The sequence below is a fragment of the Streptomyces sp. 7N604 genome, assembly GCF_052245475.1.
Lineage (GTDB): Bacteria > Actinomycetota > Actinomycetes > Streptomycetales > Streptomycetaceae > Streptomyces.
The window spans coordinates 1-115343 of the sequence record NZ_JBQQBX010000002.1; the positions used below are offsets into that span (position 1 = coordinate 1).

A 115343-nucleotide genomic window follows, 5' to 3' on the forward strand; every position below is an offset into this window, starting at 1 on the left:
ATGTCCTTGGGGCGCACTCCCTGGGCCCGTACGCCTGCCGCTCGCCGCAGGGGCCCGGCGCTCCGCGCCCGCGGGCGCGGCAGGGGCCGGGGCGCTGGGCCGGACCGGAGCGGGGCCGGACCGGAGCGTGGCCGGACCTCAGGCCGTCTTCTGGAAGGCCTCGATCGTGCGGGTGAAGTCGCGGGTGGACAGCAGCAGTTTGTAGATGATGGCCAGTTCGAAGACGAGCAGCAGCGCGCCCGCCCCGACGGTCACCGGTGCCACCGCGTCGACCGCGGGTCCGATGATGAACACGGCCATCTGGAACTCGATGCCGCTGACGAGGTGCGTACGGATACGGTGGCGGAGCAGCAGCGTCCGGAAGCGCGCGTACCAGGGGAAGCGGTGCCGGAACTCCTGGTGCAGATCGACGACTTGGAGCCGCGGCCGGTCCTGGTCCTCCGTGGCCTGAACGGGCGGGTCGTCATCGGCCAGCGTCCTGTCCTGCTCGAGGTCGGCGGTCGGATTGTTCTCCAGCAGGTCCTCCATGAAGGCGAGTTCCCGCTCGTTCTCGGCCCGGCGGGCCTCCCGTACCCGGGCCTTGATCTGCTTGCGCATCCCGTGCCGGATCTTGAAGATCTGCAGCGCGTCGACATAGCGCAGCATGTCGAGGAAGACCACCGCGAGGGCGAGCCACAGGTAGATGACCTCGCCGCTACGGGCGAACTGCCCGCCCATCAGCGCCACCGCACAGGCCAGCACCCGGACCCGGTCGAAGACGTAGTCGAGCCAGGCGCCGAAGACCGAGCCGGTGCCGGTGAGCCGGGCGAGTTTGCCGTCCATGCAGTCGAGTACGAAGCTCAGGTGGTACAGCCCGGCACCGGCCAGCAGCCAGCCCCAGCTGCCGGCCGCGAAGCAGGCGGCGGCGCCGAGACCCAGGAACAGCGCGAGCCAGGTGATCTGGTTCGGGCTGATCCGGGTCCACATGGCTGTCCAGCGGACGAGCGGGGTGGCGACCGGGTCCACGAGCAGCACGGTCCACCAGGCGTCGCGCTTCTTCTCGGTGGTGCGGCGCACCTCGTCGAGGGTCGGTATGTCTCGGGGCATGGCCAACTTCCGTGGGCGGCGGCAGTGATTCGTTCTCTTGACGTGAGGAACCAGAGATTGGGTTCACCTGACGTTAGGAATGCCGTCATCCGAGAGACAAGATCCGCCCGTTACAACCTTTTGCCCGGGGTAACCGTCTCAGTGGTTGCCCGAGTCGATGGCAATGTCAGGCTCGGAGCCCCCGGCCCGAACGGAACCGGCCACAGGTTCATGGGCAGACTGGTGTGGTCGGATCAGCGGGAGGCGGAGGGTGAGGATGGCGCTCGGGGCAGGGTTCACCGAGGGGCGGGCACGGGAGGTGCTCGCCGCCGCCGGGTACGCGTCGGGCGAAGCCCGGCTCCTCGCCCTCGGCGAGAACGCGGTGTTCGCCCTCGCCCAGGGTGCCCACGAGGCCCCCGTCGTCCGCATCGGCCGCAGCGCCGAACTGCTCGACCGGATGCGGCGTGAGCTGCGCACCGCGGCCTGGCTCGGCGAGCAGGGCGTCCCCGCCGTACGCCCCGCCGAGCCCGAGGCCCGGCTGGTCGAAGGCCACCCCGTATCGGTGTGGCACCGCCTCCCCGACCGCGTACGCCCGGCCGGCGCGGCCGACCTGGCCGCCCTGCTCCGGCTCGTGCACCGGCTGCCCGCCCCGCCGTTTCCCCTTCCGCGGCGCGAACTGCTCGGCGGCGTCGAGCGGTGGCTGCGGCTTGCCGGGCGGGCGATCGACCCGGCAGACGCCGCCTTCCTGCGGGAGCGCCGCGACCGTTTCACCGCCGCCGCGGCGGACCTCGTACCGCGACTGACGCCCGGTCCCATCCACGGCGACGCGCTGCCGCGCAATGTGCACGTCGGCCCGGAAGGCCCGGTCCTCGTGGACCTGGAGACCTTCTCCGGCGATCTGCGCGAGCACGACCTGGTGGTCATGGCGCTGAGCCTGGACCGCTACGGGCTCGACCCGGCCGAGTACGCCGCCTTCACCACCGCGTACGGCTGGGACGTGCGGGAGTGGGAGGGCTGTGCCGTGCTGCGCGGCGCCCGCGAGACCGCGAGCTGCGCGTGGGTGGCCCAGCACGCCCCGGGGAATCCGGCGGCTCTCGCCGAGTTCCGCCGCCGGGTCGCGTCGCTGCGCGAAGGCGATCAAGCGGTCCGCTGGCACACGTTCTAGTCACGACCCGAGCCACGGCCCGCACCCACCCCTCAGGACGGCAGTGCCCGCAGCGGCCAGCTGCCGTCCACGACGGCCTCCGGGTCCCGCTGTCGCAGCCACTTCTGATACCCGGCGGCCCAGCGCGCGTACCAGCTCACCTGGCTGCGGTGCAGCGCCCACGGCTCCAGCTCCGCCACCCGCGCGTGCCGCTCGGCCAGCGCGCAGGCCACCCGCACCGCCGCGACCGCGTCCGCGCTCGCCTGATGCGCCGCCGACAGCACCACGCCGTACTCCCCGCAGGTCGCCACCAGCGTGCGCTTGCCCTTGCGGTAGCGGTCCACGGCACGGTCGATGGTGTACGGGTCGACGATCGGGCCGACCTCTCCCCCGCCCAGCCGCTGGGGCAGCGACGACAGCCCGTGCCGCCGCAGCTCCGCGGCGAGCATCGTCAGGTCGAAGGCCGCGTTGTACGCGACGACCGGCACCCCGGCCTTCCAGTAGCCGACCAGCGCGCCCGCTATCTCCTCCACCACCTCGCGCGCCGGGCGCCCCTCGGCAGCGGCCCGCTCGGTCGTCACGCCGTGGATCGCCGCCGCCTCCTCCGGGATGTCGACGCCCGGGTCGGCCAGCCACTCGCGGTGGCGTATCGGCTCCCCGCCCTCGACCTCCACGACCGCGGCCGTGACGATCCGCGCCTCGCGCGGGTCGGTCCCCGTCGTCTCCAGGTCGAAGCCGATCAGCAGCTCCCGGTGCCAGCCCATGCCCGCGGCCCCCCTCTGTTGTCCTGCTCCCCCAGTTGGTTTCACCCTCCCACGCACCACTGACAGTCCGGCCGACCGGACCTGGCGGCCCCTCAGGACATCCTCAGAACGCCTCGGGACGCCTCGGGACGCCTCGGGACGCCCGGGACAGCGTCAGGGCAAGAAGACATTCAGGACACCGGGCGCGAGTCCGTCCAGACGCTCTCGAACTCCTCGCGGTAGGTCTGGAAGAGCCCGGTCTCCTCGTTCGTGCCGCTCTCCTGCACGAGATTGCGCCCGCCGCCGCGCAGCACCAGCACCGGCGCCTCCATCCCTCGCGCCTTCCGCAGATACGACTGGACGACCGCCAGCCCGTCGGAACCATCGCCGTTGACCACGTACGCGGTGAAGCGGGGCGTCTCGTCGAAGACGCGGATCTCGAAGCCGCCGGTGTCCCGCAGCCGGGCCCGCACCCGCCGCATGTGCATGATGTTCATCTCGACAGAACGGCTCAACTCGCCTTTCTTGAGCCCAAGTTCACGCTCCCTGCGCCGCACCGCGCTGCTCGCCGGGTTGAGAAACAGCAGCCGCGTACGGCACCCCGCCTCGGCCAGCCGCACCAGCCGCCGGCCCGAGTAGTTCTGCACCAGCAGATTCAGGCCTATGCCGATGGCGTCGAGCCGCCGCGCGCCCCCGAAGAGGTCCTCGGCGGGCAGCTGCCGCTGCAGCCGCACCCGGTCCGTGTGCACCCCCACCACGTCCGCGTACCGCTCGCCGACCAGGTCTTCCACGGCGTCGACCGGCAGCCGGTCCGCCGAGGGGGCGCCCGCCCCGCTGCCCAGGATGTCCAGCAGCCGCGCGGAGGCCCGTTCGGCCTGGGCGAGGACCGTCGCGGACAGGGCACGGTTGCGGGAGACGACGTTGCGCGCGACCTCCAGCTCGTCGAGGGCGAGCTCGAGGTCGCGCCGGTCGTCGAGGTACGGCTCGAAGCACGGCCAGTGCTGCACCATCAGCTCGCGCAGCTGGGGCAGCGTGAGGAAGCTGAGGACGTTGTCGTCGGCGGGGTCGAGCAGATAGCCCTTGCGCCGGCTCACTTCGCGTACGGCGACGGCCCGCTGCACCCACTCGTGCCCGGCGGGCCCGGCCGCCGCGACCACCCACTCCTCGCCGTGCACCGGTTCGTAGATGGGGCGCAGCACCGCGGCGACGACCGCCCGCAGGCGCTGTTCGACGAGATTCAGCCAGATGTAGGCCCGGCCCGCCCGCCGGGCGCGTACGCGTACTTCGGTCCAGGCGTCGGCGCCCCAGTCCAGTTCTGCTCCGATCTCCATCGGGTGCGCCACGGACACCGCGCCCGGGGTGACGCAGCCCGGACCGCCCTGCTGGCCTCCATCGCCAGGGGGCAGTTCCAGCCCGCCGCCCGAGCTCACCAGTGCACCGCCTTCCGCCCCCCCGATCCACGATCAAGGAAGGGTACTGCGTGGGCGGAGGGCGGTGCACCTCGTCAGTTCACACGTCCACCAACTCTCCTCAGGGCTCGGACGGTTGGCCGTTCTGGTCGGCGAGACCGGCCGGTGTGAGCGGACTCATCGCTGTCACGTCACGCGGTGCGAGCTGGAAACCCTGCCAGTGGACGGGCATCGGGGTCTGGTCCTCGTCGCGCGCCACGTGGTGGAAACCGACGTTCACCCAAACGACGGGGTGCTTGAGGGGCTGTCCGTTGACCCAGGTGTCCACGCTGGTGCCGGGACACCTGCGATTGTGGCTGGCGAACTGCTGACACTTGTCGTACTCGGTGAAGTAGACGTCGTTCCTCGTGTACGGGCGGCCGGGGTACTTGTTGTTGTGCCCGAGCACGATCTCGTACGACCGCGGGTGGTTGTCCTTGTTCTTCCCCGCCGTGCTGACGACGCGCCACCAGCGCTGCTCGCCGCTCTTGCCCGCCAGCTCCTTGGTGATGTCGGTGCGCTTGGTCTTGGTCGTCGGGGTCCGCCCGGCGTGCGGCGTGGTCGTGGCGTCGAACTGCTGGACCTTGGCGTTGGGCGAGCCGTCGAGGCCGAAGTTGAGCCGCCAGAAGATGTTGTGGCTGTGGCTGGTGGCGTAGTCCTTCGCGCCCTTGCCGATGGGCCAGCCGCGGCCGTCGGAGGCGTCGTAGTCCATCGGGGAGAGGTTGCCGGTCGCGCCGACCTGGGTGGAGATGGTGCCGTCGTCGGAGAACCGCCACTCGGTGATGTACTCGTACCAGCCGACCTTGTTGACGGTGTAGACGAGCAGGTCCTTGCCCTGTGCGGACCAGACCTTGTTGCTGGTGTCCGAGGCCGCGCGGTACGCGTGCCCGCGGGCGCGCGTGGTGGTGCACAGGCCGTTGACCGCGTCCGCGTGCGGCAGCTTGACCTTCTTCAGGGTGCCGCCCGGGCACTCCTGGGCTCCGAGGTTCTGCACGCCCTCGCCGAAGCCGTAGCCGGTGAGGTCGTCGAACTCGTTCGAGCCGTTGTCGTACGGCACATGGATCTGGCCGAGCTTGGCGGTGGTGAGGACGGGTATCGGGCGGGCCTCGCCCTTGGGCTGGTAGGTCACCTTGTCCAGCACCAGCCCGGCCTTGGACTCGTAGTGCCAGCACATTCGCCAGGTCGTGCCGGCCGCGAGCTTCTGCTCGATCCGGGAGGCGGCGCCGCAGCCGGGCGCGGCGGCCGGTGCCTCGGGTGCCTGAGGTGCCTGGGGCGTCCTCGGTGCGGCCTGGGCGGGGACGGCCGCGAGGGCCGCGCCGCCGATCAGGGCCGCCGCGGCGACTGCCGACACCCGCGCGCGGGCACGGTCGATTCTTCTGTCATGCATGAATGGGTGACTCCGCTTTGCTCGTGATCAACGAATTGCGGTCAGGTAAATGCAGTCGAGGAACTGCGGTCGAGGCGTTGCGGCCGGTGGTCCTCCGGCCGGGCCTCGGGACGTCATTCGGTCAGCCGACGCGGCCGACGCGGCGCTCGCTGAGGTCGATGACGAGGTTCCGGGTGTCGATCCAGGGCCCGTTCCTGGCCTTGGTGAACAGCCGTACGCAGCGGTGGCTGCCGCATTCGCGCAGCCCCGCCGGCCCGTCGTTCTCCTCGTCCACGCGGTAGACCATGCCGGTCGTCTCCAGCTGGTCCGGCGCCGTGAGCTCGTTGCCCGTGGCGTCCTTGTAGTCCTTCTTCAACTCCGCGCCCAGCGGGTCGGACAGCAGCACCTTCACGGCCTCCGCCGCCTCGGCCCGGGTCGGCGGCGGCTGCTCGCCCCGCCGCGTGTCCGTGTCCTCGACCTTGCCCGTCGTCAGGTTGACGGTCCTGAGGACGAGCGTGTCGTCCTCGTAGTCGTAGTACGAGATCTCGGCGCGGCGCGGCGGCGCGGCGGCGCCGACCTCCGCGGGCTTCAGCTCGGCGAGATCCGTGCTGAGCCACTGCGGGCCCGCGGCCCCTTTCACGTCCTCGCTCGTCGAGCGCAGCCCCTGGGGCCCCTGTCCCAGCGCGAGCCGCTCGGCCAGCTTCAGCTCGCCGTCGGTGAGCGCGTCCCGCCCGGTGCCCTTCTCGCCGGTGGCCGGCTGCTCCTCGACCACGCCCGGCTGCTGTCCCCCGCCCTGGTCCTGGGCCTGGTCCTGGGTGGCGGCCGAGCCGCGCGCGTCCCCCGGCCCGTCCTCCGCGCCCGCGCTCCCCGGCAGCGTCACCCCGACCATCACCGCGGTGCCGGTCACCGCGATGGCCGCACCCGCCACCAGCTTTGCCAGGTGGCGGTGCATCAACCTGTGCACACGTTCCCCCTCTTCTCCAGCCCCCTGCTGAGTCCCGCATACGAATGCAGCGGTCACCCGGTAGGACGAGCCGTTGTCGTAGGAGGTTGCCCTCCTTTCGAGGAAGATCTGACGAAAGTGCCCCACAAGTCCGTTGATTGGGCAAGGATTTCTGTTCGGCTGTCCGGACAGGGGGTTCGCCGTCTCGCGGAGCCCGGAGCAGAAGTGGAAGAGTCGACATCATGCAGGTCTGGCCGGGACAGGCGTACCCCCTCGGCGCGACGTACGACGGCGCCGGAACCAATTTCGCGGTGTTCTCCGAGGCCGCCCACAGAATCGAGCTCTGCCTGCTGCACGACGACGGTTCCGAGACCGCGGTGGAGCTCCGCGAGTCCGACGCCTTCGTGCGCCATGCCTATCTGCCGGGCATCATGCCGGGCCAGCGGTACGGCTTCCGCGTCCACGGCCCGTACGAGCCCTCCCGCGGCCACCGCTGCAACTCGGCGAAGCTGCTGCTCGACCCGTACGCCCGGGCGATAAGCGGCGAGATCGACTGGGACGAGGCCGTCTACGGCTACCACTTCGGCAGGCCGGCCGACCGCAACGACCTCGACTCGGCGCCGCACACGATGGCCTCCGTCGTGGTCAACCCCTACTTCGACTGGGGCGACGACCGGCCGCCGCGGACCGACTACCACCGCACGGTGCTGTACGAGGCCCATGTGAAGGGCCTGACGATGCGCCACCCGGCTCTGCCCGAGGAGCTGCGGGGCACGTACGCGGCGCTCGCCCACCCCGCCGTCATCGAGCACCTCACCGAGCTCGGCGTGACGGCGCTCGAGCTGATGCCCGTACACCAGTTCGTCCACGACAACCGGCTGGTGGACGCGGGCCTGGCGAACTACTGGGGCTACAACACCATCGGCTTCTTCGCGCCGCACAACGCCTACGCCTCCTGGGGCGACCGCGGCCAGCAGGTGCTGGAGTTCAAGTCCGCGGTGCGAGCGCTGCACCAGGCGGGCATCGAGGTCATCCTCGACGTGGTCTACAACCACACGGCCGAGGGGAACCACCTCGGTCCGACGCTGTCCTTCCGCGGCCTGGACAACGCCTCGTACTACCGGCTGGCCGAGGACCAGCGCTACTACATGGACACCACGGGGACCGGGAACTCCCTCCTCATGCGCAGCCCGCACGTGCTGCAGCTGATCATGGACTCGCTGCGCTACTGGGTGACCGAGATGCATGTGGACGGCTTCCGCTTCGACCTGGCGGCGACCCTGGCCCGGCAGTTCCATGAGGTGGACCGCCTCTCCTCCTTCTTCGACCTGGTGCAGCAGGACCCGGTGGTCAGCCAGGTGAAGCTGATCGCCGAGCCCTGGGACGTCGGCGAGGGCGGCTACCAGGTGGGCAATTTCCCGCCCCTGTGGTCGGAGTGGAACGGCATGTACCGGGACACGGTCCGCGACCTGTGGCGGGGCGAGCCGCGCACCCTGGCCGAGTTCGCCTCCCGGCTCACCGGCTCCTCGGACCTCTACCAGAGCGACGGGCGGCGGCCGATCGCCTCCGTCAACTTCGTGACCTGCCACGACGGCTTCACCCTGCGCGACCTGGTGTCGTACGACCAGAAGCACAACGAGGCCAACGGGGAGAACAACCGGGACGGCGAGAGCCACAACCGGTCGTGGAACTGCGGGGCGGAGGGGGAGACGGGCGACCCGGGCGTGCTCTCGCTGCGCGCCCGGCAGCAGCGGAACTTCATCGCGACGCTGATGCTGTCCCAGGGCGTGCCGATGCTCAGCCACGGCGACGAGTTCGGGCGCACGCAGGGCGGCAACAACAACGCGTACTGCCAGGACAACGAGCTGTCGTGGGTGCGCTGGCCGGGACCCGGCGACGACCGGGGGCTGCTGGAGTTCACCCGTTCGATGGTGTGGCTGCGCCGCGACCACCCGGTCTTCCGGCGCCGCCGCTTCTTCCACGGCAGGCCGGTGGAGGGCACGCACGACGAGCTGTCGGACATCGCGTGGTTCACGCCGGAGGGCGAGGAGATGCGGCAGCGCGACTGGCAGGCGGCGTCCGCGCGGTCGCTCAGCGTATTCCTCAACGGCCACGCGATCTCCGAGCCGGGCCCGCGCGGGGAGCGGATCAGGGACGACTCCTTCCTGCTGATGTTCAACGCGAGCTCCGAGCCGCTGGACTTCGTGGTGCCGGTCAACCACGGGAAGCAGTGGCAGGTCGTGGTCGACACCGCCCGTGCGGAGGGCGTGGAGCCGGGCAGCGGCCCCAAGGTGAAGGCAGGTGACCGGATCACGCTGCTGGACCGGAGCCTGACGGTGCTGCAGCGCCCGGCATAGCGGGTACGGGTCTGCCATGACGCCTGAGCCTGATGCGGCGGTTCCCGGTCCGCCGCCACCTCCCACCGCCACCTACCGGCTCCAGCTCCAGCCGGACTTCCCGTTCTCCGCCGCCGCCGGGGCCGTGCCCTACCTCGCCTCGCTCGGCATCTCGCATCTGCACCTCTCGCCGGTGCTCGAGGCGGTGCCGGGCTCGACGCACGGCTACGACGTGGTGGACCACACGGCCGTACGGGCCGAGCTGGGCGGCGAGGAGGGCCTGCGGGCGCTGTCCCGCACAGCGCACGAGCACGGGCTCGGCCTGGTGCTCGACATCGTGCCGAACCATATGGCGGTTCCCGTGCCGGAGCGGCTGAACCGGCCGCTGTGGGAGGTGCTGCGGGACGGTCCCGACTCGTCGTACGCGCGCTGGTTCGACATCGACTGGGACGCGCACGGGGGACCGCACGGCGGCCGCGTCCTGATGCCCGTGCTGGGGCGGCGGCTCGGCGACGAGCTGGAGCACATCCGGCTCGACGGGGACGTGATCCGCTACTACGACCATGAGTTCCCGGTGCGGCCCGGCACCGCGCACCTGCCGCTGCCGGAGCTGCTGGACGCCCAGTGGTACCGGCTCGGCTGGTGGCGGCTGGCCCGCACCGAGCTGAACTACCGGCGGTTCTTCACGATCTCCTCGCTGATCGGCGTGCGGGTGCAGGACCCGGAGGTGTTTCAGGCCACGCACGGCAAGGTGCTGCAGCTGCTGCGCGAGGGCGTGGTCGACGGGCTGCGCATCGACCATCCCGACGGGCTCGCGGACCCCGGGGCGTATCTGCGGCGGCTCGATACGGCGACCGGCGGCCGCTGGACCGTCGTCGAGAAGATCCTCACGGGCGAGGAGCGGCTGCCCGCGGACTGGCCGGTCGCGGGCACCACCGGCTACGACGCGCTGCACCGCGTCGACGGGCTCTTCGTCGACGCGGCGGGAGCCACCGAACTCACCGGCGTCTACCGCGGCTTCACGGCCCAGTCCGAGGACCGGGGCGGCGAGTGGGCCGCCACCGTGCGCCGCGCCGGGTACCAGGTGGTCACCCACGAGCTGGCCGCCGAGGTCTCCTGTCTGGCCGGGCTCGCGGCCCGGATCTGCGAGGCGAGCCCAAAGCTGCGCGACCACGCGCCCTGGGCGCTGCGCACCGCGATCCGGGAACTGCTGGTCCGGGTGCCGGTGTACCGGCCGTACGCGGTCGCGGGCGAGCGGGTGCCGGAGGGCGACGCGGAGATGATCCGGGCCGCGGCCGAGGGAGCGCGCGCCGCGTTCACCGTGCCCGAGGAGGCGGACACGGTGGATCTCGTACGGGATCTGGCGCTCGGGCTGCTCGGCGCGACGCCGGACCACGCCGCCTTCTGCGCGCGCTTCGCCCAGGCCTCGTCAGCGCTGCGTGCCAAGTCCGTGGAGGACAAGGCGTTCTACCGCTATGCGCCGTTGCTGTCGGCCGCGGAGGTCGGCGGCGACCCGGGCAGCCCGGCCGTGTCACCCGAGGCCTTCCACGCGTTCTGCGCCCGGCTGCAGCGCGACTGGCCGCTGAGTGCGACAGTGCTGTCCACGCACGACACCAAGCGAAGCGCAGACGTGCGCGCCTGGATCGCGCTGCTGACGCAGGTCCCGGGCGAGTGGGCGGAGCTGCTGGAACGCCTGACGAAGGAGACGGCGCGGGCGGGCGGCGCCCGCGCCCCCGACCGGCACGTCGCCTGGACGGCCTGGCAGATCGCCTTCGGACTCGGCTTCCCGCGCTGTGACCGAGCACAACCGGACCGGCTGGCTCCGGCGGTGCTGAAGTCGGTGCGCGAGGCAGGGCTGCGGACGTCCTGGACGGAGGCCGATCCGGTGTACGAGGCGGCGGTGGAGGCTTTCACGGAGGCGGGGCCGTGCGGTCCGCCGCGGCAATCGACGGCCCTCTTCCGCCGCTCGCTCGACGAGTCCGCCCGCGCGAACATCCTCGGCGCGGCCCTGCTGCACCTGACGATGCCGGGGGTGCCCGACGTCTACCAGGGCACGGAGCTGGAGTACGCCGCGCTCGTCGACCCGGACAACCGGCACCCGCCCCACTTCCGGCCACAGCTGCTGTCCGCCCTGGACGAGGGCCGCGAGCCCCACGACCTCTCGGAGGAGAAACTCCGCCTCACCGCCACCGCCCTGCGGCTGCGCCGCGAACACCCGCACTGGTTCGGCGAGTCGGGCTCATACGAGCCCCTGACCGCCCACGGCCCGGCGGCCCGCCACTGCGTGGCCTTCGTGCGCGGCGGCGCGTCGATCACGGCGATCACCCGCCTCTCCCGCCGCCTGACGGACACGGGCGGCTGGCGCAACACGGAGCTGCCCCTCCCCGAGGGCGCCTGGACGGACCTGCTGTCGGGAGCTGGGGTACGGGGAGGCCGGGTCCCTTTGACGGACCTCTTCGCTGCGTGGCCGGTGGCCCTGCTGGTGCGAAACGAGCACGCGAAGGGAGGGCGGGGGCGATAGCCGCCCGATCAAGGGCGAATCTCAGGGCGAACCCTCTGCTGTGAAGAACGAAGGACGCGAACCGCTGGACACGATCCCGGGGTGTCCCTACGTTGTGGTCTCCCGCGACATGGTCTGACCAAGTCCGAAGGATGCAGCGACACGACGGAGGGGGACACATGCATCCGTACAGGGCCACTGACCCGGCAAGGCCCAGGTTCAACCCCGACGCGGCGCGCCGGGCCCGCCAGGCCATCGGGCTGGGGCCCGAAGAGGTCTCCCGCGCCATGCGGGCGGCCTACGGTGTGGCCGTCGCACCGATCACGGTCCTGAGCTGGGAGTCGGGCGACGAGACGCCGACCGAGGCCGAACTGAGGGCCCTGGCCAGTGCACTGTGGTGCTCGATCGGCGATCTGCTGGGCACCCCGACCACGGTGCACCAGCACCGGCTCGCCCGCCGGGTTTCCGCATGGGACGTGGCGGTACGCCTCGGCATGGCACCCGAGACGTACGAGACCATGGAGCGGACCGGACGGTGGATGCTGACCGAACGTCAGACAGGGCTGCTGGCCGAGATGCTGGAGCTGCCGATGTCCGCGTACCTCGAAGTGTGTGGACAGACAGCCGCACTCGACGACTTGCTGCGCAAGGCCGTGACCACCCGCTGGCAGGCGTACATCCAGCCGGTCTGCAGGCTGCTGCCGCTGCCGCGCGCCCGGGTGGAGGGTGTCCTGCACTACCTGCACGCCGAGTACCAGTCGGTCGTCGGCACCCTCGACTGGGGCGGGGGGACGATATCCCGGGAGCCCAATGGCGAGGGCCAGGCCTTCCTGGGGCGCATCGTGGAGCTGTTCTGCGAACGCCTGGATCTGTGACCCGCGCCCGCCCGGGCGCGGATCGGAGGCGAGGCCGCGCGGGCGCGCTGGGCGCGGTCGGCTACGAGCCGGACACGGACGGTCACAACCGTCCGTCCCCGGGCGATTCGCCCCGGGCGGCGCTCAGACCTCGTCGATGACCAGCCAGCTCCCGTCGGCCGCCTGCCAGTGGGAGAGCCGGGACATGTCGTCGGTCCACGGGGTCCGCCCGCGCCACTCCAGGCCCGGTGACCCCTCGCCCGCCGAGCGACCCCCGCCGGGGTCGACGACCAGCTGGACCTCGGAGATCCGCTGTGCGCGGGCCCTGCCGGGGGAGAGTTCCTCCGCCGGCCGTACATACACCCTGCCGTCGGGTGCCACCCAGAATTCGCCGTAGCTCCCCTGGAACAGCTCGGGCGCCTCGACCGGCACCTCGCCCCGCTCCAGGGCCTCCCGGACGGCCGCCAGCGCGGCCCGCCGGGCCTTGCTACCGACGGAACCTTTCCTCGCCATACGTCCATGGTCCCTCCGCGCCGCGCCGTACGCACCCGTCTGCTTCGCCCGGTCCGGCCGCCCCTGTGAAGGACCGGGGGGAGAGCGCTACGGCCGCCCGCACCGGCCGCACCGCCGGCCGCGCGTCAGCGGGCCGCGCGTCAGCGGGCCGCGCGTCAGCGGGCCGCGAGGTGAAAAGAGATGCGGCCGAAGGTCACCTGGTCGCCCGGCTGGACCGGCGCCCGGCCGGTCACGCGGCGGCCGTTGACCCACGTGCCGTTTGTGGAGCCGAGGTCGCGGAGCACCCAGATGCCGCCCTCGCGGGACAGCTCGGCGTGGACGCGGGAGACGGTGTCGTCGTTCAGCCGCAGCCCGTTCGCCGGGTCGCGGCCGATCCGCAGCGGATACGGCCCGGGCTCGGGGAACATCAACTTGGGCAGCCGCTCGACGCGCCACGCCCGGCGCAACCGGATCGAGAACGACGAGACCTTGGCGACCGTCCCGAAGACGAACCTGGACAGCCGCCCCTCCTGGGGCAGATCCGCGGTCAGCGCGTTCAGCTCGGCGTGGCCGCGGGCCGCGAAGGCCAGCTCCATCCGGCTCAGGAAGGTGTCCTGGGACAGCCGCCCCTGGGCGGCGCCCTCGCGGAGGACGGCGATGACGCGGTCCCGGTCGGCGTCCGACAGCCGGGCCGGCAGCGGCAGCGCGGGAGGCCGAGGCGTCGGCGTCGGGATGTCGTGGAACGTCACGGCCGTGATTGTCCGGCGCGGGTGCGTGAAGTGTCCAGTACAAGTCGCTCCCGTCCCGTACGCGCAGAAGTTCATGCGCGCGTCCGCGAAGCGTCGCCCGAGCCCCGGCCAACCCCAGCCCCCTCCCAAAGGGGGTGGGCGACTGGGGTCAACTTCCGTGTCTCCTCCGTCACTTCGTGACACCATGCTGAACCGCGATCACGCGCCATCCGTGTCAGCACGGCGCCTCGCGTGCCGGAACAGGGGGGATCCATGCCGCAGGCTGCACAGGCGCCGCACGTGCCGCCCGCCGGGCTGGCCGAGGTGGACAGGCTGGTGCACGAGTGCTGGCTGCGGCCCCAGGCCGGGCACACCGCGCACTCCACGTACTCCGGGCACACCGGAGATCCCGCGCACACCCTGCACACCACGCGCACAGGCCCGGACCGCCCGCTCCCCGTGATCGTGCTGCTCGGCCGCCCCGGCAGCGGCAAGACGTACGCGCTCGACCACTTCGAGGCCGTCACCGAGGGCGCCCCGGTCGCCCGTATCGACTTCGCCGCGGTCGCCGACCAGCGCCCGCACGAGGTGGCGTTGCACCTCGCCTTCCTCCTGGCGCGCAAGCACCGCGGCAGCAAGCCCCTGCGCTTCCCGCGGCTGCTGCTCGGCCTGCTCGCCGTGCAGCCGCAGCTGTCGCTGACCGACCGCGCCCAGGCCACCCGCGAGCTGCGCCGCGCGCTGCGCCGGGCGCGCAACCGCGGTGCCGCGGCGGACGCGGGCGAGGGCATCGCCGGGCTCGTCGAGACGCTGGGTCTGTCCCCCGTGCCCGGCATCGACCTGATCCTGGGCGTGCTGCTGCGCAGCTTCGAGTACATGCCGGCGGGCACGTTCCTCAACAGGGCCCTCGCCTCGTACGGTTCCTCGGGCCCGGCCAGCGCGCTGGAGGAGCTGGTCGAGCTCAACCGGCGCAACCGCACCGGCATCCCCGCCGACGCGGACTTCGTGGACCGCCGGCTGTGCCTGGCGTTCCTCGACGACCTCACCGCCGCGTACGCCCGCGGCCGCCGCGCCCACAACTGCCTCGCCCTGCTGGACGACATCGACCACAACACCGGTGGCACCCGCTTCCTCGACGTGCTGCTGCGGCTGCGCACCGAGCGGGCCAGAGCCGAGGTGTACGACCCGCTGCTCACCGTCGCGAGCAGCGCCACCACGCAGGCCGTGCCCGGCCCCTGCGAAGGCGGCCCCGACGATCCGCACACCGCCCACCCCGCCGATGCCTCGTACGCCGCCTGGCGGGCCGGGGCCGGGACGCCGCTGTACGACTGGTGGTACCCGGTGCGGCTGCGCGACCTCGACGAGGTCGAAGTGGCGCTGGAGGCCTCCCGGTTCGAGGCGGAGTCCGCCCGCGGCAACGGCAGGCCGGAGTCCGGGCTGCTGCCCCGCGCCACTCCCCTGGTGCACCGGCTCACCTACGGGCACCCGTGGAGCGTTGCGCAGCTCCACGCCGCCATCGACCGGCTGCTCGAACACACCCCGGAGGATCTGCGCGGCCTGCTGGACACGCCCGTCCAAGGGCAGGAAGGAGCCGCCCCGCGCGGACCTCAGCTCGCCGCCGCCGTGCGCGACCATCTGCTGGCCGGGCTCACCGAGGGCCAGCGGGCGGCCGCGACAAGGATCGCCGCCGCCCGCACCCCCAAGGCGGCCGTCAACTCGGGCCTGCTGAACGGCCAGCCCGAGCACGCCAGGGACACGGTGATGCGCGAGCTGCGCACCCGGCTGTGGCTGTCCCGGCCGGTGCCGGAGGACGCCAACACTCGGGGCGGCAGGGGCCCTTCGGGCTACCTGCGGAACCTGGCGGCGCTGCCCCCGGCCGGGCTTCCGGGCGTGCTGCCCGGCAGCGGCGGCGACGTGCCCGACACCACGTACGACGGCCGCCCGGTCCTGCACCCGTGGCTGCGGCTGCTGCTGCTCGACGAGCTGTCAGGCCCGCCGACCGGCACGGAGGAGGAATGGCGGAAGATCCACGGCACGCTCGCCGACTGGCACCACCGGCACGGCCAGCCGCTGGACTCGCTCTACCACCGGCTGGCACTGAACGGCTTGGAGGAAGTGGTCCGTTACTTCATCACCGGGCTCAGGGCGAACGACCTGCGGCCCTGGCTGCGGGAGCTGTACCACGTCACCGCTGCCCCCGTGTACCGGGCGCAGTTGTCGGACGCACCCCCGCCCCGCCGCGCGGGCGAACTGGCCCGCGAACACGCCCCCGAGGCGTACGAGGACCGGGCCCTGGGCCGGCCGCTCGCCGAGCTGTGCGCCGCCCTGTGGCTCGCCGGGGACCCGCGCAACCGGCTGCCGCCCGGCAATCCCGAGCTCAACTACAAGATCGGCGCGATGTTCCGGCAGCTGGCGATGGCGGCGGACGCGGACGCGGACACGCTGCTGGACGAGGCCGCCCGGTACGCCGACTGACGCCAGGCGCCTGGCCGCTGGGCAATCCTGACGCCCGCACGGACCCACCCCCCGCACCGCCCCCGCACCGACCGACTCGCCGAGCCGACGACGGAAGGACCCTCATGTCGCATGGAACCTGGGTGCCCGACCGCCCCCTGTGGGCCCGCTGGCCCTGGAACGCCGTGTCGGCGGTCGCCCTGCTCGCCCTCGTCGCGGGCGCGGCCGTGTGGCTGCTGCGCCCGGAGGACACCTCCTGCGCGCCGGGCGTCGACCGCGTCGGCGCCCCGGAGCAGTGCGTCGGCGTGTCCGACGGCTCGTACTCCTTCAGCGACGGCACCCAAAAGACCGGCGACAACCTCGCCCAGGTGTCCCGGCTGATCCGCGAGGAGAACGAGCGGGTCGTCGCCGAGAGCAAGAAGGAGAACGGCCCGAGCTACGTCAGCATCGTCTATCTCATGCCGATGATCCCCAGGCCCGGGGACACGAACACCCCCGACTCCGTACGCCATGAGCTGCAGGGCGCCTACACCGCGCAGCACGAGGCCAACAACAAGGACAAGTACGGCGACGCCCCCAAGATCAGGCTGCTGCTCGCCAACAGCGGCGTCAGCGACGAGCAGCGCTCCGCGGCGCTGCGGCGGATCCGCGAGCGCATCGACGGCGACCACATCGTCGCCGTCGCCGGCCTGGGCACCAGCACCGACGCGACGGAGAAGATGGTCCGCACGATCACGGCGGACCGGGAGGCCGGCGGCCTCGAGCTCGCCGCCACCGGCTCCGTCCTCACCGCGGACACCCTCAGCAAGGTCAAGGGCCTGGTGCGGGTGGCCCCGACCAACTCCGACGAGGCGGCCGCCGCCGCGGCCCTCCTCAAGCGCAAGCCGTACGCGGGCAAGCGGGTGCTGGTGATACAGGACTCCCGCCCCGACGACCAGTACACCCGCACCCTCGGCGAGGCCTTCCTGCACGCCTTCCCCAAGGACCGGCTGACCGGGGGAATCGAGGAGTACGACTCGTCACAGGAGGGCGTGGCCACCGCCTTCAAGACCCGTATGTCCCAGCTGTGCGCGGCGAAGCCGGACGTCGTCTTCTTCGCGGGCCGCGGGATCGACCTGCCCCGCTTCCTCGCCCCGCTGAAGGACCGCCCGTGCACCGACCGCGAGCTGGTCGTCCTCTCCGGGGACGACGTCTCGCAGTCCGCGCAGGCCGCGGGGTTCGACCAGATCAAGGAGACACTGCGCAGCGGGAACGTACGGCTGCTCTACACCGGCCTCGCGCACCCGGGGGCGTGGGACAAGCGGCCCACCGCCTTCCCCGGGTGGGCCGTCCAGTCGTTCGGGGAGCAGGGCCGGTACCGTTCGGCGTTCTCCGAGGAGACACTCGACGACGGCCAGGCCATCATGGGCCATGACGCCGTGATCACCGCGGTGTCCGGGGTGCGGCTCGCGGCCCGCGCCTCGGAGGCCAGCGGCCGGGTGACCGGCTCGCAGACCATCCAGATCTGGAAGTCGCTGCACGGAGTCGAGTCGGTGAAGGGCGCCAGCGGGCTGATCTCGCTGAGCAACGACGGCTCGCCCGAGCGCAAGGCCGTGCCGGTCATCGAGATAGCGCCGAGCGGCACCGTGCGCACCCTGGACGTCTCGGCGAGCTCGGGCACCCCGATGACCGAGCAGGACCTCAGCTGACCGTTGACTGTTGACCGTTGGCTGTTGACCGTACGGAACCGCGACCGGCACCGCTGACCGGCGCGCGACGACCGAGGAGCCGTCAATGCTGTTCGAGGTGTGGGCCCCAGAGGCCGGGCGGGTGGAGCTGCACGCGGACGGCGGGACGCACCCCATGGAGCGCGACCCGGTACGCGACGGCTGGTGGCAGGTGCACGCGCGCGGGGACCACGGCACCCGCTACGGCTTCTCGCTTGACGGCGGCCCCGCCCTGCCCGACCCGCGCTCCCGCCGCCAGCCGGACGGACCCGACGGGCTCAGCGCGGTCGTCGACCACTCCCGCTTCGCATGGCGGCACGCCTGGCACGGCAGGCCGCTGCCCGGCGCGGTGCTGTACGAGCTGCACGTGGGCACGTGCACCCGCGAGGGCACCTTCGACGCGGCGGCGCAACGGCTGGGCCACCTGGCCGAGTTGGGGATCACGCACATCGAGCTGATGCCGGTGTGCCCGTTCCCCGGCACGCACGGCTGGGGCTACGAGGGCGTGTCGCTGTGGGCGGTGCACGAGCCGTACGGCGGGCCTGACGGGCTGAAGCGCTTGGTCGACGCGGCGCACGCGCACGGGCTGGGCGTGGTGCTGGACGTGGTGCACAACCACCTCGGCCCGTCCGGCAACCGCCTCCCCGCCTTCGGCCCGTACTTCACCGAGACCCACCACACGCCGTGGGGCGCGGCCGTGAATCTCGACGCGCCCGGCTCCGACGACGTGCGCGCGTTTCTGCTGGGCAGCGCGCTGGCCTGGCTGCGCGACTACCGGCTCGACGGCCTCCGGCTCGACGCGGTCCACGCCCTGCGCGACACCCGGGCCCTGCCCTTCCTGGCCGAGCTGTCCGCCGCCGTGGACGCGCTTGCCGCGCAGACCGGGCGCCCGCTGTTCCTCGTCGCCGAGTCCGACCTCAACGACCCGCGTACCACCGCCCCGCGCGAGGCGGGCGGCCTCGGTCTGCACGCCCAGTGGAACGACGACTTCCACCACGCCCTGCACACCGCCCTCACCGGCGAGTCCCAGGGCTACTACGCCGACTTCGCGCGCGACGCCCCCGCCGCCCTCGCCAAGACCCTGACCAGCGGCTTCTTCCACGACGGCACGTACTCCAGCTTCCGCGGCCGCTCCCACGGGCGCCCGCTCGACCGCCGTACGACGCCCGCGCACCGGCTGCTGGCCTACGCGCAGACGCACGACCAGATCGGCAACCGGGCGCTGGGCGACCGGCTGTCCGCGCACCTCTCCCCCGGGCTGCTCGCCTGTGCCGCGGCCCTCGTCCTCACCTCCCCCTTCACCCCCATGCTCTTCATGGGCGAGGAGTGGGGCGCGGGCACGCCCTGGCAGTTCTTCACCGACCACACGGACCCGGAGCTGGCGGAGGCCATAAGGACCGGCCGCAGACGGGAGTTCGCCGCCCACGGCTGGGCAGAGTCGGCCATACCCGACCCCCAGGACCCGGCGACCCGCGACCGGTCCTGCCTCGACTGGTCGGAGCCGGGGCGCGAACCGCACGCCCGGCTGCTGGCCTGGCACCGCGAGCTGATCGCACTCCGCCGCGCACGCGCCGAACTGAGCGACCCGGACCTGTCCGCGGTCCGGGTCACGTACGGGGAGCGGGAGCGGTGGCTGGTGTTCGGGCGGGGCGCGGTCCGGACCGCGGTGAACCTGTCCGCGGAGGACGAGGCGAAGGTCCCGGTGGGACCGGGCCGGGCGCAGGTCCTCGCCGCGTGGACCCCGTGCGCCCCCGTAACGGACGGCCTCCTCCATCTCCCCCCGGAGTCAGCGGCGGTGGTCACGGTCACCTAGGTGTGGGCATTCGTTCCGCGGGGCTGGGGGCACCTCCCAGCGGTAGCTGGGGGAGGGTGGGCACACCGGCCCGCAGACGGCAACGGCGCGCAGCCCGTACCGGGAGTTGCGGTTTCGTACGCGGCTGCGGCCGGTGGCCGGTTTGTGCCCACCCGTTCCGCCCAGCGGGACGAATGCCCACAAACCGGTCACTCGACGACGGCCAGCTCCCGCGAGGTGTTGTTGAGCCGCCGCCCGCCGTCCTCCGTGACGGTCACGATGTCCTCGATCCGTACCCCGAACCGCCCCGGGAGATAGATCCCCGGCTCAACGGAGAAGCACATGCCGGGCACGAGCGGCCGCTCCTCCCCCTCGACCATGTACGGCGGCTCGTGCGTGGTCACCCCGATGCCGTGCCCGGTGCGGTGGATGAACCGCTCCCCGTACCCCGCCTCCGTGATCACGGCCCGCGCCACCCGGTCCACCTCCTGGCAGGCGATGCCGGGCCGTACCGCCTCGACAGCGGCCTGCTGCGCCCGCCGCACGACGTCGTGCACGGCTTGCTCCTCAGCGCTGGGCTCGCCGACGTGGACGGTCCGCGACGTGTCGGAGCCGTAGCCGTGCTTGAGGCCGCCGAAGTCGAGGACGACCATGTCGCCCTGCCTCATGACCCGGTCACCCGCCTCGTGGTGCGGATCGGCGCCGTTCGGCCCCGAGCCGACGACGGTGAAGTCGACCTCCGAGTGGCCGAGTTGGGTCAGCAGGTGGGCCAGCTCGGCGGCGATGTCGGACTCCCGCCGACCGGTGAAGCGGACCCGGAGGATCTCCTCGTACGCGGCGTCGGCCGCGGCCCCGGCCGCCGCTAGCCGCTCGAGCTCTGCGGCGTCCTTGACCGCGCGCAGCATGGGCAGGCAGTCGGTGAGCGCGGCGTACGAGGTGCCCGGCAGGGCGTCCTGGAGGCCGAGCAGGTGCAGGGCCCAGGTGTTGTCGCTGACGCCGTAGCGGCCCGCCGGGTCCAGCAGCGGGGCTGCGACGCCGTACGGGTCCTTGCCGTCGGTCCAGTCCCGGAGGGTGAGCGCGGCCGCCCCAGCCGCCTGCTCCGCGTCACCGCGCTCCAGTGTGGGCACGACGAGCACCGGGTCCCGGTCCGCGGCGAGGACGAGCAGGGTGAGCCGCTCGGTGGCCGCGATCGGCTGGTAGCCGGTGAGATGGACGAGGTCGGGGCCGGGTGCGACGAGCAGGCCCGCAAGCCCGGCCTCGTCGGCGGCGCGGACGGCGCGGGCCATCCGGGCTGCGTAGTCCTCGGTCGTGAAGGGGGCGGGCGCGGCGTCCATGGGGTCAGTCTCGCAGGCCGGCGGGCCGCAGTCAGGAGATGTTGCGGCTGCTCAACCGCAGGCAGAGCCTGGAAGCGGAAGGATTCCCGGAAGGAGTGAGTGCGATGCGCATGATGTTCAAGGCCCGCCTGGACACCCCCGCCTCGAACGAAGCAGTCAAGAGCGGCACCCTGCCGCAGGTCATCCAGTCGACCATCGACCGTCTGCACCCGGAGGCGGCCTACTTCCTGCCCGAGGAGGGCCACCGGTCCTGCGTCATGGTCTTCGACTTGGAGGACCCGTCGCAGATTCCCTCGATCGCCGAGCCGTTCTTCGAGGAGTTCGACGCGGAGGTGGACTTCCAGCCGGTGATGAACCTCGAGGACCTGCAGAAGGGCCTGGCCGCACTGAAGCGGTAGGGCCTGATTCCGTCGTAGCCGCGCAGTAGCCATGCCTAGCCGCGTGGTACGGGGCCGCTCGGCGGCGGCTCAGCCGTCGAGCGCCATCCGTACGCCGAGGGCCACCAGCACACCGCCTGAGATCCTCTCCATCCGGCGCCGCACCACCGCACGGTCGAAGAGCCTCTTCATCCGGCCGACGAACCATACGTACCCGCCGTAGTAACCGACCTCGAAGACCGCCCAGAGCGCCGCGAGCACGATCATCGCGGGCAGTTCGGGGGCGCCCGCGGGCACGAACTGCGGGAGGAAGGACATCGCGAAGATCGCGGCCTTCGGGTTGGCCAGGTTCATCAGCAGCCCGGCCCGGTACGAGCGCCAGGACGAGGCCCGCACCTGCCGCTCGGGCGCGCGGTCCTCCGCGTCCTGGCCGTGCCGCCGCGCGGACCGGACCGCTTGCACCCCGAACCAGACCAACACCACCGCGCCGACGATGCGCATCACGTCGTACGCGACCTGGGACGCGGCGAGCAGCGCGGTGAGCCCGAGGGCGGCGACCACACCCCAGATGAAGACACCGGTCTCATTGCCGAGCACCGTGAAGAACCCGGCGCGCTTGCTCTGCAGCGACTGCCGGATGATCAGTACGGTGCTCGGCCCGGGCGAGGCGGCGATCAGCAGGCAGGCGCCGAGGAAGGCGAGCAGGGTGCTCAGCATTGCGCCATGTTCGCCGCCGCAGGCCTCCCGCGCCAGCGAATTAGCCTGCCCAAGGGGCTTCTCCCCCACCGCAAACCCCCGCCCGCGGCGCGTGACCCCCGCCCCCGGCGTCCGGGGCGGAGCCCGGCCTCCTGGGCGAAGGGGTGATCGCTGATGTACGGCGGCTGATCCGGATCGCGTCGCCCTCCCGGCTCCCGGCTCCCAGCAGGCGCGAGCCCCTGCCCCGGCTTACGGTGCGAACATGGCATTTCTGATGGTCGGCACCGAGAACGACACCCCGATCGAGCTCTACTACGAGGACCACGGGCAGGGCACGCCCGTGGTCCTCATCCACGGCTGGCCGCTGAGCGGCCGCTCCTGGGAGTACCAGACCGGCCCGCTCGTCGATGCCGGATACCGGGTGATCACCTACGACCGCCGCGGCTTCGGGAAGTCCTCCCAGCCCTGGAGCGGCTACGACTACGCCACCTTCGCCGCCGACCTCCACGCCCTCGTGGAGTACCTCGACCTGCGCAGCGCGACCCTCGTCGGCTTCTCCATGGGCGGCGGCGAGGTGGCCCGCTACATCTCCTCGTACGGCACCCGGCGGGTCGCCAAGGCCGTCTTCGCCGCAGCCGTGACGCCGTATCTTCACAAGACCGCGAACAACCCCGAAGGCGCGATGGACGACGCCACCATCGCCACATTCGAGGATGGAGTGCGCCGCGATCGGATCGCGTTCGTGGACCTTTTCACCACCACCTTCTTCGCCGCGGGCGACCGGCACGACCTGATCAGCGAGGTCCAGCGCGCGTACTACCGCGACATCGCCGCGGCCGCCTCGCCGAAGGGCACCTTGGACTGCATCGCCGCACTCGCCCGCACCGACTTCCGCGCCGACCTCGGGAAGTGCGACCTGCCCACGCTCGTGATCCACGGCGGCTCGGACGCGCTCGTCCCGTTCGAGGCGAGCGGCAAGCGGACGCACGAGGCGGTCGCGAACAGTCGCCTCGCCCTCATCGAGGGCGGCCCGCACGGCGTCAACGCCACCCACGCCGAGCAGTTCAACGAGGCCCTGCTCGACTTCCTGGGCAGCTGACGCCGCTCAGGCGCGATCGAGCTCCGCCCGCACGGTCTTGCCGACGGGAACGCGATCGACGACCTCCCATCGGGAGGCGATGGCGTCGACGAGTACGAGCCCCCGCCCGGCCTCCGAGTCGCACGGCGGCAGCACCACGTCTCCCGGAACCGGCGGGCGCCGCTCCGTACGGGTGTCGCTCACCTCGATCCGCAGCGCCGCGGGGAGCAGATCGAGGCACACCTCGAAGTCCCGCCCCGGAACCCGGCCATGGGTGACCGCATTCGCGGCGAGCTCGGCCACGATCAGGGCGGCGGAGTCGGAGAGCGCGCTGCCGTAGGGAATTCCCCAGTCGTCGAGGCGGAGCAGCACGAGATGCCGGGCGAGGCGGGCGCCGAGACGCGTGGCACTGAAGCGGTGCCTGAACACACGTACGGTGACGGCGCCTTGGGGGCGGGCGTGGACTGACATGCCGTAACCGTGGCCGCGGCGCGGGCGGGATGGCCAGGTCAGCGACTCGTACGGAGGGTCAGCGTACGGGTACTCAGGGTGGACAGTACGCGTAACCCACCGTGACCATGGGTGAGTTGGCGAGTTGGGCTCTCGGAGGGGATGGGACATGTCGAGCAACAACGAGCCGGAATCGTCGGACAGCCTCAAGGCGTTCGGGGCGGCGGCGAAGGTCTTCCGCGAGCGGGCGGGCCTCACCCAGGAGGAACTGGCCCCCCTGGTGCGGTACTCCCCGGAAACGGTCGCCTCGATCGAACAGGGCCGCCGCTTCCCGCAACGGGAGTTCATCGACCGGGCGGAGGAGGCGCTCGATGCGTTCGGGACGTTACGGGCGGCGGCCCGGCACTTGGCGCGGAGGCCGGGCCTGGCGTCGTGGTTCCGCCAGTGGGCGGGCCTTGAGGAGGAGGCCGTAAGCCTGTGCACGTACGAATGCCGGGTGATTCCGGGCCTGTTACAGCCGGAGGCGTACGTGCGCGCGGTGACGCTGAGCGTCCCTCCCCCGCCGGAGGAGGAACAGGTTGAGCAACGAGTCGCGGCGCGGCTCGCCCGCCAACGACTCCTCCACCGCAAGCCACCCATCGCGTTCAGCTTCATCATCGAACAGGCCTTGATCGAACGGCGCACGGGCGGCGTCGAGGTCACCAGGGAACTCATCGACCACCTGCTGAGCTGCTCCGAGTTGTGGAACGTGGAGCTGCAGATCATGCCGCTATGCCAGCCGGATCACGCGGGCCTGGACGGTCCCATGCAGCTGCTGGAGACCTCTGACAACCGGTGGCTCGCCTACACCGAAGGCCAGCGCCGCAGCGAGCTGATCTCTGACCGGAAAGACGTCAGCGTGCTGCTCCAGCGGTATGCCAAGATGCGCTCACAGGCTCTCACCCCTGATGACTCCGTGGGCCTGCTGAAGCGACTGCGAGGAGCGCTATGAGCACCAGCGAACTGGCGTGGTTCAAGAGCAGCTACAGCGGCTCCGAGGGCGACAGCTGCATCGAAGTCGCCCTCTCCTGGCGCAAGTCAAGCCACAGCAGCCCCGACGGCGACGACTGCGTCGAGGTCGCCACCTGCCCCGACACCATCCACGTCCGGGACTCCAAGGACAAGCAGGGCCCCCAACTCGCCTTCTCCCCCGACGCCTGGTCAGCCTTCATCACGTACGTCGCCGCGTCCCGGACGTAACCAACCCGCTCAGGACGCCATGGACCGCAGGGTCCGCTCCCGCACGGTGTCGAGGAAGGCGGGCACGTCTTCCATCTTCGTCCCGACGCACTGCACGATCAGGCCCATCACGTCGCCCGCCGACAAGGCGCCCACCACGGGTGAGGTGTGGGCGAGTTCGACGCGTTCCTTGATGCGCTCGACCATGAGGATGGCCAGGTTGAGTTCAGGAACGTCCGTCGTGCTCTTGAAGTCGAGGCCCTCCTTGATGACCCACATCTCCGGGATGACCAGCCCGTAGACGATGAGATGAGCGAGCGCGAACATCGACCGGGCGGTCTCCCTCGCCTTCTCCCCGTCCCCGTCGTCACCGTGCAGGACGTCCAAGGCGGCCGCGTCGTCCGCGAGGTGCGCCTGGATGAGCGCCACGCCGTGCAGCACTTCTTCCTTGGTGTACGGCCGCGGGTGTCGGTTCATCTGACCCAACTCCTGCTCACTGTCCGCTTATTTCAGAGCACTCAGTGTGTCAGGCCCGACGCGGCCGGTCATGCCGTTCACGACATGTCGGCCAGGCTGTCGCCACCCGGCGCGGCGCGGCACGGCCGCGGCGGGTCGGCGGGTCATCCGCCGAGGGCCGCCGCCATGCGGTCGAGGTCGGCGAGGAGGGCTGCCAGGCGCCGCTGCGGGATCGCGTCGACCATCTGCCGTTCGATGGCATAGACGGCCGACCGGGCCGCGTCGAGACGGCTGCGGCCTTCTGCGGTGAGGTGGGCGGGAAGGGCGCGGCCGTGATCGGTGGTGAGGGGCCGGGAGATCAACCCCGCGTCCTGGAGGCCGCGGAGGACGACATTCATGGACTGCCGTGTGACGAATGCGCCGCGGGCGAGTTCGGCGTTGGACAGGCCGGGTTGCTGGTCGAGAAGTTCGAGGCATGCGTACTGCGGCACCGTCAGGCCGTGCTCGCGCAGTGCTTTGTCCATAGCGCCGCGCAGCGCCGCAGCGGAGCGTTTGAGGCGGTATCCCACATGCTCGGTGACGTCCTGAGCGGGATGGGGCGGTTCCACGGGCTTCCGGTCTTCCATGTCAGGATTTTGACATAGAGGGACGCTGTGAGTACAGTCCTTGATGTCAAAGTCCTGACATCAAGGAATCGAGGAGAACCCATGTCTGTCACCGTCGACGGCCCTGACTTCATCGCTCTGCAGGTGCGCGATGTCGAGGCAGCGGCCGCCTTCTGCGAAAAGCACCTCGGGCTCCGGAGGGCGCCTGCCTCGCCTCCCGGTGCAGTGGTGTTCACCACCGAGCCGATCCCGTTCGCCGTCCGCGAGCCGCTGCCGGGAGTGGATCTCGACGACGTCGCCCGGCCTGGTCTCGGGGTAGCCCTGTGGTTCCGCACCACTGACGCCCAGGAGCTGCACGACCGGCTCGCCGCCGCCGGGGTGCCCATCATCAGCCCGCCGCAGGACAGTCCCTTCGGCCGCATGTTCACGTTCACCGGCCCCGAGGGCTACGCCATCACGGCGCACGGAGGCTGACCATGACCGCCGTCGCCATCGCCCCACGCGGCCCCTCGCGATAGGTTGGCGCGCCACGCGATCGACGCCGCCGGGGGAACCAACGATGGACACCGTGTCACTGGTATCAGCGATCGTCTCAGTGCTGGGTGCTGTCGTGACCGTGACGTTGGGCGGGCTGTTCGAGTGGCGTCGCCAACACTCCGACCGCGAGCAGGCCCGTCGTGACCGCGTCAGTCGCTACCGCGATCCTCTGCTTCAGGCAGCGGCAGGCCTGCAAGCACGGCTGGGCAACGCGGTAGCGAGGTTGTCCGGCCTGCCGGTCACCCAGGTGGCACCGGAAGACAGCGCTCGGCAGGACGAGTACAACCGGTACGAGAGCCTCTACCGGTTCGCCCTGTACCAGGGCTGGGTGCACATCCTCTTCCAGGAGGCCGGATTCCTCGATCTTGGAAGCCGTCGACGCAACCGTCGGCTCGTGGAACTCCTCGCCGGGGTGAGTTCCGCGATAGCAGCGCACGATGACCACGGGAGCACCGGGGTACTACAGGGCGGCGAACAACGGCTCATCGGGGAGCTGATGCTCGCGTCCGACAGCTTCGACCAGGCGCAGCGGCGCTGCCTGGGGTACATGGAGTTCCGTAAGAAGCTCGAAAACGATCCCGAGTACGCGCGGCGGTTCCAGCCGGTGCTCGATTTCATCGATGGCCGCAGAATGGATGCTGTGGCGATGCGTATGCGGCTGAACGCCGTCCACAATGCGCTCATTGAGCTGATCGACTTCCTCGACCCGCACCGAGTGTGGGTGATGGGCCCGCGTGACAGGCTCTCACTGCACGTCGCGGAGGAGAGCGATGACTGATCGTTGGGACATGCTCAACGCGTAGCGAGTTCGCAGGCATGTGAACTGGTGCAGCCATGCGAAAGTCCGCTCGACGACGCACCGGCGCTTGCCCTGCCAGAGCCCTGGACGGTTCCCTGGCGGGCGGAATGGCGAGGGGGCGGGCGAGGCGGATCGGCCAGCGGGCAGCCTTTATGGGCCAGTTCTCACTGCGGACGTACCTGAATGCCGCAGAAGCGATAACTTCGGCCCGTACCGCGCTGAAGCGGGCGGGTCTACCACGACCATGGTCGCTTCTACGCGCTACGACTGAATCAGGGCGCATCGGCGCGACCGATGATGACCGCGTCAGCCGCGTCAGATGCCGCCCAACGACCCGAAGGGGGAACGAATGCGACCGAGAGTTTTAGCGAGGACACTCGTCAGTGTCACTGCCGCTGTCGGGATCGCCGCTGGGAGCCTGACGAGTGCGAGCGCGAGCTTCGCGGCGTCCGCGCCGGCCTCGAAGCCGGCGGCGAGCTCCGAGGCGGTCGTCCCGCTCGCGGTGGTCAACCTCGGCCTGAGTACGAGGCAAGCCAAGAACGTTCAGTGCTGGCTGAAGGCGAACTGGGGTTACACCGGCGCGATCGACGGTCAGCTGGGCACCAATAGCTGGAAGGCGTTCCAGCGCAACCTCAAGAGGCACTGGGGCTACAACGGCGCGATCGACGGAATCGTCGGAAAAGGCACGGTGAAGGCGTTGCAACGCCTGCTGAAGCACAGCTGGGGCTACAACGGCGCGATCGACGGAATCGCCGGATCGGGGACCAAGGCCGCGTTCAAGCGGTTCGCCAATGCCTGCAGCGGCTGGTGTTGAGCGAGTCCCTGTATGAGCACGTAGGCCTGTTCTTCATGGTCTGGCCTCGAACACGTCCAGAGTTCGGCAGGCGGAGACGGCGGTCTTGGCGTGATCCTTCGTACTGATCCAGGGCGCGGGTTTCACTGGCCCCAAGACCGCCGTCGGAGGTGAGGTCCGGAGGAACCGCGACACGCACGCGCTCGTCCGTCTCCCGCGCGGCTGGACGAGTCTCCGTCCCTAACCTCGGATCATGATCGGCATCTTCGCCCGGTTCGCGCAGCGATTCACCGCCATGCCCGCACGCGACCCCGACGAGGGTTACCGGACCGCCACGGTGCTGGAGCTCTTCTTCGATCTGGTCTTCGTCGTCGCCCTGGCCCAGGGGGCGGACGGTCTGCACCACGCGATCGTCGAAGGGCACCCGGGCACGGGAACGCTCGGATACGTGGCGGTGTTCTTCGCCATCTGGTGGGCGTGGGTCAACTGGACGTGGTTCGCCTCCGCCTTCGACTGCGACGACGCCCTCTACCGCATCGCCACCTTTGCGCAGATGTTCGGCGCGCTGTGGCTGGCCGCGGGAGTGCCGGAGGCGTACGAGGGCAATTTCGCCATCGCGGTGACGGGGTACGTCATCATGCGGCTGGCCCTGGTCAGCCAGTGGCTGCGGGCGGCGGCGGCCAACCCGGGCATGCGGCCTGCAGCGCTGCGCTTCGCCATCGGGATCACGGCCGTTCAGGTCTGCTGGGTGGCCCGGCTCGCGCTGCCGCAGGCCTGGGCCGTCCCCACCTTCGCGCTCCTGTGGATGGTGGAGATGGCCATTCCCTGGTGGGCCGAGCACCACCAGGCCACGCCCTGGCATCCGGAGCACATCGCGGAGCGCTATGTGCTCTTCACCATGATCGTCCTCGGCGAATCGGTGCTCGCCGCGACGCTGGCCATCCAGTCGGCTGTGGCGGAGCACGCGTCGACCAGCACTCTGGTCGGGGTGGCGATCAGCGGATTCACCATCGTCTGCTCGATGTGGTGGCTGTACAACTCCCGGCCCGCCGGGCCCTTCCTGCACGACCGCAGCCGCGCCTTTCCCTGGGGCTACGGCCACTACGCGATCTTCGGCGCCATCGCGGCGGTGGGCACCGGGATCTCGGTGATGATCGACCACAGGGCCGGCAAGGCATCCGAAGCCGTGCTCAGCACGGCCTCGGCCGGAGCGACGGTGGCGATTCCCACGGCGATCTTCCTGTTCAGCGTCTGGTGCGTCCACATCAAACCCCACCGGCCCGGCCGGATCAGCGACGGAGCGTACCTCCTCGGCACCGCCCTCGTACTGCTCACCCCGCTGACACCCGCACCGCTCGAACTGACCGCCGCCACCCTGGTCGCGGTCACCCTCGTCACGGAGCACAGCAAGGCTGCGGGCGTGCGACCCGAAGGGCCGGCCTCCCCCACGTAGTGCGGAGGATGCGGGACGGACCGGGGCGCGCGCGGGCTTCGGGGCCCGTGCTTCAGTGCAGCTGAAGCTGCCAGTCGGCGGGTACGCGACCGCTGGGGCCCGGTGTCGGCTGGGAGGACGGATGCGCGGTCGGCCCGGCCAGCTGCGGCCCGTCGTAGTACTCGTGGGTGTCGATGTTCCAGTACCAGTCCTCACCGGGTTCGAAGCTGGTCAGGAAGGGGTGTCCCGCCTGGCGTGCGTGCTTGGTGCCGTGCTGGGAGGGGGAGGAGTCGCAGCAGCCGATGTGGCCACAGGCGGCGCAGCGCCGCAGATGCAGCCACCAGCCCGGTCCGTCGCCCGCCAGGCACTCGACGCATCCCTCTCCGCTGGGCTCGACGGTCGGGTCGATACCGAGGATCTGTTCCTCTGACATGACGCGCCTCCTCGATCGGGACGGGCGGCCCGGCCTACCGGCCTCCGACCCGGCACTTTCCAGCGTGGCCGAATCACACGAGCGGTGCATCCGCTGGATGGCGAGGCGACCCACGGTGATCCGCACCCGGCGCGTGGGGCGCGTTTCGAGGGGAGGCGGTCGGGCACCCGTCGCGCGTTGGCACCCGAGGTGTGTGCTCGGACGCGAGGAACCGCCCTAGGAGGAGGCTGACATGACCAGGGGCGAATCAGGCGCTCAGGGCCTGCGGATCGTGATCGTCGGAGCCACCGGCAACGTCGGTACGAGCGTGCTCCAGGCGCTCGGCGACGACCCTCGGATCACGTCCGTGCTGGGGCTCGCCCGCAGGGTCCCCGACTGGACTCCGCCGAAGACGACCTGGGCGAGCACCGACGTCGGGGACGAGGCGGCAGGAGCCCATCTCGCCGGGCATTTCAGGGGCGCGGACGCGGTGATCCATCTCGCCTGGCTGTTCCAGCCCACGCACGATCCCGTCACCACCTGGCGGACCAACGTCCTCGGCAGCGTCAGGGTCTTCGAGGCGGCGGCCCAGGCGGAGGTGCCCGCCCTCGTGTACGCGTCGTCGGTGGGGGCCTACTCACCGGGCCCGAAGGACCGGCCGGTCGACGAATCCTGGCCCACGCACGGCTGGCCCGAGGCTGCCTACACCCGCGAGAAGGCCTACCTCGAGCGGACCCTGGACGCCTTCGAGAGCACACACCCCTCGATGCGGGTGGTACGGCTACGGCCCGCTTTCATCTTCAAGCGGGAGTCGGCCAGCGAGCAGCGCAGGCTGTTCGCGGGTCCGCTGGTCCCCGGAAGCCTGGTCCGCCCCTCGCTGCTGCCCGTCGTTCCCGACCTCCCCGGGCTGCGGTTCCAGGCGCTGCACGCCGCCGACGCGGGCGAGGCCTACCGGCTCGCGGCCACCCAGCAGGTCCGCGGCGCCTTCAATCTGGCCGCCGAGCCCGAGGTCAACGCCCGGCTGCTGGCCGAGCTGCTCAGCGCCAAGGTCGTACGCGTGCCGGCCGCGCCGGTACGCGCCAGCCTCGCCGCCGCCTGGCGGCTCCACCTCGTCCCCGCCTCGCCGAACCTCTTCGACGCCGTGCTCCGACTGCCGATCATGGACGCCTCGCGGGCCCGCGAGGAACTGGGCTGGCAGCCCCGGTACACGGCGGAGGAGGCCCTGCGGGAGTTCCTGTCCGGCCTCCGCGAGGGATCGGGCGCGCCGACGGCCCCCCTGACGCCGCGCGCCCGGGGCGGGCGCTTCGGCGAACTCGCCACGGGGGTCGGCAGGCGGGCCTGACGGGTGCTCCGTACGGCTCCGGAGCCCTGACGTGGGTGCTTCGTGCGGCCCCGGAGGTCTGCATCTGGCGCGATGCGCGCCGCGATCCGGCCCGGCCGCACCGCCGAGGACGTCTACCGCGCCTGGCGCAGCAGCGTCGATGCCGAACTCGGGGTTCCCAACGATCGCCACCACTGCGGCTATCCCATCGGCATCGGTTTTCCTCCCGCCTGGGTGGGCGGAAATACCGTGATCGGGCTGCGCCCGGGCAACGTGATGGTGCTTCGCCCGGGCATGACGTTCTACATACAGTCCTGGGTGATCAGGCAGGAGGTCGGAAGCCACGTGGTGTGCGACACCGTGCTCGTCACCGAGGACGGCTGCGAACTGCTCACCGCGACGGCCCGCCGCTAGAGCAGGGCGGGCAGAGCCTTCACCGCGCTGCGGTCGAGGGAAAGGGAAGGGGACACGGAATCCGCTCGGCCCGATTTGCCCGCTCGTGCGTATTCGCAGCCAGGATCTCGGGTACCCGAGCTGATCAGTCCGGAACGCCGGCACCGGCCGCTCCGGTTCCTGCGCTCGGAAGGATGATGATGGGTTCGGCAACGCTACGGCCGAGCAGCGCCGACGCCGCCGGCCAGATGCTGGGGATCTACCTCAATGACCACTTGGCGGGTGCTACGGCCGGCGTCGAGCTCTCGCGCCGCATGGCTCGGGCCCACCGCCGCTCCGGGCGCGGTGACGATGTGAAGAGACTCGCCACGGAGATCGCGTCGGACCGGTGGTCGCTGATCCGCCTCATGGAGGACCTCGACGTTCCCGTCCGCCGGTACAAGTTCTACGGCGCCTGGGCGGGCGAGAAGGTCGGGCGGCTCAAACTCAACGGCCGCCTGATACGACAGTCCGGACTGAGCGTGCTCCTCGAGTTGGAGACCCTTCGGATCGGAGTCGAGGGCAAGGCTCTGCTCTGGAGCGCCCTGCTCGCCGCAGCAGCTGACAATCCGCGCCTGGACGCCGACCGGATCCGCGAACTACGGGACCGGGCCGGGCAGCAGATGGACATCCTGGAGTCCCTGCACGCGGACGCTGCCTCGACGCTCTTTCGGCGCTCCGAGCAAACGGTCGCGTAAGAAGACCGGATTGCGGCGGCACGGGGGGCGAAGTGGTGATGTGCGTCATTCGTTCGGACCGGATCGCTAGGTACCGTGGCGGGCGTTCGGCTCGTACCAGTGCCGTGCCGGCCCACGGGGTTGCACAGCCGTACAGCGCCCACCGGCCAAGAGGAGACCGCCGCCGTGCCAGTCGACTTCCCGTCCGTGATAGCCGCCAGTACTCGGTGGCTGATCCGTGCCTACCCAGCCGCCGGCGGAACGATGAACGCGGTTCTCGCCGAAGCACAAGCACGTCAGGCGGCGACGGTGGCCGCCTGGCTGCGCTACCCGACTGCGGTGGATGCCGGTCTGCTCTCACTGGTGGGGCCGGGCGGTTCCGCACGGCTGGACTGGGTCGTCGGAGCCGACACCTCGGATCTCGAGGACGAGGAGTACGCGTGGCGTACGTGGGTGGACGAGGTCGTGGTGAGCTGGGCGGCAGCTCTGCTCGTGGTTCCCGCACTCGCGGCCGCGGCGGTGTCGGCGCTGTCCGGATCCGAACACGCCGCCACGCCTGTCGATTTCCGCCGCCTCACGTCCCCCGGCGAGAATGATCGCAGGGCAGCCCCCCTGCTGCGGCATCCGGACTTCCTGCGTCCAGTGGTCGAACTGCACAAGCGGGAGCTCCTGGTACGGCTTCGGTCACGGCCCGTATCCACCGAGTGACACCTTTCCACGGCCGGAGAACGCATCGCGCAGCCGGTCGACGAGCCCTGTGCCCGGGGCGAGCAATTTGTTCGCCGGAGGGGTGTCGGGAGCGGACGGGTGGGGCCGTGTGGCCTCCTTCGGCGTGGGAGCCGCCGTACGCAGTTCCCGGTGACGGCGGCCTCTAACGCGGTTGGAGGACCACGTCCCGCTTCACGGCTCGAGGAGGACCTTCACCATGCTGTCGTCCTTGGCCTGGAAGGTCTTGTACGCCCAAGGCGCGTCCTCCAGGGGGACCTTGTGCGTCGCGAAGCCCTCCGCGCCCAGCGGATCGCCGTCGGTGAGCAGCGGCATGATGTCGTCCACCCAGTGCCTGACGTTCGCCTGGCCCATGCGCAGCTGGATCTGCTTGTCGAACATGGTCATCAGCGGGAGCGGATCGGTCATGCCGCCGTAGACCCCGCTCAGCGAGATGGTGCCGCCGCGGCGTACGACATCGATGGCGGTGAGGAGCGCGGCCATGCGGTCCACGCCTGCCCGGCCCATCAGCTTCTCGGCGATGGTGCCGGGCAGCATGCCGGCGAGCTGCTGGGCGATCCTGGCCGCCGGTGCGCCGTGGGCCTCCATGCCGACCGCGTCGACGACCGCGTCGGGGCCGCGGCCGTCGGTCATCCCGCGGATGACGTCGCCGACGTCGGACTCGTGCTCGCGCAGGTCCACCACGTCCACTCCGCGCTCCCTGGCCCGGTCCAGCCGTTCCGGGACGAGGTCGACGCCGATGACCTGCCCAGCGCCGCGGTGCAGCGCCACGCGGCACGCCATGTCGCCGATGGGCCCGAGGCCGAGCACGGCCACGCTGCCGCCGGGCGGGATCGCCGCGTACTCCACGGCCTGCCAGGCGGTGGGCAGCACATCGGAGAGGTAGACGAACCGCTCGTCCGGCGGCCCGTCGGGAACCTTGATCGGCAGGGTCTCGGCGAAGGGGACCCGCAGATACTCGGCCTGACCGCCGGGGACCTCTCCGTAGAGCTTGGTGTAGCCGAACAGGGACGCGCCCATGCCGTGCTCGCGGACCTGAGTGGTCTCGCACTGGGACTGCAGGCCTGCCTCGCACATGAAGCACGTGCCGCAGGCGATGTTGAACGGGACCACGACGCGGTCCCCGGCGGACAGCGAGGTCACCTCGGAGCCGACCTCCTGCACGACACCCATGGGCTCGTGTCCGAGGATGTCGCCCTCCTCGAGGAACGGCCCGAGCACCTCGTAAAGGTGCAGGTCGGAGCCACAGATTCCGCTGGAGGTGATCCGTACGATCGCGTCCGTCGGCTTCTCGATCCGCGGATCGGGCACCGTGTCCACGCGCACATCGCGCTTTCCGTGCCAGGTCAGAGCCCTCATGACGCCCTCCTTCCGAGGCCGGTCTGCAGACCTCTTCCGAAATGTCCGGGTGCACTCGGACACCGGCGCCCAAACCCAGCTGGCGGCAGCGCGTCGACGCGCTCGGTGAGGGCGGCTACCGTCGCTGCGACGAACGGACCTCCACGCAACTCGGCGAGGCGCCGAGCTGCTCCACGACCCCGCCGTCCAACCGGGCGATTGGTCACTTGGACGCCCGGGAGGTCGTCTACGCAGTCTCGGCGACCTTGCGCTGGACCCTCAGTGCGAACTCAGCCCATGTCCCCGCGCACTCGCTCGCCAGATGGGACACGATGCCACCGCAGTGCGGCGGGACCTTCTCAATGAGCTTGTCCAGTTCCTCCATGCTGGTCGTGTGGATGGTGAGCAGCCGCAGCAGCGTGCGCCCGGTGTCGCTGAATCGCAACGCCGGGTCCGCCTTGAGCCGTTCCACGACCGCGGCGCGGTCCTGGACCGAGGTCCGGTCGGGCACCGCCACAGGGCCGAAGTTGCTGCGCGGGACGACGGAGCGCTCGCCGTTCGCTTGTTTCCTGCGCGGCTGCGGCAGCGGATCCTCTCCGCGCAGCATCCGGTTCCGCACGTCGCGAACCGTTTCCGGGGATATGGAGGCCGCCCGGGCGACCTGACGCAGTGACAGGCCGGGGTTCGCGGCGATGAGTTCGCTGGCCCGCCTGCGTCCCTCGGCGCCGTTGACCGGGCGGACCCGGCCGTCCTGGCCGATCCTGCTCACTTCGGCGACCGGGCCACCCGGTGTCCGTCCGCGGATCTCCGCGACCGTTCCGGGGGCGATGCCGGTGACCGAAGCGATCATCCGGTCCGACCACTGCGGGTGTGAGGCGATGATGCGCCCGGCCGCGCGTTTCCTGTCCGCCGTCGTCAGCGGCAGGCCGTGGGTGATGTTGGATTCGACGGCCAGAACAAAGGCGTCGGCCTCGTCTCCGTCGAAGAACCTGACTGCGATCTTGCTGTGCCCCCGGAGTTCGGCGGCTCGTAATCGGTGCAGACCGTCGATGATGCGCATCGTCGAGCGGTGCACGATGATGGGCGGCAGCGGGGCTTGCACCGCCGCCAGGGCCTCGACGTGTTCCGGATCGGCTCCGGAGGTTCGCGGCGAGTCGGCCGTCGACAGCGAGCTGATCTCGACTTCGACGACCATAAGTTGGTCGATCTGTGCATGCCCGGGTATTGCCAACTCAACTCCCCCTAGTGATCTGATCTCACCCGCGCGCGCGTGCGCCGGCACGCAGAACGGCTCACGCCACGCCGCGGGGCCAACTCCCGCCGTCGACGACCGCCCCAAAGTGTCATCGTCCCGGCCGCTCAGACATCGATCCCCGGTTCCCGGCAGACTCCGGCAGGGTGCGCCGCACCTGCGTGGGCTGGTCGGCCACTGCGGGTGACGCGGCGGCCGTGGACAGCACGGCCCGGCCCGCGAGGAGACGGATCTCGTATTCCTCTTCAACTACTCGGTGCCACTAGCCCCTCCCCCGGGAGGCCGTTCCCCACCCCACATAAAAAGGAACTTTCCCTCCAGCCCGTCACGTTCACCCTAACAATGCACTTTCCGGCCTGGTACCCCTTATCAACAGCCCGTCTCTGCGACCGGACACCCCTATCCACCCCTATCGGGGCTCCCGTGGCACCCCAGTGGTGTCACCCGGCATGGAGCCGTTCGGCTGAGCCGCAATATCCGTTCGGTGTGGCCGCCCCGTGCCATGTTCACTTCGCCCGCACCGCCCGAAGACGGCCCTACACCACCCGAAGTCGGTCGCTCGTGCCGCCGCTCCCGTGCCCCTTGCGTCTGCCCGGGCCCGCGGCGGGGCTGAGTTTCCCCGCAAGGTCCGCGCGACGCTGGACGTCGAGCTTGCGGTACGCACGGGTCAGATGCTGCTCGACGGTGCTGACGGTGATGAACAGCTTGTCGGCGATCTGCCGGTTGGTGTGCCCGCGGGCGGCGAGCGTCGCCACGCGCAGCTCCGCGTCGCTGAGCTCGGCGGGCTGTCGGCGGGTGCCGGGCGACCAGGGCCGATCGGGGGGAAGGGAGCTCCCGGTGTCGGCCGTCGGCGGCACGTTGGGGGCGGGGATGCCGCACTCTCTCGCCAACTGCTGCGCCCTGCGAGCCAGTTCCCGCGCCTGGCCACTGTCACCGAGCTCGCGATGGGCACACGCCAATTCGCCCGTAGCACGGGCGAGTTCCAGCCTGTGGCCGCGCTCCCGCAGGATCTCGACGGCCTCGCCGAGGAGCGGCAGCCGGTGCTTGGGGGCGAGGGCGCTCGCGAGCACGCGCAGCGAGACGCCGCGCGTCCAGGCGTGCCCGGGGCCGACCAGGGCCAGCTGTTCCTCCGCCAGGGCCCGGGCGCTGCCGTGGTCACCCAGCGACAGCTGGGCCTGGGCGGCATCGGTCCGCCACGGCACCAGTGCGGGCAGGTCGAGCTCCCACCGGGTCATGAGATCTCCGCACGTGTGGAAATCGTCCAGCGCGGCGTAGGGACGTCCGGCGGCGAGGTAGTAGTGACCACGCGCCCGGAGATAGAGCAGTCCGTCGGGGGTGTGGAACGCCATGTCGGGTACGGGGATGGTCAGTTGAGCGGCCGCCTCGTCGAGCCGGCCCATGGCGGTCTTGGTGTAGACCGAGGTGGCGACCGGCGCCGCGACGGCCACTCCCCATCCCTCGGGAGGGACAAGGGTGATCGCCGAGTGGGCCGACTCCTCCGCGGCTGCCAGCCTCCCCAGTCGGACGTCGATGCGCGCCTTGGCCGACGCGAGCAGAGCCTGCCACATGGGGGCACGGCGCCCAGTTGCCTCTGTGAACAGGGCCTCGCACCAGAAAGCCGCCTTGTCCAGCCAGTCGGCGGCGATCAGGGAGTTCAGGGCGACGATGAGCGCCGTCAGGGTGCGGTCGTCCAACCGGGTGCCCTGAAGGATCTGTTCCGCCCGGACCACCACATCGCCGGCCGCCCCCTCCAGCAGCGCCTGCATCAAGGTAGCCGCTCGCACATGGGTGCTCCGCGCCGGAGTCGGGGCCTGCTTCGGGACGTCGCCGGGACGGGCCCGGGCGGGGCCGGGCAGTCCGGGGTATCTGTAGGCCATCCGGAGCCGTACGTAGTCGAGTCCGTCGTCCGGCACTCCGGCCTCTGCCTGCCCGGAGACCTCGGCACCGCTTTTCTCTGCGGCGCGGAGTACGTCCAGAGCCTGGTTCACCTGGCCGAACCAGAGCAGGTGTCCGACAAGCTCGCCGGCATGCCGGGGCCCGAGGCGGCCCTCGATCGCGGCGGCAGTGAGCTCGGGCAGGTGCTGGGCAGCGGCGGACGGGTTGACCCGCCATCCGGCCCGGGTCAGCGCGGCCCTGATCGACAGGGACTGCCGCTCGTCGGTGCAGGTGTCGCGGGCGACGCGCAGGCAGGCGAGGGCCAGGCCGACCTCATCGTCGGCCAGCGCCCGCTCGGCTGCCTCAAGGAGTGTGGGCAGCGCCCAGGGAGCGTCGATGGGCCCCGCCACGATCATGTGCTGCACGACCACGGTCGCAGCCGCGCCGTGCTCGTGCAGCACCTGGGCGACGCGGGCCTCGAGGCGAACGCGGTCCGAGGGCTCCATGCTCTTCAGCACGGCGGAGCGGCCGGCCTCGTGGGGGAACCAACCGGAGCGGAGGAGTCCAGCCTCGTTCAACGCGCTGAGGCTGCGGTGGGCCGACTCGCGGGTGGTCCCCAGCACCTCCGCCAGCTCGGTGTGGGACACGTGCGGACCGAGCACCGCCAACGCCCATGCGGTGTGCTGTATCGAGACATCGCTGCGGTACAGGCACGTGGTGACGGCCTGTTCGAAGGCCTCGCCCGGCACCAGCTCGGCAGCCCCGCTCACGCCGCCGGCGCTGCCTCCGCTGCTCGCGCCGCCCCCGCCCGAGGCGCGGTGGTCCTCGATCAGCGCCCGCGTCAGCAGGGGATTCCCGCCGCCGAGCCGGTGGAGGTCCGAGACGAACGGGCGCGTCCCCCACCCCTCCTGGCCGAAGGCGGAGATCATTTCGGCCACTCCGTGCCGCTGGAGAGGGCGCAGCCGGATAGTGCGGCAGCCGGGCAGCCGCAGCAACTCGACCCGCAAGCGGGTATTTCCGGGCAGGAAGCCGCTGTTTTCCCCCAGCACCACCAGAATACGGCTGGCGTCCAGTCGGCGAGCCAAGTAGAGCACGCATTCCAGGGAATGGGTGTCGACATGGTGTACGTCGTCGATGCGGAGCACCACCGGACTTTCCCTTGCCTTTTCCAGGACAATCCCGCAGAGCTGGGGAATCGCATTCACCACCACGGCGGGCAGTGCTCCTTCGGCTCGCCGCACCGGCGCAGTCACCGCCACCAGGTCCAGCAGCCGTGCCGCGCGCCTGGCGTCCGCGCCCGGCAGATCCGCGCCGAGCAGCAACTGCCCCATCACTCCAAGGCGTAGCTCGCGCTCGGCATCCGACGCTGTGGCCTGGAGCAACAGCGCCCCAGCAGCGATTGCTCGCTCGCCGAAGGCACGGAGGAGCGCGGTCTTTCCGCTGGCCACCGCACCGCTTACCAATAACACTCCACCATGCCCGGCCGCGCAGGCGTCGAGCATGCTTTCCATGATCGATAATTCTTCGTCACGGTCCACCAAGTTCATGAGCCGACTTCCCCCGCCCCCCAACATCCGGCGGCTGATTCTTGGAGTGGCACAGATGGTCAGCCGGATCCAATCCGTCAACGTGACCGGCCACGTGTGTGACGATTCTGCCGTACCGGAAAATCGGCCGCCAGCGCCATTTGACCCAATCATGCCGGACAACCGCGAAAATCCGCCACGCACCCCATGATCGGACTTCCTCATTCCGTATCAGGCGATGTCTCTTGTGGGCATTTCCAGGAATCGGAAGGCAATGAGCCGTTTTCCAACCTGCTTGATCGCGGGGCGAGTTGGCGAGGGAGCGGGTGCCCGACCACGCACCCCGGGGGTGGAGTCGCCGTGCCGATGGCGTGGTTCAGCGTCGGCTGCGGAAGGTGCGAGGCAGGTCATCGACCCAGCCGTCGGGGATCTCCCAGGGGATGAAGTGGCCGCCACTCCCGTGAGATCGGGACGAGACCGGCTCACCCCGCACGGCCGGGAGTTGGGCCCCGCGCTGCAGGCGCGCTGTGGGGCTGGGGCGCCACCGCACCGGCTCAGCGCGCCGAACCCGCCGGCGGTACGTCGGCGTAGCCGGATACGTCAGAGAGGGAGATCGTCGGGCAGGACCCGAAAGGCCTTGTGGCGGCCGAGAGGGCGCACCGCACGGAAGTCGCGACGGTCGAGGGTGAGGATCGCGTCGGTGTCGTAGTCGGCGGCAAGGGCTACGTTCACAGCATCAGCGAGGTCGAGGTCGAGGCTGAAGTAGCGGGCGCGTACGGACTGCCCGACGCCCAAGTGATCCTCGGTGATCTCAGGCACGGAGACGCGGCCGCGGCGCATCCAGTGCCGGATGTCGTCGATCGCGCTGAGGGCTGCCTCGCGACCGAGTTCACGTGTGGCCACATGGTCGGTCTCGGCAAGCAGCAGCGGGGACATGACGAGCAGCCCGGCGGCCATGATCGCCTCATTCGCCGGTTCGTGCTCGGGGTGTGTGGAGTCGAGGGCGGCCAGGAGGCCGGAGGTGTCGGCGACGACGATGATCACGCGGCATTTCCTGATCCGCCCTCGCGCCGGACGGCGTCCGCCACCGCGTCACGCACCTCATCCTTGGTGGGGGTTCGACCAGAACCTTCGAACGTGCGGGAGAACAAGGGCTCGTCCCAGACACGATTGGCCATCGCGGCGAGGTGGATGCCCTGCCGAATGATCTCGGCCTCGCTGATACCTCGGCGCTTGGCCGCCTCCTTGATGATGGCGAGATCTTCAGGGTCTGCGTACACATTGGTGCGCTTCATCGACATGTACCAAGCGTAACCCATACATCATAGTGGTGTATGTCTTCCGAAGGCACTGAGACCATGGCGCGACGGACATCCTGGAGCTTGGGGCCGGACATGGCGGAGGTCTTCACGCCCCCGCCAAGCGGGACCGCTCAGCCCTCGTCCGTCATCAGCCGCAGCGAGATCGAGTTGATGCAGTAGCGCTGGTCCGTCGGGGTCGGGTAGCCCTCGCCCTCGAAGACGTGGCCCAGGTGGGAGCCGCAGCGGGCGCAGCGGACCTCCGTACGAACCATGCCGAACGAGCGGTCCTCGATCAGCTCGACCGCATCGGAGTCCTTCGGGTCGTAGAAGGACGGCCAGCCGCAGTGCGACGCGAACTTCGTGTCGGAGCGGAAGAGCTCGGCGCCGCACGCCCGGCAGGCGTAGACGCCGGTCGTCTTGGTGTCCGTGTACTCGCCGGTGAAGGCGGGCTCCGTGCCGGCCTCGCGGAGCACCTTATACTCCTCGGGGGACAGCTCGGCGCGCCACTGCTCGTCCGGCTTCTGGACCTCGTAGGCCATATCGGCTCTCTCCTCAGTTCTCCAGGCGGGCGAGGATCCTGGGACCGAGGTCGGTCACATCGCCCGCGCCCATCGTGAGAACGAGATCACCGGGCTTCGTCATTCCTGCGATCACGTCCGGTACGGCGGCCATGTCGTGCTCGGCCCGTACGTCCGTGCCGCCGGCCGCCGCCGCGTCGATGATCAGGGCGCTGGTGACGCCGGGGAGCGGGTCCTCGCGGGCCGGGTAGATGTCGAGGACCACGGAGGCGTCGGCGAGGGTCAGCGCCTCGCCCATCTCCTTGCCGAGCTCCTGCGTACGCGAGAAGAGGTGCGGCTGGAAGACGACGAGGATGCGGGAGTCCGCGGCGGCCGCGGCGCCGCGCAGCGCCTCCAGGTCGGCGGTCATCTCGGTGGGGTGGTGGGCGTAGGAGTCGATGACCTGGACGCCCCTGGCCTCGCCCTTGAGCTGGAGGCGGCGGCCGACTCCGGTGTACGCGGTGAGGGCCCGGGCGAGGTCGGCGGGCGCGATCCCGAGGCGGGCGCCGGCGGCCAGCGCGGCCACCGCGTTGTGCGCGTAGTGGCGGCCGGGGACGGAGACGGTGAAGGTGATCTCCTCGCCGCTGCCGTCGAAGGCGACGATGACCTCGCTGGTCATGCCCTTCGGGGTGATCTTCAGGATCCGGACGTCGGCGCCCTCGTCCTCGCCCACGCGCACGACGTTCAGGCCCTCGCGGCCGGAGACGCGCGCGGCGAGCTCCCGGGCGCCGGGGTGTTCGCCGGCGACGAGGTGGCCGCCGGGGCGGATCTTGGCGACGAAGGCCTCGAAGGACTCGTAGATCTCGTCCAGCGAGGCGTAGTTGGCGTGGTGGTCGAGCTCGACGTTGAGGACGATGGCGACCTCGGGGTCGTACTTCTGGAAGCTGCGGTCGCTCTCGTCGGCCTCGGCGACGAAGATCTGGCCGGTGCCGTGGCGGGCGTTGGTGCCGGGTCCTGCGAGGTCGCCGCCGATCGCGTACGAGGGGTCGAGGCCCAGCTCGGCCAGCGCTACGGCCAGCATCGAGGTGGTCGTGGTCTTGCCGTGCGTTCCGGCGACGGCGATCGGGCGCGTGTCCCGCATCAGCGAGGCGAGCGCGTCGGAGCGGTGCACGACGGGAATGCCGAGTTCGGCGGCGCGGGCCAGCTCGGGGTTGTCGGTGCGGATCGCGGACGAGACGACGACGCTGGTCGCGTCGTCGGCGAGGTGCTCGGCGGCGTGGCCGATGTGCACGGTCGCGCCGAGCGCCCGCAGGGACTCGGCGGTGGCGGACTCCTTCGCGTCGCTGCCCGCGACCTTGGCACCGCGCTGGGCGAGGATCTTCGCGATGCCCGACATTCCGGCGCCGCCGATGCCGATGAAGTGCGGTCGGTCCATGGCGGAGGGGATGCCGGGTGCCATGCGTGCGTCTCCCAGGTCGGTGCGGCCGTACGAGCGGTGGGCGGCGGTGCGCCGGCCGGGCTCACGCTCGTCAGGCGCGGTCGTAGGTCGCGGTCGTCAGGTGCGGTCGTCGTCGTGCTCGCTGTGCGAGGGGACAGCCTATTCGGTGTGGGCGTACAGCTTGAGCACGGGGACGCCGACCTTGTGGCGGGCGCGGGAGGTCCAGTCGCGGTGGAAGAACTCCTCGACCAGGTGCGGCCGGGTCAGGACGATCACCTCGTCGGCCTTGGTCTGCTCCACGATGGAGCGCAGCAGCTCCAGCGGCTGCTTCTCGACGACCTGGCCGATGGCTTCGCTGCCCGCCTCGCGCAGCGCCTCGAGGGAGTGGTTGAGCGCCCGCTCGGCGGGCTGGAGCGCCGCCTGCCCCTCGGGCTCCCTGCCCTCGCGGACGGCTTCGTCGAGCTCGCCGAGCGCCACGTCGTCCAGGGCCCGCAGCAGGCGGTCCTGGTCCCCGTGCGGCTGCATGAGCACGACGAAGGAGGTCGGCTCGTCACCGTGCAGGCTGGTGACGAGTTCCACATCGGTGGGAACCAGCGGCTTCTCGATCATGAGTACGGTCGTGAACACGGCAGGACCCTCCGTCCTCGCGGGCCACACGCTCTACGGAAACCATCATTCCGCACCGAATGTCAGATCCGACGGTAACGAGTGAAGAGAAACCCGGCCTCCTCCAGGACGGACGTCAGGGTGAATCGTTCGGGATCGGCAATCGCATGCCCGTCCATGATCCGCGGCGCGGCGCCGACGGTGACCAGGGGCGCGAGCGTCAGGCACAGCTCGTCGAGGTCTCCGCTGGCCGCGAACTGGCCGAGAAGGCGAGGACCGCCCTCGGTGAGTAGCCGGGTGTGGCCGCGGTCGGCGAGCGCCTGGACGGCCCGGTCGGGATCGATGCCCTCGCCGTCCCCGGCGATGATCACGTCGGCGCCGGCGGCCCGGGCGGCGTCGGCGCGGTGGGTGTGGTGGGCGGCGCCGGTGAGCACGATGGTGGGGACGACCGGCTCGGAGAAGAGCGGGCAGGCGAAGTCGAGGTCGAGGCTGGCGGTGACCACGGCGATCGCGGGCGCGGGCGCCTGCCCGAGCGCCTTGCGCCGCTCGGCGAACGCCTTCCGCGCGCGAGCGGGCCGGTACCCCTCGTGCCGTACGGTCTCGGCGCCGACCACGACCGCGTCGGCGAGGCCGCGCAGCACGCCGAAGATCCGCATGTCGGCGTCGGAGGACAGCGGCTGCGACCGGCCGCCGTGGTGGGCGGCGCCGTCCAGCGACGACACCATGTTGCCGCGCAGCCAGGCGCGCCCGGAGGCGCCGGGCTCCTCGGGATACGCGTAGGCCTCGGCGAGCTCGTCGAGATTCCACTCCCGCCACTCGCGATCGGCGAGCAGCTCGGGGGTGGCGGCGCTGCGGTCGGGGGGGAACAGGCGTCGCATATGGGCAGTCTGACACGGTGCCCTCGCCGGGCGGGCCATGCGGAATCCCGGTGCCAGGCGGTCGCCCCGGCCAGGGGGACGGGGCGAGTCTCCGGACACGCCCCGGCCACGCCCGCCGGGCCCCGCGCCTCCGGCTCGGACTTACCACCCACCCGCCCTACTAAAGGCGGGTGGGTGGGAAACCCCGGCGCGAAGCGCCGGGCAGGCGCGCTGCGGGTTGGTGGGAATCCCGCGCGGAACGCGGGGGCCCGCCAGGGGCGGTCGCCGGAGGGGTCCGGGCCTGTGGGGTCGGGGTCACAGCTGCGGCCTTCCCCCACCCACCCGCAGCGGACCTGCCCAGGTCCGCCCTTCGGGCCCCGGGGCGGCCCGGCGCTTCCCGCCGGGGTTTTTCCACCCACGGAACGCGGGGGCCCGCCAGGGGCGGGGCGCCGGAGGAGTCCGGGCCTGTGGGGTCGGGGTCACAGCTGCGGCCTTCCCGGAGGGATTAGGCTGGGGGGCTGTGTCGTCATCCGTGCATGCATCCGAGCCGGGCTCGAAAGCCGCCGCTTCCCCCGACGGGAGTCCCCTCGCGCTGTGCGGGCGCGAGCCCCACGTCCCCGCCGAGCGGCTCGTCGCCGAGATGGTGCCGCCGCCGCGGTTCGACGCCGTCCGCTTCGAGACGTACGTACCGGACTCCGCGCAGCCCAGCCAGGCCGAGGCCGTCCGCGTGCTCAGCGGCTTCGCCGACGGCATCAGCGGAGCCACGGCCGCCGGCGGCGGCAAGCGCCGCTGGTTCGGCAGGAAGCCCGCCGCCCCGTCCGGCCCCCGCGGCGTCTACCTCGACGGCGGGTACGGCGTCGGCAAGACGCACCTCCTCGCCTCCCTCTGGCACGCCACCCCCGCCACCCCCGACCGCAAAGCCTTCGGCACCTTCGTCGAGCTGACGAACCTCGTCGGCGCCCTCGGCTTCCAGCAGACCGTGCAGACCCTCAGCGGCCACCGCCTCCTCTGCATCGACGAGTTCGAGCTCGACGACCCCGGCGACACCGTGCTCGTCTCCACCCTCCTCGGCAAGCTCGTCGACGCGGGCGTCGCGCTCGCCGCGACCTCCAACACCCTGCCCGGCAAGCTCGGCGAGGGCCGCTTCGCCGCCGCCGACTTCCTGCGCGAGATCCAGGGCCTGGCCGCGCGCTTCCGGCCGCTGCGGATCGACGGCGAGGACTACCGCCACCGCGGGCTGCCCGAGGCCCCGCCGCCGTATTCCGACGAGGAGGTCACCCGCGTCGCCTACCGCACCGCGGGCGCCTCGCTCGACGACTTCCCGTCCCTCCTCGGCCACCTCTCCCGCGTGCACCCGAGCCGCTACGGCGCGCTCTGCGACGGCGTCGAGGCCGTCTGCCTGACGGACGTGCAGGCCGTGCCCGACCAGTCGACCGCGCTGCGGCTCGTGGTCCTGGCCGACCGGCTGTACGACCGGGAGGTGCCGGTGGTGGCCTCCGGCGTGCCGTTCGACCGGCTCTTCGGGGAGGAGATGCTGAAGGGCGGCTACCGGAAGAAGTACTTCCGGGCGATCTCGCGGCTCACCGCGCTGGCGCGCGACGCGAAGCCGCTCATCGAGGCGTAGTCGGGGGCATGACCGAGAGGCTCGCGGCGCGGGCGCGGAAGGTTCCCGCCACGCGCACCGCGTGATACACACGGCCGGGTCTTATCTCTGTCCGCCAACAGGGAGTTGCCCATGTCTGCGACACGACGTCAGGTCCTGGCCCGTACCGGTGCTCTGGGAGCGGGGATCGCCTTCGCCGGGAGCATCTCGGAGATCTTCGCCGGTACGGCGGCCACCGCGCACGACTGGGGAGGCAGCGGCGGCTACGGCCCGCTCGTCCCCGACCCCGAAGGACTCCTCGACCTCCCCGAGGGCTTCCGCTATACCGTCCTGTCCCGCGAGGGCGACGAACTCCGCTCCGGCCAGGGCAAGGTGCCCAGCAACCACGACGGCATGGCGGCCTTCCCGGGCCGGGAGGGCCGCACCCACCTGGTGCGCAACCACGAGAACCGGGTCGACGCGAAGATCCGCGTACCGGCGGTCGACGGCCTGACGTACGACCCCGAGGGCAAGGGCGGCTGTACGGCCCTGGAGCTCGGCAGAGGCAATCGCGTCCTCGGCGAGCGGGTCGCCATCGCCGGCACGGCCGTCAACTGCGCGGGCGGCCGGACCCCTTGGCACACCTGGCTGAGCTGCGAGGAGACCGAGGACAAGGCCGGGACCAACGGCTACACCAAGGACCACGGCTTCATCTTCGAGGTCGACCCGTACGACCCGCGCCACACCGAGCCCGTCCCGCTCACCGCCATGGGCCGCTTCCAGCACGAGGCGATCGCCGTCGACCCGGGCAGGGGGATCGTCTACGAGACCGAGGACGCGTTCGAGAAACCCTTCGGGCTCTTCTACCGCTTCCTGCCCGAGAAGCCGCTGGGCGGGCGGGGTTCGCTGCGCGCGGGCGGCCGGCTCGAGGCGATGCGGGTGCCGGGCGTGCCCGATCTGTCCGTGGTGCAGGAGCCGGGCACGACCTTCGACGGCATCGAGTGGGTGCCCGTACCGGACCCGGCAGCCAAAGAAACCCCGGTCCGGTTCCAGGACTTCGGCCCGAAGGGCATCACGCACGCCCAGAAGCTGGAGGGGTGCTACTGGGGCGGCCGCTGCGTCTACTTCGTCTCGAGCTTCGCGAAGAGCGCACAGGGGTCGGCGGCCGACCACTTCGGGCAGGTCTGGCGGTACGACCCGGAGCGGCGGCGGCTCACCCTGGTCGTCGTCTTCGGCCCGGACACGGATGTGCAGATGCCGGGCGAGTCGCCGGACAACATCACGCTCGCGCCGGGCGGTGGGCTGATGGTCTGCGAGGACGGGGAAGGGGCGCAGCACGTCTACGGGCTCACGCGGCGCGGGCAGGTCTACGCGATGGCGCGCGGGCGCCAGAACATCGGGACGCCGGAGGAGCCGGAGTGGGGGGAGTTCGCGGGGGTCACGTTTTCGCCCGACGGCCGATCGATGTACGTCAACTGCTATACGCCGGGGACGACGTTCGCGGTCACGGGCCCCTGGCGCTGAACGGCCCCGGGACCCGGCACCCGGTTCCGCATCCGCCCTTGGGGGCGGGTTGGACGGGAAGGGAGACCCGATCGGGGGTTGATGATGTGCCGGGGGCGTGGCGGGATCTTACGCTCCGTACATGATCCAGAACCTCGCGCACCGGCCCGTACTCCGCGCGCGGCGCAGTACCGCCCCCGTAGCGCCCCTCCTGACACCGCTGCTCGCCCTCGCTCTCGCCGCCTGCGGCGGCTCGGAGGGCGGCGGCGGGCGGGGCGAGCCGGCGTCACCGAGCGTGCGGGAGACGGCCGTTCACGGCCGCGGGCCGGACAGGGCCGGACCCGCGGCCGGCGCCCCGGCCGCACCCACGCTCCCGGCGAAGGACGGCCGCACGCCCGTCTTCTCGCACGGCGCGCGCGACGGCGGCAAGCTCGTGGCGCTCACCTTCGCCGCCGACATGGCCCCCGAGCACGGGACGCGCGCCGCGGGCGGCGAGCGCTTCGACAACCCTCGGCTCGTCGCCTCGCTGCGGCGGATGCGCGTACCGGCCACGATCTTCATGACGGGCCGGTGGGCGGACGAGTACCCGGACCAGGCGCGGTCGCTGGGCCGCGACCCGCTCTTCGAGGTCGGCAACCACTCGTACAGCCACGGCTCCTTCTCGGACTCGACCTCCTGCCGGGGGCTGCGGCCCGTATCGCCCGACGCGATGCGCGCCGAGGTCGACCGGGCCTTCGCCGCGATCCGGCGGGCCGGGGTCCCGGACCCGGTGCCGTACTTCCGTTTCCCCGGCGGCTGCTTCGACGACCGGGCGCTACGCGCCGTCGCCCCGGCCGGGGTGACGGCCGTACAGGGGGACGTGGTGAGCGGCGACGCCTCCGCGGACACGGCCGACGAGGTGGCGGAGCGGGTGCTTGCGCGGGTGAAGCCGGGCTCGGTGGTCGTCATGCACGCCACGCTCAGCCGGGCGCCTGCGACCGACGCGGCGGTGCGGCGGATCGTTCCGGAGCTGCGAGCCCGTGGCTACCGCTTCGTCAGGGTCTCGGAACTGGTCGGCACGGGCCGGGAACAGGACCGGGACCAGGGCGAGGACCGCGGCCAGGGTCATTAGCTCGGGATCAGGAGTAGGGGGCAGGGGGCAGGGGCCAGGGGCCGGCAATCAGCCGGAGCAGGCCGTGCGCTGAGCCTCCTGCCACTCGCACACCGGGCACAGCGTCGCGCCGGGGTGCGCCGTCCCGTACTCCGTCGGTTCACCGCACAGCACACAGTCGGCGTACGGAGGCCCGCTCACGGGCCCTTCGAGGCCCGCCTTCGCCGCCACCGGCGCCGTGACGCCGGCCCGGTCGTCGGCGTAGCAGCCGTCCGCTTGGTTCGCCCGGTCCGCCCGGTCCGCCCGGTCCTCGCGTTCGTCCATCCGCCCCGCTCCCTCCGGTCCCATGCTCCCAGTGTGCCCGGCGGCACCGTACGGCCCGCCGCTCAGCGCACGTACGCGGTCGGCGGAACCCCGATCGTGGCCGTGAAGTCGCGGACGAGGTGGGCCTGGTCGCTGTAGCCGAGGTCGGCGGCGAGACCGGCCCAGTCGACGTCCGTGGCCGTGGCGGCGCGCTCGAGGGCCTCGTGGATGCGGTAGCGCAGGATGACCCACTTGGGGCTGACCCCGACGTACGCCGCGAACAGCCGCTGGAGGCCCCGTACGGACAGCCCTTCCGCCTCCGCAATGTCGGCGACGTCGGCGACGCGCCGGAGCGTGCGGTCCGTACGGATGCGGTGCGCGATGGCCATGGCGAGATCGGCCTGTGGGTCCGCCTCCGGGCGCAGGCCGAGGAGGAAGGCGTCGAGGGCTGCGACGCGGGCGTCCTCGCCCTCGGGGCCGAGGACCCGTGCGGCCGGATCTCCGGAGCCGCCGCCCTCGGGAACCCCGCCCTCGGGAACCCCGCCCTCGAAGACGTCGGCGAGCGGCAGCCGCCGGCCGGTCCACTGCGATACGGGCCGGCCGGGCGCGAACGGCCTGAAGCCCCCGGGCCGGAACTGCACACCGCATACGCGGCCCCGGCCCTCGAGCTTCGTCGTGAAGAGCTCCAGGCCGATGCCCGCGACCTCGCCGAAGCCGGGCCGGTCCCCGTAGCGCTGGAAGACGATGTTGACCGAGGGGTGCGGCACCACGTGCGAGGCGTACGGCTCGGACAGATCCCAGTCGATGAGCCAGTAGTGCTCGAGATACGGCCGGAGCGGCTCGGCGGGCTCGCGGCGCCGGAAGTGCACGCGCGCGAACAGGTCCGGGGCGTCGAGGATGCCCCGGGTGTCGCGCCGTGGACCCGCCATGCCGGCGATCCTATGCCGCCCTGCGGCGCCGCTGAACCGTCCTGCACCGCCCCCCGCCTGTTGACCCCGGGCCCGCTTTCCGTGTGTCGCGTTTCTTCAAGCCGCCGCCCCGGGGCGCTCGTACCGTCGCACCCATGACGACCGAGATCAGCGAACTGCTCGACGCGGCGGCCCGGCGGGCGGTGCCCGTGGTGCGCGGTGTGGCCGAGGACCGGTTCGGGGAGCCGACGCCGTGTGCCGAGTACGCCGTGCGCGACCTGCTCAACCACCTGTTCCACGTAGTGATCAACTTCCAGGCGCTCGCCGCCAAGAAGGACGCCGACTTCACCACGACGCCCGACTACCTCGACGGCGACTGGCGCACCCGCTTCACGGACGAGGCCGCCCGGCTCGTCGGAGCCTGGGCCGCGCCGGGCGCCGACGAGGGCGTGACGGGGACCATGAACCTCCCGGCGCGGACGGTTGGCAGCATGGTGCTGCTCGACCTGACCGTGCACGCGTGGGACCTGGCGCGCGCGACGGGCCAGGAGTTCACGCCGGACGAGGGCAGCGTGCGGGCGCTCGGCGCGCTGGTGGACGAGATGGGCCCGACGGCGCGCCGGATGAAGGTGTTCGGCGACCCCATCGACGTACCGGAAGGGGCGTCCGCGTTCGGGGCGCTGCTGGCCGCGACGGGGCGGGACCCCCATTGGAGCCCCACCGTCCGGGCCTGATGGCCTGGGCTCACTCGACCGGCGCCCGGCGCCTGGTTGGGCCCCCGACCCCCTGCTTACGCTCGCCCCCATGAACCCTCAGAAGGCCCCTGCCGGGCAGGGCGGCACGTCTCCCGCGACCGAGGACGTGGCGCACCTGCTGGTGCGCTGCCTTGAGGCCGAGGGCGTGGAGTACGTCTTCGGGATCCCCGGCGAGGAGAACATTCGCTTCGTCGACGCGCTGAACGGCTCGGGCATCCGGTACGTCCTGGTCCGCCACGAGCAGGGCGCCTCGTTCATGGCCGAGATGTACGGGCGGCTGACGGGCCGGGCCGGGGTGTGCTCGGCCACGCTGGGGCCCGGCGCCATCAATCTGCTGCTGGGCACGGCCGACGCGATGACCAACAGCACCCCGGTGGTGGCCCTTGCGGCACAGGGCTCCCTGAACCGGCTCCACAAGGAGTCCCACCAGGTCATCGACCTGGTGTCGATGTTCGCGCCGGTCACTCAGTGGTCGGCTCGGGTCCACAGCCCCGATGCGGTACCGGAGATGGTGCGCAAGGCGTTCAAGACCGCGCAGAGCGAGCGCCCCGGGGCTGTCTTCCTCGCGGTCCCCGAGGACGTCGAAGGAGCCCGCACGACGGAGCCGCTCGCCCCTCTGCAGGTCGACACGGTGCATGCCGACGCCCCGTCTCCCTCGCAGATCGAGCGCGCCGCGGAGGTACTCGCGACGGCCCGCCGCCCGGTCGTCCTGGCCGGCCATGGCGCCGCCAGGTCCGGCGCCTCCGCGGCCCTGGTGCGTTTCGCCGAGCAGCTGAATGTGCCGGTGGCGACCACCTTCCACGGCAAAGGCGTGTTCCCGGACGACCACCCGAACGCGCTGGGCGCGGTCGGCTTCATGCGCCACGACTACACCAACTTCGGCTTCGACGCGGCCGATGTGCTGGTCTGCGTCGGGTACGAGCTGCAGGAGTTCGACCCCGTAAAGATCAATCCGGATGGCGAGAAGCGCATGGTGCACCTGCACCGGTTCGCCGCCGAGGTGGACCGCCACTACCCGGTGACGGTCGGCGTCGAGGGCGATGTGTCGCAGGCCCTCGAGGCTCTCGCGGCCGCGGTGCCGCAGAGGTTCGCCTACGAGGGAGCAGGTGAGCGCATCCGGACGCTGCTCACCGAGGAGCTGGAATACGGGCGGCGCAGCGAGGCGTGCCCGCTGGTGCCGCAGCGCGTGGTCGCCGATGTGCGCGCCGCGCTGGACCGCCACGACGTCGTGCTCGCCGACACCGGCGCCGGGAAGATGTGGATGGCGCGGCTCTACCCGGCATACGAGCCGGACACTTGTCTGCTCTCCAACGGGCTGTCCACCATGGGGTTCGCGCTGCCCGGCGCGATCGCGGCCAAACTCGCCCGCCCGGGGCGGCGGGTGCTGGCGATGATGGGAGACGGCTCGTTCCTGATGAACTCCCAGGAGCTGGAGACGGCCGTACGCGAACGCATCCCCCTGGTCGTCCTCGTGCTGGTCGACGAGGAGTACGGGCTCATCACATGGAAGATGGAGCTCGAGCTCGGCCGTCACAGCCACACCCGCTTCACCAACCCGGACCTGGTCGCCTACGCGGAGAGCTTCGGCGCGCGCGGCCACCGGATCACGTCGGCCGACGAGCTGCTGCCCGTGCTGCGAGGCGCTCTGGACGACGGAGGGGTGTCTGTGATCGTCTGCCCCGTCGACTACTCCGAGAACCTGCGGCTGACCGACCGGCTCGGCGAGCTCCACGGTCCCTTCTGACCAGGTGCTTCGCTCCTGGACCCCCGGGGTCCGGAGCCGGGGTCCGGGTCCGGGTTCGGAGGCCGGAGTCCGGAGTCTGGAGTCCGGAGTCCCGGGCGGACAGGCCCTAACCTGCCGAGGCCTTCTCCGGCGTCGCCTCGCTGGGCCTGACGATCACGAAGCCCTCGCCTTCCAGCTTGAGCTGAACCGCCTCGCCCGAGCCCCCGCGCAGCATCGAGCCGAAGCTCTGCGAGCGGTTCAGGGAGCTGTGCAACTGCGTGCTCCACCCCACGACCGCGTCGGTGTCGACGAAGACGGGCGCGTGCGCGGAGACCGGTATGACTATGGGTTCGCCCTCGCAGACGATGCCGAGCCTGCCGTGGCCGGTGAACACGCTGTTGAAGATGCCGCCGCCGACCATCCCTGCGCCCTTCACCACCTTGATCTCGTAGCCGAGGGTCGCGTCGAAGCACAGGACGTTGCGCCCGTTGACGGTCAGGCTGTCGCCGGGGACGAGGTCGACGATGAAGCAGTTGGCGGCCTCGTGGGCGAACCACGCCTCGCCCTGGCCGCGGACGGCCATGAGCGCCAGGCCCTCGCCGGTGACCGCGCGCTTGAGGAACTTCCCCACGCCCTGGCCCTGCTTCTCGAAGCGCAGATCGCCGCGGAAGGCGACCATCGCGCCCTGCCGGGCGTAGCACTCACCGTTGACGGCGTACTTGATGGACTTGGAGTTCTGCAGCGTCATGCCGGGCTCGGTGGCGGGCACGACCATGTTGGCGGAGGCGAAGAGATCGCTGTGCATGCGGCGCATCGTCCCCCGGAATCTCCCGGTCCGCCAAGGGCGTCGCGGGCGCGGGCGGATACGGGCGGGCGATCCGGCCGCCGCCGAGCCGCATCTCAGGTGCCGCAAAGCGGCCTCCAGGGCGCCGGTCGGCCGCCCTCAGCCGCCCTTCCGGTGCTGCTCAGCCGCCTCTCAGGCGCCGAACGGCCGCTCGGACGCGGCTGGCAGACTGGGGCAGGTGACCAGCCCCGAGACCTCCCACTCCGACGCCGAGCGGGACGCCGCGCCGCAGTTCGTCCTGCCGCTCGTGATCCGTATCGAGAAGGCCGCGCCCCCGGCCCGTACGGACTCCCTGGAGACCGCCGCGCGCGCCGTGCTCGTGCTGCTGTCGGACGAGCGGGCCGCGGCCGAGGGCGGCGAGTGGTACGAGGCCGTACGGGACTGGCAGGACGCCCGCATCCGCAAGGTGGTGCGGCGGGCGCGGGGTGCGGAGTGGCGACGGGCGGAGGCGCTGCCGGGCGTCACGGTCACCGGCGAGCGCGCGGAGCTACGGGTCTTCCCGCCCGTGCCCCTCGACGGCTGGCCGAAGGACCTGGCGCGGCTCCAGGTCTCGGGTACGGAGCTGGAGGACCCCGAGCCGCCCGCCGCGCCCGACCCCGCACGTCCTGTGCTGTGGCTCAGCCCCGAGGTCGGCATGTCGGCGGGCAAGGCCATGGCCCAGGCGGGGCACGGAGCGCAGCTCGCCTGGTGGGAACTCCCGGAGGCCGAGCGGGAGAAGTGGCGGGCGTCGGGCTTCGCGCTGGCGGTGCGGACGCCGGATGCCGCGCGCTGGGCGGAGCTCACGGAGAGCGGACTGCCGGTCGTACGGGACGCGGGCTTCACCGAGATCGCGCCCGGCTCGTGCACGGTCGTCGCCGATCACCCGGCGCTGCGGGAACCGGGCGGGCCCGGCACGACCGGCACCTCTCGCTGACCGACGGGACGAGAGGTCGCGACGCGAGGACTCGACGCGAGGACACGACGAGATCGGAATGAACACGGGAAGCCCCGGCTCCGTATTCAACGTCGCTACCAGGCCCGGGGCTGATCAAGCTGCTTGACCGACCGCTCAGTTCGCGCTTGGCTGACGCAACTCGACCTCCCCCTGGTCTCACGTACCGGGGGAAACGCGTGTGCCGCGACGTCAGGAGAATGCGAGACACCTTGCGACACATCAACGGAACGAAGCTCATCATCGCGGCCCTCGCCGCGACGCTCGGCGCGCTGATCTACCCCGTCTGGTCGTACGCCGACCGCTCGGGGACCGGCCAGGCGAACCTCGCGACGGGGACGGTCTCCACTCAGTGGGGCCCGCTGTCCGCCCAGGACCGGGATTTCCTCGTCAAGGTGCGGCTGGCCGGGCTGTGGGAGATGCCCGCCGGGCAGCAGGCGATCCAACGCGCCCCCACCAAAGCGATACGGGACTGCGGTGACCACCTGATCGTCGGGCACACGGACCTCGACCAGCGCGTGCGCTTCGCTGCGGGGAAGCTCGGGGTGGAGCTGCCGAACCAGCCGAACGAGCAGCAGCTGGGCTGGCTCAAGGAGCTCACGGACGCTGACGGGATCGTGTACCAGAGGAAGTTCGCGCAACTCCTGCGCTCGGCGCACGGCAAGTTCTTCGGCCAGATCGGGGCAGTCCGCAACTCCACCCGCAACACCCTCGTCCGGCAGCTGGCCGACGCCGCCAACATGACGGTCCTCGATCACATCACGATGCTGGAGAAAACCGGGATGGTGGACTTCGACTCCATCGCGAACGATGCGGCGGAGGCCCCGCCGGCCAGCCCGACCGGCCCGCCGCCGCCCACGTCGACCGTGATCCCCGCCCCGATTCCCGTGGTACCGGGCGATGGAGTGACCACGACCTCGAAGCCTTCGCCCAAGCCGACAGGAGAGACGACGGCGGATTCCACGACGGCGCCGCAGCTCGGGTCGCAGTCGGGCAGCGGAACCGGTGACGGCTCCGGCTATGGGTCCGGCGACGGCTCCGGTTCGGGATACGGGCACTGACGTGCGTAGCCGCTGAGGCAGGTCAGGCCTCGTCGCCGAACCTCAACCCTCGAACCTCACACCTCGAACCTCAAATCAAGCTCTGAACCAGCGGCTTCGAGGATTCGGCCCCGTGCGGCGGGGCCATCACTCCGGCACCTGTCGAACACGCGAGGGAGGAGGCGGGCCATGGAGCGCTTGGGTACGGGCATCGGATGGCGGCCCGAGATCGCCGACACAGTGGCGGAGCTGCCCGGTCTCGACTGGGTCGAGGTGGTCGCAGAGAACATCTGCCCCGGGCACCTCCCCGCACCGCTCCTGCGGCTGCGGGAGCGCGGCACGACCGTCATCCCGCACGGCGTCTCGCTGGGCCTCGGCGGCGCCGAGCGCCCCGACCCGGAGCGGCTGGCCGCCCTCGCCGAGCACGCCGAGGCACTCGGTGCGCCGCTGGTCACCGAGCACATCGCCTTCGTACGGGCCGGTGGGCCGCTGACCGCTTCGCCTCGGCTGGAGGCCGGGCACCTGCTGCCGGTGCCGCGCACGCGCGACGCGCTGGACGTGCTGTGCGAGAACGTCCGTATCGCGCAGGACGCGCTGCCGGTGCCGCTGGCGCTCGAGAACATCGCGGCGCTGATCGCCTGGCCGGGAGAGGAGATGTCCGAGGGGCAGTTCCTCGCGGAGCTGGTCGAACGCACCGGCGTCCGCTTGCTGATCGACGTGGCGAACCTCCATACGAACCACGTCAACCGCGGCGAGGACCCGGCGAAGGCCCTGGAAGAACTGCCGGTCGAGGCCATCGCGTACGTGCACGTGGCGGGCGGCATCGAGAAGGACGGCGTCTGGCACGACAGCCACGCGCACCCGGTGACCCAGCCGGTCCTGGACGTCCTCGCGGAACTCCGCGCCCGCACGGACCCGCCGGGCGTCCTCCTCGAACGCGACGAGGACTTCCCGGCAGCGGAGGAACTGGCGGCCGAACTGGCCGCGATACGGGCGGTGATGGAGGCGACACCGAAGTCCCGGCCCGGCGGCCGGGCAGTCACGACCCAGCCCACGAGCGGGGCCGCGACGGGCATCACGGAGAGCCGCCCGCCGGGCACGGTGGCTCCGCAAGGCGCCTCGTCGGCGGACGCTTCCGGCGCCACTCCCCCGACGACAGCCACGAGCGGGGACCTCCGGCCAACCCGCGCAACCGAGCCTGCGGCCATCCACACGGACGCGGCACGGCCCGCAGGCGGAACCACGACGGGCAACGCGGGAAACCCCCCGCTGCCGTCGGCGGCGGACCGGGGCACTCCACAACACACCTCGTCCGCAGGCGTGTCCAGCGCCACTCCCCCGACGACAGCCACGAGGGGGGACCTCCGGCCGGCCTCCGTGCCCGAGCCCGCCGATGACCACACGGACGCGAGCGGGGTCATGGCCGACGGCGGAGAGAGCCCGTCGCGTACCGCGGCGCAGAGCGCCGGCCTCGGTGCGCTGCGCGCTGCCGAGGCCGGGCGGGAGCGGGTCGGGCTGGCGCAGGCTTCGCTGTTGTCCGCGCTCGTGGCCGGGACGCCCGCTCCCGAGGGCTTCGACCGGCAGCGGCTGCGCGTGCAGAGCCGGGCGCTGGCCGCCAAGCGGGCCGATGTCGTCGCCAAGGTCGCCCCCGAACTGCCGGAGATCCTCGGCCCCGCCTACCGGCCCGCGTTCCTCGGCTACGCGCACACGCGCCCGATGACCGATGGCTACCGCCGTGACGCCCTCGACTTCGCCGAGCACCTGCTGGCCACGGCCACCGGCCGCCCGGACTCGCCGAGCCCCGCGAGCCCGACCGGCCACGCGAGCCCGGCCGGTAGCCGGAGTCCGGTCGCAGACCCGGCCGTGCGGCGGCGGCTCCACGCCTGGTGGCTGGAGCGCTCGGGTCCCGCGCCGCTGCCCGCCAACCGCTTCGCGCGGCTGCTGCGCAGCGCGCTCCGCGGGCGGGGGCGCCGGGCCGCGTAGCGCCCGGCCGCGGCCCGGCCCGGCGCTCAGCCGCGCCCCGCCCCACCCCGGAAGCGAGTCATCGCGAACCGATACCCAGATCATGCCTGGCGCATTACCGTGCGGTGCCGCAGGAGGCACCCATCATGCGATCCATCACCGGCACCGGCCTGGTCCTCGTGGCGCTCACCGCGACGCTCACCGCGCTCGTCTTCCCCATGTGGACGTACCGCGACAGATCCGGCACGGGCCTCGCCAACCTCGAAGCCGGGACCGTCGCCACCGCGTGGGGCCCGCTGTCCGCCGCCGACCGGGACTTCATCGTCCGGGTACGGCTGGCCGGGCTGTGGGAGCTGCCCGCCGGGCAGCAGGCGATCGAGCGTGCGCCGACCCAGGCGGTCGCGGACGCGGGCGAACACCTCGTGGAAGGCCACACCTTCCTCGACGCGCGGGTCCGCGAGGTCGCGGCCCGGCTCGGCATGGAGCTGCCCAACGAGCCGAACGAACAACAGAAGCGCTGGCTGGGCGAGTTCACGGCCGCACACGGCATGGACTACGCGAGCACGTTCGCGAACATCCTGCGCATGGCCCACGGCAAGGTGTTCGGCGTCATCGGCCAGATCCGGCACACCACACGCAACAGCCTCGTCCGCGACCTGGCCGACGACGCCAATACGACCGTTCTCGACCACATGACCATGCTCGAACGCACGGGTCTGGTCGACTTCGACGCCATCGCGAGCGAGGAGGCGGGCAGCGCCACGGCGTCCCCGACCGGCCCGCCGCCCCCGCCCACATCGCCGAACGCCCCGCCGAACGCCCCGCCGGCCGAGCCCGCCGCCCCGTCCTCCAGCTTTCCGCTGCCGCCGCCCGCGACACTCCCGGAGAAGCCGGAACTACCGGAGAGTTCAGAGAAGTACGGGAAACCGGACAACTCGAAGAAGTCCGGGAAGGACGCACAGGACAGTGCGGCGGACAGCCACATGAAGAAATGACACGGCCCATACGGCCTTCCGCCCTCACCCCCGGCCCGGCTCCGGCGTCCGCATCGTGGAAGGTGTCTGGCGCGCCGTACCCCACCCTCAGTAGAACTCCCGCATGTGGGTCCTCTTCCTCCTCGTCGCCTGGGTCGCGGCCGTCGCCTCGGCCGCGCGCCTGTGCCACGCGGCCGCAACCGCCGGGCGTACGCACGGCCCCGCGTCCACGGCCGCCGGTGGCGACGGCGACAGGGAGGGCAGGCGCCCGGCCCCACCGCCCCGTATCTCGATCTACGAGGCCGCGTTCCTGGCCGGTGGACCGCGCCGGGTCGCCGATCTGACGCTGCTCTCGATGTCGCGCCAGCGCCGCCTGCTGCTGGCCCACACCGGCTGGGCCACGGTCGTCGACCCGGAGGGCAGGGACGACCTGGAGCGTTCGGTGATCACGGCGATCGGCCCGGGCGGCCAGTCCCGCATACCGGCGATCCGCGCGGCGCTCACGGCCGCCGACGCCGTACGGACGCTGGCGGACCGGCTGGTGGCCGCCGGTCTCGCCGTACCGCCCGCGGCCGTCACGAACATCGCCACCGCCGTCCGGCAGGCCCAGTACGCGGGGCTGCTGGTGCTGCTGACCGGGGCCGCGGCGCTGTTCGTCCTGCCGCCTGAGGAGAGCTCGGGCCCGGTCGCCGCCTGGTTCGCGCTGCCGCTCGTGCTCGTCACCGGCTGCCTGGCGATAGCGCATGTCGAGATCCACCCCGGCAGCCTGTGGGCGTCACCGGCCGGACAGCGCATGCTCGGCCGGATCGCCGCCACCCCCGCGGCCCGTACCGGCGACGGTGCCCGCGACGGCGCCGGTGACGCTACCGCCGGTCTGACGGCCTTCGCCGTACGCGGCCCCGCCGCCCTCGACGACCCCGCGCTGCGCGCCGCCCTCAGCGGCGACAACAGCAGCGGCAGCGGCCACCCGTGCCAATGGGAGTGACCCGCACGGGGGCTCGAGCCCCGACACCGGACAACGGTCCTTTACATCCCCAACTCCCCCACGAATCATCCTTTCCAGCATTTTTCATATGAAGGGATGACGCGTGAGAGCTGTAGCGCTGTACGGCGCCCTCGGGTCGCTGGTCCTCACCGCACTCGCCACCACACCCGCCGGCAGCGCCACTCCCCCGCGCACACCGGATGCCCGCGCCGCGTCCGGACCGGCGACAGAACAGGTGGCAGGACCGGCGGCCGCCCGCCCGGTCGCCGTCCCCGCGGACGGCACCCCCGAAGCCCGCGGCACCGCCGCCGCTGCCGCCCGCGCCGCGAAGGCCGGTATCCACTTCGGCCGCTGCCCCAAGACCGAGGACCTGCCGAAGCCCGTGGAGTGCGGCAGAGTCTCCGTACCGCTGGACTACGCCCGGCCCGACGGCCGCACCATCTCGCTCACCGTCAGCCGTGTCCGCGCCTCCGGCACCCGCCAGGCCCGCCAGGGAGCGCTGATCTTCAACCCGGGCGGGCCCGGCGCCTCCGGCATGCAGTTCCCGCTCTACTCGAAGCTCGACGAGTGGCGGCCGCTCGCCAGGGCGTACGACTTCGTCGGCTACGCGCCGCGCGGCGTCGGCCGCTCCGCACCGCTGTCCTGCCAGGACCCGGCCCAGTTCGCCAAGGCCCCGGCCAACTCCCCCATCCACCCGGACGAGGAGTACAAGGCCCTCCGCAAGGACCGGGCCCGGGACTACGCCCGCGGCTGCTCGCTGCGCGCGGGTTCCGGCGTGCGGCACTACACCTCGCTCAACAACGCCCGCGACCTCGACGTCATCCGCGCCGCCCTCGGCGAGCAGAAGCTCAACTTCGTCGGTGCCTCATACGGCACGTACTTCGGCGCGCTCTATGCCACCCTCTTCCCCGGTCACGTCCGCCGCATGGTCTTCGACAGCGCGGTCAACCCCGACCCCCGGCAGATCTGGTACCGGAACAACCTCGACCAGTCGCAGGCCTTCGAGAACCGCTGGGCGGACTGGCGCCGCTGGGTCGCCGAGCACGACTCCGTGTACCACCTGGGCCGTACGCAGCAGGATGTGCTGCGCTCCTACGAGAAGGCGCGGGTCAGGATCGAGCGCAAGCCGGCCGGCGGCAGGGTCGGCTCGGCGCAGCTCCAGGCCGCGTTCCTGCAAGTCGGCTACTACGACGCGTACTGGGCGCGGCGGGCGTACGCGCTGTCGGAGTACCTGCGCGGCAACGCCAAGCCGCTGACCGAGCAGGCGGCGCCGCAGGAGGGGGCCGCGGAGGCGGAGGAGAACGGCAACGCCGTCTACACGGCGGTCGAGTGCAACGACGCCCCGTGGCCGACCGACTGGCGCACCTGGGACTCGGACAACACCGCGCTCGCCCGCGTCGCCCCCTTCGAGACCTGGGACAACGCCTGGATGAACCTTCCGTGCGCCTACTGGACCCAGCCCCGGCAGAAGCCGCTGGACGTACGGACGGCCGCCCGCGCCCTGCCTCCCGTGCTGATCCTCGCGGCCGAGCGGGACGCGGCGACGCCGTACAAGGGCGCGCTGGAACTGCAGCGCCGACTGGCCGGGGCGTCGCTGGTGACCGAGCGGCGGGCGGGCACGCACGGCGTCGCTGGCGGCGAGAACGCGTGCGTCAACCGCCACTTCGAGACGTATCTGCTGCGCGGCGAGACGCCGGGACGGCATGCGGCGTGCGGGCCGCGCCCCGAGCCCAGGCCGGAGAAGGCGGCGAAGCCGGAGCGCCGGGACAAGCGCGCTGTGCCCAAGCCCGTTATCTGAGGCAGGCCGTCGGGCCCCCATGTGTCCTGTCTCCCCGCGGTGCGGGGAGACAGGACACCAGCGTTGAGGGTGCTCAGGCCAGTCCCGCCACCAGCTCCGCGACCGGCTTGCGGCGCCCGGTGTAGAAGGGCACCTCCTCACGGACGTGCAGCCGCGCCTCGGAAGCCCGCAGGTGGCGCATGAGGTCGACGATCCGGTGCAGCTCGTCGGCCTCGAAGGCCAGCAGCCACTCGTAGTCGCCGAGCGCGAAGGACGCGACGGTGTTGGCGCGGACGTCGGGGAAGCCGCGGGCCATCTTGCCGTGCTCGGCGAGCATCCGGCGCCGGTCCTCGTCGGGCAGCAGATACCAGTCGTAGGACCGCACGAAGGGGTACACGCACACGTACTCGCGGGCGACCTCGTCGGCGAGGAAGGCCGGGATGTGCGCCTTGTTGAACTCGGCGGGGCGGTGCAGCGCCATGTTCGACCACACGGGCTCCAGTGCGCGGCCGAGCCTGGTGCGGCGGAAGAGGTTGTACGCCTCCTGGAGCGCGTCCGAGGACCCCGAGTGCCACCAGATCATGACGTCGGCGTCGGCCCGCAGCCCCGACACGTCGTACGTGCCGCGCACGGTGACGTCCTTCGCCGCGAGCTGCTCGAACAGCTCCTCCACCTCGGCCGCGTACCCCGTGCGGTCCTCGGGCAGCACGTCGCGGAGCTTGAACACCGACCAGAGGGTGTAGCGGATCACCTCGTTGAGGTCCTTGGCCTTCTTGCCGGCGTTCGGGATCTTTTCAGGGGCAGCAGTCATGCCCTCATTCTCGCTCGCCGCGGACGGTGGACTCCGGCAGGGTGGCCAGCAGCTCGTCGGCCGCGGTGCGCGCGCTCGCGATGCAGGCCGGGATGCCCAGCCCCTCGTACAGCGCGCCGCACACGCGCAGGCCCGGCAGCTTGGCCACCTGCTCGCGGATACGGGCGACCCGGCCGAGGTGGCCGACCGGGTACTGCGGCAGCCCGCCGTCCCAGCGGGTGACCGTGGCCGCGACGGGCCGGGCGGAAAGTCCCGTGGCGTCGCCCAGGTCGCCGAGCGAGACCTGGACGAGGTCCGCGTCGTCGCGCCGCAGATCGGCCTCGTCGCCGAACCGCCCGACCGAGGCGCGCAGCACGAAGAGATCCGGATCGGCGTCCGCGAGCCAGCCCCATTTGGCGCTGGAGAAGGTGGACGCCTTGATCGTGCGGCCGTCGACGGGCGGGACGAGAAAGCCGCTGCCATCCGGCATGGCGGACAGGTCCGCCCGCCGGAAAGCGAGGGTGACCAGGGCCATGGAGGCGTACTCGACGGCGGCCAGCTCGGCCGAGGCGGCCGGGGACTCGGCGGCGAGCAGCCGCGCCGCCGCGGGCGCGGGCACGGCGAGCACCACACCGTCGGCCTCGAGGGTGCGCACCGCCCCGGAGCGCTCCCGGACGACGACCTCCCAGGAAGCCCGTCCCGGGCTGCCCTCGTGCGCCTGCGTCCGGGCCGCCGCTGGGCTCGTGCCGGTGCCGCCGCCCGTCGCCCGGTCCGGGTCCCCTGGCGTCAGGCCCGCGCCGCCCTCGCCGCGCCTGAGCGCGAGCCGCTCCACGGACGCGCCGGTGACCACGTTCGCGCCTGCTGCGCGGCAGGCGTCGGCGACCGCGAGCGGCAGGCGGCCCACGCCGCCGTCGATGCCCATGAAGACCGGGCCGCCGCCCTGCGTCGCGGGCTCCGCCACGGCCCGGCCCGACGCTGTCCGGTCCGCCGCCGTCACGCCGGCCGCGGCCCGTGCCTGGATCTCCCGGACGCCCTCCAGCAGCGAGCGGTGGGTGCGCGCGGCCTCGAAGAGCTGGGGGACGGCGGCGCGCATCGAGATCCGGTAGGCGTCGCCCGCGTACACCCCGCCGAGCAGCGGCTCGACGAGGCGGTCGACGACCTCGCGGCCGAGGCGGTCCGCGATGTACGCGCCGACGGCGACGTCGTCTCCGACCTCCGTGCGCGGCAGCTCGCGGTCGCGCTCGATACGGGCCAGCCCCTCGTCCGAGATCACTCCGGACGCGGCGAGGGGCGCGAGATCGCCGGGCACACCCATCATGTGCCCCTTCGGCATGGGCCGCAGCCGCCCCCGCGTCCACAGCGAGGCGGAGATGGTGGCCGGCGGCTGGAGGCGGTCCTCGAGCCCCACCGCGCGCGCCAGTTCCACGGCCTCCGGCCGCCGCGCGAGCATCGTCTCCGCGCCGAAGTCGACCGGCACGCCCGCGATCTCGCCCGCGTGCAGCTTCCCGCCGAGCCGCCCCGACGCCTCCAGGACGGTCACGCGTACGCCGGACGCGCTCAGCCGGTGCGCGGCCGCGAGACCGGAGATCCCGCCGCCGACGACTACGACATGGCTGCCCGTCCGCCGGCCTGTCCCCCGGTCCGTACGCGTGTCCGCATCGCTCATGTCCCCACTGTCTCAGACCCGGAAAGAGTCCTGACCGTGACCTCATCGGGACCGGCGGCCCGCAACCCGCCTTCACGCCACTTCGTCCAACGGGCAACAACGTGAACGGCCCTTGGGGGGACCACGATGCACCGTCCGACGTACCATCCCGCGCCCAGCCCGGTGCGCGGTCCATCGACCGCGCGGCCGGCACGGCGCCGCCGGCCGCTGACCGTCCTCGCCTCCGTCCTGCTCGCCGCCTCGCTCGGCCTCGCCGGGTGCAGCGGCTCGTCCGGCGGCTCGGTGGCGGAGTCGGCCGCCGACGCGAAGGGAGGGGCACCTCGTGAGGGGGCCGCGGCCCCGGGCCAGGCGGAGGGAGGCCCGGCCGTAGGCGACCAGCGGCAGCAGCCGGGCGGTACGACGGACGGGAAGGCCGCCCCCAGCAGGGCACCGAAGCTCGGCCCGTCCCACATCATCCGGACCGCGACCCTGACCGTCCGGGTCAAGGACGTCTCCGGCGCCGTCGGCGACGCACGCACCACGGCGGAGAACGCGGGCGGCTACGTCGGCGACGAGACCACGGACCGGGAGGCCCGGGGGCACGAGCGGTCCCGCATCGTCCTGCGCGTGCCGCAGGACGAGTTCGAGGGCGTCCTCGACGACCTCGCCGGGTCCGGCAGGCTCATCGAGCGCAAGGTCGACGCCCAGGACGTGACCGATCAGGTGGTGGACGTCGAAAGCCGCGTCAAGTCGCAGGAGGCCAGCGTCGCCCGGGTGCGCGAGCTGATGGACCGGGCCACCAGGCTGTCGGACATCGTCAGCCTGGAAGGGGAGCTGAGTACCCGTCAGGCGGAGCTGGAGGCGCTCAAGGCGCAGCAGCAGTCGCTCAAGGAGCGGACCGGCATGGCCACGATCACGCTGGTTCTGACGGAGACCGCGCCGAAGCCCGCGCTGAAGCCCGGGGACGACGAGCCCGGCTTCCTGGACGCGCTGTCCGGCGGCTGGGACGCCTTTGTGACGACGGTGCGGTGGATCGCGGTCGCGGTGGGTGCGGTGCTGCCGTTCGCCGCCGCGCTCGCCCTGCTGTTCGTGATCTGGCGCGTGGTGCGGGGCCGGCTGCCGCGGCGCGCGCCCGATACGCCCGCGCTCGCTACGCCGCCCGGTACGCCCTCGCCCAGCACACCCGGCCCGCGCGGCGTCACGCCTCCGCCGCCGGTGACCGTCCCGCCTCCGATCACGTCCCCCGAGCAGCCGGAGGAGAGTCGGCCGGAGGAGAGTCGTAAGGAGGAGTGAGCGGCCGGCGCCCGTAGCGTGGGCCTGCCGGCGCGGGACGCCGGTGCGTGCTACGACGGCGGGCGACGGTGGCGGAAGGAAGCGCGATGGCGACGCGGGCGCAGCGGCTGGTGGTCATCGGCGGGGACGCGGCGGGCATGTCCGCCGCGTCCCGGGCGCGCAGGCTGAGAAAGCCGGACGAGCTGGAGATCGTCGCGTTCGAGCGCGGGCACTTCACCTCGTACTCGGCGTGCGGCATCCCGTACTGGGTCGGCGGCACCGTGACGGGGCCCGGCGGCCTCGTGGCCCGTACGCCCATCGAGCACCGCAGGCGCGGCATCGGCCTGCGGCTGCGCACCGAGGTCACCGAGATCGACCCCGGCCGGCAGCGGGTACGGGTCCACGACCTCGACGCACGGGACGGCGAGCGCTGGGAGGACTACGACCACCTGGTGCTGGCCACCGGGGCGCGCCCACTGCGCCCGGACATCCCCGGCATCGACGCGCCGGGGGTCTACGGGGTGCAGACCCTCGACGACGGGCAGGCGCTGATCGCCGGACTCCGCGACCGGGCTCAGGGGCTGCGGACGGTGGTCGTGGGCGCGGGCTACATCGGGGTGGAGATGGCCGAGGCGCTGGTCAACCGGGGCTGCCGGGTCACCGTTCTGGAGCGGGCAGAGCAGCCCATGTCCACCCTCGATCCGGACATGGGGCGGCTGGTCCACGAGGCCATGAGCGGCCTCGGCATCGAGACGGTGACGGGCGCGGAGGCCACCGAGATCCGCAGGGACGCGGACGGGCGGGTGGCGGCGGTGCTGACGGCGGACGCCGAGTACCCGGCCGACCTGGTCGTGCTGGGCCTCGGCGTGCGCCCCGAGACGTATCTCGCGCTGCGGGCCGGGCTGCCGCTCGGCGAGTCGGGCGGCCTGCTCACCGACCTGGCGATGCGGGTGCGGGGATACGACAACATCTGGGCGGGCGGCGACTGCGTCGAGGTGCTGGACCTGGTCTCGGGCCACACCCGGCACATCGCCCTCGGGACGCACGCCAACAAGCACGGCCAGATCATCGGCACCAATGTGGGCGGCGGTTACGCGACCTTCCCCGGAGTCGTGGGCACGGCCGTCAGCAAGGTCTGCGACCTGGAGATCGCGCGGACCGGGCTGCTGGAGGCACAGGCGGCGGCCGCCGGCCTGCAGTACGTGACGGTGACCATCGAGTCGACGAGCCGGGCCGGGTACTACCCGGAGGCGCGCCCGATGACGGTGAAGATGCTCGCGGAGCGCCGTACGGGGCGGCTGCTGGGCACGCAGATCGTCGGCCGCGAGGGCGCGGGCAAGCGCGTCGACATCGCGGCCGTGGCCCTGACGGCGGGGATGACGGTGGAGCAGATGACGACGCTGGACCTCGGCTACGCGCCGCCGTTCTCGCCGGTGTGGGACCCGGTGCTGGTTGCTGCGCGCAAGGCGACGGCGGCGGTCGCGCAGGATCTGCGCGGTCAGTAGGCCAAGGGGTGTGGGCATTCGGTGCGCCGGGCCTGCCACACCCGGGTGAACGGGTGCGGTCGGGCTCTCGGTGATAATCGCCCACATGCCCGACACCCGGATACCGGCCGCGGCCCCACCGCGCACCCCGCGCCGCGACGCCTCTCTTCTCCGCGAGCGCGCCGCCGCCTCACTGCGCGCGGCCGCGCCCGCCCTGCTGGCGTACGCCTCGGTGCGGCTGCTCGGCCTCGTGATCCTGGGCACGGCGGCCGCGGCCGCCGGGAAGAGCCCGCACACACTGCTCAACGCGCGCTGGGACTCCCTCTGGTACGCGCGGATCGCGACGGAGGGCTACGGCTACGAGATCCGGCTGCCGGACGGCGACGTCCACTCCGACCTCGCCTTCTTCCCGCTGCTCCCGGCGCTGGAGCGGGGCATCTCCGAGATCACACCGCTGAGCGTGCCGGACGCGGGCCTGCTGGTCTCCTGGCTCGCCTCGCTCGTCGCCGCGTGGGGGATCTACGCGATCGGCGCCCGGCTGCACGGGCGGCGCGGGGGCGTGCTGCTCGCCGCGCTGTGGGGCGCGTACCCGACCGCGTTCGTGCAGTCGATGGCGTACACCGAGACGCTGTTCACGGCGCTGGCCGCGTGGGCGGTGTACGCGGTGCTGACCGGGCGCTGGGTCTGGGCGGGCGGCCTGGCCGTGCTCGCGGGGCTGACCCGGCCGTCCGCGGCCGCGATCGTGGCGGCGATCTGGATACCGGCGGCCGTCACCCTCATCCGCGAGTACCGCGCCGGTGCACGCGCGGGCGAACTGCTGCGCGGGCACGCGCGGATGCTGCTGGGCGTCGTCCTCGCGCCCCTGGGCTGGCTCGCGTACGTGCTGTACGTGGCCGTGCGCAACGGCAGCCTCTTCGCCTACTTCGAGGTGCAGGGAGGGTGGGGCAACGGCATCGACGGCGGCCGCGCGCTGGCGGGCTTCGTCTGGCAGAACCTCACGTCGAACGTCCTGGCCGGGCTCGGCCTGTGCGCGGCGCTCGCGCTCGTCTTCTGGCTGCTGTGGCTGTGCGTGCGGCAGCGGCAGCCGTTGCCGCTGGTGGTGTACACGGCGGCGGTGGTGGTCGTCTCGCTGGTGGGCGCGGGCTATTTCGGCTCCAGGCCGCGCCTGATGATGCCGGCGTTCCCGCTGCTGCTCCCCGCGGCGGTGGCTTTGCTGAGACCGCGCCCTGGGCGCACGGTGGCGATTCTGGCCGCAGCCGCGGTGGCCTCCGCCGCCTACGGCGCGATTACCCTGCTCGGCTCAGGCCCGCCATGAGCATGCCCGTTGTCGGGCATTCGTTCCGCAGGGCGATGGGGGTGCCCCCATGCCGTTCAGGCTATGGGGGAGGGTGGGCACAACGGGCCACCGGCGTGCAGCCGCGTACGAAACGGCAACCCCCGGCGGCCGGTTGCGCACCGTTGCCGGGTGCGGGCCGCTGTGCCCACCCGTGCCGCCCCAGCGGAACGACTGCCCACAACCTCAGTGGGAGGTCTCGGTGTGGACGAAGTCCACGAGGTGGGTCAGGGCGTCGGGGTCCGTCGTGGGCAGCACCCCGTGCCCGAGGTTGAAGACATGGCCCGGCAGGTCCCGCGCCGCGACCAGAACCTCACGCGCCTTGTCCTCCACCGCCCCCCGCGGAGCGAACAGCACCGCCGGGTCCAGGTTCCCCTGGAGCGCCTTCCCCGGCCCGACCCGCCGCGCCGCCTCGTCCATCGGCACGCGCCAGTCCACGCCCACCACGTCCGCCCCCGCCTCGCCCATCAGCCCGAGCAGCTCGCCCGTACCGACGCCGAAGTGGATGCGCGGCACCCCGTACCCGGCCACGGCGCCGAAGACCTTGGCCGAGGCGGGCAGCACCGAGCGCCGGTAGTCGGCCGGGGCGAGCGCGCCGACCCAGGAGTCGAAGAGCTGCACCGCCGAGGCGCCCGCCTCGATCTGCACCTTCAGGAAGGCGGCGGTGATGTCCGCGAGCCGGTCGAGCAGGTCGGCCCACAGCTCCGGGTCGCCGTACATGAGCGCCTTGGTGTGCTCGTGGTGGCGGGAGGGACCGCCCTCGACCAGATAGCTGGCGAGCGTGAACGGCGCGCCCGCGAAGCCGATGAGCGGGGTCGCGCCCAGCTCGCCGGTGAGCATGCCGACGGCCTCGGTCACGTACTTCACGTCGTCCGGCTCGAGCGCCCGCAGCCGCTCCAGGTCGGCGCGGGTACGGATCGGCTCCGCGACGACCGGCCCGACACCGGGCTTGATGTCGAGGTCGAGCCCGATGGCTTTGAGCGGTACGACGATGTCGCTGAAGTAGATGGCGGCGTCGACCTTGTGGCGGCGGACCGGCTGCAGCGTGATCTCGGTGACCAGGTCGGGGCGCATGCAGGACTCGAGCATGGGGATGCCCTCGCGCACCTTCAGGTACTCGGGCAGTGAGCGCCCGGCCTGCCTCATGAACCACACCGGCGTATGCGGCACAGGTTCCCCGCGGCACGCCTTCAGGAAGGCCGACTCCGCGGCTGCTGTGCTGGTCTGCTGCTGGCCCGTCGGGCGGTCGTTGGCACTCACGCCAAGAATCTTCGCATGCGGCGGGAAGACCGTGTGCGCACCCGGGTGTCCCTACCCGTCGGCGGCTCCGGTTCCGCCTAGTCTTCATGCTCATGGCTGCGGCTCAGGAACGAATCCCGGATGGCGCTGACGGCACCGGCAACACGGAAGAGGACGGCAATCCGCTCGCCTTCCGGCAGGCGGTCGAGGCGCTGCGCACCGCGCGGCTGCGGCCGGAGATGGAGATCGATCAGGCCCGCCCGCCGCAGCGGCTCGCCCCCTTCTCGTACGCGCTGGAGGCGGCCGTCGTCCAGAGCGGCAAGGACCTGGCCGACGGCCGGCTCGTCCTGCTGCACGACCCGGCCGGGCACGACGCCTGGAAGGGCACCTTCCGACTGGTGACCCTGGTGCGGGCCGAGCTGGAGCCGGAGATGGCGGCGGACCCGCTGTTGCCCGAGGTGTGCTGGTCGTGGCTGACCGGGGCGTTCGAGGCGCGCGGGGTGGCATACGGGGAACCGAGCGGGACGGTGACGCTGGCCGGCTCGCACTACTTCGGCGGCCTCGCGAACCGGGCGCCCGCGACGCAGATCGAGATCCGGGCCTCGTGGACGCCGCGCGAGGGTGCCGGGGGTGTGCCGGACGCGGGGGCGCACCTGGCCGCGTGGTGCGAGCTGCTGTGCCAGATCGGCGGGCTGCCGCCGGGCGGCGGTCCGGACGCCGCTGTGGTCTCACTCCCCCAGCGCCGCGGCCCCCACCCCCGCTGACCCCAGAGCCCCCACCGCCCGCCCCAGGCCCGGCGCACTGACCGACCTGGCCACCGGGCCTCACCCGCCCCCGCGGCCCCAGCACCGCGCTTCCGGACGGCGCGCCGGACCGTCCCACGCACGCGCCCCTCTTCAGGGCGGGTCATCTGGGCGGGTGCGTGGGAAAACCGCGCCAGAGTCCGGTGTTGCCGCGGCTCACGGCTGCGGGTCGGCGGATCATTGGTGATCGATCGCGCATCCGAATTGCCCGAATTGTTACTCACCAATCGTGATCATTTACTAAAGCTGCCCGGGTTTGCTGCCGAAGGAGTCTGTGACCCTTTCCCGCACGGATCGCCCCGACTTATCCCCAAGGTCGGCCCACGTCCGCACTCCCCCAGGAGGCCTGGTGTCCGTTCTCCTCGAGCAGCCTTCAAGCCTGGTCGCCTATCGCCCCAACAAACCGACGGCCATGGTCGTCGTCGCCGACCCCCGCGTCCGCTCCACCGTCACCCGCCATCTGTGGGCGCTCGGGGTGCGCGACGTCATCGAGGCGTCGTCGATCGCGGAGGCCCGTCCCCGAGTCGGGAACCCCCGCGACATCTGCGTCGCCGACGTCCACCTGCCCGACGGCTCCGGCCTGACCCTGCTGTCCGAAACCCGCGCCGCGGGCTGGCCGAACGGCCTCGCCCTGTCCGCCGCCGACGACATCGGCGCCGTACGGAACGCGCTGGCCGGCGGCGTCAAGGGCTATGTCGTCACCGGCACCCGTACCAACCTCGGCATCCCGGGCCGGCCGGGCGCGGCGCCGATCGGTGCGGCGGCCGCCCGTATGCACCGCCGCCCGCCGGGCGCCCCCGGACACCCGGGGGGATACCGCGAGCTGTCCGGCCGAGAGGTCGAGGTCCTGCGGCTGGTTGCGGAGGGCCAGTCCAACAAGGCCATCGGCGTCTCGATGGGACTGTCCGCGCTGACCGTCAAAAGCCACCTCGCCCGGATCGCACGCAAGCTCGGCACCGGAGACCGCGCCGGCATGGTGGCCGTCGCCCTCCGCACCGGGATCATTCACTGAAGCGCTGAGATTTACGAGATGACGGCGCCCGCCGACGGAACGTTCCGTCGGCGGGCGCCTCACGTCGGCGGATACTCTTGACTGGTGACCGACGCCCAAGAGACCGCAGCAGACCGCACACTGCGAACGCCCCGGGGAACTGCCACACCAGCAGTCGCCACCGCGGGCCCGGACCTCAAACCGGCGCCGGTCCCCTTGCTCGAGCCCCACGAGGGCATTCCGCCGGTGACCAGCACCTCCGCCGCACTCGCCGAGATCGTCACGGCCTTCGCCGCCGGATCCGGCCCCGTCGCCGTCGATGCCGAGCGCGCGTCCGGCTACCGCTACGGGCAGCGCGCGTATCTCGTACAGCTGCGCCGCGACGGCGCGGGCAGCGCCCTGATCGACCCGGTCGGCTGTCCCGACCTGTCCGCGCTGGGCACCGCGCTCGGCGACTCCGAGTGGGTGCTGCACGCCGCGACCCAGGACCTGCCGTGCCTGCGCGAGATAGGCATGACGCCGCAGCGGCTGTTCGACACCGAGCTCGCGGGGCGGCTGGCGGGGTTCGCGCGGGTCGGCCTCGGCGCCATGGTCGAGGGCGTCCTGGGCTACGCCCTGGAGAAGGGCCACTCCGCCGTGGACTGGTCCACCCGCCCGCTGCCCGAGCCGTGGCTGCGCTACGCCGCGCTGGACGTGGAGCTGCTCATCGACCTGCGGGACGCGCTGGAGGAGGAGCTGGACCGGCAGGGGAAGCTGGAGTGGGCCCACCAGGAGTTCGCGGCCATCGCCGCCGCGCCCCCGGCCCCGCCCCGCAAGGACCCGTGGCGCCGTACGTCCGGCATGCACAAGGTGCGGCGGCGCCGGCAGATGGCGGTCGTACGGGAGATGTGGACCGTACGGGACCGGATCGCGCAGCGCCGCGACGTCTCCCCGGGCAAGGTGCTGGGGGACGCGGCCATCGTCGAGGCCGCCCTCGCGATGCCGTCCAGCGCGCAGGCGCTCGCGATGCTGCCCGGCTTCGGCCACCGGATGGGACGCAGACAGCTCGAGCAGTGGCAGGCAGCCGTGGAACGGGCCCGGGAGCTCCCCGAGACGGAGCTGCCCCAGCCGGGCCAGCCGGTGACGGGACCGCCGCCGCCCCGCTCCTGGGCGGACAAGGACCCGGCCGCGGCGGCCAGGCTGTCGGCGGCGCGGGCGGGCGTGACGGAGCTGGCGGAGAGCCTGAACTTGCCGCAGGAGAACCTGATCACGCCGGATACGGTGCGGCGGCTGTGCTGGGAGCCGCCGGTGGAGCCGACGGTGGAGGCGGTTTCCGCCTTCCTCGCCGACCACGGTGCCCGCCCCTGGCAAATCGACCAGACGGCCCCTCTCCTGACGGAAGCCTTGACGGTCAGCGCGTAAACCCGCCACCGCTGTGGGCATTCGTTCCGCTGGGGCGGAACGGGTGGGCACAGCGGCCCGCAGACGGCGACGGCGCGCAGCCCGCCGCCGGGGTTCCCGCCTCGTACGCGGCTGCACGCCGGTGGCCGCATTGTGCCCACCCTCCCCCATAGCCTGAACGGCATGGGGGCACCCCCATCGCCCCGCGGAACGAATGCCCACAGCGGCAGCGGCGCACGTGTGATCTGCGACGCTCCGGGCGGCAGGGGTGGGCAGCATGGTTACCCACAAGTAGCATGAGGTGGAGAGCCGCCGCAGGAAGCCACGCCTCGCAGCCGTCGCGGGCAGCTCCGCACCGCGGAGCGGCCACCGCGGCGAGCGGCCCCGTGCCCCGCTTAAGCATCAGGAGGAGAGCCAAGTGCCTCGTACCGCTAGGGACGTCGTCTTCGTCGACGGCGTCCGCACCCCGTTCGGCAAGGCGGGCCCGAAGGGCATCTACCACGAGACCCGGGCCGACGACCTGATCGTCAAGTGCATCCGCGAGCTGCTGCGCCGTAACCCGGACCTGGACCCGGCCCGCATCGACGAGGTCGCCATCGCCGCGACCACGCAGATCGGTGACCAGGGCCTGACCCTCGGCCGTACCGCGGGCATCCTCGCCGGTCTCCCGCAGTCGGTCCCCGGCTACTCCATCGACCGCATGTGCGCCGGTGCGATGACCGCCGTCACGACCACCGCCGGCTCCGTCGCCTTCGGCGCGTACGACGTGGTCGTCGCGGGCGGTGTGGAGCACATGGGCCGCCACCCGATGGGCGAGGGTGTGGACCCCAACCCGCGCTTCGTGTCGGAGAAGCTGGTCGACGAGTCCGCCATGTTCATGGGCATGACGGCGGAGAACCTGCACGACCGCTTCCCGCACATCACCAAGCAGCGCGCCGACGAGTACGCGGTGCGCAGCCAGGAGAAGGCCGCCAAGGCGTACGCCAACGGCAAGATCCAGCAGGACCTGGTGCCGATCTCCGTGCGTCGTACGAACGCCGAGGCGGGCGAGATCGGTTGGGGCCTGGCCACCGCGGACGAGCCGATGCGCCCGGGCACCACGCTGGAGAGCCTGGCGAGCCTCAAGACCCCCTTCCGCGCGCACGGCCGGGTCACCGCGGGCAACGCGGCCGGTCTGAACGACGGTGCGACCGCCTCCCTCGTCGCCGCCGAGGACGTGGCCCAGGAGCTCGGCCTGCCGGTCAAGATGCGCCTGGTGTCGTACGCCTTCGCGGGCGTCGAGCCCGAGGTCATGGGCATCGGCCCGGTCCCGTCGACCCAGAAGGCCCTCGCCAAGGCCGGGCTCTCGATCGACGACATCGGCCTTTTCGAGATCAACGAGGCCTTCGCCGTCCAGGTGCTGGCCCTGCTCGACCACTACGGCATCGCCGACGACGACCCGCGCGTCAACCAGTACGGCGGCGCGATCGCGTTCGGCCACCCGCTCGCGTCCTCCGGCGTCCGGCTGATGACGCAGCTGGCCCGGCAGTTCGAGGAGCAGCCGCACGTCCGCTACGGCATCACCACCATGTGCGTCGGCTTCGGCATGGGCGGCACCGTGATCTGGGAGAACCCGCACTTCGAGGGGGCAGGCAAGTGACCACCACCGCCGAGCTGTTGAAGGGCGCCGCAGAGCTCTTCCCCGACGAGGTCGTGACGCAGGCGCACGTACGCCACCTCGACCTCCCGCAGGGTGCTGGGCGCTTCGCGCTCATCACGCTGGACAACGGCCTGGACCACACCAAGCCGACCACCTTCGGCCCGCAGTCGCTCGCCAACCTCAACACGGCGATCGACCAGGTCGAGAAGGAGGCCGCGGGCGGCGACATCGTCGGCGTCGGCATCACCGGCAAGCCGTTCATCTTCGCGGTCGGCGCCGACCTCAAGGGCGTCGAGTTGCTGAAGCGCCACGAGGACGCGCTCGCCATCGGCAAGGGCGGCCACGATGTCTTCAAGCGCCTGTCCACGCTCGCCGTGCCCACCTTCGCGTACTACAACGGCGCGGCGATGGGCGGCGGTGTCGAGGTCGGCCTGCACTGCAGCTACCGCACCGTGTCCAAGGCGCTCCCGGCCTTCTCGCTGCCCGAGGTCTTCCTCGGCCTCGTCCCGGGCTGGGGCGGCTGCACGGTCCTGCCGAACCTCATCGGCGCCGACCGCGCGGTCTCGGTCATCATCGAGAACTCGCTCAACCAGAACAAGCAGCTCAAGGGCAAGCAGGTCCACGAGCTGGGGATCGCCGACGCCATCTTCGAGGGCGCTGACTTCCTGGAGCAGTCCCTGATCTGGACCGCTTCGGTCCTCAAGGGCGACGTCGAGGTCGTACGCCCCGAGGTCGATCGCGGCGAGGCCTGGGACCAGGCCGTCGAGCGCGGCCGGCTCATCGCCGACGGCAAGGTGCACGGCGCGGCCCCGGCCGCCTACCGCGCGCTGGACATCATCGCGGCCGCCAAGAACGGCGACCTGCGCCAGGGCTTCGACGCCGAGGACCAGGCCCTCGCCGACCTCATCATGGGCGGCGAGCTGCGCAGCGGCATCTACGCCTTCAACCTCGTGCAGAAGCGCGGCAAGCGCCCGGCCGGCGCGCCGGACAAGAACCTGGCCCGCCCGGTCACCAAGGTCGGCGTCGTCGGCGCCGGTCTGATGGCCTCTCAGCTGGCGCTGCTCTTCGCGCGCCGCCTCGAGGTGCCGGTCGTGCTGACCGACATCGACCAGGAGCGCGTCGACAAGGGCGTCGGGTACGTCCACGAGGAGATCGACAAGCTGCTGCTCAAGGGCCGCGTCAGCCAGGACAAGGCCAACCGTCTCAAGGCGCTGGTGACCGGCACGCTCGACAAGGCCGCGGGCTTCGGCGACGCGGACTTCGTCATCGAGGCCGTCTTCGAGGAGATGGGCGTCAAGCAGAAGGTGTTCGCCGAGGTCGAGGCGGTCGTGCCGGAGCACGCCATCCTCGCCACCAACACCTCCTCGCTGTCGGTCACCGAGATGGCCTCGAAGCTCAAGCACCCCGAGCGGGTCGTCGGCTTCCACTTCTTCAACCCGGTCGCGGTCCTGCCCCTGCTGGAGATCGTCCGGGGCGAGAAGACCGACGACGCCTCGCTGGCCACGGCCTTCGGGGTCGCGAAGAAGCTGAAGAAGACCGCGGTCCTCTGCAAGGACGCCCCGGCCTTCGTGGTCAACCGGATCCTCACCCGCTTCATGGGCGAGATCCAGAACGTCATCGACGAGGGCACCCCGGTCGCGGTCGCGGAGAAGGCCGTCGAGCCGCTCGGCCTGCCGATGTCCCCGCTGGTGCTGCTGGAGCTGGTCGGCCCGGCCATCGGCCTGCACGTGTCGGAGACCCTGCACGGCGCGTTCCCGGACCGGTTCACCGTCTCCAAGAACCTGGCCGCCGTGGTCAAGGCCGGCAAGCGCGGCTTCTACGTCTACGACTCCGGGAAGCCGGAGCTGGACCCGGAGGTCGCCGCGCTGCTGGTCCAGGGCGACACCGTCCTCACCGAGGAGCAGGTGCGCGCCCGCGTGCTGGAGGCCGTCGCCCAGGAGATCGGCCTCATGCTGGACGAGGGTGTCGTCGCCGAAGCCCAGGACATCGACCTGTGCCTGATCACTGGCGCCGGCTGGCCCTTCCACCTGGGCGGCATCACACCGTACCTGGACCGCGAGGGCGTCTCGGAGCGAGTGAACGGCAAGAAGTTCCTGGAACCGGGCGTCGCCAGCGTCCCGGCGTAGGTCCCGGCGTAGCCCGGACCCTGTACAACGGGCGGCGCCCGCCCGCGGTTGACTCCGCGGGCGGGCGCCGTCGCGTTTCCCGGTGGCGTCCCTCCGGGCGCGCGCTACTGGTTCGGCGGGTGCATCCGGCTGTGCGACCGGCTGTAGAGGAAGTAGATGACGAAACCGGCGATCATCCACCCGCCGAACCGCACCCAGGTCTCGGCGGGCAGCTGAAGCATCAGCCACGTCGATGCGGCCACCGAGGCGATCGGCAGCCAGGGCACCCAGGGCGTACGGAAGGCACGGGGCAGATCGGGCCGGGTCCGGCGCAGGACGATCACACCGATGGCGACGAGGACGAACGCGAAGAGCGTGCCGATGTTCACCAGCGTCGCCAGCTCGGTGATGCTGGTGAACCCCGCGATGATGGCGATGACCACGCCGAGGAGGATCGTCGACCGGTACGGCGTGGCGTAATGCGGGTGCGTCCTGGAGAAGAACCTGGGGAGGAGCCCGTCGCGGCTCATCGCGAAGAACACCCGGGTCTGGCCGAGCAGCAGAATCATGCACACCGTGGTGAGGCCGACCGCGGCACCGAAGCTGATGGCGCCCGCGTACCACGGGTGACCGGTGTCCTTGAAGGCGTCGGCGAGCGGGGCGTCCACGCTCAGCCGCCGGTAGTTCTGCATGCCGGTCACCACGATCGACACGGCGACGTAGAGAACGGTGCAGATGAAGAGCGAGCCGAGGATGCCGCGCGGCATGTCGCGCTGCGGATTCCTGGTCTCCTCGGCGGTCGTCGCGACGATGTCGAAGCCGATGAAGGCGAAGAAGACCACGGCGGCGGCGGTGAAGATGCCCTGGACGCCGAAGGTCGTGGGCTCATAGCCGAACAGGTGCTGAATGAGCGGCGCGTCGAGACCGGAACCCTCGACCGTCCCCTCCGACTCCGGGATGAACGGGTCCCAGTTGTCGGCGACGATGAAGAAGGACCCCGCGATGATGACGATCAGCACCACGGTCACCTTGATCGCGACCACGATTGCCGTGAGGCGCGCCGACAGCTTCACACCGATGGTCAGGATCGCCGTCAGCAGGAGCACCAGCAGGAAGGCCAGGAGGTCGAACCCGAAGTCCTCCGCCACGTCGGGGCCCGACAGCGCATCGGGCAGATGCCAGCCTACGTTGTCCATCAGCGAACGCACATATCCGGACCAGCCGACGGCGACCACGGCGGTGCCGAGTGCGAACTCGAGAATCAGGTCCCAGCCGATGGTCCAGGCGATCAGCTCGCCGAGCGTGGCGTACGAGAAGGTGTACGCGGATCCGGCCACCGGCACCGTCGAGGCGAATTCGGCGTAGCAGATGGCCGCCAGGCCGCACACCACGCCGGCGGCGACGAAGGCGAGGGCCGTCGCGGGGCCCGCCGTGTTCCTGGCGACGGCTCCTGTCAGGACGAAGATGCCGGTGCCGATGATCGCGCCGACGCCGAAGACCGTGAGGTCGAAGGCGGACAGCGTTTTGCGCAGCCCGTGTTCCGGCTCCTCCGTGTCGAGGATGGACTGCTCCACCGACTTGGTCCGGAAGTAGCTTCCGGCGCTGCGGCTTTTCGGTTCCTGGATGCTCACCGTCGCACCTCCACGCGCGCACTCGTCCGGGCCATGCTTCTCGTACCCGTGGGGCAGGGGAGGGAGTACACCGTCGGGGACTACGGGAATCACCCGATGGGGTGGTGAGGGGTACAGCGCGCTGGGCCGGTCGGCGTACCCGTACGGGTTTCCGACCGGCCCAGGGGATGCTGCGGAAATCGTCAGTCGCGAGCGGCCTCGGCGGGTTCGTCCCCGGTCGGCTCGTCCTCGTACCGCCCGTCGAGCTTGGCGACCAGGCCGGTGACCTGGCGGGCGATGTCCGGCGCCGTCAGCCCGATATCGGCCATGACCTCCTTGCGGGAGGCGTGGTCGAGGAAGCGCGGCGGGATGCCGAAGTCGCGCAGCGGCACGTCCACACCGGCGTCGCGCAGCGCCTGGGCGACCGCGGATCCGACGCCTCCGGCACGGCCGTTGTCCTCGACGGTGACGACGACCCGGTGCTGCTCGGCGAATGCGGGCAGCTGCTCGTCGACCGGCTTGACCCAGCGCGGGTCGACGACGGTGGTGGAGATGCCCTGCCTGTCGAGCAGATCGGCGATCTCCAGGCACATGGGGGCCAGCGCGCCGACGGAGACCAGCAGGACGTCCGGACGGGTCGTGTCCTCGGACGGCTTGCGGAGCACGTCCATGCCGCCGATCCGGCCCAGCGCCTGGACGGCGGGTCCGACGGCGCCCTTGGAGTAGCGGACGACGGTCGGGGCATCGTCGACCTCGACGGCCTCGCGCAGCTGGGCGCGGAGCTGGTCGGCGTCGCGCGGCGCCGCGATCCGCAGCCCGGGCACGACCTGAAGGATCGACATGTCCCACATGCCGTTGTGGGAGGCGCCGTCGGTACCGGTGATCCCGGCCCGGTCCAGGACGAAGGTGACCCCGCACCTGTGCAGGGCCACATCCATCAGGACCTGGTCGAAGGCGCGGTTGAGGAAGGTCGCGTAGACGGCGACGACCGGGTGCAGGCCGCCGGTGGCCAGGCCCGCGGCCGAAACCGCCGCGTGCTGCTCCGCGATCCCCACGTCGTATACGCGCTCGGGGAAGGCCTTCGCGAACTTCTGCAGGCCGACGGGCTGCAGCATGGCCGCGGTGATGGCGACGATGTCCGCGCGCTCCTTGCCGAGTTTGACCATCTCCTCGCCGAACACCGAGGTCCAGTCGGCACCTGAGGCCGCGACCGGGAGGCCGGTGTCGGGGTGGATGACGGGCACGGCGTGGAAGCGGTCGGCCTCGTCCTGGGCGGCGGGCTGGTAGCCGCGGCCCTTCTCCGTCAGGCAGTGGACGATGACCGGGCCGCCGAAGCGCTTGGCGCGCTGCAGCGCCGACTCCAGGGCCTCGATGTCATGGCCGTCGATGGGGCCGACGTACTTCAGGCCGAGGTCCTCGAACATGCCCTGCGGGGCGATGAAGTCCTTCAGGCCCTTCTTGGCGCCGTGCAGCGTCTCGTACAGCGGCCTGCCGACGACCGGGGTCCGCTCGAGGATGTCCTTGCCGCGGGCCAGGAAGCGCTCGTAGCCGTCGGTGGTACGGAGGGTGGCGAGGTGGTTGGCCAGGCCGCCGATGGTGGGCGCGTAGGAGCGCTCGTTGTCGTTGACCACGATGACGAGCGGGCGGTCCTTGGCGTCGGCGATGTTGTTCAGCGCCTCCCAGGCCATGCCGCCGGTGAGGGCCCCGTCGCCGATGACCGCGACGACATGGTCGTCCTTCTCCAGCACCTGGTTGGCCTTGGCGAGGCCGTCGGCCCAGCCGAGGACGGTCGAGGCGTGGCTGTTCTCGATGACGTCGTGCTCGGACTCGGCGCGGGAGGGGTAGCCGGAGAGGCCGCCCTTGGTCCGGAGCCCGGAGAAGTCCTGACGGCCGGTGAGCAGTTTGTGGACGTAGCTCTGGTGCCCGGTGTCGAAGAGCACCTTGTCCTTCGGGGAGTCGAAGACGCGGTGCAGCGCGATGGTCAGTTCGACGACGCCCAGGTTGGGTCCGAGGTGACCGCCCGTCTTGGAGACCGCTTCGACCAGGAAGGCGCGGATCTCCGCGGCCAGCCGGTTCAGCTGCTCCGGGCCGAGCCGGTCCAGATCGCGCGGTCCCGTGATGCGGGTCAGCAACTCCACCCGTGCCTCCTTGCAGTCGAGCTGTGCCTGTCGTGCTCTGCCGGTCCGTCGAGTCTAATGTTCCGCCCGTGGCGGCATGGCACGGGCGGTGCGATCTACGTCACGCGGATGGACCAGGACGCGCGTGTGCCCGGCACCACGGGGATGCCGGGCACACGCGCGCGTGAAGCGGCCGGGTCGTCAGGTGCGGCCGGCCGACTTCTGGGTCCTGCGGGAGACCGAGTCGATCACGACCGCGGCGAGCAGCACCGCGCCGGTGATCATGAACTGGATCTCGCTGGCCATGCCGAGCAGGTTCAGGCCCTGCTGGATCGACTGGATGACCAGCATGCCGAGCAGCGCGGACCAGATCTTGCCGCGTCCGCCGAAGAGGCTGGTGCCGCCAATGACGGCCGCCGCGATCACGTTCATGAGTGTGTTGCCCGCCCCCAGGCTCTTGGTCGCGCCGCCGGAGAGGCTGGCGATGAACAGTCCGCCGATGGCCGCCAGGAGGCCCGCGATCACGAAGACGGTGATGCGGACCTTCTCCACATTGATACCGGCGCGGCGAGCGGCCTCGGCGTTGCCGCCGACCGCGAAGATCTGCCGGCCGTACGTGGTGCGGCGCACCACGAAGTCGCAGAAGACCAGCACCACCAGGAAGATCACCAGCGCCAGCGGGAGGCCGCGCGACTGGTTCAGCTCGTACGCCGCGACGAAGGCGAGGGCCGCGACAACGACCGTACGCAGCACGATCTCGCTGAGCGGGCGGCCCGGCAGCCCTGCGGACCGCCGGCGGCTGCTGTCGAGCATCATCGAGCCGAGATACGCGACGCACGCGACGAGAGCCAGGCCGTACGCGGCGGCGATGTCCTCGAAGTAGTAGTTCGTCAGCTGGTCGACGATGCTGCCGCTCGGCGTGTTGATGCTGCCTTCCTGGCCCATCAGCCAGATCTGCAGACCGCTCCAGCCGAGGAATCCGGCCAGCGTGACGACGAAGGCGGGCACGCCGACCTTGGCGAAGAAGAAGCCGTGGATGCCGCCGATGACCGCGCCTGCGGCGATGGCGACCAGCACCGCGAGGCTGTCACCCATGTGGTGGGTGACGCTGAGCACCGCCCAGATGGCGGCGCCTACACCGGCAACGGAGCCAACGGACAGGTCGATCTCGCCCAGCAGCAGCACGAAGACGATGCCGACGGCCATGATGCCCTGGCCCGCGACATAGATGCTGATGTTGCTGAGGCTGTCGGCGGACAGGAAACTCTCGTCCAGCGACTGGAAGATGACGCCGATGACGATCAGGCCGAGGACGACGGGGATCGAGCCGAGCTCACCGCCGCGCACCTTGCGCTTGAACTCGGTCAGGTAACCCCTGAGGCCCTGCTCGCGGACGAGGAGACGCGGGTCGACGGCGGGGATCGGGGCCGCGCTGTCGTCGATCACCTGCGGGGTCTTGGTGTCAGTCACTGTGCTGCCTCCGCGGTGCGCGCCTGACGGCGGGTCACGGCGTTGTCCGTGGCGCCGGTGATGGCGGCGATGATCTCTTCGTGGGAGGTGTCCCTGACGGGGAAGACACCGTTGTTGCGGCCGAGGCGCAGCACCGCGACCCGGTCCGCGACCGCCTTCACATCGGCCATGTTGTGGCTGATGAGGATGACGCCGAGGCCCCGCTCGCGCAGCCGCTCGACCAGGTCGAGGACCTGCGCGGTCTGCTCGACACCGAGGGCGGCGGTCGGCTCGTCGAGGATGACGACCTTGGGCTCGCCGATCAGGGCGCGGGCGATCGCGACGACCTGGCGCTGACCGCCGGAGAGGGACGCGATCGGGATGCGCACGCTGGGGATGCGGATCGCCAGGGTGTCGAGCAGCTCCTTGGCGCGCTTCTCCATCGCGACCTCGTCGATGACGCTCGCGCGGCGCACCTCGTTGCCGAGGAAGAGGTTGGCGACGACGTCGAGGTTGTCGCACAGGGCCAGGTCCTGGTACACGGTGGCGACGCCCAGGTCCTGGGCGTCGTGGGGCCGGTTGATGGCCACCGGCCTGCCTTGCCACTCGATGGCGCCCTCGTCGATCGGGTGCACGCCCGCGATCGTCTTGACGAGGGTGGACTTTCCGGCGCCGTTGTCGCCGACGAGGGCGACCACCTCGCCGGTGTGGATCTCCAGGTCGACATCGGTCAGCGCCTGGACGGCGCCGAACCGCTTGGAGACCCCGCGCAACGCCAGCACGGGCGTAGCGGACACGTGAATCATCTCCTTCGCCGCCTCACCGGCGGGGGGTTCCGCGCAGTTGAGAATGCGCGGGGCGGAGGGGGTACCCCCATGCCGTTCAGGCTATGGGGGAGCGTGAGCAAGAGGGGCTACGGGGATTGTCCGGCACCCGCCCCACCGGCGGGGGTGGAGGCGGGGCGGGTGCCGGACGGGCTTGCCGCCGTACGGCCAGTGGGCTTACGGCCAGGGGCCAACAGCCAGTGGACGTACGGCCACCGGCTACTGGACGCCGGCGTCCTTGCAGGCCTTGGCGAAGTCGGCCGTGCAGATCTGGTCGGCCGTGTAGACCTGGTCCTTGATGATCGTGTCCTTGATGTTCTCCTCGGTCACGATCTGCGCGTCGTAGAGCATGGCCGGGATGCCCTGCTTGCTCTTGCTGTCGACCTTCTCCTTGGTGATCGAGGCAATGTCCTCGCCGTTGAGGAGCTTGACCGCGATCTCCGCCGTGGTCTCGGCCTCCGGCTTGATGCCCTTGTAGATCGTGAAGGTCTGGGAGCCCGAGAGGATCCGCTGCAGACCGGCGAGTTCGGCGTCCTGGCCACCGACCGGAACGTCCTTGACACCGGCCGACTTCAGGGCGGTGATGATGCCGCCCGCCATGCCGTCGTTCGCGGAGTAGACGGCGTCGAAGCCGGTCTTGCCGAGAGAGGTGATCGCGGCGGCCATCTTCTTGTTGGCCTCGTCCGGCGACCAGTCCGGGATGTCCTGCTCGTAGACGACCTTCTTGACCTTGCCGTCGAGGACCTTGTGCGCACCGGACTTGAAGAGGCCGGCGTTGGGGTCGGTCGGCGAGCCGTTGATCATCACGACGCGGCTGTCGGCGGCCTTGTCGCCGAGCGCCTTGAGCACGCCCTCGCCCTGGAGCTGGCCGATCTTCTCGTTGTCGTAGGAGACGTAGGCGGAGATGTCACCCTCGGCCAGGCGGTCGTACGCCACGACCTTGACGCCCTTCTTGGCGGCCGAGTCGACCCACGACTTCGTCGCGGTGGCGTCCACCGCGTCCAGGATGATGACCTTGACGCCCTTGGTGATCAGGGCGTCGAACTGCTTCTTCTGGGTCTCGGTGTCCTGGTTGGCGTTGTTGTACGCGACGTCGCAGTCCTTGCAGAGCGACTTGATCTTCTTCTCCATGAACGGCCGGTCGAAGGTCTCGTACCGGGTCGTCTTGTTCTCCGGCAGGAGAAGACCGATCGTCTTGTTGTCGCTGTCACCACTGTCGCTGCCGGCCTTGCCACACGCGGCCATGGACAGGGCCATGGAGACCGCGGCCGTACCGATCACAACGCGACGCATCGTTGCGTTCATCTAGGAACCTCCCTGACGAGGCCGCGTCGTTGCGGCCGAGGTGGCTGGAAGTCAACTCGGCCGCCAGCTGAGCGTCAAGAAGTAAATCCTTAACGAGATGGCAACGGTGCCATTCGTTATCTAAGTGAAGGCGGGTGCCTGCGCCGACGGGGATCCATCCAAAAGGGACGAATCGCCCATTTCATTGAGTACGAGCGCGAGCGCGCCGAGCACTTCGGCACGGCCGCCGAGAGCCCCGGGAACGATGGACAACTGCCGTGCCGCGCTGGGGATCGCGTAACGCGCGACCGACTCCCGGATGGGCGCGAGCACCAGCTCTCCGGCCTCCGCGAGATCCCCGCCGAGCACCACCCGGCTGGGGTTGAGGAGGTTGCACAGATTGGCGACCCCGCTGCCGATGTGGCGGCCCACGTCGCCGACGACCCGGCGGCAGCCCGGATCGCCCTCCCGCGCGAGCTGCACCATGCGCTCCACGGTCAGATCCGGGCCGTGGCTGGAGCGCAGCAGCCCGAGGACGTAGCGGGCCGCCGTGAAGGTCTCCAGGCAGCCGCGGTTGCCGCAGCGGCACACCGGTCCCGACTCGTCGAGCGTGATGTGTCCGATCTCCCCGGCCGTGCCGCCGGGGCCCCGGTAGATCTGCCCGTTGATCACCAGACCGGCGCCGACACCGCTGGCGACCTTGATGTACGCGAGGTCCTTCACCCCCCGGCCACTCCCCCAGACCAGCTCGCCGAGGGCGCCCAGGTTGGCGTCGTTGTCGACGTGCACCGGCACGCCGAGCCGGCCCGTCAGCTCCTCGCGCGGGTTGGTGCCGGCCCAGCCGGGCAGGATCGCGCTGGAGCCGAGGGTGCCGGACTCGACGTCGATCGGCCCCGGTACGCCGAGCCCGATGCCGATGACCTTGCCCTGCCCGATGCCGGTCGCCGCGATCAGTCGGCTGACCAGGCTCTCCGCGCGGTCGAAACCCTGCGCCGCCGAGGCGTCCACGTCCAGCGGCTCGGCCTCTTCGGCGAGCACCTGGTGGGCCAGGTTCCCGACCGCGACCCTCAGGTGGGTATGGCCGAAATCCACGCCGACGACGATTCCGGCGTCCCCGCTGAGGGAGACGCTGCGCGCCCGCCTGCCGCCCGCCGATGTGGGCGTGACCTCGACCGTTCCACCGTCCTTGAGCTCGCGGACGATATTGGAGACCGTGGCGGCGGACAGCCCGGTGCTCCGGGCGATCTCCGCCTGAGTGAGCGAACCGGCCAGCCGCACCGCGCGGACGACCCGCTCCAGATTGGCCCGGTGCAGCGACGACTGCGATCCCGGAGTCTCCACCACGGTCTGATCACTCCCAGCTGGGGGCAGGACGGGGCCGCGACGCTGGGGACCCCGTCGTGTACAACATGTGAACTCTAAGATGAGCCCTCCAGGTTGTCTCCCGTCAAGACCTTGAGCGGCGGAGGCATCGAATGAGCGCCATCACACGTAGAAACTCGTACGGGCCCCGGACGCCGGCCCGTACGAGTTGTCGTGCACGCGCTTACTTCAGGGCGCCGGCCGTCAGGCCCGCGACCACCTGGCGCTGGAAGATGATGTACGCCGCCAGGACCGGCAGCATCGCCATCACCAGGCCGGCGAAGAGCCCCGACCAGTCGCCCTTGTAACCCTGGCTGACCGCGAGCTGGACCAGACCCTGCTGGAGGACCTTTTTGTCCGGGTCCGTATTGAGCACCGTCGGCAGCATGTACTGGTTCCACTGACCGAGGAAATTGAAGATCCCGACGCTGATCAGGCCGGGCTTGGCCATCGGCAGCATCACCTGGAAGAAGGTGCGGGTGTGCGAGGCGCCGTCCATGAACGCCGCCTCGGCCACCGATGTCGGCAGAGTCCGGAAGAAAGCGGTCATAAAGAACACCGTGAACGGCAGCGAATACGCGATGTAGACCAGGACGAGGCCGTGCAGCGTGTTCAGCAGGCCCATGTTGTTCATGACGTAGAACAACGGGACCAGCGCCAGAATGATCGGGAAGCTCATCCCGCCGATGAACAGGAAGTAGATGAAGCGATTCCCGGGGAATTCGAAGCGCGCCAGCACGTAGGCGGCCATCGAGCCGAGCACCATCGTGCCGATCAGCGAGCCACCCACCACCAGAATGGTGTTGAGGAAGTAGTCGCTCATGTGCGCCTGGGACCAGGCTCGCGACCAGTTTCCGAATTGCAGCGAGGAAGGCAGGCTCCACGGGGAAGTGAAGATCTCCCGGTCCGTTTTGAAGGAGGTCATCACCGCCCACAGCAGGGGCATGGCGACCATGAAGGCCCAGAGGACCAGCATCCCGTGCGAGAAGACGTTCAGGACCGTCCCCTCGCGGCCCTTCTCCCCCGGGCCGGCCGGAGCCGGCTTGGTCTTGTCCACCGGCGAGTGCTCGCCGCTGACGTCGGCGGGAGGAGTGTCGGTGGTCTTCATCAGTACTCCAGCCGCTCGCGCCGGCCCAGTCGCATCACGAGGGCCGCGAAAGCCAGCGTGATGACGAGCAGGGCCACACCGATGGTCGTTGCGTAGGCCGCCTGGCCGTCACGGAATGCCTTGACGTACACATACAGCGGCAGAACCGTCGTGGAGTAGTCGGGACCGCCGCCGTTGGGGCCCACGGTCATGATCTGCACGATCGCGAAGGACTCGGCGCCGAGCGCCAGAATTCCCATATAGACCCAGCCCGACTGCACGGTGTCCCAGAGCAGCGGCAGGGTGATCCTGAAGAACGTCGTGACACGGCTCGCACCGTCCAGCAGTGCCGCCTCGTAGAAGTCCTTGGGAATGGAGGACATTCCGGCGGAGAAGAGCACCACGAAGAATCCGACGGTGCACCAGACCAGGACCGCCATCACACACCAGAGGGCGAGGTCGGGGTCTCCGAGCCAGTCCGGCTGGACGCTGCCGAGCCCCACCGCCTCCAGCGCCGAGTTGAGCGCGCCGCTGTTGGGGTTGTACGCGAACCGGAAGAGCAGGGCGACGATCGCGATCGAGAGCACCTGCGGGAAGAAGTACACGATTTTGTAGAAGGACGAGCCGCGCACGCCGGCGATGGCGGCGCCTTTGCGGCGCCGCCCCCCGACGTTGATCATGAACGCGAAGAACAGCGCGAGGCTGAGCGTCACCAGCGGCAGCAACAGGACGAATATCACGCTGTGTTGCAACGACTTCCAGAAGACGTCGTCGTCCAGCATCCGCTCGAAGTTGCCGAAGCCCACCATCTTGAATTCCGGGCTCAGCCCCGTCCAGTCCGTGAACGAGTAGTAGATGGACTGGACGAACGGCCATATGACGAAAAGCACATAAATCGCCATAGGAGCCGCCAGGAAGCCCACGATGAACCGGTACTTACCGTGCTGCATGGTTACCGACCTCGATCTTCCGGCAGCTTCTGCCGCTGGTGCTGACGTGCGCTCACCGGGAACCTCCGAGGATGCCCTGGATCAAGCCGGGGTGGGAGTACCTCGCGCTTGCGGTGAGAAGCGTGCTCCTGCGGAGCAGGGCAGGGGAAGCTGAGTCGCTTCCAGGGCGATTCAGCGTTCGCCCGCCGTGGTGATAAGGCGGGCCACATCGTGTGAGAACTCTCAACTGTCATACCTCGCAGCTAGGTTGCTCACCATGACGACACCACAGTTGGCCGAGCACGGCGTGCACGCTCGGTACACATACCGGCTTCGCGTGTCGTCCACCGCCCAGGCCAAGTTGATGGCGGAGTGGGGGCGGTGCCGTTGGGTCTGGAACGAGTGCGTGGCGCGTTCGAAGAAGGCCCACCGCGAGGGGGAGAAGTGCGGCCCGGCGAAGCTGGACAAGATGCTGACCGAGGCCCGGCGGATCACGCCCTGGCTGCGCGAAGGCTCGTCGGTTCCTCAGCAGCAGATCATCCGGGACTTCGGCATGTCGCGCACCAAGGCCCTCAAGGACATCCGGGATCGCGTGCCGATCCGGCAGCGGGCCGGAATGCCCAAGCGGAAGAAGAAGGACAAGGCGGACCCGACGCTGAACTACACCCGGCGCGGGTTCCGCCTCAAGGCCGGTCGCCTGCACCTGGCGGGCGGAATCGTACTGACCATTGTCTGGTCGCGGGACCTGCCCACCGATCCCAGCTCGGTACGGGTGTACCGGGACAACCTCGGCCACTGGTACTGCTCGTTCGTCGTCCCCGCCCAGACCGAGCCCCTGCCCGAAACCGGCGCGGTCATCGGCATCGACTGGGGCGTGAAGGAGACCGCGACCACTACCAGCAACGACTACGATCTTCCCCATGCCGAGCACGGGCGGAAGGCCGCCAAGCGGCTGGCGCACTACCAACGGATGATGTCCCGCCGCGAACGCCCCAGGGGCAAAACCCAATCCAAGGGCTACCGACGGGCGCAGAAGCAGGCCGCGAAGCTGCACAAGAAGATCGCTAGGCAACGGCAGGACAACGGCCGCAAGTGGGCCAAGCGCATCGTCCGCGACCATGATGCGGTGGCAGTGGAGGACTTCCGGCCCAAGTTCCTCGCTAAGACGTCGATGGCGCGCAAAGCCGCGGACGCCGCCATTGGCGCGACCAAGGCGGCCTTGATCGAGATGGGCCGCAAGCACGAGCGCGACGTCCACCTGGTGCCCCCTGCGCACACCACCATGGATTGCGCACGGTGCGGAGCGAGAGCCAAGCACGCACTACCCCTTTCGGAACGTACCTACACCTGCACCGCGTGCGGAGCCGTGTCCCCCAGGGACAAGAACTCCGCCCGCGTGGTGCTGGTCCGGGCTGGTCTGAACCCGGCTGGTGCCGATCGCATAAGACTCGATCGTCAGCTTGGCAACCGAGCAGCGTGAGCCAGGAATCCCCTCCCCTTCAGGGAGGGGAGCATTCAATGGTGCTTGTAGTGCTTGATCGAGTCGTCCTTGGCCGCCTCGTCGGCGAAGCCCTGAATCTTCTTGATCGCCTCGGCGGGAGTGAGGCGGCCGGCCATCAGCTCGCCGAGGCCCGCGACACCGATCTTCTCCTTCTGCAGGGCCACGTACCAGTCCTGGAGACGGGGGTTGAGGATGTTCTCTCCCGCCTTGTCCAGGGCGGCGGTCGCGGAGGTGAGGCCGGGCGGCAGGGTCAGCCCGTCGGTGCCGCCGTTGAACGACGTCAGCGACGAGACCAGCTTGGTGAAGTTCTTCGACTGCGCCTCGCTGAGCATGATGCGCAGCTGCTCCATGGCGCCGTCGGGGTTCTTCGCCTTGGCGGGGACGATGAACGGCTCGCCGCCGGAGGCCCACAGCGTGCCGAAGGGCATCTTGTCCGAGCTGTCCAGACTGGACGGGGCCGCGACCCGCATCTCGAAGTCCTTCGGGGTGGTCTTGCTCGCCTCGTTCTCCACCCAGGAGCCGTTGGGGATGAAGAGCGCCTTGCCCTCGTTCCATGCGGTCTGGGACTCGATGTGGTCCAGGCCTGGGGTGCCCTTGAGGATGTAGCCCTTCTTGTAGAGCTCGTAGTACGCCTCGAAGGCCGCCTTGACCGCCGGGTGCTTCCAGGCGTTGGGCTCGAGGTTGTCGATCGCGTCGAGGACCTCGCGGCCGCCGATCTTGCCGATGAAGGGGTAGAGGCTGAAGGGGATGTAGTACGGGTGTTTGCCCGCGTATGTCCAGCCCGCAATGCCCTTTTTCTTGGCCTTCGCGCAGACCGTGAGCATGTCGTCCCAGGTCTCCGGGTACTCCGCGTCGAGCTTGTCGAGCGCGGTCTGCGAGTACCACACGCCGTACACGGTGTAGGCGTAGTAGAGGATCCAGACCGGCTTGCCGTCGAACTGGCCCATCTCGGCCACGCCCGGGCGCAGCGTGTCGCGCACCTTCTTGCTCGGGTCGTCGATGGACGGGGCGTCCAGCAGCGGGGTGAGGTCGGTCAGCTGGTCCTTGCCGACGAGGACGCCCATGTCCATCTGCTCGGCGCCGGAGTTGTCGATGAGGTCCGGCGGGGTGCCGCCGTTGAAGCGCGGCTGCAGGACGGACTGGATCTTCTGCGTGGCCGAGTGCTTGACCTTCGGGGCCTTCGGAAAGGCCTTGTTGTACTCCTTCTCGGCGTCCTTGGCGTACTGCTCGCCGAAGCCGCCGTCGAAGATGACGACCTCGAGAAGCGCCGTCTCGTTGACGCCCAGCGGGTTCTTGTCGCTCTTCTTGCCCTTTTCGACCTTGTTGTCACCGCCGCTGTCGCTGCTGGCACACGCGGACAGGAAGCTCATCGTCGGGACGGAGATCAGGCCGATTGCCGCGGAACGCTTGATCAGATCGCGACGGCCGAAACCGTCAGGGTTGTGGGCGGAGGTGGATCCCATGCTCAAGTCCTCGCCTTCTCCAGGACTCAGGCGGTGTGCCGGCTGCCCGAACGTCAACGCCTGAAGGCGAAGGGCCCCGCCACCGCGGTCATATTGAAGCTGGGTTCGTGCAGGGTGCAGCGGAACGGCTGGAATACCCGGCAGTTGATGCGCTTACGCCTCCCCACCGTCGCCCTCCGCTCCCCCCGGAGCCCGCAGCCGGTGCCAAACGGCTGGGGCGGACGCCGACAGGTATAGTCCACTTCCCGTGGGGCGGGCAAGATCGAATGCAGCATTCGTCGGCAGTCTTTCCCGAGTTGAGACCTCGGGGAAATGCGGCGGGACGCCCTCCGGATAAATCGGGGCCGAACCACACCCTTCGGACGCGTTTTGATGGCCCGTCGGAGTGGAATGCCCAACTCCCTTGACACCACCGGCCCCATCAACCATTACTTATTTTTGCGCAACCAGGTTGACAACGTTGTCTAGATCGTTGGAGGGGCTGGCCGATGGAGCGCAGACGATGGCGCAGGCTCGGACGTACAGTCGCCCTGGTAGCGGCCGTCGTACTGGCCGCGACGACCCAGGGCTCGGCGGTGGCGCTCCCCCGCGAGCCCGAACGGGCGTCACAGGAATTCGCCTCCTCCTTCGAATCGGATGACCCTCAGCCAACTTGGAACAATACCGTCGAAACCGGCCCTGATGGCAAGAAAAAGGCCTCGGGTGTCGACGGTGGTGACTCTTCCGGCATTCCCGGCAATGTGACAGACAAGGTGACCGAGGTCCGCGCCAGCGCGGAGAACACCGATGCCGGCGAGATCAAGGAAAACCTGGTCGACGGCGAAATCACCACCAAATGGCTGGCCTTCGAGAAGACCGCCTGGCTCGAGTTCGACCTGGACGAGCCGGTCAAGGTCGTACGGTACGCCCTGACCTCGGCCAACGACGCGGCCGGGCGCGACCCGAAGGACTGGACCCTCCAGGGCTCGAACGACGGCTCCAACTGGAAGGACCTGGACACCCGCGAGGGCGAGGTCTTCGAGAAGCGCCACGAGACCAAGGAGTACGCCTTCGAGAACACCGAGGCGTACCGGCACTACCGGCTCGACATCTCCCGCAACGCCGGAGACGACATCACCCAGCTCGCCGAAGTGCAGTTCTCCAACGGGGACACGAGCGAGCCCGCGCCCTCCGACATGCGCACCCACGGCGACCGCGGCCCGTCAGGCGGCCCCACCGCCAAGGCCAACGCCGGCTTCACCGGCACCCGCGCCCTGCGCTACGCGGGCACCCACCAGGCCGAGGGCCGCGCGTACTCGTACAACAAGGTCTTCGACGTCGACACGGCCGTAACCCCGCAGACCCTGCTCTCGTACCGGATCCATCCCTCCATGGGCGACACCGACCTCAGCTACCCGGCGACCCATGTCTCGCTCGATCTCGCCTTCACCGACGGCACCTATCTGAGCGACCTCGCCGCCGTCGACCAGCACGGCGCCCGGCTCACCCCCCAGGGCCAGGCGGCCTCCAAGACCCTGTACGTCAACCAGTGGAACCACAAACAGTCCCGGATCGGCCAGGTCGCCGCGGGCAAGACCATCGACCGGATCCTCGTCGCGTACGACTCCCCCAAGGGTCCCGCCAAGTTCCGCGGCTGGGTGGACGACGTCTCCATCGCGCCCGCGCCGCCGGAGAAACCGCTGGCCCATCTCTCGGACTACGCGGTGACCACACGCGGCACCAACTCCAGCGGCAGCTTCTCGCGCGGCAACAACTTCCCCGCCACCGCGGTGCCGAACGGCTTCAACTTCTGGACGCCGGTGACCAACGCCGGCTCCACCAGCTGGCTGTACGAGTACGCCCGCGCCAACAACTCCGACAACCTCCCCACCGTCCAGGCCTTCGGTGCCAGCCATGAACCCAGCCCCTGGATGGGCGACCGGCAGACCTTCCAGCTGATGCCGTCCACCGCCTCCGGCACCCCCGACGCCGACCGCAAAGCCCGGGCGCTCCCCTTCCGCCACGAGAACGAGACGGCCCGCCCCCACCACTACGGCGTCACTTTCGAGAACGGCCTCAAGACCGAGATCGTGCCCACCGACCACGCCGCGATGATGCGATTCACCTTCCCGGGTGACAACGCGAGCGTCATATTCGACAACGTCAACAACTCGGGCGGGCTCAGCCTCGACCCCGACAGCGGCGTCGTCACCGGCTACTCCGACGTCAAGAGCGGCCTGTCCACCGGCGCCACCCGGCTGTTCGTCTACGGCGTCTTCGACGCTCCCGTCAGCGACAGCGGCAAGCTGCCCGGCGGCGGAGGCAAGGACGTCACCGGCTTCTTCCGGTTCGATCCGGGCGCCGACCGCACGGTCAACCTCCGCCTCGCCACCTCCCTGATCGGCGTCGACCAGGCCAGGGCCAACCTCGCCCAGGAGATCGGGTCCTCCGAATCCCTCGAGTCGGTCAGGGCCCGCGCCCAGGCGGCCTGGGACGACATCCTCGGCGTCGTCGAGGTCGAGGGCGCAACCCGCGACCAGCTCACCACCCTCTACTCGAACCTCTACCGGCTCTACCTGTATCCGAACTCCGGCTACGAGAACACCGGCACCCGTCAGAAGCCGAAGTACCAGTACGCCAGTCCGTTCTCCCCTCCCGCGGGCGAGAACACCCCGACCCGCACCGGCGCGAAGATCGTCGACGGCGAGGTCTTCGTCAACAACGGCTTCTGGGACACCTACCGGACCACCTGGCCCGCGTACTCCCTGCTCACCCCCGAGCGAGCGGGGAAGATGGCCGACGGCTTCGTCCAGCAGTACAAGGACGGGGGCTGGATCTCCCGCTGGTCCTCGCCCGGCTACGCCGACCTGATGACCGGCACCAGCTCCGACGTGGCCTTCGCCGACGCCTACCTCAAGGGCGTGGATCTCGACGCCGAGGCCGCGTACGAGGCCGCGCTGAAGAACGCCACCGTCGCCCCGCCGTCCCCCGGCGTCGGCCGCAAGGGCATGGAGACCTCCGTCTTCCTCGGCTACACCAGCACGGAGACCCGCGAGGGCATGTCCTGGGCGCTGGAGGGCTATCTCAACGACTTCGGGCTCGCCCAGATGGGCAAGGCGCTCTACGCGAAGACGAAGAAGGCGCGCTACAAGGAGGAATCCGCCTATTTCCTGAACCGCGCCCAGAACTACGTCAAGCACTTCGACAAGGGCATCGGCTTCTTCCAGGGCAAGGACGCCGACGGCGGCTGGCGGCTGAAGCCCGAGAACTACGACCCGCGCGTCTGGGGCCACGACTACACCGAGACCAACGGCTGGAACTTCGCCTTCACCGCCCCGCAGGACACCCGCGGGCTCGCCAACCTCTACGGCGGCAAGGCGGCCTTCGGCAAGAAGCTCGACACCTTCTTCTCCACCCCCGAGACGGCCGACCCCGACTTCGCCGGCTCCTACGGCGGCGTCATCCACGAGATGACCGAGGCCAGGGACGTCCGGATGGGCATGTACGGGCACAGCAACCAGGTGTCGCACCACATCACGTACATGTACGACGCGGCCGGCCAGCCGTGGAAGACGCAGGAGAAGGTCCGTGAGGTGCTCTCGCGGCTCTACCTGGGCAGCGAGATCGGGCAGGGCTATCCGGGCGACGAGGACAACGGCGAGATGTCCGCGTGGTACGTCTTCGGCGCGCTCGGCTTCTACCCGCTGGTGATGGGCAGCCCCGAGTACGCGATCGGCTCCCCGCTCTTCACCAAGGCGACCGTGCATCTGCCCGGCGGCCGCGACCTGGTCGTCAAGGCGCCGCGCAACAGCGCGCGCAACGTCTACGTCCAGGGCGTGAAGCTCAACGGCAAGCCATGGAACTCCACCGCGCTGCCGCACTCCGCCATCGCCGGCGGCGGCACGCTGGAGTTCGCGATGGGCCCGAAACCGTCGAAGTGGAGCACCGGCAAGGACGCCGGTCCCGGTTCCATCACCCAGGGCGACCAGCCGCCGTCCCCGATGGACGACGTGACGGAGAAGGACGGGACCGAGCTGACCGACAACACCTCTACGACGGACCGGTCCTTCACCTCGGCGGACCTGAAGGCAAAGTCCGCGTCCCGCGTCGCGTACTACACCCTCACCTCGGCGGACCGCGCCAAGGCCCCGCAGGGGTGGGTGCTGAAGGGCTCGCGCGACGGTGAGAACTGGACCGAGCTGGACAAGCGCTCCGGCCAGTCCTTCGCGTGGGACCGCCAGACGCGGGTGTTCGCGGTCGCCGATCCCGGCTCGTATGCGCACTACCGGCTGGAGCCGGTGGGCGGGGCGGCCACGCTGGCGGAGGTCGAGCTGCTGTCCTGAGGCGCAAGCGCCCGATGGGGCGGAGGGCCGGGCCACCCGGGCCTCCTCCCGGACGCTCGGCATACGGGCCAACGTCCCGCACATCGGCCCGCCCCGGAACCTTCGGGGCGAGCCGATGTGGTTTTTCCGGATCGCGGATCAGCAGGTGCGCAGCGCCCGGAGCCCGGTGCGGATGCGAGGGGCCGAACGGGTCCCCGGCTCCGGGCGCTCGGCCGGGCTGAGGTCACAGCCTCCCCACAGCTGCGGGGAGGCTGGGTGGGGACCGTGTCTTCCGGTCCGTATGCCGCTCACGAGAGGCGGCAGCTGATCTCCATGCCGTCCTCGACGGGGAAGGTCACGCTGTGATAGCCGTTCGCGGGGGTACGCACGTAGCTCAGGTAGGGCTCCAGACTGGTCATGTTGACGTCGTCCGCCACGACGAGGGTGCCGGGCGTCAGGCGCGGTTCGAGCAGGCGAAGGACGGGCAGGCACAGGTCCTTCCAGCCGTCGAGCAGGATGAAGTCCACGGAACCGTCGATGCCGCTGAGGGTCTCACGGGCGTCTCCCTCCAGCACCGTGATGACCTCGTCCAGACCGGTCTCGGCGAATGTGCGGCGGGCCGCGGCGATCTTGTGCTTGTTCAGTTCCGTGGTGATGACCCGTCCGGCGCCGTTGTCCCGCACGGCCGCGGCCAGGTACAGCGTGGAGATCCCGAACGAGGTGCCGAACTCGATGACAGTGGTCGGCCGAATAGCGCGGACCAGGTTGTAGAGCAACCGCCCACCAGCGGCGGAGATCGGCATGTAGATCTGCGCCGCTGCGTCAGCGTGCTCCTGCGGCGCGGTGGGCATGGCGCCACCATGCTCGGCCCGTAACCGGGCCGCGGTGGCGTCGTCGTGTGCTGCGTGCGCGAACATCCGGTCGAGGGCGGCCTCGACCCGGGGGTCGGCAAGTGTGTGCGTGGTTGTCATGCGAGCCAGAGTAGACGCACCGTTGCGTCCAGTCTAGGGTGGGTTCTGTTCCGGAACGAGGGAGACGACATGCGGCGTGCAACAGCAGGCGGCGAGGAGAGCGCCACCGGCCGACCGGGGCCGCGTCACCGTGGCAACCGGTACGGACGCAGCGAAAGGGCCCGGCAGGCGGTGCTGGAGGCGGCCGACGATCTGCTCGTCGAGAAAGGGTTCGCGGGCGTCACGATGGAGGGCATCGCGGCGAGAGCCGGTGTCGCCAAACAGACCATCTACCGCTGGTGGAACACGAAGACCGACGTGCTCGTGGAGGCCTTCCTGCAGGACATGACCGAGGAGCTGCGCCCGCCCGATCACGGTGAGATCGCCCGCGATCTACGCGCCTACCTGCACCAACTGGCATGCTTTCTCAGCCAGTCCGATGCCGGAGCCGTCTTCAAGGCCTTGATCGCGCACACGCAGCACGATCCGGTGTTCGCGGAGGACTTCCGCGGCAGATACCTCGACGAACAACGCCGTCACGACCGCCTGCCACTGGAACGCGCCGTACGACGTGGCGAGCTGCCCGCCGGCATCGACATCGCGGCCGAGACCGACCAGCTCGTGGGACCTGTCTACTACCGCGTCCTGGTAACGAACGAGCCGATCGGCCGGGACTTCACCGACCGGCTCGTCGACGCGTTTCTGCGTCGCATGCGCTAGGCGTGCAGCGAGGCGATTCTCCACCGCAAGGGCCTCATGGGGGTGGCCGCTGCCCACCGCCTGCGGTGTCCCGCCCCCTCGGGTGCGGCCCGGACGCGCGGGGTCAACGCTGGTAGAGCTGCCACATGGCCAGCTCGTCATCATGCGCGCGCAGGCGCTCGACCGCCTCCGCGGGAGTGCGCTGCTCGGTGAGCTCGTAGAAGAGGAACAACGGGGCGAACACGCTCGCGTAGCCGAACGGCGCTCCGCGCGGGGCGATATAGATGCCGGCGCCGGCGTCGAGGAAGGCGTCAGCAAGCGCGGGATCCCCCGTGTCGCAGCCGGTGACGAGCGTGACGCTGCCCGGCAGGTGGAAGTGCTTGCGCACCTGGTCCGGGCCGACGGCGCCGTTGAACGGCTGGAATCGTGCCAGTTCCTCGGCGAGGTCGTCCATGAGAATGCGTCCCTCGTCGCCGTGGCAGGACACGATCACGTACGGCGCGATGGGCCGACTGCCGTCCAGTGCCGACACCAGGTGGCGAGGCTGGCCAACCCGTAGGTAGTTCACCCGGGCACCGAACACTTCCAGCCCATCCCGCAACGGCCGCGCGAACCCGTCGTCGATGTCGATCAGGTCGATCTCGGTCCAGGCCAGACGACCGGCCTGAATCTCACGCACCCGCGACGGACGCTGCGTCGCCAGCCACTCGGCCTCTTCGTTGGACGTCACTCATCCACGATGCCTCGGCAACGACTGCCACGCGTGGCTTTCCCGAACGTCCGCGAAACTCATAGGAGTTGGCAGCAGCCACGCCACGTCAGCGACCCGCTGGGTTTCGGGTCGCCGGATCAGGAGGTGCGCAACGTGCGCATCATGGATGCGAAGACCGGGGAGTCGGGGAACGGCTGCTGCGTCCCAATCTGCTCGTAGCCCCACGCCTCGTAGCGGGCCCTGAGCCTCCCGTCGCTGAACAGCGGGTTCATCAGGAGCGTGACGCGGTCCGTGTGCCACGTTCGCTGTCCGTCCGGGCCCCGATCAAAGATCGGGCAACACAGCGTTCAGGGACGCCTCAAAAGCTACAGTCCTGGGTGACCGGTGACTGGTGAGCTCGGCAAAAGGGGCGCGGTGTGATCGAGTTGGCCACTGTGATCAGGGAGCTGCGGGAGGAGCTGGAGCGGGCGATCGTCGCGGCGGAGGGTGAGGCGCTGCGCTTCGAGCTGGGGTCGATCGAGTTGGAGCTCTCGGTCGCGCTGGAGCGAACGGGGCAGGCGGGGGCGAAAGTGCGGTTCTGGGTAGTGGAGTCCGGTGCGGAAGCGTCCGTGGGCACCACCACGACCCAGCGCATCACACTGACGTTGCAACCGACCCTGGCGGGGGGCGAACAGCCCGCCCTCATCTCCGGCCGCGCCGGCGCACACGAGCAATGAGTGCCGCTGTGGCCCGGGCATTCGAGCCGGATGGGCTCGACCTGCGGCGGGTGGTCCAGATCATCACCACGCACGGCGCGGGCCCGGAGGGGCGCGGGTCGGGCTACCAGGTGGCCGGGGATGTGGTGCTCACGGCCGCGCATGTGGTGTGTGACGCGACGTCGGTTCAGGTGCGTTTTCTCACCAAGGACGGCGGTACGCGGGAGTTACCCGGCGAGCCGGTCTGGGCGGACTCCGCCTCGGATATCGCGCTGCTCAGGATCGCGGACGACTCGAGCACCGGCGGGCTGTGCGCTGCCCATGTCTCGCCGGTGCGGTTCGGCCGCATCTCGCAGCCGGTGGATTGCGAAGCGCTGGGATTCCCCAAGTTCAAGCTGCGCCCTGATACCGCGTCACCGGGCCGTGATGCTCCCATGTGGTACCGGGATTCTCACCACGCGCGCGGCAAGACCACACCGTTGTCGAACCTGCGCGCCGGCAGCCTGGAGATCTCCGTGGATCCTCCCGAGTATGACCCCGAGCCGGGCCGTTCCCCTTGGGAGGCGATGTCGGGGGCCGCGGTGTGGAGCGGCGGGTGCTTGATCGGGGTCATCAGTGAGCATCATCGCTCCGACGGGCTCGGCAGGCTCGCGGCAAGCCAGGTGGCCCGCTGGTACACAGTCCTGACTCCAGCCCAGATCAGCGAACTGAGCTCGCTGATCGGCCTGCCGGCGCAGGCTGACCAGCTCGAGCAGCTTCCTCGCTTATCGCCGTCCCCCGACGGCGCGCCGGAGTTGGGGGAGGCGGCCGAGCGGCTCGCCTCCAGGGTGGCCGGACAATGGCGGAAGGAGGAGCGGCGGCGGAATGTGCACGACCCGTTCCCGCTCGCCGTGCGCTTCCGGAACGCCGACACGGGTCTGTTCGATCACTGGGCCAGTATCCGCAATGCCCCGGGCGGGGCGGATCCAGGGCCGCTTACGCTGGCCGGCCGGCTCGACCGGATCGCGGAGGTGTACCGGTCCATCCCATCCCGTCGGCTGGTGGTGCTCGGAGCGGCCGGGTCGGGCAAGACGATCCTGACCCTGCGCTTCGTCCTCGACTGGCTGGGCGACCGCGCCCCTGGTGACCCCGTACCGGTGATCTTCAGTCTGGGTTCATGGGACCCGGCCACCATCTCGCTGCGCGACTGGATGTGCCGCCAGCTGGTGCGCGACTACGGCCTCGCGGGTCCGGCCGCGCACGGAGGGAATCTGGCCGGCGCGCTGGTCGATGCGGGCTGGATCCTGCCTGTTCTGGACGGGTTCGACGAGATCGCACGCGGTCTGCAGGGCAAAGCGCTCGAACAGCTCAACCGCACCACCACCCCGCTGCTGCTCACCAGCCGCCGCGAGGAATACACCAAGGCCGTGAAGAAATACGACGTGCTCACCAAGGCCGCCGTCGTTGAGCTGGACGACCTCACCCTGGACGATCTCGCCGTCTACCTGCCCCGCGCCAGCCGTCCGGGCAGGGATGGAGGCCTGCACAGCACCGTGTGGGAACCCGTCCTGGCAGAGCTGCGCAAACAGCCGCGCAGCCCGGGCGCAGAGAACGTCGCCACCGTGCTCACCACCCCGCTGATGGTCGCCATGGCCCGCACCAGCTACAGCGACCGTTCCGGGCACGACCCTGCAGAACTCCTGGAGTTCGCAACCCCCGAAGCCTTGGAGAAGCATCTCCTCGCCGAGTTCACCCCCGCCGCTTACGAGCCCTTGCCGACCGACAGCGACAGCGACAGCGGCACCGGCCGTCGCTGCCGGCGGCGCTGGAACCCCGACCCCGACCGTGCCCAACACTGGCTCGGCTACATCGCCGCGCACCTGGACCAACTCGGCAGAGCACGCGCGGGCGTCCCCGCACGTGACCTCGCCTGGTGGCAACTGGGCACCACCATGCGCCGTTCGTCACGCATGCTCATCATCGGGTTCCTGGCCGCACTGGCCTTCGGGGTGACGAGCGGGGTCGGAAACGTGCCCGTGGACTTGATCGCCACATCGCTCGGGCTCAAGTTCGCGCTCGCGCGGGGGCTCGTGGTCGGGCTCCTGCGCGGACTCGAGGCCGGGCTGGTCTTCGGGCTCGTGTACGGGTTCGTATCCCGGGGTGCGGCAGAGCCGTCGCGCGTACGCATACAGGTCTTCGGCAGGGCCAGGGAGAGGCGTGCGAAATTCGTCCCCAGATTCAAGCTCGGTTTCATGTGCGGGGTTTCGCTCGCGCTCGTGCTGTTGTTCCTGGACAGGGTCGTGGTCGAGTCGCTCGGGCTCGGGGACGGGCTCGATAACGGGCTCGTGGGGGCGCTCGTGTTCGTGCCCGAGGTCGGGCTCGCGGCCGGGCTGGCGATGGGGCTCATGGCCTGGCTGGAAGTTCCCATCGACATCAGATCTGCCGTCAGCTCCTCTGAGCTGTTGAGCCAAGACCGCAGGAACGTGGTCTCCTATTGGCTTGTGTGGGCGCTCGCGTTCGGGCTCGTGGCCGGAATTGTCAACGGGCTCATGTTCGGGCCTGGGTTCGGGCTCATGGCCGCGCTCGCGTTCGGGATCGAAGCCGCGTTCGGGGGCGGGCTCGGATATGGGCTCAGTATGACCGCTTGGGGTCAGTGGGTGGCCCTCTCGCGTATGTGGCTGCCGCTGACAGGGCGGTTGCCCTGGCGACTGATCGCTTTCCTCGATGACGCGTGCGAGCGAGGTGTGTTGCGCCAGGCCGGCGCGGTCTACCAATTCCGCCACGCTCGACTCCAAGATCACCTGACCCAGGTCTTCCTGGCACGCCGCGACCAGCGAGTCGGGCGAGACGATGAGGAGCTGGATCCGGATCGTGACAGGCCCATTACTGCAGTGCGTACAATCCTTGTCGAGAGGTCAGATACCTGACGGGGGTCGGAATGACAACGAGTAAACGCATCCAGAACCTGCGTGAACGGCGTGGGTTAGCCCGTGCCGTCGTGAGCGGTCCAGTGGCACGTAGCGCCTTTCGGTTGGCGACGGCTGTAGGGGTTGCGGGCGGAATCGTGGGAGTTTTAGGAGCCGGAACCGCGGCCGCGGACCCGGTGTCGCTCACACTGCGGTACACATGCTCAACTCCGTGGATCGATGACCTCCCTGTCACGGTGAGGATTGACACGGATGTCCCGAAGTCGGTCGCGGTCGGCAAGCCCACCCCGGAATCGGTCGTCAACGCGGCGGTGCCGGTGAGCGCGTCCGCCACGAAGGCGCTGGGCAAGATTGGTGTGAAGTCCCTTGCGGGCACGGTGAACGCGAAGGCTCGCGTGGCCGCCCCGGAGGGCGACATCGACGTGAATTTGCCGGTCAACGTGAGGAACGACATTCCGGCGTCCGGATCGTTCTCCGTCAAGGCGACCGGCGCCGCGCCGACGCTCACCTTCAGCCAACCGGGCAGCGCGAAGATCACGGTCGGCGACCTCGTCGCGCATCTCACCCCGAAGGACGCGAGTGGCGACGTGACTTTCCCGGGCAAGATCGACGTGCGGTGCCAACTGGATGGCGGGCAGAACAACGTCATGGCGTCGTTCCACATCGCTGGGACTGGGACGGCGACCGGCCCGGCCACTTCCGGGACGACGGGTACGACGGGTACGAGCACCTCCGGCACCGTGGGGGCCGATGAGACCGCGTCAGGTACCACCGCGCCCAAGCCGAACGGCTCGCTCGCCCACGCCGGAGCCGGCGCCACCCCGTGGCTGCTCGGCGGCGCCGGCGTGCTGCTGGCCGCCGGCGGAAGCGCTGTCTTCGCCGCCCGCCGAAGCCGTACGGATGACCGCGGCACCGCTTGACGAGGAATAGTGGGCACTGCGGCAGGGCCGCACCCCCTTTCGGGAGGGGTGCGGCCCTGCCGTCCCTGGCCTGCGGCGCGCCCGCCGACCTCAGCCCACCGCCACCGTGAAGACATGCAGGTTCTCGTTGTCCGGCAGCGTGACGCTCTTGATCGTCTTGCCGTCGGGGGCCTTGAAGGGCGCGGTCGCGAAGACATAGGCGTCGATCACGTCCTTGTCCCCGCCGCTGACATTGCGGTACGGGGTCCTGGCGACGGTCAGGTTGCCGTACTGGACCGTCCCGCTCCCGCCGCCGACCGTCCAGTCCGTGAAGGAGACGGAGGCCGTGCCCGAACTCCCGTCGGTGTACGTGACCTTGGCCTCGGCCGGCTGGTTCCCGTTGACCGCGCTGCCGACGAAGGACAGTGCGGTGGCGGCCCCGGGCAGCTCGATGGTCTGGCCGTCGGCCGAGGCGTTGTCGGGGCGGCCGGCCGGCGAGCCGGGCCAGGTGAAGTCGAGGCCGCCGATCGTGCCCTTCGCACCCGGTGTCAGCCCGGCCTGGCCCAGCGCCTGCCGCGAATAGCTCCAGCCGCCGCCGTCGTAGTCGCCCTCGTCGTGCTCGCCCTCGTCGACGGACGAGCCGACGTTGTTGTACGCAGCGAGGAGGCTGCCCGGCGCGGCGACCGTCACCGTGACCGGCTGGACGACGGTCGTACGGCCGCTGGTCACCGTCACCCTGGCGTCGTAGAAGCCCTGCTCCGTGCCTTCACCGGCGGTGAGGGCGATCTCCGCGGCGCCATCGGGGCCCACCGTCCCGGAGGCGGGTGAGGCCGTGAGCCCGTCCGGGGCTTCGGCCGTGAAGCGCACCTCGGGCCGGTCCCCCTCACTGACGGGAACGGCCGCGACCTTCACGGTCATGCTGCCGCCCGGCGCGACGGTGCCCGTGGTCGGCCCGACCCCGATCTGGTACGGCTGCTCGCCGTCGCGGAAGGACGGCGGGGCGTCGGCCGGGTCCGCGCCCCAGGAGCGGTCGGGCTCGGTGCCCAGGGTGAAGTCGAGCCTGCCGCCCCGGTTGACGAAGGACTCCGGCAGCCAGGCCCGGTCGCTCGCCCGGCCGTTGATCCGCAGGAACTGCACGTACGGCGCGTCCGGCGCGGCCTGCGGGGCGCTGATGGAGATGGAGCGGGCGCCGCGGTCGATCTCGGCGCGCGGGAACAGCGGGGAGGCCAGCACCAGTTCGGAGCGCGAGGGGACCTGCGGGTAGAGCCCCAGGGCGGAGAAGATGTACCAGGACGACATCTCGCCGAGGTCGTCGTTGCCGGGGATGCCCCCGGGCTGCGTGGTCCACAGCTGCCGCATCGCGGCCCGTACGGTCTCCTGCGTCTTGTACGGCTGCCCGGCGTAGGCGTACAGGTAGGGGACGTTGATGGAGGGCTCGTTGTCCAGCTCCGACTTCTCGCCGCCCGCCCCGGTGAGGGCCCAGCTGCCGTCGGCGTTGTGGAAGAAGGAGTCCAGGCGCTTCACGGCGGCGTCCCTGCCGCCCATGGCGGCGAAGAGGCCGGCCGGGTTGTGCGGGACCATCCAGGTGTACTGGGCGCTGGTGCCCTCCACGAATCCATTGCCGGTGGCCGGGGTGAAGCCGGTGACCCAGCTGCCGTCGGCCTTCCGGTTGGCGATGTAGCCACCCGTGTCATGAGCGGCGGCGTTGAAGTTGTTCTGCCACCACTGGGCGCGCTCGGCGAAGGCCTCGGCGGTCTTCCGCTCCCCCGCGGCCTCGGCGAGCTGGGAGACGGCGAAGTCGGCTCCGGACATCTCCAGCGTCTCGGCCGCGCCGCCCCAGGCGTTGGAGACGGACGGCATGTAGTGCAGGTCGAGGTACTTGTCGAGGGAGGGGCGCTGCCCGACCGACATGATCGGTTTGCCCGCGGGGCTCAGGTCCTTCGCGGTCGGTACGGTGGCCGCCTTCACCAGGGAGTCGAGCGCGCCCTCGAGGTCGAAGTACGTGCCGCCGAAGGCCCGGATGCCGGCGAGGGCGGCGGCGGACGGGTCGCCGTTCATGACGTGCGTGCCGCCCGCGTTGTGGATCCAGCGGTCCCAGACGCCGCCGTTCTGGCGGGCGAAGTTGAGCAGCGACTGCGCGATGTCGGAGCCCGCGCGGGGCTCGAGGAGGGTGAGCAGCTGCACCTGGGAGCGGTAGACGTCCCAGCCGGAGAAGGTGCCGTACTGCGCCTGGTGACCCGTGCTCACGCGGTGGGTTCTGCCGTCGCTGCCGGTGTAGCGGCGGTCCGCGTCGCTGATGACGTTGGGGTGGAGGAGGGCGTGGTAGAGCGCGGTGTAGAAGGCGGTGCGGTCGGCGTCGCTGCCGCCGCCGACCCTGATGGCGGAGAGCTGCTCGCGCCAGGTGCGGTGCGCGGCCGCCCGTACGTCGCCGAAGTCGCGGCCCGGCGGATTCTCGGCGGCCAGGTTGGCCTTCGCGCCCGCCTGACTCACGTACGAGATGCCGACCTTGACACCCACGGGTCCTGTGCCGGGGGCGAACTGCACATAGCCGCCGGAGCCTTTGCCCGCGACCGGGCGGCCGTTGGTGCCGTATCCGCCGGTGCCGCCCTCGGCGCTGGTCGTCCCGGCCCGGAGCGTGTCGTCCTGCCAGGTGCCGTGGGCGGTGAAGGGGCGGTCGAAGGTGGCGGTGAAGTGCAGGGTGTAGTAGCTGCGGCGGCCCTCGGGGTCGAGGTAGCCGCAGAAGTTCCCGCTGGTGACCGAGCCGGAGACGGTGCGGCGGTCCGGATCGATGGTGACGTCGGCGTCCGTGCTGCCGACCTCGGAGTTGGCGGTGCGGATCAGCAGGGAGGCGGGCTTGTCCTCGGGGAAGGTGAAGCGGCCGGACCCGGTGCGGGCGGTGGCGGTCAGGTCGGCGGTGACGCCGGAGGAGAGGGCGACCTTGTAGCGGCCGGGCTCGGCCGTCTCGTCGGAGTGCTTGAAGTCGGCGGCGTACACCGCGTCCTTGGTGTCCGCGGCGGGGGACGTGGTGACTGCGCCGGCGTGGGGGAAGAACGGGATGTCGCCGGCGCCGCCCGCGCACCCCGTACCGGACATGTGGGTGAGGCTGAATCCGCGGATGCGGGTGGCGTCGTAGTGGTAGCCGCCGGGGGCCGCGGTGCGGGTGGCGTCGCCGCGGGTGTTCTCGGGGCTCCAGGAGAGCATGCCGAAGGGGAGTACGGCGCCGGGAAAGGTGTTGCCGCCGTTCCGGCTGCCGATCAGCGGATCGACGTACGCGGTGGGGTCGTTGACCAGGGTCGGGGGCGAGGCCGCGGATGCCGGCGTGGCCAGCGTGGGCGCGACGAGGCCCACGGTGAGCGCCACGGCCGCCAGCGCGGCGGAGGGGCGGAGGAGCATGGCGGTCCTGCCTTGTCGGAAGGGCCGCGGTCGACGGGTCGAACAAGCCGGGAGCGACCGTACCCGATGGCGCGCGCCCGCCGTAAGACCGCGTGCGCCGTTCCAGGTACAGCTGTCCGGCTCAACACCCTTGACAAAATGGGCCACTTGGCGGCCTACTGATCCCGACCCTTCCACTGACAACGTTGTCGCGGGTCGCCGGTCGGACAAGCCACCCCCCTGCGCTCCGATACGTACGCGGTGGGGCCACACCCCCCTCCCGGAGGTGCGGCCCCGCCGGACTGCCCTGCCTGCCGCGCTTACTTGCGGATCAGCGAGCGCAGCACGTACTGCATGATGCCGCCGTTGCGGTAGTACTCCGCCTCACCCGGGGTGTCGATCCGCACCACGGCGTCGAACTCGACGCCGCTGTCGGTCGTCACCTTGACGGTCCGCGGAACGGAGCCGTCGTTCAGCGCGGTCACGCCGGAGATGGAGAACGCCTCCTCGCCGGTCAGGCCGAGCGACTGCGCCGACTGACCCTCCGGGAACTGGAGCGGCAGAACGCCCATGCCGATGAGATTCGAGCGGTGGATGCGCTCGTACGACTCGGCGATGACGGCCTTGACGCCGAGCAGGGCGGTGCCCTTGGCGGCCCAGTCGCGGGACGAGCCGGAGCCGTACTCCTTGCCCGCGAGGACGACCAGCGGGATGCCCTGCTCGATGTAGTTGCGCGAGGCGTCGTAGATGAAGGAGACCGGGCCGCCGTCCTGCGTGAAGTCACGCGTGAAGCCGCCCTCGGTGCCCGGCGCGATCTGGTTGCGCAGCCGGATGTTGGCGAAGGTGCCGCGGATCATGACCTCGTGGTTGCCGCGCCGGGAACCGTACGAGTTGAAGTCGCGGCGCTCGACGCCGTGCTCGGTGAGGTACGTGCCGGCCGGGGTGTCGGCCTTGATCGCACCGGCCGGGGAGATGTGGTCGGTGGTCACCGAGTCGCCGAGCTTGGCGAGGACCCGGGCGCCCGCGATGTCCTCCACCGGGGCCGGGTCCATCGTCATGCCCTCGAAGTACGGGGGCTTGCGGACGTAGGTGGACTCGGCGTCCCACTCGAAGGTGTTGCCGGTCGGGATCGGCAGCGACTGCCACTGCGCGTCGCCCGCGAAGACGTCGGCGTAGCTGGTGCCGAACATCTCCTGGCCGATCGCGGAGGCGACGACCTGCTCGACCTCCTGCTCGGAGGGCCAGATGTCCTTGAGGAAGACCGGGTGGCCCTCGGTGTCGGTGCCGAGCGCCTCGGTGGTGATGTCGGTCTTCATCGAGCCGGCGATGGCGTACGCGACGACCAGCGGCGGGGACGCCAGGTAGTTCATCTTGACGTCCGGGTTGATCCGGCCCTCGAAGTTGCGGTTGCCGGAGAGCACGGAGACGACGGCGAGGTCGTTGTCGTTGACGGCCTTGGACACCTCGTCCGGCAGCGGTCCCGAGTTGCCGATGCAGGTGGTGCAGCCGTAGCCGACGAGGTTGAAGCCCAGCTTGTCGAGGTACGGGGTGAGGCCGGCCCGGTCGTAGTAGTCCATGACGACCTTGGAGCCGGGGGCCAGGGTGGTCTTGACCCACGGCTTGCGGGTGAGGCCCTTCTCCACCGCCTTCTTGGCCAGCAGCGCGGCGGCGACCATGACGTACGGGTTTGAGGTGTTGGTGCAGGAGGTGATCGCGGCGACGGCGACGGCGCCGTGGTCGATCTCGTACTCGGTGCCGTCGGGGGCGGTCACCTTGACCTTCTTGGCCGGGGCGCCATTGCTCACCGCGGGCGCGTCGGAGGCCGGGAAGGACTCCTTGCTCGCCTCGTCGGGGTCCTCGGCGTCGGCGACGTAGTTGCGGACGTCCTCGAGGAACTGATGCTTGGCGTCGGCGAGGACGATGCGGTCCTGCGGGCGCTTCGGACCGGCGATCGACGGGACGACCGTGGAGAGGTCCAGCTCAAGCTTCTCGGAGAAGTCGGGCTCGGCGGCCGGGTCCAGCCACAGGCCCTGCTCCTTGGCGTACGCCTCGACGAGCGCGAGCTGCTGCTCGGAGCGGCCGGTGAGCTTGAGGTAGTTGATGGTCTCGCCGTCGATCGGGAAGATCGCGGCGGTGGAGCCGAACTCCGGCGACATGTTGCCGATGGTGGCGCGGTTGGCCAGCGGCACGGACCCGACGCCCTCGCCGTAGAACTCGACGAACTTGCCGACGACGCCGTGCTTGCGCAGGATCTCGGTGATCGTGAGGACCAGGTCGGTGGCGGTGGTGCCGGTGGGCAGCTGGCCGGTCAGCTTGAAGCCGACGACGCGCGGGATGAGCATCGAGACCGGCTGGCCGAGCATCGCGGCCTCGGCCTCGATACCGCCGACGCCCCAGCCGAGGACGCCGAGGCCGTTGACCATGGTGGTGTGCGAGTCGGTGCCGACGAGGGTGTCGGGGTACGCCTGGCCGTTCCGGACCATGACCGTACGGGCCAGGTGCTCGATGTTGACCTGGTGGACGATGCCGGTGCCGGGCGGGACGACCTTGAACTCGTCGAAGGCGGTCTGGCCCCAGCGCAGGAACTGGTAGCGCTCCTTGTTACGGCCGTACTCCAGCTCCACGTTCTGGAGGAAGGCGTCCGGGGTGCCGAAGCGGTCGGCGATGACGGAGTGGTCGATGACCAGCTCGGCCGGGGCCAGCGGGTTGATCTTCGCCGGGTCGCCGCCGAGCTCCTTGACGGCCTCGCGCATGGTGGCGAGGTCCACGACGCAGGGCACGCCGGTGAAGTCCTGCATGATCACGCGGGCCGGCGTGAACTGGATCTCCTGGCTGGGCTGGGCGCTCGCGTCCCAGTTGCCCAGCGCCCGGATGTGGTCGGCGGTGATGTTCGCGCCGTCCTCGGTGCGGAGCAGGTTCTCCAGCAGCACCTTCAGGCTGTACGGCAGGCGGGCGGAGCCCTCGACCTTGTCCAGCCGGAAGATCTCGTACGACTCGTCGCCCACGCGCAGCGTGGCGCGGGCGTCGAAGCTGTTCGCCGACACGACAGTCTCCTTCATCAATGTGCGCGTTACTCACGCGATCCTGCCGCCACGGCTTGTGGCCGGTTCGCTAAGGTAAGACTTAGTTAGGTAACCCTTACCGGCGGCGGCAGCGGTGCGCCTCTCGGGCAGATATCTCGATGTCGAGATAACTCTAGTACATCACCGCTGCTCGGTCATGTCCCGCCCGCGCCCGTTCCGTGTTCGGCGCGACGGGGCAAAGGGAGGTGTGTCGGGCAGACTGACGTCATTCGCCTCGCCAAATGTTGTTGAAGGCCGCCTCGTCGAGCGCTCGCCGTTGCCGTTCGGCCTCCAGTTCCCTCAGTGCGTCATGGACGGCGGCGAGCACGGTCGCCACCGCGTCGTCGGCCACGGCCGGGGGGTCTCCAGCCCGCTTGTCGCGGAGTCCGACGGCCGCCGCAAGCGTGGCGAGGATGGGCTCATCCGATGTCCAGCGGTCCACCGCCAGACGGCGAGCAGGAGTATCGGCCAGCACCATCCGGCTGGTCCCGAAGAGCATCCAGCGGCGGCGGCGTTGCCGGGTGAGCTGCCCTTCCGCCTCAAGGGCGGCCACATAAGCCGCGGACAGGCCGCGGCCTCGGCGCCACAGCCAGTCGTTGACCGACTCGTACGGCGCTTGCCGGAGAAGCGACGACGCGGCCTCATCCAGCAGGCGATCGTCCAGTGCACGCCGGTCGCCCGGCACGATGTGATCGCCGTCCAGTCTGACGGCCTGTGCATTCAGAAGGTCGATCACCTCGGCTCCCGCCAAGGCGAGTGACAGATCGCCTCGCTCCGGAGGGCGACTGGAAGCCATGTCCATGGCGACGATCAACAGGTCTCGTGGTGTGGTCATGATGGTGTTGACTCTCGCTCCGCTGTCCGGTTCCGACCCATCTCGGCGACCGCCCGGTCCGAGTTGAGCTGGGACGCTGCCGGCACCGGTTGAGAAACGTACGACGCTCTCTTGAGAAACCCCAGCACATCGGGATGAGAGTCAGCACATGGGCCCGGGCGGAGCCGGTGGCTGCCGCCGCACGTCCCCGCGACTGGCAAGGTCCACGGCGAAGCTGCCCGACCTGGGCGCTCACCACCGGACGCCCCAACCAGCGCGGTCACCGCCGCACAGCCCAACCGGCACGGTCACCACCGGACAACCCGACCGGCGCCCGAGCGGCCAGGTCACCGCGGAGTGGCCCGACCGGCGAGGTCACCGGCGTGGAGAACCAGCAGCGCCAGGTCGTCGTCCGGCGGCGTCTCGCCGAATTCGTGCACCGCGCGCCTGATCCGCTCCGCGACCCCCGCCGCTCCCAGCCCCACACAGCCGGCCAGCGCCGCCGCCAGCCCGCCGCCGTCGTCGAACTGCCGCTGCCCCGAGCGGCGCTCGGTCACCCCGTCGGTCACGGACAGCAGGGTGTCGCCGGGCCGCAGGTGGAAGGTCTGGGACTCGTACGCCGTGTCCTCCTGCACTCCCAGCAGCAGCTGGGGCGTCGCCGCGGGCCGCACCTCGCCGTCGGGCCGCAGCAGCAGCGGCAGCGGATGACCGGCGCTGGCGAGGGTGCACCGCATACCGGGACCGTCGTCCGCCGCCACCAGCTCCCCGTACACCAGCGAGAGAAAGCGCACCTGGGGGGCCTCCCACGGCACGGAGCCCGCGTCAGCGGTCGCCGGCGGCGCGGCGGCCTCCGCCGCCTGCGTGGCGTCGTCCATGAGCATGCGGTTGAGCCGGTCGAGCACTCCTCCGACGCTGTATCCCTCGTGCGCCAGCAGCTTCAGCCAGGGCCGGACGAGACCGGTCACGACGGCCGCCTCCGACCCGTTCCCGCACACGTCCCCCAGGGCGAAGCACCACCGGCCCTCGCCGGCCTGGAAGATGTCGTAGAAGTCGCCGCCCGCCCACGCGCCCTCGCCGGCCGGCTCGTACACCACGTGGGTGGTCACGCCCGGGATGGGGGCGATTCCACGGGGCCGCAGTCCCTTCTGCAGGACCAGGCTCGTCGTGGCCTCGCGGGTGTACTGGCGCGCCGAGAGGATCGCCAGCGCGACGCGGCGCGCGAAGTCCTCGATCAGCGCGCCCACTTCGTCGGGGATGCGCGCCGGGCCTTCCCGGCCGAGCAGCAGGGTGCCGACGCTGCGGGCGCCCGCGAAGAGCCGGCAGGCGAGCGCAGAGCCGCCGTCCTCCTCCCACGGCTGCAGACCGTACGCGCTCCCAGGCGTCTCCGGCTCGGTCGCCGGCCACGGCCAGGGCACCGGCCAGCCGCGCACCGCTTCCCCGAGCACCGGAGGATTCTTCTCCAACGCCGCCCTGAACGCTTCGATACGACTCTCGTGCGCATGCCAGACCCGGGCGAGCCGCGGCGCGGAGCCCGGTGCGCGCCCGGCCTCGTCGTCCAGCCAGACCGCGCACCAGTCGGCCAGCCGCGGCACGAGCAACTGCCCGGCCAGCGCCGCCACCATGTCCTCGTCGAACTGGCCCGCCAGCAGGTCGGACGCCTCCGCGAGGAAGGACAGGGCGCCACGAGTGTCCCAGTCGGAGCCCTGCTCCCAGTCCGGGCGCCGCCCCCAGTCGCCGGCCTGCCGCCCCCAGTCGCCGCCCTGCGCCCGGGCCGTGACCGGCCGCCGGTTACCGGGGTCCGCGGCCGACAGCGCCATCGCCCCGCCGAACACCGCGTCCCAGTCGGGCCGTCGACCGTCCGCGTCGTCGGACTCCCTGTCCGTCAGCCGGAACCACACGGTCTTCAGACCTCTCCGGTAGCTCACTCCCCAGGACTCGGCGAGCGCGCCCACCAGCTGGAGCCCCCGGCCGTACTCCCCTACCGGAGACGGTTGGCTCCCCACCGGCCGTGCCGCGTGGCGGTCGGAGACCTCCACCACCAGCCCGGCCGCCCCACCGTCTTCCTCCCCTGCCGCCACCAGGCGGCAGACCAGCTCCACGTCCGTGCCCGCGTGCACCACCGCATTAGTGACCATCTCGCTGACGAGCAGTGCCGCGTCCTCCGCCAGCCGGTCGGTGATGACCCCGGAGGAGGGCAGCCGGAGCTCCGCCCAGTCGGCGAGCGCGACGCGTACGAAACGGCGGGCGGTGGCGGGCGCCAGAGGGTTCCCGGGCAGGTTGGTGCGGACCATCGGCCGCGTCCCACGGACGACGGCGGCCCCGGAACAGGTTTCGCGCAGTTTCGGAATCGACCCCACAGTGCGGCTCCTGACCATTTCGAGCAAACGCGCCGCTGACTACTCCGACAGAGTGACAGACTGAGCCTGCCCATGAGCACCAAGTCACCGAAGTGGGCTGCGATGAGCTCTGTAATTGGTACATCCCATGACATTTCTGGTACGGCAGCCGCGACACCGCCGCCCGGTGGGGGGTGGATTCGCGCCGACGCGCTGCGCCCGCTCCTGGCGGCGATGACCGCCTTACGGGACGGCGACTTCCGTGTCCGGCTGCCGGGCTCGTACGAGACCCCGTCCCCCGCCGACGCGGTGCCCCAGGGCGTCGCGGCCGACCTCGCCGCCGTCTTCAACCAGATCGCCGACCGCAACAAGCACTTCGTGGACGAACTGGTACGGGTGCGCCGGGAGATCGTGCGCCACGGAAGGCTCGACGAGCGGCTCTCGGCGAGCCCCGGCCAGGGCACGTGGACGGCGAGCGTGGGAGCCGCCAACTCCCTTGTCGACGCCCTCGTCGCCCCGGCCGCGAACGCCACCCGTGTCCTGGACGCGGTGGCCGGCGGCGATCTCACCCAGCGGGTGGATCTGCACGACGGCAACCGGCCGCTCCGCGGCGACCTGCGCCGCCTGGGCCGGGCGGTCAACACCATGGTCGACCAGCTGTCGCTGTTCACCGGCGAGGTGACGCGGGTGGCCCGCGAGGTCGGCACGGAGGGGCGGCTCGGCGGCCGGGCCAAGGTGCAGGGACTCTCGGGCAGTTGGCGGGACGTGACGGAGGCCGTCAACACCATGGCCGCCCGGCTCACGGCCCAGGTGCGGGACATCGCGGTGGTGACGACGGCGGTGGCCCGCGGCGACCTGACCCGTTCGGTCACCGTCGAGGCCACCGGCGAGCTGCTGGAGCTGAAGCTCACCGTCAACACGATGGTGGACCAGCTCTCCGCCTTCGCCGACGAAGTCACCCGCGTCGCACGCGAAGTCGGCACCGAGGGCAACCTCGGCGGCCAGGCCCAGGTCCGCGGCGTCTCCGGCGTCTGGAAGGACCTCACCGACAACGTCAACTTCATGGCGTCCAACCTGACCTACCAGGTCCGCAACATCGCCCAGGTCACCACGGCCGTCGCCAACGGCGACCTCTCCCAGAAGATCACCGTGAACGCTCAGGGCGAGATCCTGCAGCTGAAGTCGACGATCAACACCATGGTGGATCAGCTGTCCGCGTTCGCCGACGAGGTCAACCGCGTGGCCTGGGAGGTGGGCACGGACGGCAGGCTCGGCGGCCGGGCGCAGGTCCGCGGCGTCTCCGGCGTCTGGAAGGACCTCACCGACAACGTCAACTTCATGGCCGACAACCTCACCACCCAGGTCCGCAACATCGCCCAGGTGGCCACGGCGGTCGCCCAGGGCGACTTGGGCAAGACCATCACCGTCGAGGCCAAGGGAGAGATCCTGGAACTGAAGTCGACGATCAACACCATGGTCAGCCAGCTCTCCGCCTTCGCCGACGAAGTCACCCGCGTCGCCCGCGAAGTCGGCACCGAAGGCAACCTCGGCGGCCAGGCCCAGGTCCGCGGCGTCTCCGGCGTCTGGAAGGACCTCACCGACAACGTCAACTTCATGGCGTCCAACCTGACGTCTCAGGTCCGCAACATCGCCCAGGTCACCACGGCCGTCGCCAACGGCGACCTGTCCAAGAAGATCACCGTGGACGCGCGCGGCGAGATCCTCGAGCTGAAGGACACCGTCAACACGATGGTGGAACAGCTGCGGGCCTTCGCCGACGAAGTCACCCGCGTCGCACGCGAAGTCGGTACGGAAGGACGGCTCGGCGGACGGGCCCAGGTGCTGGGAGTGTCGGGCGTCTGGAAGGACCTCACCGACAACGTCAACTTCATGGCCGACAACCTCACCTCCCAGGTCCGCAACATCGCCCAGGTGGCGACGGCCGTGGCCCAGGGCGACCTGTCGAAGAAGATCGACGTGGACGCGCGCGGTGAGATCCTGGAGCTCAAGACCACCATCAACACCATGGTGGACACGCTCTCCTCCTTCTCCAGCGAGGTCACCCGGGTCGCCCGCGAAGTCGGCAGCGAGGGCCAACTCGGCGGCCAGGCCCGGGTCGAGGGCGTCTTCGGCACCTGGAAGCGCCTGACGACGAACGTCAACGAGCTGGCCCTCAACCTCACCACCCAGGTCCGGGCCATCGCCGAGGTCGCCTCCGCCGTGGCCCAGGGCGACATGTCCCGCTCCATCACCGTGGAGACCCGGGGCGAGGTCTCCGAGCTGAAGAACAACATCAACCTGATGGTCTCCAACCTCCGCGAGACCACCCGCGCGAAGGACTGGCTGGAGTCCAACCTCGCCCGCCTCGCCGGACTGATGCAGGGCCACCGGGACCTGATGGAGGTCGCCGACCTGATCCTGCGTGAGCTGACCCCTCTGGTGAACGCCCAGTACGGCGCGTTCTTCCTGGCCACGACCGACGGCGACGGCGGGCCGCCGAGCGCCGACGGCATGCTCACCTCGCAGCGCGGTCTCGCCTTCATCGCGGGCTACGGCTCAGCGCAGGGCGCGACGGTCGACACTCCCGGTATGCCGGGCCACGGCCTCGTACAGCAGGCGGCGCTGGAGAAGAAGCGCATCCTCATGGAGGAGGCCCCGCCCGACTACATCAAGATCAATTCAGGGTTGGGGGAGGCCGCCCCGACGAGCGTGGTCATCATCCCGATCCTCTTCGAGGACAAGCTGCTCGGCGTGATCGAGCTGGCCTCGTTCTCCCGCTTCTCGGATGTGCACCTGGCCTTCTTCGACCAGTTCGTCAACACCATCGGCGTCGCGATGAACACCATCATCGCCAACTCCCGGACCGAGTCGCTGCTCAGCGAGTCCCAGCGGCTGGCGATGCAGCTCCAGGAGCGCTCGGACGAACTCCAGCGCCAGCAGGCCAAGTTGCAGCGCTCCAACGCGGAGCTGGAGGAGAAGGCGGCGCTGCTGGCCACCTCCTCGCAGTACAAGTCGGAGTTCCTGGCGAACATGTCGCACGAACTGCGCACCCCGCTGAACTCCCTGCTCATTCTGGCCCGGCTGCTGTCCGACAACCCCGACGGCCATCTGTCCGAGCAGGAGGTGCAGTTCGCCACCACCATCCACCGCTCGGGCTCCGACCTGCTCCAGCTGATCAACGACATCCTCGACCTGTCGAAGATCGAGGCCGGCCGGATGGACGTACGCGCCAAGAAGCTGCCGCTGATCAAGCTCCTCGACTACGTCCACGCCACCTTCCGCCCCATCACCCTCGACCGCGGTCTGGCCTTCGAGGTGGCGGTCGGCGAGGACGTACCGCGGGAGATGCACTCCGACGAGCAGCGGATCCAGCAGATTCTGCGCAATCTGCTGTCCAACGCCATCAAGTTCACCTCGGCGGGCCGGGTCGAGCTGAGAGTGGAGCGGGTCAAGGACCCGCAGGGCCATCACTTCGAGGGCGTCGAGGACCTGATCGCCTTCTCCGTCAAGGACACCGGCATCGGAATAGCTCCCGACAAGCTGCCGGTGATCTTCGAGGCGTTCCAGCAGGCGGACGGCACGACCAACCGGAAGTACGGCGGGACGGGCCTGGGCCTGTCGATCAGCAGGGAGATCGCCGGACTCCTCGGCGGGAGGATCACCGCCGAGAGCGAGCCGGGCAAGGGCAGCACCTTCACCTTCACCGTCCCGGCGATCTACCCAGATATCGCCGCCGTGGAACCGGAGGCAGAGGCGGAGCCCGAAAGGGAGGCCGGGCCGGCGCACCAGCCGACCCCGGCGGATGTGGCCGCCTTCCCGGACCAGAGCGACCACTGGCCCACCCCGACCCGGCTGGAGCAGTGGAAGTCCGGCCGAGCGGGACACGTACTGCCCGGCAGCCGCGTCCTGATCGTGGACGACGACATCCGCAATGTCTTCGCGCTCACCCATGTGCTGGGCCGCGTGGGAATGTCGGTGCTGTACGCCGAGAACGGCCGCGAGGGCATCGAATCGCTCGAGCGGCACCCCGACGTCTCCATGGTCCTGATGGACATCATGATGCCCGAGATGGACGGATACCAGACCATGGAGGCGATCCGCCGCACCCCGCGCTACGCCGACCTCCCCATCATCGCCCTCACCGCGAAGGCGATGCCGGGCGACCGCGAGAAGTCCATCGCCTGCGGCGCCAACGCGTATGTGCCCAAGCCGGTCGACGTCGACCGGCTGATCGGGCTCATCTGCGACCTGCTCGACCCCGACCGTGACGACGAATCCCCGAAGGCCACACCATGAACAGCGGCTTCGCCGCCGACCGCGCCGGCATCCTGATCGTCGACGATATGGAGGACAACCTGGTCGCCCTGGAAGCCGTGCTGGGTTCCCTGGGCGAACCTCTCGTACGGGCCCACTCCGGGGAGGACGCGATGAAGGCGCTGCTGCGCCAGGAGTTCGCGGTCGTGCTCCTCGACGTCCTGATGCCGGGCATGGACGGCTTCGAGACCGCAGCGAACATCAAGCGGCTCGACCAGACCAAGGACGTGCCGATCATCTTTCTGACCGGCACGGACACCGACCGGGGATACGCCTTCCGCGGCTATGCCACGGGCGCGGCGGACTTCCTCACCAAACCGTTCGACCCGTGGGTGCTGCGGGCCAAGGTCAGCGTCTTCCTCGAACTGCACCGCAAGAACCGCCAGTTGCAGCAGCTGCTGACCCGCGACCAGAAACGGCTGGACGAGCTGGGCGCGCGGCTGGAGGCGATCGAGACCCAACTGGCCGGGGCCGACGCGCCCGAGTCCGCCCGGCTGCGGGACAGCGCGGCCGAGGTGGGCCACTCTCTGCGGGAACTGCGGAGCGGACGGGGACAGTGACCCCGCCCGTACGGGACGTGCACTGCCGCATCCGGCCCCCTTCCGTTTGCGCTGCCGGTCCCCGGCGGGTTCGTTCGTGGTGAGAGGGAGAACCGGAGAAGGGACACGGCCATGTTCGGGAACACCAAGGCGTTCAGCGGCTTCGCGGTGAACGACATGCGGAAGGCGAAGGAGTTCTACGGCGAGACGCTGGGCCTGCGGACGTCCGAGGAGTACGGCCTGATGACGCTGCACATCGCCGACGGCACGGAGATCCTGGTCTACCCCAAGGAGGACCACACCCCGGCCTCGTTCACCATCCTCAACTTCCCCGTGGACGACATCGACCAGGCCGTCGACGAGCTGGGCCGGCGCGGAGTGACCTTCGAGCGGTACGAGGGCTTCGAGCAGGACGAAAAGGGGGTCTTCCGCCAGGAGGGCCCGTACATCGCGTGGTTCAGGGACCCGGCGGGCAACGTCCTGTCGGTGCTCCAGGAGCGATGACGACACCAATCCGGACCTGATCGCAACAGGCGCCAATCTCATATCTGAGATAACATCCGCCTCATGGGAGACGACTACCTCGTACGCATCGGCAAGCTCATCCGCGACGCCCGCCAGCACAGGGGCTGGACACAGACGCAGCTCGCCGAGGCGCTCGGCACCAGCCAGAGCGCCGTCAACCGTATCGAGCGCGGCAATCAGAACATCAGCCTTGAGATGATCGCCCGCATCGGTGAAGCGCTCGACAGCGAGATCGTCTCCCTCGGCTACGCGGGCCCCATGCACCTGCGCGTGGTCGGCGGGCGCCGGCTGTCCGGCCGTATCGACGTGAAGACCAGCAAGAACGCGTGCGTGGCGCTGCTGTGCGCGGCGCTGCTCAACTCGGGGCGCACCACGCTCAGGCGGGTCGCGCGGATCGAGGAGGTCTACCGGATCCTCGAGGTACTGGGCAGCATCGGCGTACGGACCCGGTGGCTCAACGACGCCGGTGACCTGGAGATCGTCCCTCCTGCCCGGCTCGACCTGGACGCGATGAACACGGACGCGGCGCGCCGGACCCGCAGCGTCATCATGTTCCTCGGCCCGCTGCTGCACCGGATGGACCACTTCCGGATTCCCTACGCGGGCGGCTGCGACCTCGGGACGCGCACCGTACAGCCCCATATGACGGCGCTCCGGCACTTCGGCCTGGAAGTCACGGCCACCGAGGGCACGTACCACGCGCAGGTCGACCGCTCCGTCTCGCCCGGCCGCCCGATCGTGCTGACCGAGCGCGGCGACACGGTGACCGAGAACGCACTGCTGGCCGCCGCCCGGCACGACGGCGTCACGGTCATCCGCAACGCCAGCTCCAACTACATGGTCCAGGACCTGTGCTTCTTCCTGGAGCAGCTGGGCGTCAGCGTCGAGGGCGTCGGCACGACGACGCTGACCGTGCACGGCGTAGCGCAGATCG

The 115343-nt window shown here is 70.7% G+C and carries 92 protein-coding genes and 2 pseudogenes (1 of these 94 running past the window's edge); 48 read left to right on the plus strand and 46 right to left on the minus strand.

The window, feature by feature from the left end; genetic code table 11:
• Positions 1-138: 138 nt before the first annotated feature.
• Complete coding sequence (locus tag ACTWP8_RS02290) at positions 139-1086, minus strand: CDP-alcohol phosphatidyltransferase family protein (RefSeq protein WP_443320458.1); 948 nt, start codon at positions 1084-1086, stop codon at positions 139-141.
• A gap of 256 nt (positions 1087-1342) precedes the next feature.
• Here ACTWP8_RS02290 and ACTWP8_RS02295 point away from each other — a divergent pair, with 256 nt between their 5' ends.
• Entirely contained in the window at positions 1343-2230 is an 888-nt protein-coding gene (locus tag ACTWP8_RS02295; RefSeq protein WP_443320459.1) for a phosphotransferase enzyme family protein, read from the plus strand.
• A gap of 32 nt (positions 2231-2262) precedes the next feature.
• Here ACTWP8_RS02295 and ACTWP8_RS02300 read toward each other — a convergent pair whose 3' ends face one another.
• The 4 genes from ACTWP8_RS02300 to ACTWP8_RS02315 form a co-directional block, all read right to left on the minus strand.
• Positions 2263-2973 carry a 3'-5' exonuclease gene (locus ACTWP8_RS02300; protein WP_443320460.1) on the minus strand — a complete coding sequence of 237 codons (711 nt, stop codon included), beginning with the start codon at positions 2971-2973 and terminating at the stop codon, positions 2263-2265.
• A 170-nt stretch (positions 2974-3143) separates the two neighbouring features.
• Positions 3144-4382: an SAV2148 family HEPN domain-containing protein gene (locus ACTWP8_RS02305; RefSeq protein ID WP_443314603.1), complete on the minus strand. Its 1239-nt coding sequence runs from the start codon at positions 4380-4382 to the stop codon at positions 3144-3146.
• Between the two features lie 100 nt (positions 4383-4482).
• The gene (locus ACTWP8_RS02310; protein ID WP_443320461.1) at positions 4483-5787 is read right to left on the minus strand and encodes a copper amine oxidase; all 1305 of its coding nucleotides are present in this window, start codon (positions 5785-5787) and stop codon (positions 4483-4485) included.
• A gap of 121 nt (positions 5788-5908) precedes the next feature.
• Positions 5909-6730 (minus strand): Tat pathway signal sequence domain protein, encoded by an 822-nt coding sequence (locus ACTWP8_RS02315; protein ID WP_443320462.1) that lies wholly within the window; start codon positions 6728-6730, stop codon positions 5909-5911.
• 221 nt (positions 6731-6951) lie between these two features.
• On the opposite strand from ACTWP8_RS02315, the gene glgX reads away from it, so the two are divergent.
• The 3 genes from glgX (at position 6952) to ACTWP8_RS02330 (ending at position 12420) form a co-directional block, all read left to right on the plus strand.
• Positions 6952-9066 carry a glycogen debranching protein GlgX gene (glgX, locus tag ACTWP8_RS02320; protein WP_443320463.1) on the plus strand — a complete coding sequence of 705 codons (2115 nt, stop codon included), beginning with the start codon at positions 6952-6954 and terminating at the stop codon, positions 9064-9066.
• Positions 9067-9082: 16 nt separating this feature from the next.
• Positions 9083-11566, plus strand: a complete 2484-nt coding sequence (gene treY / locus ACTWP8_RS02325; protein WP_443320464.1) for a malto-oligosyltrehalose synthase — start codon at positions 9083-9085, stop codon at positions 11564-11566.
• Positions 11567-11724: 158 nt separating this feature from the next.
• Positions 11725-12420 carry a helix-turn-helix domain-containing protein gene (locus ACTWP8_RS02330; RefSeq protein ID WP_443320465.1) on the plus strand — a complete coding sequence of 232 codons (696 nt, stop codon included), beginning with the start codon at positions 11725-11727 and terminating at the stop codon, positions 12418-12420.
• Positions 12421-12543: 123 nt separating this feature from the next.
• On the opposite strand, the gene ACTWP8_RS02335 is transcribed toward ACTWP8_RS02330, so the two are convergent.
• Positions 12544-12912: a hypothetical protein gene (locus tag ACTWP8_RS02335; RefSeq protein ID WP_443320466.1), complete on the minus strand. Its 369-nt coding sequence runs from the start codon at positions 12910-12912 to the stop codon at positions 12544-12546.
• A 155-nt stretch (positions 12913-13067) separates the two neighbouring features.
• Entirely contained in the window at positions 13068-13649 is a 582-nt protein-coding gene (locus ACTWP8_RS02340) for an FHA domain-containing protein (protein ID WP_443320702.1), read from the minus strand.
• A gap of 243 nt (positions 13650-13892) precedes the next feature.
• On the opposite strand from ACTWP8_RS02340, the gene ACTWP8_RS02345 reads away from it, so the two are divergent.
• From ACTWP8_RS02345 to treZ, 3 genes are all read left to right on the plus strand, one after another.
• Positions 13893-16091 (plus strand): hypothetical protein, encoded by a 2199-nt coding sequence (locus tag ACTWP8_RS02345; RefSeq protein WP_443320467.1) that lies wholly within the window; start codon positions 13893-13895, stop codon positions 16089-16091.
• A gap of 104 nt (positions 16092-16195) precedes the next feature.
• Entirely contained in the window at positions 16196-17758 is a 1563-nt protein-coding gene (locus ACTWP8_RS02350) for an ABC transporter substrate-binding protein (RefSeq protein WP_443320468.1), read from the plus strand.
• A gap of 85 nt (positions 17759-17843) precedes the next feature.
• Positions 17844-19589 (plus strand): malto-oligosyltrehalose trehalohydrolase, encoded by a 1746-nt coding sequence (gene treZ, locus ACTWP8_RS02355; protein ID WP_443320469.1) that lies wholly within the window; start codon positions 17844-17846, stop codon positions 19587-19589.
• A gap of 188 nt (positions 19590-19777) precedes the next feature.
• On the opposite strand, the gene ACTWP8_RS02360 is transcribed toward treZ, so the two are convergent.
• Positions 19778-20902 (minus strand): M24 family metallopeptidase, encoded by a 1125-nt coding sequence (locus tag ACTWP8_RS02360; RefSeq protein ID WP_443320470.1) that lies wholly within the window; start codon positions 20900-20902, stop codon positions 19778-19780.
• A 104-nt stretch (positions 20903-21006) separates the two neighbouring features.
• Between ACTWP8_RS02360 and ACTWP8_RS02365 the strand changes: the two genes are divergently transcribed.
• Entirely contained in the window at positions 21007-21300 is a 294-nt protein-coding gene (locus ACTWP8_RS02365; RefSeq protein ID WP_443320471.1) for a DUF3303 family protein, read from the plus strand.
• Between the two features lie 69 nt (positions 21301-21369).
• Here the strand turns inward: ACTWP8_RS02365 and ACTWP8_RS02370 are convergent, their stop codons facing one another.
• Positions 21370-21996 carry a LysE family translocator gene (locus ACTWP8_RS02370; RefSeq protein WP_443320472.1) on the minus strand — a complete coding sequence of 209 codons (627 nt, stop codon included), beginning with the start codon at positions 21994-21996 and terminating at the stop codon, positions 21370-21372.
• 241 nt (positions 21997-22237) lie between these two features.
• Here ACTWP8_RS02370 and ACTWP8_RS02375 point away from each other — a divergent pair, with 241 nt between their 5' ends.
• On the plus strand, positions 22238-23074 hold the full coding sequence (locus ACTWP8_RS02375; RefSeq protein ID WP_443320473.1) for an alpha/beta fold hydrolase: 837 nt from the start codon (positions 22238-22240) through the stop codon (positions 23072-23074).
• A gap of 6 nt (positions 23075-23080) precedes the next feature.
• On the opposite strand, the gene ACTWP8_RS02380 is transcribed toward ACTWP8_RS02375, so the two are convergent.
• Positions 23081-23524, minus strand: a complete 444-nt coding sequence (locus tag ACTWP8_RS02380) for an ATP-binding protein (RefSeq protein ID WP_443320474.1) — start codon at positions 23522-23524, stop codon at positions 23081-23083.
• A gap of 148 nt (positions 23525-23672) precedes the next feature.
• On the opposite strand from ACTWP8_RS02380, the gene ACTWP8_RS02385 reads away from it, so the two are divergent.
• Together ACTWP8_RS02385 and ACTWP8_RS02390 are read left to right on the plus strand one after the other, a co-directional pair.
• Positions 23673-24494 (plus strand): helix-turn-helix domain-containing protein, encoded by an 822-nt coding sequence (locus ACTWP8_RS02385; protein ID WP_443320475.1) that lies wholly within the window; start codon positions 23673-23675, stop codon positions 24492-24494.
• On the plus strand, positions 24491-24742 hold the full coding sequence (locus tag ACTWP8_RS02390; RefSeq protein WP_443320476.1) for a DUF397 domain-containing protein: 252 nt from the start codon (positions 24491-24493) through the stop codon (positions 24740-24742). The genes ACTWP8_RS02385 and ACTWP8_RS02390 overlap by 4 nt, the downstream gene beginning before the upstream one ends.
• Positions 24743-24751: 9 nt before the next feature.
• Here the strand turns inward: ACTWP8_RS02390 and ACTWP8_RS02395 are convergent, their stop codons facing one another.
• A complete protein-coding gene (locus tag ACTWP8_RS02395; protein WP_443314585.1) occupies positions 24752-25198 on the minus strand; it encodes a DUF6224 family protein in 447 nt (148 codons plus the stop codon).
• Positions 25199-25341: 143 nt separating this feature from the next.
• Entirely contained in the window at positions 25342-25803 is a 462-nt protein-coding gene (locus ACTWP8_RS02400; protein ID WP_443320477.1) for a MarR family winged helix-turn-helix transcriptional regulator, read from the minus strand.
• A gap of 81 nt (positions 25804-25884) precedes the next feature.
• Between ACTWP8_RS02400 and ACTWP8_RS02405 the strand changes: the two genes are divergently transcribed.
• Both ACTWP8_RS02405 and ACTWP8_RS02410 read left to right on the plus strand, forming a co-directional pair.
• Positions 25885-26256 (plus strand): VOC family protein, encoded by a 372-nt coding sequence (locus ACTWP8_RS02405; RefSeq protein ID WP_443320478.1) that lies wholly within the window; start codon positions 25885-25887, stop codon positions 26254-26256.
• Positions 26257-26341: 85 nt separating this feature from the next.
• Complete coding sequence (locus tag ACTWP8_RS02410) at positions 26342-27097, plus strand: hypothetical protein (protein WP_443320479.1); 756 nt, start codon at positions 26342-26344, stop codon at positions 27095-27097.
• Positions 27098-27118: 21 nt separating this feature from the next.
• Here ACTWP8_RS02410 and ACTWP8_RS02415 read toward each other — a convergent pair.
• A pseudogene (locus ACTWP8_RS02415) lies at positions 27119-27222 on the minus strand (IS5/IS1182 family transposase); the annotation flags it as partial.
• Between the two features lie 245 nt (positions 27223-27467).
• Between ACTWP8_RS02415 and ACTWP8_RS02420 the strand changes: the two are divergent.
• Together ACTWP8_RS02420 and ACTWP8_RS02425 are read left to right on the plus strand one after the other, a co-directional pair.
• Complete coding sequence (locus tag ACTWP8_RS02420; RefSeq protein WP_443320703.1) at positions 27468-27932, plus strand: peptidoglycan-binding domain-containing protein; 465 nt, start codon at positions 27468-27470, stop codon at positions 27930-27932.
• Between the two features lie 232 nt (positions 27933-28164).
• Positions 28165-29364, plus strand: coding sequence for a low temperature requirement protein A (locus ACTWP8_RS02425; RefSeq protein ID WP_443320480.1), 1200 nt, complete (start codon positions 28165-28167; stop codon positions 29362-29364).
• A 52-nt stretch (positions 29365-29416) separates the two neighbouring features.
• On the opposite strand, the gene ACTWP8_RS02430 is transcribed toward ACTWP8_RS02425, so the two are convergent.
• Entirely contained in the window at positions 29417-29776 is a 360-nt protein-coding gene (locus tag ACTWP8_RS02430) for a UBP-type zinc finger domain-containing protein (RefSeq protein WP_443320481.1), read from the minus strand.
• A 232-nt stretch (positions 29777-30008) separates the two neighbouring features.
• Between ACTWP8_RS02430 and ACTWP8_RS02435 the strand changes: the two genes are divergently transcribed.
• The 4 genes from ACTWP8_RS02435 (at position 30009) to ACTWP8_RS02450 (ending at position 32893) form a co-directional block, all read left to right on the plus strand.
• Positions 30009-31097, plus strand: coding sequence for an NAD-dependent epimerase/dehydratase family protein (locus tag ACTWP8_RS02435; protein WP_443320482.1), 1089 nt, complete (start codon positions 30009-30011; stop codon positions 31095-31097).
• 72 nt (positions 31098-31169) lie between these two features.
• A complete protein-coding gene (locus ACTWP8_RS02440) occupies positions 31170-31490 on the plus strand; it encodes a M24 family metallopeptidase (RefSeq protein WP_443320483.1) in 321 nt (106 codons plus the stop codon).
• Between the two features lie 179 nt (positions 31491-31669).
• Entirely contained in the window at positions 31670-32206 is a 537-nt protein-coding gene (locus tag ACTWP8_RS02445; RefSeq protein ID WP_443320484.1) for a hypothetical protein, read from the plus strand.
• 165 nt (positions 32207-32371) lie between these two features.
• The gene (locus tag ACTWP8_RS02450) at positions 32372-32893 is read left to right on the plus strand and encodes a hypothetical protein (protein ID WP_443320485.1); all 522 of its coding nucleotides are present in this window, start codon (positions 32372-32374) and stop codon (positions 32891-32893) included.
• Here ACTWP8_RS02450 and ACTWP8_RS02455 read toward each other — a convergent pair.
• From ACTWP8_RS02455 to ACTWP8_RS02500, 10 genes and pseudogenes are all read right to left on the minus strand, one after another.
• Positions 32870-33004: pseudogene (locus tag ACTWP8_RS02455) on the minus strand (hemerythrin domain-containing protein); the annotation flags it as partial. The gene ACTWP8_RS02450 and the pseudogene ACTWP8_RS02455 sit on opposite strands and share 24 nt — an antisense overlap.
• An 81-nt stretch (positions 33005-33085) precedes the next feature.
• Positions 33086-34270, minus strand: coding sequence for a zinc-dependent alcohol dehydrogenase (locus tag ACTWP8_RS02460; RefSeq protein WP_443320486.1), 1185 nt, complete (start codon positions 34268-34270; stop codon positions 33086-33088).
• Between the two features lie 226 nt (positions 34271-34496).
• Entirely contained in the window at positions 34497-35444 is a 948-nt protein-coding gene (locus tag ACTWP8_RS02465) for a ParB/RepB/Spo0J family partition protein (protein ID WP_443320487.1), read from the minus strand.
• 593 nt (positions 35445-36037) lie between these two features.
• Positions 36038-39127: an ATP-binding protein gene (locus ACTWP8_RS02470; protein ID WP_443320488.1), complete on the minus strand. Its 3090-nt coding sequence runs from the start codon at positions 39125-39127 to the stop codon at positions 36038-36040.
• A 375-nt stretch (positions 39128-39502) separates the two neighbouring features.
• A complete protein-coding gene (locus tag ACTWP8_RS02475; RefSeq protein ID WP_443320489.1) occupies positions 39503-39946 on the minus strand; it encodes a PIN domain-containing protein in 444 nt (147 codons plus the stop codon).
• Positions 39943-40203, minus strand: a complete 261-nt coding sequence (locus tag ACTWP8_RS02480; RefSeq protein WP_443320490.1) for a CopG family transcriptional regulator — start codon at positions 40201-40203, stop codon at positions 39943-39945. The genes ACTWP8_RS02475 and ACTWP8_RS02480 overlap by 4 nt, the downstream gene beginning before the upstream one ends.
• A 131-nt stretch (positions 40204-40334) precedes the next feature.
• Complete coding sequence (msrB, locus tag ACTWP8_RS02485; protein WP_443320491.1) at positions 40335-40742, minus strand: peptide-methionine (R)-S-oxide reductase MsrB; 408 nt, start codon at positions 40740-40742, stop codon at positions 40335-40337.
• 13 nt (positions 40743-40755) lie between these two features.
• Positions 40756-42159 (minus strand): UDP-N-acetylmuramate--L-alanine ligase, encoded by a 1404-nt coding sequence (gene murC / locus ACTWP8_RS02490; protein WP_443320492.1) that lies wholly within the window; start codon positions 42157-42159, stop codon positions 40756-40758.
• Between the two features lie 138 nt (positions 42160-42297).
• Complete coding sequence (locus ACTWP8_RS02495) at positions 42298-42765, minus strand: indole-3-glycerol phosphate synthase (RefSeq protein WP_443314563.1); 468 nt, start codon at positions 42763-42765, stop codon at positions 42298-42300.
• A 62-nt stretch (positions 42766-42827) separates the two neighbouring features.
• Positions 42828-43622, minus strand: coding sequence for a pyrimidine reductase family protein (locus tag ACTWP8_RS02500; RefSeq protein WP_443320493.1), 795 nt, complete (start codon positions 43620-43622; stop codon positions 42828-42830).
• 511 nt (positions 43623-44133) lie between these two features.
• Here ACTWP8_RS02500 and zapE point away from each other — a divergent pair.
• The 3 genes from zapE (at position 44134) to ACTWP8_RS02515 (ending at position 47797) form a co-directional block, all read left to right on the plus strand.
• The gene (gene zapE, locus ACTWP8_RS02505; RefSeq protein ID WP_443320704.1) at positions 44134-45225 is read left to right on the plus strand and encodes a cell division protein ZapE; all 1092 of its coding nucleotides are present in this window, start codon (positions 44134-44136) and stop codon (positions 45223-45225) included.
• Positions 45226-45336: 111 nt separating this feature from the next.
• A complete protein-coding gene (locus ACTWP8_RS02510) occupies positions 45337-46707 on the plus strand; it encodes an alkaline phosphatase PhoX (RefSeq protein ID WP_443320494.1) in 1371 nt (456 codons plus the stop codon).
• 121 nt (positions 46708-46828) lie between these two features.
• A complete protein-coding gene (locus tag ACTWP8_RS02515) occupies positions 46829-47797 on the plus strand; it encodes a polysaccharide deacetylase family protein (protein WP_443320495.1) in 969 nt (322 codons plus the stop codon).
• A gap of 48 nt (positions 47798-47845) precedes the next feature.
• Here the strand turns inward: ACTWP8_RS02515 and ACTWP8_RS02520 are convergent, their stop codons facing one another.
• On the minus strand, positions 47846-48100 hold the full coding sequence (locus tag ACTWP8_RS02520; RefSeq protein ID WP_443320496.1) for a hypothetical protein: 255 nt from the start codon (positions 48098-48100) through the stop codon (positions 47846-47848).
• A 62-nt stretch (positions 48101-48162) separates the two neighbouring features.
• On the minus strand, positions 48163-49008 hold the full coding sequence (locus ACTWP8_RS02525) for an AraC family transcriptional regulator (RefSeq protein ID WP_443320497.1): 846 nt from the start codon (positions 49006-49008) through the stop codon (positions 48163-48165).
• Positions 49009-49142: 134 nt separating this feature from the next.
• Here ACTWP8_RS02525 and ACTWP8_RS02530 point away from each other — a divergent pair, with 134 nt between their 5' ends.
• Both ACTWP8_RS02530 and ACTWP8_RS02535 read left to right on the plus strand, forming a co-directional pair.
• Positions 49143-49721: a TIGR03086 family metal-binding protein gene (locus ACTWP8_RS02530; RefSeq protein WP_443320498.1), complete on the plus strand. Its 579-nt coding sequence runs from the start codon at positions 49143-49145 to the stop codon at positions 49719-49721.
• A gap of 70 nt (positions 49722-49791) precedes the next feature.
• On the plus strand, positions 49792-51486 hold the full coding sequence (locus tag ACTWP8_RS02535; protein WP_443320499.1) for an acetolactate synthase large subunit: 1695 nt from the start codon (positions 49792-49794) through the stop codon (positions 51484-51486).
• Positions 51487-51592: 106 nt separating this feature from the next.
• Here ACTWP8_RS02535 and ACTWP8_RS02540 read toward each other — a convergent pair whose 3' ends face one another.
• Positions 51593-52270: an AIM24 family protein gene (locus tag ACTWP8_RS02540; RefSeq protein ID WP_443314555.1), complete on the minus strand. Its 678-nt coding sequence runs from the start codon at positions 52268-52270 to the stop codon at positions 51593-51595.
• 217 nt (positions 52271-52487) lie between these two features.
• Between ACTWP8_RS02540 and ACTWP8_RS02545 the strand changes: the two genes are divergently transcribed.
• From ACTWP8_RS02545 to ACTWP8_RS02570, 6 genes are all read left to right on the plus strand, one after another.
• Complete coding sequence (locus ACTWP8_RS02545; protein WP_443320500.1) at positions 52488-53222, plus strand: peptidyl-tRNA hydrolase; 735 nt, start codon at positions 52488-52490, stop codon at positions 53220-53222.
• 230 nt (positions 53223-53452) lie between these two features.
• Positions 53453-54301: a DUF4142 domain-containing protein gene (locus ACTWP8_RS02550; RefSeq protein ID WP_443320501.1), complete on the plus strand. Its 849-nt coding sequence runs from the start codon at positions 53453-53455 to the stop codon at positions 54299-54301.
• A 168-nt stretch (positions 54302-54469) separates the two neighbouring features.
• A complete protein-coding gene (locus tag ACTWP8_RS02555) occupies positions 54470-56263 on the plus strand; it encodes a multinuclear nonheme iron-dependent oxidase (RefSeq protein WP_443320502.1) in 1794 nt (597 codons plus the stop codon).
• A gap of 125 nt (positions 56264-56388) precedes the next feature.
• Positions 56389-57237, plus strand: a complete 849-nt coding sequence (locus tag ACTWP8_RS02560) for a DUF4142 domain-containing protein (RefSeq protein WP_443320503.1) — start codon at positions 56389-56391, stop codon at positions 57235-57237.
• Between the two features lie 103 nt (positions 57238-57340).
• A complete protein-coding gene (locus ACTWP8_RS02565) occupies positions 57341-58201 on the plus strand; it encodes a TIGR04222 domain-containing membrane protein (RefSeq protein WP_443320504.1) in 861 nt (286 codons plus the stop codon).
• A gap of 103 nt (positions 58202-58304) precedes the next feature.
• Positions 58305-59999 carry an alpha/beta hydrolase gene (locus tag ACTWP8_RS02570; protein ID WP_443320505.1) on the plus strand — a complete coding sequence of 565 codons (1695 nt, stop codon included), beginning with the start codon at positions 58305-58307 and terminating at the stop codon, positions 59997-59999.
• A 73-nt stretch (positions 60000-60072) separates the two neighbouring features.
• Here ACTWP8_RS02570 and hemQ read toward each other — a convergent pair whose 3' ends face one another.
• Complete coding sequence (gene hemQ, locus ACTWP8_RS02575; RefSeq protein WP_443320506.1) at positions 60073-60789, minus strand: hydrogen peroxide-dependent heme synthase; 717 nt, start codon at positions 60787-60789, stop codon at positions 60073-60075.
• A gap of 4 nt (positions 60790-60793) precedes the next feature.
• A complete protein-coding gene (hemG, locus tag ACTWP8_RS02580; protein ID WP_443320507.1) occupies positions 60794-62434 on the minus strand; it encodes a protoporphyrinogen oxidase in 1641 nt (546 codons plus the stop codon).
• Between the two features lie 126 nt (positions 62435-62560).
• Here hemG and ACTWP8_RS02585 point away from each other — a divergent pair, with 126 nt between their 5' ends.
• From ACTWP8_RS02585 to ACTWP8_RS02595, 3 genes are all read left to right on the plus strand, one after another.
• A complete protein-coding gene (locus ACTWP8_RS02585) occupies positions 62561-63706 on the plus strand; it encodes a DUF4349 domain-containing protein (RefSeq protein WP_443320508.1) in 1146 nt (381 codons plus the stop codon).
• Between the two features lie 86 nt (positions 63707-63792).
• Complete coding sequence (locus ACTWP8_RS02590) at positions 63793-65190, plus strand: FAD-dependent oxidoreductase (protein WP_443320509.1); 1398 nt, start codon at positions 63793-63795, stop codon at positions 65188-65190.
• 85 nt (positions 65191-65275) lie between these two features.
• Positions 65276-66484: a hypothetical protein gene (locus tag ACTWP8_RS02595; RefSeq protein ID WP_443320510.1), complete on the plus strand. Its 1209-nt coding sequence runs from the start codon at positions 65276-65278 to the stop codon at positions 66482-66484.
• A gap of 204 nt (positions 66485-66688) precedes the next feature.
• Here the strand turns inward: ACTWP8_RS02595 and hemE are convergent, their stop codons facing one another.
• Positions 66689-67762, minus strand: coding sequence for a uroporphyrinogen decarboxylase (gene hemE, locus ACTWP8_RS02600; RefSeq protein ID WP_443320511.1), 1074 nt, complete (start codon positions 67760-67762; stop codon positions 66689-66691).
• A gap of 92 nt (positions 67763-67854) precedes the next feature.
• Here hemE and ACTWP8_RS02605 point away from each other — a divergent pair, with 92 nt between their 5' ends.
• From ACTWP8_RS02605 to ACTWP8_RS02625, 5 genes are all read left to right on the plus strand, one after another.
• Positions 67855-68505 carry a DUF3000 domain-containing protein gene (locus tag ACTWP8_RS02605; RefSeq protein ID WP_443320512.1) on the plus strand — a complete coding sequence of 217 codons (651 nt, stop codon included), beginning with the start codon at positions 67855-67857 and terminating at the stop codon, positions 68503-68505.
• 388 nt (positions 68506-68893) lie between these two features.
• On the plus strand, positions 68894-69556 hold the full coding sequence (locus ACTWP8_RS02610; RefSeq protein WP_360858984.1) for a response regulator transcription factor: 663 nt from the start codon (positions 68894-68896) through the stop codon (positions 69554-69556).
• An 84-nt stretch (positions 69557-69640) separates the two neighbouring features.
• Positions 69641-70936: an HRDC domain-containing protein gene (locus ACTWP8_RS02615; RefSeq protein ID WP_443320513.1), complete on the plus strand. Its 1296-nt coding sequence runs from the start codon at positions 69641-69643 to the stop codon at positions 70934-70936.
• Between the two features lie 397 nt (positions 70937-71333).
• Positions 71334-72554 (plus strand): thiolase family protein, encoded by a 1221-nt coding sequence (locus tag ACTWP8_RS02620; RefSeq protein WP_443320514.1) that lies wholly within the window; start codon positions 71334-71336, stop codon positions 72552-72554.
• On the plus strand, positions 72551-74680 hold the full coding sequence (locus ACTWP8_RS02625) for a 3-hydroxyacyl-CoA dehydrogenase NAD-binding domain-containing protein (RefSeq protein ID WP_443320515.1): 2130 nt from the start codon (positions 72551-72553) through the stop codon (positions 74678-74680). The genes ACTWP8_RS02620 and ACTWP8_RS02625 overlap by 4 nt, the downstream gene beginning before the upstream one ends.
• A 104-nt stretch (positions 74681-74784) precedes the next feature.
• Here the strand turns inward: ACTWP8_RS02625 and ACTWP8_RS02630 are convergent, their stop codons facing one another.
• From ACTWP8_RS02630 to ACTWP8_RS02665, 8 genes are all read right to left on the minus strand, one after another.
• Complete coding sequence (locus ACTWP8_RS02630; RefSeq protein WP_443320516.1) at positions 74785-76290, minus strand: amino acid permease; 1506 nt, start codon at positions 76288-76290, stop codon at positions 74785-74787.
• Positions 76291-76472: 182 nt separating this feature from the next.
• Positions 76473-78407: a 1-deoxy-D-xylulose-5-phosphate synthase gene (gene dxs / locus ACTWP8_RS02635; protein WP_443320517.1), complete on the minus strand. Its 1935-nt coding sequence runs from the start codon at positions 78405-78407 to the stop codon at positions 76473-76475.
• Positions 78408-78587: 180 nt separating this feature from the next.
• Positions 78588-79856, minus strand: a complete 1269-nt coding sequence (locus ACTWP8_RS02640) for a sugar ABC transporter permease (protein ID WP_443320518.1) — start codon at positions 79854-79856, stop codon at positions 78588-78590.
• Positions 79853-80641 (minus strand): ATP-binding cassette domain-containing protein, encoded by a 789-nt coding sequence (locus ACTWP8_RS02645; RefSeq protein WP_443314536.1) that lies wholly within the window; start codon positions 80639-80641, stop codon positions 79853-79855. The genes ACTWP8_RS02640 and ACTWP8_RS02645 overlap by 4 nt, the downstream gene beginning before the upstream one ends.
• Positions 80642-80878: 237 nt before the next feature.
• The gene (locus ACTWP8_RS02650; protein WP_443320519.1) at positions 80879-81964 is read right to left on the minus strand and encodes a sugar ABC transporter substrate-binding protein; all 1086 of its coding nucleotides are present in this window, start codon (positions 81962-81964) and stop codon (positions 80879-80881) included.
• Positions 81965-82084: 120 nt separating this feature from the next.
• Positions 82085-83284 (minus strand): ROK family transcriptional regulator, encoded by a 1200-nt coding sequence (locus tag ACTWP8_RS02655; protein WP_443320705.1) that lies wholly within the window; start codon positions 83282-83284, stop codon positions 82085-82087.
• A gap of 205 nt (positions 83285-83489) precedes the next feature.
• On the minus strand, positions 83490-84413 hold the full coding sequence (locus ACTWP8_RS02660) for a carbohydrate ABC transporter permease (RefSeq protein ID WP_443320520.1): 924 nt from the start codon (positions 84411-84413) through the stop codon (positions 83490-83492).
• Positions 84413-85342 carry a carbohydrate ABC transporter permease gene (locus ACTWP8_RS02665; RefSeq protein WP_443320521.1) on the minus strand — a complete coding sequence of 310 codons (930 nt, stop codon included), beginning with the start codon at positions 85340-85342 and terminating at the stop codon, positions 84413-84415. The genes ACTWP8_RS02660 and ACTWP8_RS02665 overlap by 1 nt, the downstream gene beginning before the upstream one ends.
• A gap of 256 nt (positions 85343-85598) precedes the next feature.
• On the opposite strand from ACTWP8_RS02665, the gene ACTWP8_RS02670 reads away from it, so the two are divergent.
• On the plus strand, positions 85599-86801 hold the full coding sequence (locus ACTWP8_RS02670; protein WP_443320522.1) for an RNA-guided endonuclease InsQ/TnpB family protein: 1203 nt from the start codon (positions 85599-85601) through the stop codon (positions 86799-86801).
• Positions 86802-86836: 35 nt separating this feature from the next.
• On the opposite strand, the gene ngcE is transcribed toward ACTWP8_RS02670, so the two are convergent.
• A complete protein-coding gene (gene ngcE, locus ACTWP8_RS02675; protein ID WP_443320523.1) occupies positions 86837-88285 on the minus strand; it encodes an N-acetylglucosamine/diacetylchitobiose ABC transporter substrate-binding protein in 1449 nt (482 codons plus the stop codon).
• Positions 88286-88773: 488 nt separating this feature from the next.
• Between ngcE and ACTWP8_RS02680 the strand changes: the two genes are divergently transcribed.
• The gene (locus ACTWP8_RS02680) at positions 88774-92607 is read left to right on the plus strand and encodes a GH92 family glycosyl hydrolase (protein ID WP_443320524.1); all 3834 of its coding nucleotides are present in this window, start codon (positions 88774-88776) and stop codon (positions 92605-92607) included.
• A gap of 287 nt (positions 92608-92894) precedes the next feature.
• Here ACTWP8_RS02680 and ACTWP8_RS02685 read toward each other — a convergent pair whose 3' ends face one another.
• Complete coding sequence (locus ACTWP8_RS02685) at positions 92895-93557, minus strand: O-methyltransferase (RefSeq protein ID WP_443320525.1); 663 nt, start codon at positions 93555-93557, stop codon at positions 92895-92897.
• A 69-nt stretch (positions 93558-93626) separates the two neighbouring features.
• Here ACTWP8_RS02685 and ACTWP8_RS02690 point away from each other — a divergent pair, with 69 nt between their 5' ends.
• Positions 93627-94256, plus strand: coding sequence for a TetR/AcrR family transcriptional regulator (locus ACTWP8_RS02690; protein ID WP_443320526.1), 630 nt, complete (start codon positions 93627-93629; stop codon positions 94254-94256).
• A gap of 103 nt (positions 94257-94359) precedes the next feature.
• Here ACTWP8_RS02690 and ACTWP8_RS02695 read toward each other — a convergent pair whose 3' ends face one another.
• Positions 94360-94965 carry a hypothetical protein gene (locus ACTWP8_RS02695; RefSeq protein ID WP_443320527.1) on the minus strand — a complete coding sequence of 202 codons (606 nt, stop codon included), beginning with the start codon at positions 94963-94965 and terminating at the stop codon, positions 94360-94362.
• Positions 94966-95084: 119 nt separating this feature from the next.
• Positions 95085-95219: a hypothetical protein gene (locus tag ACTWP8_RS02700; RefSeq protein WP_443320528.1), complete on the minus strand. Its 135-nt coding sequence runs from the start codon at positions 95217-95219 to the stop codon at positions 95085-95087.
• A 144-nt stretch (positions 95220-95363) separates the two neighbouring features.
• Between ACTWP8_RS02700 and ACTWP8_RS02705 the strand changes: the two genes are divergently transcribed.
• The 3 genes from ACTWP8_RS02705 to ACTWP8_RS02715 are packed head-to-tail and all read left to right on the plus strand — an operon-like array spanning position 95364 to position 99468.
• Positions 95364-95663 (plus strand): trypco2 family protein, encoded by a 300-nt coding sequence (locus ACTWP8_RS02705; protein ID WP_443320529.1) that lies wholly within the window; start codon positions 95364-95366, stop codon positions 95661-95663.
• Positions 95660-98548 carry an NACHT domain-containing protein gene (locus tag ACTWP8_RS02710; protein WP_443320530.1) on the plus strand — a complete coding sequence of 963 codons (2889 nt, stop codon included), beginning with the start codon at positions 95660-95662 and terminating at the stop codon, positions 98546-98548. Before ACTWP8_RS02705 ends, ACTWP8_RS02710 begins: the two co-directional genes overlap by 4 nt.
• Positions 98549-98559: 11 nt before the next feature.
• Positions 98560-99468, plus strand: a complete 909-nt coding sequence (locus ACTWP8_RS02715; protein ID WP_443320531.1) for a DUF6801 domain-containing protein — start codon at positions 98560-98562, stop codon at positions 99466-99468.
• Positions 99469-99558: 90 nt separating this feature from the next.
• On the opposite strand, the gene ACTWP8_RS02720 is transcribed toward ACTWP8_RS02715, so the two are convergent.
• The 4 genes from ACTWP8_RS02720 to ACTWP8_RS02735 all read right to left on the minus strand — a co-directional run bounded on the left by ACTWP8_RS02720 (position 99559) and on the right by ACTWP8_RS02735 (position 108986).
• On the minus strand, positions 99559-102840 hold the full coding sequence (locus ACTWP8_RS02720) for a GH92 family glycosyl hydrolase (protein ID WP_443320532.1): 3282 nt from the start codon (positions 102838-102840) through the stop codon (positions 99559-99561).
• Between the two features lie 299 nt (positions 102841-103139).
• Entirely contained in the window at positions 103140-105863 is a 2724-nt protein-coding gene (gene acnA / locus ACTWP8_RS02725; RefSeq protein ID WP_443320533.1) for an aconitate hydratase AcnA, read from the minus strand.
• A 244-nt stretch (positions 105864-106107) separates the two neighbouring features.
• Positions 106108-106716: a GOLPH3/VPS74 family protein gene (locus ACTWP8_RS02730; protein ID WP_443320534.1), complete on the minus strand. Its 609-nt coding sequence runs from the start codon at positions 106714-106716 to the stop codon at positions 106108-106110.
• A 326-nt stretch (positions 106717-107042) separates the two neighbouring features.
• Entirely contained in the window at positions 107043-108986 is a 1944-nt protein-coding gene (locus ACTWP8_RS02735) for a SpoIIE family protein phosphatase (RefSeq protein WP_443320535.1), read from the minus strand.
• Between the two features lie 279 nt (positions 108987-109265).
• On the opposite strand from ACTWP8_RS02735, the gene ACTWP8_RS02740 reads away from it, so the two are divergent.
• From ACTWP8_RS02740 to ACTWP8_RS02755, 4 genes are all read left to right on the plus strand, one after another.
• Positions 109266-113327 carry a HAMP domain-containing protein gene (locus tag ACTWP8_RS02740; protein WP_443320536.1) on the plus strand — a complete coding sequence of 1354 codons (4062 nt, stop codon included), beginning with the start codon at positions 109266-109268 and terminating at the stop codon, positions 113325-113327.
• The gene (locus ACTWP8_RS02745; protein WP_443320537.1) at positions 113324-113905 is read left to right on the plus strand and encodes a response regulator; all 582 of its coding nucleotides are present in this window, start codon (positions 113324-113326) and stop codon (positions 113903-113905) included. The genes ACTWP8_RS02740 and ACTWP8_RS02745 overlap by 4 nt, the downstream gene beginning before the upstream one ends.
• Before the next feature lie 111 nt (positions 113906-114016).
• Positions 114017-114388, plus strand: a complete 372-nt coding sequence (locus ACTWP8_RS02750; RefSeq protein ID WP_443320538.1) for a VOC family protein — start codon at positions 114017-114019, stop codon at positions 114386-114388.
• 63 nt (positions 114389-114451) lie between these two features.
• Positions 114452-115343 carry the 5' portion of a helix-turn-helix domain-containing protein gene (locus tag ACTWP8_RS02755; RefSeq protein ID WP_443320539.1) on the plus strand. Its footprint extends 638 nt past the window's final position, so the window shows 892 of its 1530 coding nt (coding positions 1-892); its start codon is at positions 114452-114454; its stop codon lies beyond the right edge, outside the window.

Coding starts and splice junctions, on each gene's coding strand:
- ACTWP8_RS02720 (WP_443320532.1), bottom strand. CDS start 102,840: ATGCTCCTCCGCCCCTCCGCCGCGCTGGCGGCCGTGGCGCTCACCGTG.
- hemQ (WP_443320506.1), bottom strand. CDS start 60,789: ATGACTGCTGCCCCTGAAAAGATCCCGAACGCCGGCAAGAAGGCCAAG.
- ACTWP8_RS02380 (WP_443320474.1), bottom strand. CDS start 23,524: ATGTCAGTCCACGCCCGCCCCCAAGGCGCCGTCACCGTACGTGTGTTC.
- ACTWP8_RS02470 (WP_443320488.1), bottom strand. CDS start 39,127: ATGAGGAAGTCCGATCATGGGGTGCGTGGCGGATTTTCGCGGTTGTCC.
- ACTWP8_RS02345 (WP_443320467.1), top strand. CDS start 13,893: ATGCCGCAGGCTGCACAGGCGCCGCACGTGCCGCCCGCCGGGCTGGCC.
- ACTWP8_RS02400 (WP_443320477.1), bottom strand. CDS start 25,803: ATGGAAGACCGGAAGCCCGTGGAACCGCCCCATCCCGCTCAGGACGTC.
- ACTWP8_RS02535 (WP_443320499.1), top strand. CDS start 49,792: ATGAACCCTCAGAAGGCCCCTGCCGGGCAGGGCGGCACGTCTCCCGCG.
- ACTWP8_RS02360 (WP_443320470.1), bottom strand. CDS start 20,902: ATGGACGCCGCGCCCGCCCCCTTCACGACCGAGGACTACGCAGCCCGG.
- ACTWP8_RS02365 (WP_443320471.1), top strand. CDS start 21,007: ATGCGCATGATGTTCAAGGCCCGCCTGGACACCCCCGCCTCGAACGAA.
- ACTWP8_RS02560 (WP_443320503.1), top strand. CDS start 56,389: ATGCGATCCATCACCGGCACCGGCCTGGTCCTCGTGGCGCTCACCGCG.
- ACTWP8_RS02710 (WP_443320530.1), top strand. CDS start 95,660: ATGAGTGCCGCTGTGGCCCGGGCATTCGAGCCGGATGGGCTCGACCTG.
- ACTWP8_RS02700 (WP_443320528.1), bottom strand. CDS start 95,219: ATGAACCCGCTGTTCAGCGACGGGAGGCTCAGGGCCCGCTACGAGGCG.
- ACTWP8_RS02595 (WP_443320510.1), top strand. CDS start 65,276: ATGCCCGACACCCGGATACCGGCCGCGGCCCCACCGCGCACCCCGCGC.
- ACTWP8_RS02685 (WP_443320525.1), bottom strand. CDS start 93,557: ATGACAACCACGCACACACTTGCCGACCCCCGGGTCGAGGCCGCCCTC.
- ACTWP8_RS02510 (WP_443320494.1), top strand. CDS start 45,337: ATGTCTGCGACACGACGTCAGGTCCTGGCCCGTACCGGTGCTCTGGGA.
- ACTWP8_RS02555 (WP_443320502.1), top strand. CDS start 54,470: ATGGAGCGCTTGGGTACGGGCATCGGATGGCGGCCCGAGATCGCCGAC.
- ACTWP8_RS02370 (WP_443320472.1), bottom strand. CDS start 21,996: ATGCTGAGCACCCTGCTCGCCTTCCTCGGCGCCTGCCTGCTGATCGCC.
- ACTWP8_RS02445 (WP_443320484.1), top strand. CDS start 31,670: ATGGGTTCGGCAACGCTACGGCCGAGCAGCGCCGACGCCGCCGGCCAG.
- ACTWP8_RS02420 (WP_443320703.1), top strand. CDS start 27,468: ATGCGACCGAGAGTTTTAGCGAGGACACTCGTCAGTGTCACTGCCGCT.
- ACTWP8_RS02395 (WP_443314585.1), bottom strand. CDS start 25,198: ATGAACCGACACCCGCGGCCGTACACCAAGGAAGAAGTGCTGCACGGC.
- ACTWP8_RS02735 (WP_443320535.1), bottom strand. CDS start 108,986: ATGGTCCGCACCAACCTGCCCGGGAACCCTCTGGCGCCCGCCACCGCC.
- ACTWP8_RS02740 (WP_443320536.1), top strand. CDS start 109,266: ATGACCGCCTTACGGGACGGCGACTTCCGTGTCCGGCTGCCGGGCTCG.
- murC (WP_443320492.1), bottom strand. CDS start 42,159: ATGGCACCCGGCATCCCCTCCGCCATGGACCGACCGCACTTCATCGGC.
- ACTWP8_RS02435 (WP_443320482.1), top strand. CDS start 30,009: ATGACCAGGGGCGAATCAGGCGCTCAGGGCCTGCGGATCGTGATCGTC.
- ACTWP8_RS02585 (WP_443320508.1), top strand. CDS start 62,561: ATGCACCGTCCGACGTACCATCCCGCGCCCAGCCCGGTGCGCGGTCCA.
- ACTWP8_RS02405 (WP_443320478.1), top strand. CDS start 25,885: ATGTCTGTCACCGTCGACGGCCCTGACTTCATCGCTCTGCAGGTGCGC.
- ACTWP8_RS02290 (WP_443320458.1), bottom strand. CDS start 1,086: ATGCCCCGAGACATACCGACCCTCGACGAGGTGCGCCGCACCACCGAG.
- ACTWP8_RS02665 (WP_443320521.1), bottom strand. CDS start 85,342: ATGCAGCACGGTAAGTACCGGTTCATCGTGGGCTTCCTGGCGGCTCCT.
- ACTWP8_RS02540 (WP_443314555.1), bottom strand. CDS start 52,270: ATGCACAGCGATCTCTTCGCCTCCGCCAACATGGTCGTGCCCGCCACC.
- ACTWP8_RS02425 (WP_443320480.1), top strand. CDS start 28,165: ATGATCGGCATCTTCGCCCGGTTCGCGCAGCGATTCACCGCCATGCCC.
- ACTWP8_RS02525 (WP_443320497.1), bottom strand. CDS start 49,008: ATGGCGGGTCCACGGCGCGACACCCGGGGCATCCTCGACGCCCCGGAC.
- ACTWP8_RS02430 (WP_443320481.1), bottom strand. CDS start 29,776: ATGTCAGAGGAACAGATCCTCGGTATCGACCCGACCGTCGAGCCCAGC.
- ACTWP8_RS02730 (WP_443320534.1), bottom strand. CDS start 106,716: ATGACCACACCACGAGACCTGTTGATCGTCGCCATGGACATGGCTTCC.
- ACTWP8_RS02565 (WP_443320504.1), top strand. CDS start 57,341: ATGTGGGTCCTCTTCCTCCTCGTCGCCTGGGTCGCGGCCGTCGCCTCG.
- treZ (WP_443320469.1), top strand. CDS start 17,844: ATGCTGTTCGAGGTGTGGGCCCCAGAGGCCGGGCGGGTGGAGCTGCAC.
- ACTWP8_RS02530 (WP_443320498.1), top strand. CDS start 49,143: ATGACGACCGAGATCAGCGAACTGCTCGACGCGGCGGCCCGGCGGGCG.
- ngcE (WP_443320523.1), bottom strand. CDS start 88,285: ATGGGATCCACCTCCGCCCACAACCCTGACGGTTTCGGCCGTCGCGAT.
- ACTWP8_RS02390 (WP_443320476.1), top strand. CDS start 24,491: ATGAGCACCAGCGAACTGGCGTGGTTCAAGAGCAGCTACAGCGGCTCC.
- ACTWP8_RS02460 (WP_443320486.1), bottom strand. CDS start 34,270: ATGAGGGCTCTGACCTGGCACGGAAAGCGCGATGTGCGCGTGGACACG.
- ACTWP8_RS02335 (WP_443320466.1), bottom strand. CDS start 12,912: ATGGCGAGGAAAGGTTCCGTCGGTAGCAAGGCCCGGCGGGCCGCGCTG.
- glgX (WP_443320463.1), top strand. CDS start 6,952: ATGCAGGTCTGGCCGGGACAGGCGTACCCCCTCGGCGCGACGTACGAC.
- ACTWP8_RS02300 (WP_443320460.1), bottom strand. CDS start 2,973: ATGGGCTGGCACCGGGAGCTGCTGATCGGCTTCGACCTGGAGACGACG.
- ACTWP8_RS02465 (WP_443320487.1), bottom strand. CDS start 35,444: ATGGTCGTCGAAGTCGAGATCAGCTCGCTGTCGACGGCCGACTCGCCG.
- ACTWP8_RS02440 (WP_443320483.1), top strand. CDS start 31,170: ATGCGCGCCGCGATCCGGCCCGGCCGCACCGCCGAGGACGTCTACCGC.
- ACTWP8_RS02645 (WP_443314536.1), bottom strand. CDS start 80,641: ATGATTCACGTGTCCGCTACGCCCGTGCTGGCGTTGCGCGGGGTCTCC.
- ACTWP8_RS02690 (WP_443320526.1), top strand. CDS start 93,627: ATGCGGCGTGCAACAGCAGGCGGCGAGGAGAGCGCCACCGGCCGACCG.
- ACTWP8_RS02515 (WP_443320495.1), top strand. CDS start 46,829: ATGATCCAGAACCTCGCGCACCGGCCCGTACTCCGCGCGCGGCGCAGT.
- ACTWP8_RS02715 (WP_443320531.1), top strand. CDS start 98,560: ATGACAACGAGTAAACGCATCCAGAACCTGCGTGAACGGCGTGGGTTA.
- ACTWP8_RS02500 (WP_443320493.1), bottom strand. CDS start 43,622: ATGCGACGCCTGTTCCCCCCCGACCGCAGCGCCGCCACCCCCGAGCTG.
- hemG (WP_443320507.1), bottom strand. CDS start 62,434: ATGAGCGATGCGGACACGCGTACGGACCGGGGGACAGGCCGGCGGACG.
- ACTWP8_RS02590 (WP_443320509.1), top strand. CDS start 63,793: ATGGCGACGCGGGCGCAGCGGCTGGTGGTCATCGGCGGGGACGCGGCG.
- ACTWP8_RS02605 (WP_443320512.1), top strand. CDS start 67,855: ATGGCTGCGGCTCAGGAACGAATCCCGGATGGCGCTGACGGCACCGGC.
- ACTWP8_RS02680 (WP_443320524.1), top strand. CDS start 88,774: ATGGAGCGCAGACGATGGCGCAGGCTCGGACGTACAGTCGCCCTGGTA.
- ACTWP8_RS02670 (WP_443320522.1), top strand. CDS start 85,599: ATGACGACACCACAGTTGGCCGAGCACGGCGTGCACGCTCGGTACACA.
- ACTWP8_RS02385 (WP_443320475.1), top strand. CDS start 23,673: ATGTCGAGCAACAACGAGCCGGAATCGTCGGACAGCCTCAAGGCGTTC.
- ACTWP8_RS02375 (WP_443320473.1), top strand. CDS start 22,238: ATGGCATTTCTGATGGTCGGCACCGAGAACGACACCCCGATCGAGCTC.
- ACTWP8_RS02520 (WP_443320496.1), bottom strand. CDS start 48,100: ATGGACGAACGCGAGGACCGGGCGGACCGGGCGGACCGGGCGAACCAA.
- treY (WP_443320464.1), top strand. CDS start 9,083: ATGACGCCTGAGCCTGATGCGGCGGTTCCCGGTCCGCCGCCACCTCCC.
- ACTWP8_RS02745 (WP_443320537.1), top strand. CDS start 113,324: ATGAACAGCGGCTTCGCCGCCGACCGCGCCGGCATCCTGATCGTCGAC.
- ACTWP8_RS02650 (WP_443320519.1), bottom strand. CDS start 81,964: ATGAACGCAACGATGCGTCGCGTTGTGATCGGTACGGCCGCGGTCTCC.
- ACTWP8_RS02310 (WP_443320461.1), bottom strand. CDS start 5,787: ATGCATGACAGAAGAATCGACCGTGCCCGCGCGCGGGTGTCGGCAGTC.
- msrB (WP_443320491.1), bottom strand. CDS start 40,742: ATGGCCTACGAGGTCCAGAAGCCGGACGAGCAGTGGCGCGCCGAGCTG.
- ACTWP8_RS02480 (WP_443320490.1), bottom strand. CDS start 40,203: ATGTCGATGAAGCGCACCAATGTGTACGCAGACCCTGAAGATCTCGCC.
- ACTWP8_RS02295 (WP_443320459.1), top strand. CDS start 1,343: ATGGCGCTCGGGGCAGGGTTCACCGAGGGGCGGGCACGGGAGGTGCTC.
- ACTWP8_RS02660 (WP_443320520.1), bottom strand. CDS start 84,413: ATGAAGACCACCGACACTCCTCCCGCCGACGTCAGCGGCGAGCACTCG.
- ACTWP8_RS02350 (WP_443320468.1), top strand. CDS start 16,196: ATGTCGCATGGAACCTGGGTGCCCGACCGCCCCCTGTGGGCCCGCTGG.
- ACTWP8_RS02750 (WP_443320538.1), top strand. CDS start 114,017: ATGTTCGGGAACACCAAGGCGTTCAGCGGCTTCGCGGTGAACGACATG.
- ACTWP8_RS02410 (WP_443320479.1), top strand. CDS start 26,342: ATGGACACCGTGTCACTGGTATCAGCGATCGTCTCAGTGCTGGGTGCT.
- ACTWP8_RS02330 (WP_443320465.1), top strand. CDS start 11,725: ATGCATCCGTACAGGGCCACTGACCCGGCAAGGCCCAGGTTCAACCCC.